This window comes from Vibrio sp. 10N.222.55.B11, assembly GCF_041473705.1.
GTDB lineage: Bacteria > Pseudomonadota > Gammaproteobacteria > Enterobacterales > Vibrionaceae > Vibrio > Vibrio crassostreae_C.
In genome coordinates this window covers 1-115,343 of record NZ_JBFRST010000050.1, presented here as the reverse complement: position 1 = coordinate 115,343, position 115,343 = coordinate 1, and the positions used below count along the sequence as shown (strand labels likewise).

Annotated in this window: 109 protein-coding genes (1 of these 109 running past the window's edge); 46 read left to right on the top strand and 63 right to left on the bottom strand. The window is 45.0% G+C overall.

Features of this window, described 5'->3' with window-relative positions:
• The 5 genes in view from AB4503_RS18435 to rfbB are tightly spaced (each overlapping or abutting the next) and all read right to left on the bottom strand, a layout consistent with a single transcriptional unit that may run on beyond the window.
• Positions 1–302, bottom strand: the 5' end (the start) of a protein-coding gene (locus tag AB4503_RS18435; protein ID WP_171732267.1) for a glycosyltransferase. Its footprint begins 559 nt before the window's first position; only the first 302 of its 861 coding nucleotides appear in the window; its start codon is at positions 300–302; its stop codon lies beyond the left edge, outside the window.
• The gene (gene glf, locus AB4503_RS18430) at positions 299–1,429 is read right to left on the bottom strand and encodes a UDP-galactopyranose mutase (protein ID WP_171732268.1); all 1,131 of its coding nucleotides are present in this window, start codon (positions 1,427–1,429) and stop codon (positions 299–301) included. The genes AB4503_RS18435 and glf overlap by 4 nt, the downstream gene beginning before the upstream one ends.
• A complete protein-coding gene (locus tag AB4503_RS18425; RefSeq protein ID WP_171732269.1) occupies positions 1,426–2,382 on the bottom strand; it encodes an NAD-dependent epimerase/dehydratase family protein in 957 nt (318 codons plus the stop codon). Before AB4503_RS18425 ends, glf begins: the two co-directional genes overlap by 4 nt.
• Positions 2,382–3,251, bottom strand: a complete 870-nt coding sequence (gene rfbA, locus AB4503_RS18420; protein ID WP_102311749.1) for a glucose-1-phosphate thymidylyltransferase RfbA — start codon at positions 3,249–3,251, stop codon at positions 2,382–2,384. The genes AB4503_RS18425 and rfbA overlap by 1 nt, the downstream gene beginning before the upstream one ends.
• A complete protein-coding gene (rfbB, locus tag AB4503_RS18415; protein ID WP_171732270.1) occupies positions 3,251–4,336 on the bottom strand; it encodes a dTDP-glucose 4,6-dehydratase in 1,086 nt (361 codons plus the stop codon). Before rfbB ends, rfbA begins: the two co-directional genes overlap by 1 nt.
• A gap of 276 nt (positions 4,337–4,612) precedes the next feature.
• On the opposite strand from rfbB, the gene AB4503_RS18410 reads away from it, so the two are divergent.
• From AB4503_RS18410 to AB4503_RS18390, 5 genes are all read left to right on the top strand, one after another.
• Positions 4,613–5,047 (top strand): rhodanese-like domain-containing protein, encoded by a 435-nt coding sequence (locus AB4503_RS18410; protein WP_016786319.1) that lies wholly within the window; start codon positions 4,613–4,615, stop codon positions 5,045–5,047.
• A 106-nt stretch (positions 5,048–5,153) separates the two neighbouring features.
• The gene (secB, locus tag AB4503_RS18405; RefSeq protein WP_009847959.1) at positions 5,154–5,621 is read left to right on the top strand and encodes a protein-export chaperone SecB; all 468 of its coding nucleotides are present in this window, start codon (positions 5,154–5,156) and stop codon (positions 5,619–5,621) included.
• Positions 5,622–5,796: 175 nt separating this feature from the next.
• A complete protein-coding gene (gene gpsA, locus AB4503_RS18400; RefSeq protein ID WP_372115510.1) occupies positions 5,797–6,843 on the top strand; it encodes an NAD(P)H-dependent glycerol-3-phosphate dehydrogenase in 1,047 nt (348 codons plus the stop codon).
• A 47-nt stretch (positions 6,844–6,890) separates the two neighbouring features.
• Positions 6,891–7,712 carry a serine O-acetyltransferase gene (gene cysE, locus AB4503_RS18395; protein ID WP_009847961.1) on the top strand — a complete coding sequence of 274 codons (822 nt, stop codon included), beginning with the start codon at positions 6,891–6,893 and terminating at the stop codon, positions 7,710–7,712.
• A 62-nt stretch (positions 7,713–7,774) separates the two neighbouring features.
• On the top strand, positions 7,775–8,926 hold the full coding sequence (locus tag AB4503_RS18390; protein WP_371713993.1) for a murein hydrolase activator EnvC: 1,152 nt from the start codon (positions 7,775–7,777) through the stop codon (positions 8,924–8,926).
• Positions 8,927–8,987: 61 nt separating this feature from the next.
• On the opposite strand, the gene AB4503_RS18385 is transcribed toward AB4503_RS18390, so the two are convergent.
• Positions 8,988–9,626, bottom strand: coding sequence for a TetR/AcrR family transcriptional regulator (locus AB4503_RS18385; RefSeq protein WP_372115509.1), 639 nt, complete (start codon positions 9,624–9,626; stop codon positions 8,988–8,990).
• A gap of 108 nt (positions 9,627–9,734) precedes the next feature.
• A complete protein-coding gene (locus AB4503_RS18380) occupies positions 9,735–10,898 on the bottom strand; it encodes a nucleotide sugar dehydrogenase (RefSeq protein ID WP_372115508.1) in 1,164 nt (387 codons plus the stop codon).
• A 152-nt stretch (positions 10,899–11,050) separates the two neighbouring features.
• Between AB4503_RS18380 and rfaD the strand changes: the two genes are divergently transcribed.
• The 5 genes from rfaD (at position 11,051) to AB4503_RS18355 (ending at position 16,122) form a co-directional block, all read left to right on the top strand.
• The gene (gene rfaD, locus AB4503_RS18375) at positions 11,051–11,992 is read left to right on the top strand and encodes an ADP-glyceromanno-heptose 6-epimerase (protein ID WP_010433822.1); all 942 of its coding nucleotides are present in this window, start codon (positions 11,051–11,053) and stop codon (positions 11,990–11,992) included.
• A 134-nt stretch (positions 11,993–12,126) separates the two neighbouring features.
• Positions 12,127–13,083 (top strand): lauroyl-Kdo(2)-lipid IV(A) myristoyltransferase, encoded by a 957-nt coding sequence (lpxM, locus tag AB4503_RS18370; protein WP_372115507.1) that lies wholly within the window; start codon positions 12,127–12,129, stop codon positions 13,081–13,083.
• 16 nt (positions 13,084–13,099) lie between these two features.
• Positions 13,100–14,299, top strand: coding sequence for an O-antigen ligase family protein (locus tag AB4503_RS18365; RefSeq protein WP_372115506.1), 1,200 nt, complete (start codon positions 13,100–13,102; stop codon positions 14,297–14,299).
• Positions 14,292–15,038: a glycosyltransferase family 25 protein gene (locus AB4503_RS18360; protein ID WP_229648005.1), complete on the top strand. Its 747-nt coding sequence runs from the start codon at positions 14,292–14,294 to the stop codon at positions 15,036–15,038. Before AB4503_RS18365 ends, AB4503_RS18360 begins: the two co-directional genes overlap by 8 nt.
• A 4-nt stretch (positions 15,039–15,042) precedes the next feature.
• A complete protein-coding gene (locus AB4503_RS18355) occupies positions 15,043–16,122 on the top strand; it encodes a glycosyltransferase family 4 protein (protein WP_102413997.1) in 1,080 nt (359 codons plus the stop codon).
• Positions 16,123–16,171: 49 nt separating this feature from the next.
• Here AB4503_RS18355 and AB4503_RS18350 read toward each other — a convergent pair whose 3' ends face one another.
• Genes AB4503_RS18350 through AB4503_RS18340 form a run of 3 tightly spaced genes read right to left on the bottom strand, consistent with a single transcriptional unit; the run spans position 16,172 to position 18,916 of the window.
• Positions 16,172–17,104, bottom strand: coding sequence for a polysaccharide pyruvyl transferase family protein (locus AB4503_RS18350; RefSeq protein WP_372115505.1), 933 nt, complete (start codon positions 17,102–17,104; stop codon positions 16,172–16,174).
• A gap of 3 nt (positions 17,105–17,107) precedes the next feature.
• The gene (locus tag AB4503_RS18345; RefSeq protein ID WP_017063097.1) at positions 17,108–17,875 is read right to left on the bottom strand and encodes a glycosyltransferase family 2 protein; all 768 of its coding nucleotides are present in this window, start codon (positions 17,873–17,875) and stop codon (positions 17,108–17,110) included.
• 9 nt (positions 17,876–17,884) lie between these two features.
• A complete protein-coding gene (locus AB4503_RS18340) occupies positions 17,885–18,916 on the bottom strand; it encodes a CDP-glycerol--glycerophosphate glycerophosphotransferase (RefSeq protein ID WP_017069245.1) in 1,032 nt (343 codons plus the stop codon).
• 132 nt (positions 18,917–19,048) lie between these two features.
• On the opposite strand from AB4503_RS18340, the gene waaA reads away from it, so the two are divergent.
• Positions 19,049–20,311, top strand: a complete 1,263-nt coding sequence (gene waaA / locus AB4503_RS18335; RefSeq protein WP_016791481.1) for a lipid IV(A) 3-deoxy-D-manno-octulosonic acid transferase — start codon at positions 19,049–19,051, stop codon at positions 20,309–20,311.
• A 56-nt stretch (positions 20,312–20,367) separates the two neighbouring features.
• On the opposite strand, the gene AB4503_RS18330 is transcribed toward waaA, so the two are convergent.
• Entirely contained in the window at positions 20,368–21,081 is a 714-nt protein-coding gene (locus AB4503_RS18330; RefSeq protein WP_010433793.1) for a 3-deoxy-D-manno-octulosonic acid kinase, read from the bottom strand.
• Between the two features lie 96 nt (positions 21,082–21,177).
• On the opposite strand from AB4503_RS18330, the gene AB4503_RS18325 reads away from it, so the two are divergent.
• The 3 genes from AB4503_RS18325 to AB4503_RS18315 all read left to right on the top strand — a co-directional run bounded on the left by AB4503_RS18325 (position 21,178) and on the right by AB4503_RS18315 (position 23,739).
• Positions 21,178–22,260 carry a glycosyltransferase family 9 protein gene (locus AB4503_RS18325; protein WP_010433790.1) on the top strand — a complete coding sequence of 361 codons (1,083 nt, stop codon included), beginning with the start codon at positions 21,178–21,180 and terminating at the stop codon, positions 22,258–22,260.
• A 1-nt stretch (position 22,261) separates the two neighbouring features.
• The gene (coaD, locus tag AB4503_RS18320; protein WP_010433787.1) at positions 22,262–22,744 is read left to right on the top strand and encodes a pantetheine-phosphate adenylyltransferase; all 483 of its coding nucleotides are present in this window, start codon (positions 22,262–22,264) and stop codon (positions 22,742–22,744) included.
• Between the two features lie 242 nt (positions 22,745–22,986).
• Positions 22,987–23,739, top strand: a complete 753-nt coding sequence (locus tag AB4503_RS18315; protein ID WP_372115504.1) for a glycosyltransferase family 25 protein — start codon at positions 22,987–22,989, stop codon at positions 23,737–23,739.
• A gap of 128 nt (positions 23,740–23,867) precedes the next feature.
• Here the strand turns inward: AB4503_RS18315 and AB4503_RS18310 are convergent, their stop codons facing one another.
• The 6 genes from AB4503_RS18310 to radC form a co-directional block, all read right to left on the bottom strand.
• The gene (locus AB4503_RS18310) at positions 23,868–24,872 is read right to left on the bottom strand and encodes an NAD-dependent epimerase (protein WP_017063090.1); all 1,005 of its coding nucleotides are present in this window, start codon (positions 24,870–24,872) and stop codon (positions 23,868–23,870) included.
• A 91-nt stretch (positions 24,873–24,963) separates the two neighbouring features.
• Positions 24,964–25,773 (bottom strand): bifunctional DNA-formamidopyrimidine glycosylase/DNA-(apurinic or apyrimidinic site) lyase, encoded by an 810-nt coding sequence (gene mutM, locus AB4503_RS18305; RefSeq protein WP_017071070.1) that lies wholly within the window; start codon positions 25,771–25,773, stop codon positions 24,964–24,966.
• Positions 25,774–25,775: 2 nt separating this feature from the next.
• Entirely contained in the window at positions 25,776–26,300 is a 525-nt protein-coding gene (locus tag AB4503_RS18300) for a hypothetical protein (RefSeq protein WP_032546317.1), read from the bottom strand.
• A 203-nt stretch (positions 26,301–26,503) separates the two neighbouring features.
• Complete coding sequence (gene rpmG / locus AB4503_RS18295) at positions 26,504–26,671, bottom strand: 50S ribosomal protein L33 (RefSeq protein ID WP_002535344.1); 168 nt, start codon at positions 26,669–26,671, stop codon at positions 26,504–26,506.
• 13 nt (positions 26,672–26,684) lie between these two features.
• Complete coding sequence (gene rpmB, locus AB4503_RS18290; RefSeq protein WP_004728407.1) at positions 26,685–26,921, bottom strand: 50S ribosomal protein L28; 237 nt, start codon at positions 26,919–26,921, stop codon at positions 26,685–26,687.
• Positions 26,922–27,212: 291 nt separating this feature from the next.
• Entirely contained in the window at positions 27,213–27,887 is a 675-nt protein-coding gene (radC, locus tag AB4503_RS18285; RefSeq protein WP_372115534.1) for a DNA repair protein RadC, read from the bottom strand.
• Positions 27,888–28,110: 223 nt separating this feature from the next.
• Here radC and coaBC point away from each other — a divergent pair, with 223 nt between their 5' ends.
• The 3 genes from coaBC (at position 28,111) to lpxL (ending at position 31,102) form a co-directional block, all read left to right on the top strand.
• Complete coding sequence (coaBC, locus tag AB4503_RS18280) at positions 28,111–29,352, top strand: bifunctional phosphopantothenoylcysteine decarboxylase/phosphopantothenate--cysteine ligase CoaBC (RefSeq protein ID WP_017063087.1); 1,242 nt, start codon at positions 28,111–28,113, stop codon at positions 29,350–29,352.
• A gap of 139 nt (positions 29,353–29,491) precedes the next feature.
• Positions 29,492–30,082, top strand: a complete 591-nt coding sequence (gene slmA, locus AB4503_RS18275; protein WP_004741428.1) for a nucleoid occlusion factor SlmA — start codon at positions 29,492–29,494, stop codon at positions 30,080–30,082.
• A gap of 39 nt (positions 30,083–30,121) precedes the next feature.
• Positions 30,122–31,102, top strand: a complete 981-nt coding sequence (gene lpxL, locus AB4503_RS18270) for an LpxL/LpxP family Kdo(2)-lipid IV(A) lauroyl/palmitoleoyl acyltransferase (protein WP_017063085.1) — start codon at positions 30,122–30,124, stop codon at positions 31,100–31,102.
• A 77-nt stretch (positions 31,103–31,179) separates the two neighbouring features.
• Here lpxL and pyrE read toward each other — a convergent pair whose 3' ends face one another.
• Both pyrE and rph read right to left on the bottom strand, forming a co-directional pair.
• A complete protein-coding gene (pyrE, locus tag AB4503_RS18265; RefSeq protein WP_017059267.1) occupies positions 31,180–31,821 on the bottom strand; it encodes an orotate phosphoribosyltransferase in 642 nt (213 codons plus the stop codon).
• A gap of 107 nt (positions 31,822–31,928) precedes the next feature.
• Positions 31,929–32,645 (bottom strand): ribonuclease PH, encoded by a 717-nt coding sequence (rph, locus tag AB4503_RS18260; protein ID WP_009847983.1) that lies wholly within the window; start codon positions 32,643–32,645, stop codon positions 31,929–31,931.
• Between the two features lie 248 nt (positions 32,646–32,893).
• On the opposite strand from rph, the gene AB4503_RS18255 reads away from it, so the two are divergent.
• Positions 32,894–33,760: a YicC/YloC family endoribonuclease gene (locus AB4503_RS18255; RefSeq protein WP_017059268.1), complete on the top strand. Its 867-nt coding sequence runs from the start codon at positions 32,894–32,896 to the stop codon at positions 33,758–33,760.
• A gap of 403 nt (positions 33,761–34,163) precedes the next feature.
• On the opposite strand, the gene AB4503_RS18250 is transcribed toward AB4503_RS18255, so the two are convergent.
• The 3 genes from AB4503_RS18250 to AB4503_RS18240 all read right to left on the bottom strand — a co-directional run bounded on the left by AB4503_RS18250 (position 34,164) and on the right by AB4503_RS18240 (position 36,705).
• Complete coding sequence (locus tag AB4503_RS18250; RefSeq protein ID WP_004735656.1) at positions 34,164–34,376, bottom strand: cold-shock protein; 213 nt, start codon at positions 34,374–34,376, stop codon at positions 34,164–34,166.
• 311 nt (positions 34,377–34,687) lie between these two features.
• Positions 34,688–35,113, bottom strand: coding sequence for a phosphate-starvation-inducible protein PsiE (locus AB4503_RS18245; RefSeq protein WP_017062464.1), 426 nt, complete (start codon positions 35,111–35,113; stop codon positions 34,688–34,690).
• A 221-nt stretch (positions 35,114–35,334) separates the two neighbouring features.
• On the bottom strand, positions 35,335–36,705 hold the full coding sequence (locus AB4503_RS18240) for an NCS2 family permease (protein ID WP_372115503.1): 1,371 nt from the start codon (positions 36,703–36,705) through the stop codon (positions 35,335–35,337).
• Between the two features lie 766 nt (positions 36,706–37,471).
• Between AB4503_RS18240 and gmk the strand changes: the two genes are divergently transcribed.
• The 4 genes from gmk to recG all read left to right on the top strand — a co-directional run bounded on the left by gmk (position 37,472) and on the right by recG (position 42,909).
• Positions 37,472–38,095 (top strand): guanylate kinase, encoded by a 624-nt coding sequence (gmk, locus tag AB4503_RS18235; protein WP_017062466.1) that lies wholly within the window; start codon positions 37,472–37,474, stop codon positions 38,093–38,095.
• Positions 38,096–38,214: 119 nt separating this feature from the next.
• On the top strand, positions 38,215–38,487 hold the full coding sequence (gene rpoZ, locus AB4503_RS18230) for a DNA-directed RNA polymerase subunit omega (protein ID WP_009848003.1): 273 nt from the start codon (positions 38,215–38,217) through the stop codon (positions 38,485–38,487).
• Positions 38,488–38,526: 39 nt separating this feature from the next.
• A complete protein-coding gene (gene spoT, locus AB4503_RS18225; protein ID WP_372115502.1) occupies positions 38,527–40,653 on the top strand; it encodes a bifunctional GTP diphosphokinase/guanosine-3',5'-bis pyrophosphate 3'-pyrophosphohydrolase in 2,127 nt (708 codons plus the stop codon).
• Positions 40,654–40,830: 177 nt separating this feature from the next.
• Positions 40,831–42,909: an ATP-dependent DNA helicase RecG gene (recG, locus tag AB4503_RS18220; protein ID WP_372115501.1), complete on the top strand. Its 2,079-nt coding sequence runs from the start codon at positions 40,831–40,833 to the stop codon at positions 42,907–42,909.
• Between the two features lie 276 nt (positions 42,910–43,185).
• On the opposite strand, the gene envZ is transcribed toward recG, so the two are convergent.
• On the bottom strand, positions 43,186–44,481 hold the full coding sequence (gene envZ, locus AB4503_RS18215) for a two-component system sensor histidine kinase EnvZ (protein WP_102398527.1): 1,296 nt from the start codon (positions 44,479–44,481) through the stop codon (positions 43,186–43,188).
• 153 nt (positions 44,482–44,634) lie between these two features.
• On the bottom strand, positions 44,635–45,354 hold the full coding sequence (gene ompR / locus AB4503_RS18210) for a two-component system response regulator OmpR (RefSeq protein ID WP_008218409.1): 720 nt from the start codon (positions 45,352–45,354) through the stop codon (positions 44,635–44,637).
• Between the two features lie 178 nt (positions 45,355–45,532).
• Between ompR and greB the strand changes: the two genes are divergently transcribed.
• Together greB and AB4503_RS18200 are read left to right on the top strand one after the other, a co-directional pair.
• A complete protein-coding gene (greB, locus tag AB4503_RS18205; protein ID WP_017063080.1) occupies positions 45,533–46,015 on the top strand; it encodes a transcription elongation factor GreB in 483 nt (160 codons plus the stop codon).
• Between the two features lie 664 nt (positions 46,016–46,679).
• The gene (locus AB4503_RS18200; RefSeq protein ID WP_372115500.1) at positions 46,680–49,010 is read left to right on the top strand and encodes a Tex family protein; all 2,331 of its coding nucleotides are present in this window, start codon (positions 46,680–46,682) and stop codon (positions 49,008–49,010) included.
• A gap of 126 nt (positions 49,011–49,136) precedes the next feature.
• On the opposite strand, the gene AB4503_RS18195 is transcribed toward AB4503_RS18200, so the two are convergent.
• The gene (locus tag AB4503_RS18195; protein WP_017066129.1) at positions 49,137–49,610 is read right to left on the bottom strand and encodes a hypothetical protein; all 474 of its coding nucleotides are present in this window, start codon (positions 49,608–49,610) and stop codon (positions 49,137–49,139) included.
• 355 nt (positions 49,611–49,965) lie between these two features.
• Positions 49,966–50,742 carry a pimeloyl-ACP methyl ester esterase BioH gene (bioH, locus tag AB4503_RS18190; protein ID WP_372115499.1) on the bottom strand — a complete coding sequence of 259 codons (777 nt, stop codon included), beginning with the start codon at positions 50,740–50,742 and terminating at the stop codon, positions 49,966–49,968.
• Positions 50,743–50,835: 93 nt separating this feature from the next.
• Between bioH and AB4503_RS18185 the strand changes: the two genes are divergently transcribed.
• The 4 genes from AB4503_RS18185 (at position 50,836) to cysQ (ending at position 53,948) form a co-directional block, all read left to right on the top strand.
• Positions 50,836–51,549, top strand: coding sequence for a ComF family protein (locus AB4503_RS18185; protein ID WP_170962812.1), 714 nt, complete (start codon positions 50,836–50,838; stop codon positions 51,547–51,549).
• Between the two features lie 109 nt (positions 51,550–51,658).
• On the top strand, positions 51,659–52,243 hold the full coding sequence (gene nfuA, locus AB4503_RS18180; protein WP_004741449.1) for a Fe-S biogenesis protein NfuA: 585 nt from the start codon (positions 51,659–51,661) through the stop codon (positions 52,241–52,243).
• Between the two features lie 289 nt (positions 52,244–52,532).
• The gene (nudE, locus tag AB4503_RS18175) at positions 52,533–53,084 is read left to right on the top strand and encodes an ADP compounds hydrolase NudE (protein WP_372115498.1); all 552 of its coding nucleotides are present in this window, start codon (positions 52,533–52,535) and stop codon (positions 53,082–53,084) included.
• A 36-nt stretch (positions 53,085–53,120) separates the two neighbouring features.
• Positions 53,121–53,948 (top strand): 3'(2'),5'-bisphosphate nucleotidase CysQ, encoded by an 828-nt coding sequence (cysQ, locus tag AB4503_RS18170; protein ID WP_017062477.1) that lies wholly within the window; start codon positions 53,121–53,123, stop codon positions 53,946–53,948.
• A 119-nt stretch (positions 53,949–54,067) separates the two neighbouring features.
• On the opposite strand, the gene AB4503_RS18165 is transcribed toward cysQ, so the two are convergent.
• The 12 genes from AB4503_RS18165 to gspC all read right to left on the bottom strand — a co-directional run bounded on the left by AB4503_RS18165 (position 54,068) and on the right by gspC (position 65,606).
• Positions 54,068–54,847, bottom strand: a complete 780-nt coding sequence (locus AB4503_RS18165; protein WP_017063075.1) for a type II secretion system protein N — start codon at positions 54,845–54,847, stop codon at positions 54,068–54,070.
• Position 54,848: 1 nt separating this feature from the next.
• Positions 54,849–55,337: a type II secretion system protein M gene (locus tag AB4503_RS18160; RefSeq protein ID WP_017070117.1), complete on the bottom strand. Its 489-nt coding sequence runs from the start codon at positions 55,335–55,337 to the stop codon at positions 54,849–54,851.
• Between the two features lie 20 nt (positions 55,338–55,357).
• On the bottom strand, positions 55,358–56,587 hold the full coding sequence (gene gspL, locus AB4503_RS18155; RefSeq protein ID WP_372115497.1) for a type II secretion system protein GspL: 1,230 nt from the start codon (positions 56,585–56,587) through the stop codon (positions 55,358–55,360).
• Positions 56,556–57,605 carry a type II secretion system minor pseudopilin GspK gene (gene gspK, locus AB4503_RS18150; protein WP_017062481.1) on the bottom strand — a complete coding sequence of 350 codons (1,050 nt, stop codon included), beginning with the start codon at positions 57,603–57,605 and terminating at the stop codon, positions 56,556–56,558. The genes gspL and gspK overlap by 32 nt, the downstream gene beginning before the upstream one ends.
• Complete coding sequence (gene gspJ / locus AB4503_RS18145) at positions 57,589–58,356, bottom strand: type II secretion system minor pseudopilin GspJ (protein WP_372115496.1); 768 nt, start codon at positions 58,354–58,356, stop codon at positions 57,589–57,591. Before gspJ ends, gspK begins: the two co-directional genes overlap by 17 nt.
• On the bottom strand, positions 58,343–58,738 hold the full coding sequence (gspI, locus tag AB4503_RS18140) for a type II secretion system minor pseudopilin GspI (protein WP_017062483.1): 396 nt from the start codon (positions 58,736–58,738) through the stop codon (positions 58,343–58,345). The genes gspJ and gspI overlap by 14 nt, the downstream gene beginning before the upstream one ends.
• Positions 58,725–59,324 carry a type II secretion system minor pseudopilin GspH gene (gene gspH, locus AB4503_RS18135; protein ID WP_372115495.1) on the bottom strand — a complete coding sequence of 200 codons (600 nt, stop codon included), beginning with the start codon at positions 59,322–59,324 and terminating at the stop codon, positions 58,725–58,727. Before gspH ends, gspI begins: the two co-directional genes overlap by 14 nt.
• 78 nt (positions 59,325–59,402) lie before the next feature.
• Complete coding sequence (gene gspG, locus AB4503_RS18130) at positions 59,403–59,846, bottom strand: type II secretion system major pseudopilin GspG (RefSeq protein ID WP_017062485.1); 444 nt, start codon at positions 59,844–59,846, stop codon at positions 59,403–59,405.
• A gap of 88 nt (positions 59,847–59,934) precedes the next feature.
• Positions 59,935–61,155 carry a type II secretion system inner membrane protein GspF gene (gspF, locus tag AB4503_RS18125; protein WP_017070113.1) on the bottom strand — a complete coding sequence of 407 codons (1,221 nt, stop codon included), beginning with the start codon at positions 61,153–61,155 and terminating at the stop codon, positions 59,935–59,937.
• A gap of 1 nt (position 61,156) precedes the next feature.
• Positions 61,157–62,659: a type II secretion system ATPase GspE gene (gene gspE, locus AB4503_RS18120; protein WP_372115494.1), complete on the bottom strand. Its 1,503-nt coding sequence runs from the start codon at positions 62,657–62,659 to the stop codon at positions 61,157–61,159.
• Positions 62,659–64,683 carry a type II secretion system secretin GspD gene (gspD, locus tag AB4503_RS18115; protein WP_102332599.1) on the bottom strand — a complete coding sequence of 675 codons (2,025 nt, stop codon included), beginning with the start codon at positions 64,681–64,683 and terminating at the stop codon, positions 62,659–62,661. Before gspD ends, gspE begins: the two co-directional genes overlap by 1 nt.
• Before the next feature lie 41 nt (positions 64,684–64,724).
• Positions 64,725–65,606 (bottom strand): type II secretion system protein GspC, encoded by an 882-nt coding sequence (gene gspC, locus AB4503_RS18110; RefSeq protein WP_017062489.1) that lies wholly within the window; start codon positions 65,604–65,606, stop codon positions 64,725–64,727.
• Positions 65,607–65,937: 331 nt separating this feature from the next.
• Between gspC and hslR the strand changes: the two genes are divergently transcribed.
• The 4 genes from hslR to AB4503_RS18090 all read left to right on the top strand — a co-directional run bounded on the left by hslR (position 65,938) and on the right by AB4503_RS18090 (position 71,320).
• A complete protein-coding gene (hslR, locus tag AB4503_RS18105) occupies positions 65,938–66,324 on the top strand; it encodes a ribosome-associated heat shock protein Hsp15 (RefSeq protein ID WP_017062490.1) in 387 nt (128 codons plus the stop codon).
• Positions 66,325–66,342: 18 nt separating this feature from the next.
• The gene (hslO, locus tag AB4503_RS18100) at positions 66,343–67,236 is read left to right on the top strand and encodes an Hsp33 family molecular chaperone HslO (protein ID WP_017063067.1); all 894 of its coding nucleotides are present in this window, start codon (positions 66,343–66,345) and stop codon (positions 67,234–67,236) included.
• A gap of 337 nt (positions 67,237–67,573) precedes the next feature.
• The gene (gene pckA, locus AB4503_RS18095; RefSeq protein WP_065585031.1) at positions 67,574–69,199 is read left to right on the top strand and encodes a phosphoenolpyruvate carboxykinase (ATP); all 1,626 of its coding nucleotides are present in this window, start codon (positions 67,574–67,576) and stop codon (positions 69,197–69,199) included.
• Positions 69,200–69,355: 156 nt separating this feature from the next.
• On the top strand, positions 69,356–71,320 hold the full coding sequence (locus AB4503_RS18090; RefSeq protein WP_372115493.1) for an AsmA family protein: 1,965 nt from the start codon (positions 69,356–69,358) through the stop codon (positions 71,318–71,320).
• Between the two features lie 57 nt (positions 71,321–71,377).
• On the opposite strand, the gene AB4503_RS18085 is transcribed toward AB4503_RS18090, so the two are convergent.
• From AB4503_RS18085 to AB4503_RS18075, 3 genes are read right to left on the bottom strand one after another with little or no spacing between them, the layout of a single operon-like run.
• Positions 71,378–72,313, bottom strand: a complete 936-nt coding sequence (locus AB4503_RS18085; protein ID WP_102428477.1) for a bifunctional GNAT family N-acetyltransferase/hotdog fold thioesterase — start codon at positions 72,311–72,313, stop codon at positions 71,378–71,380.
• Between the two features lie 16 nt (positions 72,314–72,329).
• Positions 72,330–72,764 (bottom strand): D-aminoacyl-tRNA deacylase, encoded by a 435-nt coding sequence (dtd, locus tag AB4503_RS18080; RefSeq protein ID WP_004735590.1) that lies wholly within the window; start codon positions 72,762–72,764, stop codon positions 72,330–72,332.
• Complete coding sequence (locus tag AB4503_RS18075) at positions 72,736–73,677, bottom strand: virulence factor BrkB family protein (RefSeq protein WP_372115492.1); 942 nt, start codon at positions 73,675–73,677, stop codon at positions 72,736–72,738. The genes dtd and AB4503_RS18075 overlap by 29 nt, the downstream gene beginning before the upstream one ends.
• 218 nt (positions 73,678–73,895) lie before the next feature.
• On the opposite strand from AB4503_RS18075, the gene AB4503_RS18070 reads away from it, so the two are divergent.
• Both AB4503_RS18070 and AB4503_RS18065 read left to right on the top strand, forming a co-directional pair.
• Entirely contained in the window at positions 73,896–74,537 is a 642-nt protein-coding gene (locus tag AB4503_RS18070) for a DUF2959 domain-containing protein (protein WP_372115491.1), read from the top strand.
• Positions 74,538–74,568: 31 nt separating this feature from the next.
• On the top strand, positions 74,569–75,099 hold the full coding sequence (locus AB4503_RS18065) for an AAA family ATPase (protein ID WP_372115490.1): 531 nt from the start codon (positions 74,569–74,571) through the stop codon (positions 75,097–75,099).
• Positions 75,100–75,261: 162 nt separating this feature from the next.
• On the opposite strand, the gene typA is transcribed toward AB4503_RS18065, so the two are convergent.
• Positions 75,262–77,097 carry a translational GTPase TypA gene (typA, locus tag AB4503_RS18060; RefSeq protein WP_017059220.1) on the bottom strand — a complete coding sequence of 612 codons (1,836 nt, stop codon included), beginning with the start codon at positions 77,095–77,097 and terminating at the stop codon, positions 75,262–75,264.
• A 562-nt stretch (positions 77,098–77,659) separates the two neighbouring features.
• Between typA and glnA the strand changes: the two genes are divergently transcribed.
• The 5 genes from glnA to AB4503_RS18035 all read left to right on the top strand — a co-directional run bounded on the left by glnA (position 77,660) and on the right by AB4503_RS18035 (position 85,314).
• Complete coding sequence (gene glnA / locus AB4503_RS18055; protein ID WP_017059221.1) at positions 77,660–79,069, top strand: glutamate--ammonia ligase; 1,410 nt, start codon at positions 77,660–77,662, stop codon at positions 79,067–79,069.
• Positions 79,070–79,283: 214 nt separating this feature from the next.
• Positions 79,284–79,853, top strand: coding sequence for a DUF4124 domain-containing protein (locus tag AB4503_RS18050; protein ID WP_372115489.1), 570 nt, complete (start codon positions 79,284–79,286; stop codon positions 79,851–79,853).
• A 168-nt stretch (positions 79,854–80,021) separates the two neighbouring features.
• Entirely contained in the window at positions 80,022–81,098 is a 1,077-nt protein-coding gene (gene glnL, locus AB4503_RS18045; RefSeq protein ID WP_019826501.1) for a nitrogen regulation protein NR(II), read from the top strand.
• 121 nt (positions 81,099–81,219) lie between these two features.
• Positions 81,220–82,623, top strand: coding sequence for a nitrogen regulation protein NR(I) (glnG, locus tag AB4503_RS18040; RefSeq protein WP_372115488.1), 1,404 nt, complete (start codon positions 81,220–81,222; stop codon positions 82,621–82,623).
• Positions 82,624–82,731: 108 nt separating this feature from the next.
• Positions 82,732–85,314, top strand: coding sequence for an EAL domain-containing protein (locus AB4503_RS18035; protein WP_372115487.1), 2,583 nt, complete (start codon positions 82,732–82,734; stop codon positions 85,312–85,314).
• Between the two features lie 83 nt (positions 85,315–85,397).
• On the opposite strand, the gene hemN is transcribed toward AB4503_RS18035, so the two are convergent.
• The 5 genes from hemN to AB4503_RS18010 all read right to left on the bottom strand — a co-directional run bounded on the left by hemN (position 85,398) and on the right by AB4503_RS18010 (position 89,939).
• Complete coding sequence (hemN, locus tag AB4503_RS18030) at positions 85,398–86,789, bottom strand: oxygen-independent coproporphyrinogen III oxidase (protein WP_017060165.1); 1,392 nt, start codon at positions 86,787–86,789, stop codon at positions 85,398–85,400.
• A gap of 284 nt (positions 86,790–87,073) precedes the next feature.
• Positions 87,074–87,562, bottom strand: coding sequence for a DUF2489 domain-containing protein (locus tag AB4503_RS18025; protein ID WP_017060164.1), 489 nt, complete (start codon positions 87,560–87,562; stop codon positions 87,074–87,076).
• Positions 87,563–87,568: 6 nt separating this feature from the next.
• Positions 87,569–88,126 carry a Der GTPase-activating protein YihI gene (gene yihI, locus AB4503_RS18020; RefSeq protein ID WP_017060163.1) on the bottom strand — a complete coding sequence of 186 codons (558 nt, stop codon included), beginning with the start codon at positions 88,124–88,126 and terminating at the stop codon, positions 87,569–87,571.
• Positions 88,126–88,764 carry a class I SAM-dependent methyltransferase gene (locus AB4503_RS18015; protein ID WP_010433503.1) on the bottom strand — a complete coding sequence of 213 codons (639 nt, stop codon included), beginning with the start codon at positions 88,762–88,764 and terminating at the stop codon, positions 88,126–88,128. The genes yihI and AB4503_RS18015 overlap by 1 nt, the downstream gene beginning before the upstream one ends.
• A 557-nt stretch (positions 88,765–89,321) precedes the next feature.
• Positions 89,322–89,939 carry a cytochrome c gene (locus AB4503_RS18010; protein ID WP_012602993.1) on the bottom strand — a complete coding sequence of 206 codons (618 nt, stop codon included), beginning with the start codon at positions 89,937–89,939 and terminating at the stop codon, positions 89,322–89,324.
• Positions 89,940–90,087: 148 nt separating this feature from the next.
• On the opposite strand from AB4503_RS18010, the gene yihA reads away from it, so the two are divergent.
• Both yihA and AB4503_RS18000 read left to right on the top strand, forming a co-directional pair.
• Positions 90,088–90,747 (top strand): ribosome biogenesis GTP-binding protein YihA/YsxC, encoded by a 660-nt coding sequence (gene yihA, locus AB4503_RS18005; RefSeq protein WP_372115486.1) that lies wholly within the window; start codon positions 90,088–90,090, stop codon positions 90,745–90,747.
• 218 nt (positions 90,748–90,965) lie between these two features.
• Positions 90,966–91,571: a GTP-binding protein gene (locus AB4503_RS18000; RefSeq protein ID WP_102428481.1), complete on the top strand. Its 606-nt coding sequence runs from the start codon at positions 90,966–90,968 to the stop codon at positions 91,569–91,571.
• Between the two features lie 507 nt (positions 91,572–92,078).
• On the opposite strand, the gene polA is transcribed toward AB4503_RS18000, so the two are convergent.
• The 3 genes from polA to hemB all read right to left on the bottom strand — a co-directional run bounded on the left by polA (position 92,079) and on the right by hemB (position 97,111).
• Entirely contained in the window at positions 92,079–94,877 is a 2,799-nt protein-coding gene (gene polA / locus AB4503_RS17995; protein WP_372115485.1) for a DNA polymerase I, read from the bottom strand.
• A gap of 679 nt (positions 94,878–95,556) precedes the next feature.
• Complete coding sequence (locus tag AB4503_RS17990) at positions 95,557–95,991, bottom strand: GNAT family N-acetyltransferase (protein ID WP_017063054.1); 435 nt, start codon at positions 95,989–95,991, stop codon at positions 95,557–95,559.
• A gap of 76 nt (positions 95,992–96,067) precedes the next feature.
• Positions 96,068–97,111, bottom strand: coding sequence for a porphobilinogen synthase (hemB, locus tag AB4503_RS17985; protein ID WP_017060158.1), 1,044 nt, complete (start codon positions 97,109–97,111; stop codon positions 96,068–96,070).
• Positions 97,112–97,319: 208 nt separating this feature from the next.
• Between hemB and AB4503_RS17980 the strand changes: the two genes are divergently transcribed.
• Positions 97,320–98,081 carry a TatD family hydrolase gene (locus AB4503_RS17980; RefSeq protein ID WP_017063053.1) on the top strand — a complete coding sequence of 254 codons (762 nt, stop codon included), beginning with the start codon at positions 97,320–97,322 and terminating at the stop codon, positions 98,079–98,081.
• A 288-nt stretch (positions 98,082–98,369) separates the two neighbouring features.
• Here AB4503_RS17980 and tatC read toward each other — a convergent pair whose 3' ends face one another.
• From tatC to rmuC, 7 genes are all read right to left on the bottom strand, one after another.
• Entirely contained in the window at positions 98,370–99,125 is a 756-nt protein-coding gene (gene tatC / locus AB4503_RS17975) for a twin-arginine translocase subunit TatC (protein ID WP_017060156.1), read from the bottom strand.
• 148 nt (positions 99,126–99,273) lie between these two features.
• Positions 99,274–99,681, bottom strand: a complete 408-nt coding sequence (gene tatB / locus AB4503_RS17970) for a Sec-independent protein translocase protein TatB (RefSeq protein WP_017060155.1) — start codon at positions 99,679–99,681, stop codon at positions 99,274–99,276.
• A 3-nt stretch (positions 99,682–99,684) separates the two neighbouring features.
• Entirely contained in the window at positions 99,685–99,939 is a 255-nt protein-coding gene (gene tatA / locus AB4503_RS17965; protein WP_017060154.1) for a Sec-independent protein translocase subunit TatA, read from the bottom strand.
• 53 nt (positions 99,940–99,992) lie between these two features.
• Positions 99,993–101,627, bottom strand: coding sequence for a ubiquinone biosynthesis regulatory protein kinase UbiB (gene ubiB, locus AB4503_RS17960; protein WP_372115484.1), 1,635 nt, complete (start codon positions 101,625–101,627; stop codon positions 99,993–99,995).
• The gene (locus AB4503_RS17955; protein WP_017063051.1) at positions 101,624–102,229 is read right to left on the bottom strand and encodes an SCP2 domain-containing protein; all 606 of its coding nucleotides are present in this window, start codon (positions 102,227–102,229) and stop codon (positions 101,624–101,626) included. The genes ubiB and AB4503_RS17955 overlap by 4 nt, the downstream gene beginning before the upstream one ends.
• Before the next feature lie 98 nt (positions 102,230–102,327).
• On the bottom strand, positions 102,328–103,107 hold the full coding sequence (ubiE, locus tag AB4503_RS17950) for a bifunctional demethylmenaquinone methyltransferase/2-methoxy-6-polyprenyl-1,4-benzoquinol methylase UbiE (RefSeq protein ID WP_029235100.1): 780 nt from the start codon (positions 103,105–103,107) through the stop codon (positions 102,328–102,330).
• A 65-nt stretch (positions 103,108–103,172) separates the two neighbouring features.
• Positions 103,173–104,705 (bottom strand): DNA recombination protein RmuC, encoded by a 1,533-nt coding sequence (rmuC, locus tag AB4503_RS17945; protein ID WP_017070099.1) that lies wholly within the window; start codon positions 104,703–104,705, stop codon positions 103,173–103,175.
• Positions 104,706–104,843: 138 nt separating this feature from the next.
• On the opposite strand from rmuC, the gene AB4503_RS17940 reads away from it, so the two are divergent.
• Positions 104,844–105,752: a DMT family transporter gene (locus AB4503_RS17940; RefSeq protein WP_108109541.1), complete on the top strand. Its 909-nt coding sequence runs from the start codon at positions 104,844–104,846 to the stop codon at positions 105,750–105,752.
• A 129-nt stretch (positions 105,753–105,881) separates the two neighbouring features.
• Here the strand turns inward: AB4503_RS17940 and AB4503_RS17935 are convergent, their stop codons facing one another.
• The 3 genes from AB4503_RS17935 to ftnA form a co-directional block, all read right to left on the bottom strand.
• The gene (locus AB4503_RS17935; RefSeq protein ID WP_371724900.1) at positions 105,882–107,075 is read right to left on the bottom strand and encodes an NAD(P)/FAD-dependent oxidoreductase; all 1,194 of its coding nucleotides are present in this window, start codon (positions 107,073–107,075) and stop codon (positions 105,882–105,884) included.
• A 250-nt stretch (positions 107,076–107,325) separates the two neighbouring features.
• Positions 107,326–107,649 (bottom strand): universal stress protein UspB, encoded by a 324-nt coding sequence (gene uspB / locus AB4503_RS17930; protein ID WP_009848060.1) that lies wholly within the window; start codon positions 107,647–107,649, stop codon positions 107,326–107,328.
• A 68-nt stretch (positions 107,650–107,717) separates the two neighbouring features.
• The gene (gene ftnA / locus AB4503_RS17925) at positions 107,718–108,245 is read right to left on the bottom strand and encodes a non-heme ferritin (RefSeq protein ID WP_017066029.1); all 528 of its coding nucleotides are present in this window, start codon (positions 108,243–108,245) and stop codon (positions 107,718–107,720) included.
• Between the two features lie 189 nt (positions 108,246–108,434).
• Here ftnA and uspA point away from each other — a divergent pair, with 189 nt between their 5' ends.
• Both uspA and AB4503_RS17915 read left to right on the top strand, forming a co-directional pair.
• Entirely contained in the window at positions 108,435–108,869 is a 435-nt protein-coding gene (uspA, locus tag AB4503_RS17920) for a universal stress protein UspA (protein ID WP_017060149.1), read from the top strand.
• Positions 108,870–108,921: 52 nt separating this feature from the next.
• Positions 108,922–109,800, top strand: a complete 879-nt coding sequence (locus AB4503_RS17915; RefSeq protein WP_017060148.1) for a carboxylate/amino acid/amine transporter — start codon at positions 108,922–108,924, stop codon at positions 109,798–109,800.
• Positions 109,801–109,912: 112 nt separating this feature from the next.
• Here AB4503_RS17915 and AB4503_RS17910 read toward each other — a convergent pair whose 3' ends face one another.
• The 3 genes from AB4503_RS17910 to AB4503_RS17900 all read right to left on the bottom strand — a co-directional run bounded on the left by AB4503_RS17910 (position 109,913) and on the right by AB4503_RS17900 (position 114,679).
• A complete protein-coding gene (locus AB4503_RS17910; protein WP_017060147.1) occupies positions 109,913–110,503 on the bottom strand; it encodes a hypothetical protein in 591 nt (196 codons plus the stop codon).
• Between the two features lie 161 nt (positions 110,504–110,664).
• Positions 110,665–111,444 (bottom strand): class I SAM-dependent methyltransferase, encoded by a 780-nt coding sequence (locus tag AB4503_RS17905; RefSeq protein WP_017063046.1) that lies wholly within the window; start codon positions 111,442–111,444, stop codon positions 110,665–110,667.
• A gap of 112 nt (positions 111,445–111,556) precedes the next feature.
• A complete protein-coding gene (locus AB4503_RS17900) occupies positions 111,557–114,679 on the bottom strand; it encodes an EAL domain-containing protein (protein WP_372115533.1) in 3,123 nt (1,040 codons plus the stop codon).
• 126 nt (positions 114,680–114,805) lie between these two features.
• Here AB4503_RS17900 and asnC point away from each other — a divergent pair, with 126 nt between their 5' ends.
• Positions 114,806–115,270: a transcriptional regulator AsnC gene (asnC, locus tag AB4503_RS17895; RefSeq protein ID WP_008218581.1), complete on the top strand. Its 465-nt coding sequence runs from the start codon at positions 114,806–114,808 to the stop codon at positions 115,268–115,270.
• The last annotated feature ends 73 nt before the right edge of the window (positions 115,271–115,343 follow it).

Here is a 115,343-nt window from a genome sequence, read left to right as displayed (position 1 = left end):
AAAAAATCTTCACCAAAAAAGGCATCATCATCTAAAAACGTAATGACAAACTTATCATATTTTTTTTCTAGGTGCTCAAGACCAGTAAAAAAGCCAAATGAAGCCCCTTTATTCTGATCAAGCTTAATTACACTAATTCTAGAATCCTTTTCTGAAAATTCGTCTAAAATATCCCGTGTTAACGATGATGAATTATTATCAACAACAACTATTTCGTCCAAAGAGGTGCGTAATAGTTGTTGGATTGAGTCTTGCAACTTTTGAGTCCGATTATAGGACACAATCACAACTGTAAATATCATATTCCGCTTTTTAGACAATAATTTTCGAAGCACTCAATCGCTTCCTTAATACATACATCCATATCAAGATAACGATAAGTCGCTAGCCGGCCAACAAAAGTTATATTCTTTTCTTTTTTCGAGCGTGCTTCATATAAATTCCAAACATCATCTCCCGATACGTGTCGAACTGGGTAATATGGAATGTCACCATCCTCACACTTTTTGCTGTACTCTTTATACATGACACTTTTTTCATGCTTTTCCCACGGAGTGAAGTATTTATGTTCCGTAATTCGAGTAAATGGGACATTTTCATCACAGTAAGACATTACAGCACAACCCTGGTAATCATCTTCACTATAAAATTTTTCGAACTTTAAAGTTCGATATTCTAGTCTACCAAATTCGTAGTTATAAAAGTGATCTATAGCTCCTGAGAAAAATACATGTTCATAGCCCTCTTCATCTATGAGTTTATCCACATCTTCTTTAACTAACTTAACATTTAACACTAACTCAATATTAGGATGATTTAGCATATTCTCAAAAATAGCAGTATAACCATCTCTTGGAATACCTTGGTATTGATGTGAAAAGTAGTTATCATTGTAATCAAACCGGACAGGCAAACGCTTCAATACAGATGCAGGAATATCTGTAGGATCCATCCCCCACTGTTTTTTTGGATAGCCGTAGAAAAAAGTTTTATATAAATCATCACCAACAAATTTTACAGCTTGCTCTTCAAATGACTTCGGTGCCTGGATACTCTGGTCACCTTTCGACTCAATTAATTGCTTAGCTTCTGTGGGAGAGAGAGCAGCTCCATAAAACTGATTTATCGTGTGAAGATTTACAGGTAGTGAGTATACCTTTCCGTTAGCAGTTGCCTTCACTCTTGTTATGTAAGGTTCAAAATCTCCCCACTTGTTAACAAAATCCCAAACCATTTTATTATCTGTATGAAAAATATGTGGCCCGTAGACGTGGACATTTATGTTAGTTTTTTCATCCCTCTTATCGAAGCAGTTACCGCCAATATGTGCTCTATCATCTACTACTTTTACCTTCACTCCCTTTTCGGCGAGCAACCTTGCGATTGTAAGTCCACTAAAACCTGAACCAATGATTAGTATTTTTTTCATTTTTTCTTCAACTTATGAAATTTAATTAGTTTTTCAATGCCACATGCGAGGCTAACACTAGCCTGCCAATCTAGCTCTTGCTTAGCCCTACTCACGTCTAACTTAACACTATTTTCAATATCAATAGATTGGTCACCCAGCTTTTTTTCTACACTGGTACTCATTTTTTGCTCAATCATATTGATAAGTTCAGTTAGTGAGGTCGGAACTCCCGAACCTATATTAAAAGCCTTTTGTTGTCCCTTATATTCAATCACCTTTATAAAAGCATCTGTAAGATCACCAATATAAACATAATCTCGCTTATTTTTTAGCGAACCAACTATCGTCAATGGTAATCCCTTCGATACCCTATTTAAGAATATAGGTATAACTCCTTGGTTCCCCTCTAAGTTTTGCTCTTCACCATAAGGGTTTGAGATCCTGAGGGATACCGCCTGCTTGTCATACTTTTGCGCAAGATAATTCAAATAAACTTCTGTAGTAGCCTTATTCACCCCATATGAAATGTTCGGGTTGTATCCATCGCTTTCGTGAAACACTTTATCCGACTGTCCGTAAACCGTTCCGCCTGATGATGCAAATATGATTTTTTCGCAGCCACTCTCATAAAGACTTCTAAATAAGCGAGTATTCGCCAACATGTTGTCTAACAGATCTTTATCTAAGTCCGTTTCTGACGCTGATGGAAACATTGTCGTCGCTAAATGTATAGCCGTCTTTACATTGTTTGAATCTATAATTCTGCTCAGTTGCCCTTTATCGATAGCGACTTCAAGGTAACTAAGCTCAAGCCACTTGAAATTCTTACTTAACTCAGGCAAAGAATCAGGTTTCCCTACAACATCTAAGGCAACTGTTGGTATATTGTTATCTAGTAATTTGCGAATCAACGCTTTACCAACAAATCCGGCGCCACCAGTAATTAACACTCCGTTATGTTGTGATTCCATTAGTCACCTTTAGCTAGATTAATGATGTATCTACCGTAGTCGTTTTTACTCATAGGAGTAGCATTCTTGATTGCTTCTTCCTTAGATAGCCATCCATTTCGTAAAGCAATTTCCTCAAGGCAAGCCACTTTCAATCCTTGAACATGTTCAATTGTTTGTACAAAAGAAGACGCTTCATGAAGGCTCTCATGTGTACCGGTATCTAGCCACGCAAAACCGCGACCTAGTAGCTCAACGTTCAATGAGCCATCGTTTAGGTACATCTCATTAAGGGTCGTTATTTCTAGCTCACCACGCTCAGATGGCTTCACTTGCTTTGCCATTTCAACCACACGGTTATCGTAAAAATATAAGCCTGTAACTGCATAATTTGATTTTGGCGTTGCTGGCTTTTCTTCAATAGATACCGCTTTCATGTTTTCATCAAACTCAACAACACCAAAACGCTCCGGATCTTTCACTTGATAACCGAAAACCGTTGCTCCAGATTCTCTTGATGCCGCATTTTGTAAGGTTTGTGAAAATGACTGACCGTAGAAAATATTATCTCCAAGGACTAAACACACACTGTCATCACCAATAAACTCTTCACCAATGATGAAAGCTTGAGCCAACCCGTCAGGGCTTGGTTGAATTGCATATTCAAGGTTAATACCAAAATCAGAGCCATCACCTAACAAACGCTTGAAACCCGCATTATCTTCCGGCGTAGTGATAATCAAAATATCTTTAATACCAGCGAGCATTAATGTAGAAATCGGGTAAAACACCATTGGCTTGTCATAAATCGGCAACAGTTGTTTCGACACGCCACGTGTAAGTGGATATAAACGTGTTCCTGAACCACCTGCTAATACAATACCTTTCATTATTTATCTCCTGCCATGACACCTAGACGCTCACGTTGATAACTACCATCTTGTACGTTTTGACACCACTTGGCATTGTCTAGGTACCATTGAACTGTCTTACGAAGACCTGTCTCAAACGTCTCCTCTGGCGTCCAACCCAATTCACGTTGCATCTTAGATGAGTCAATGGCATAGCGACGGTCATGACCAGGACGATCTTGAACATACGTTATTTGCTCTGCGTATTTGCTCCCTTTTGGTACTAGAGCGTCAAGGATTTCACAAATCGTGTTCACAACTTCAATGTTTTTCTTTTCGTTATGGCCACCAATATTGTAAGTCTCGCCGACTTTACCTTCGGTAACTACTTTGTAGAGCGCTCGAGCATGGTCTTCTACGAACAACCAGTCACGAATCTGGTCACCTTTACCGTAGATAGGAAGGTCTTTTCCTTCTAGAGCATTCAAGATGACAAGTGGGATCAATTTTTCAGGGAAGTGGTATGGGCCATAGTTGTTTGAGCAATTAGTGACGATAGTTGGCAGGCCGTAAGTACGCAACCATGCACGCACTAAATGGTCACTTGATGCTTTTGAGGCAGAGTAAGGGCTAGATGGCTCATAAGATGTCGTTTCCAAGAACATTGGTAGCTCAGCACCTTCTGGAACCTCATCTGGGTGAGGCAGGTCACCATAAACTTCATCAGTAGAGATATGATGAAAGCGAAAATCTGTTTTTACATGATCTTCAAGATTATTCCAGTATTCGCGCGTGGCTTCTAGTAGCGTGTATGTACCAACTATATTCGTCTCAATAAATGCTGCAGGCCCAGTGATAGAACGGTCAACATGCGATTCAGCGGCTAAGTGCATTACCGCATCCGGTTTGTGCTCAGCGAACACTCGGTCAAGATCTGAACGCTTGCAAATATCCACTTGCTCAAATGCGTAACGTTCGCTCGAGTCCACTTCGATAAGAGATTCTAAATTACCTGCGTAAGTCAGCTTATCAACGTTTATTACGCTGTCAGATGTATTATTTATAATGTGACGTATAACTGCTGAGCCGATAAAACCAGCGCCACCGGTGACTAATATCTTCACAAAAACTCCTAAAATAAAGCTTTAAAACCAAAAAACCTAACACGCACGAGTAATATCCGTTAGGCACGCTACCGCCCATTGGTCACAAAGCGAAACCACACTACGCATTCAAAGTTAAAAATGTAAATATCTCCATTATCTATGTATCAACGAATATAATCAAAAAAAAATCTAGTTGTGTGCGTGATGAAGCTAACGCTATGTACACCAAACCCAAAATCTCGCTATACTCCTAGCCTATAAATTTTCGCCCAATAACGAATAAGAGTTCAAGATATGCAAGAGTTAGTGCCATTTGTTCAAGAGAATATGATTTTAGCCATCGTATGGATCGGCTTGGTTGTTGCCATCATTGCTAACGTTATCAAGACATCAAACGCAGCCTACAAAGAGATCACGGCAGCGCAAACCACACACATGATTAACCGTGAAAACGGTGTTGTGGTTGATATTCGTACTAAAGATGAGTTCAAAAAGGGCCATATTACGGACGCAGTTCACATTTTGCCGTCAGATATCAAAGCAAATAGCTTTGGTAGCCTTGAAAGCCACAAAGCAGACCCAATCATCGTAGTATGCAAGACAGGTCAAACTGCTCAAGAAAGCGCGAACTTGCTGGTTAAAGCAGGTTTCGAAAACGTAAGCGTACTGAAAAGTGGCTTAGTGGCTTGGAGCGAAGCGAATCTACCTTTAGTTAAAGGTAAAAAATAGGTTAAAGGCAAGAAGTAAGCTGACCTGATTCAACGAATATGACTTTAAGGTTTTGTCCGGCAGATATGACGAACAAAACCTAATTTAAATTTTTAAGGACAAGAAAATGGCTGAAGCAGCACAACAAGACGCACAACAAAACTTCGCAATCCAACGTATCTTCCTAAAAGACGTATCTTTCGAAGCGCCAAACTCTCCAGACATGTTTCAAAAAGAGTGGAACCCAGATGTAAAACTGGATCTAGACACTCAAAGCCGTGAACTTGGCGAAGGTGTTTACGAAGTCATCCTACGTCTAACGGTTACGGTTAAGAACGCAGAAGACACTGCATTCCTTTGTGAAGTTCAACAAGGCGGTATCTTCTCTGCTAGCGAAATGGAAGCTGGCCAACTGGCTCATTGCCTAGGTGCATTCTGCCCGAACATCCTGTTCCCATACGCTCGTGAAACGATTTCTAGCCTAGTGGTTAAAGGTACGTTCCCACAACTGAACCTAGCACCTGTAAACTTCGATGCTTTGTTCATGAACTACCTACAGAACCAAGCTCAACAAGCTGAAGGCGAGCAGGCTTAAGTCTCAAAGTAGAACTTAATCCTAACGTTTCAAACGCTAGTTAACTCTTAAATGCACATCGTAACTTCTGCGATGTGCATTTTTTCTTTACACTGTACTAAGATAGAAAGCCTTCTGATTATTAGGAAGCTTTTCCAGAATTCTTCGATTTCCCTCATTATTTTTAGGTGGAAGCATGACAGACACAACTCGCCCGACTAACACGGCAGACGCTTACGGCAAAGAAATCGCCATGACGGTCATTGGCGCTGGTTCTTACGGAACCTCTTTAGCGATATCTCTAGCGCGTAACGGTGCCAATGTTGTTCTTTGGGGACATGATCCTGTTCATATGAATCGCCTTGAATCAGAGCGTGCGAACAATGAGTTTCTACCAAATATAGAATTCCCAGAAAGTCTGATCATTGAATCTGACTTAGAAAAAGCAGTGACTTCAAGCCGCGATCTTTTGCTTGTCGTCCCGAGCCACGTATTTGGCGTTGTGCTTAACAGCGTTAAACCTTACTTAGCCTCAGACTCTCGCATCTGTTGGGCGACCAAAGGCTTAGAGCCAGAAACCGGTCGTTTACTTAAAGATGTCGCACACGATGTGCTTGGTGATGGATACTCGTTAGCGGTCCTATCAGGGCCAACCTTCGCCAAAGAGTTAGCGATGGGCATGCCAACGGCTATCTCTGTCGCTTCACCAGATGAAGTATTCTTAGAAGAGCTGCAAGAGAAGATCCACTGCGGTAAAACATTCCGCGTATACGCAAACTCAGATTTCATCGGCATGCAACTTGGCGGCGCGGTGAAAAATGTTATCGCAATTGGCGCAGGCATGTCGGATGGCATTGGTTTTGGTGCCAATGCTCGTACTGCACTGATCACGCGTGGTTTAGCTGAAATGAGTCGCTTAGGCGCTGCACTGGGTGCACAACCCGAAACCTTTATGGGTATGGCAGGGCTGGGCGATCTAGTACTAACCTGTACTGATAACCAATCACGTAACCGTCGTTTTGGATTGGCTTTAGGTTCAGGTAAAGACGTCGATACTGCACAAGAAGAGATCGGCCAAGTGGTCGAAGGCTATCGCAACACTAAAGAAGTTTGGTTACTATCCGAACGTATGGGTGTTGAGATGCCAATTGTTGAACAAATCTATCAAGTGCTGTATCAAGGGAAAGATGCCCACTTAGCGGCACAAGATCTGCTTGCTCGAGACAAGAAGTCAGAGCGATAACATCGCTTATTAAGTCGTGGAATAAAATAGATAAAATGGATGGAAAAATGAAACACTGTGAACAGCAAAAGGTTTGGCAATGCATTGTGAAGGAAGCTCGACAGCAGTCAGAGCAAGAACCTATGCTTGCGAGTTTTTACCATGCCACCATTATCAACCACGAAAGCTTAGGCGCTGCGCTAAGTTACATCCTAGCAAACAAATTAAAGACGGCTTCAATGCCCGCAATGGCGGTGCGTGAGGTGGTTGAACAAGCATTTAAGCAAGATCAATCGATTATTGATGCGGCTGCTTGTGATATCTGCGCGACGGTAAATCGAGATCCTGCGGTCGAGATGTACTCGATGCCTTTGCTTTATCTGAAAGGCTACCACGCTTTGCAAGGTTACCGAGTGGCTAACTGGCTATGGAAGCAAGGGCGTATTGCGCTTGCCACTTACCTACAGAACCAAATTTCAGTTGCTTGCCAAGTGGATATTCACCCGGCGGCTCGTATCGGTAAAGCTATCATGCTTGATCACGCGACAGGCATTGTGATTGGTGAAACAGCCGTCGTTGAAAATGATGTATCGATTCTTCAAGACGTTACTTTAGGGGGTACGGGTAAAGAAGGTGGCGATCGTCACCCTAAGATCCGAGAAGGCGTGATGATTGGTGCAGGTGCTAAAATCCTCGGCAACATTGAAGTGGGTGAAGGCGCTAAGATTGGTTCTTGCTCTGTGGTTCTACAAGCCGTACCACCTCATACAACAGTCGCTGGGGTTCCTGCAAAAATTGTAGGCAAACCAAAAACCGATAAACCATCTTTAGATATGGACCAAGGGTTCAACGGTCGCTCGCAAAACTTCATCCATGGTGATGGGATTTAAGAGCAGATACGGGATTCGATTCAGCGGAATTCGAAAAATTAAGAGCAGATGAATACAACTAAATGACGATAATGATGAAACAAATTCGAGCCATTAGCCGGACTCTTCTAGTATCTGCTAGCCTTTGCGCTGCTCTTTTATCTACATCGTCATTTGCCGCCTCTCAGGGGGAACTGAAAGGCGTATCGAGTGAAATATCTCGCCAACAAAAAAACCTGTCCTCACAACAGAAAAAACTCGATAGCCTACAAGCAAGCCTCAAGAAACAAGAGCTATCCATCGCTTCACTTGAAAAAGCGATTCTAGACAGTAAAAAGCAGCTCAATACGGCTAATGCAAATATTGCTAACTTAGACACCAAGATTAAAGCGCTTACGGCTCAGAAAAAAGTCCATACCGATAAATTAGAGCAACTGATTCAGACATACTACATGACAAGTCGAGCTAAAGCTTCTTCTCACATCCTCAACACCGGTGTAGAAGAAGATCGCATCAGTCATTATTACCAGCACCTTGCCAAAGCTCGCTCCGCAACCATTAAAACGATTGAACAGACGCAACTTGAATTAGAAGAAAGCCACAAACAGCGTCAACTCGAGCAAGAACAAATCGCAACATTGTTAAAACAGCAAACCACTAAGCGTGACAAGTTGTCTCAGACTCAAACACAACGTAAGAAAACCGTTGGCAGTATTAAGAAGAATATTTCTGGCGACAAAAATTACTTGGCTGAACTTCAGCGAAATGAAACTCGCCTGAAAGCTGAAATAGCAAAAGCAGAAAAAGCGGCTCGAGAACGACGTAATGCAGTCCCGATGGATGGCCTAGCAAAACGTAAAGGTAAGCTACCTTGGCCGATCAAAGATAAAGTTCTACATAACTACGGTTCACGTCAAACGGGGCAAATTAACTGGAAAGGCATGGTGATCAACGCCAAGTACGGTCAGCAGGTTAAATCCGTTTACTCAGGTACGGTGGTATTTGCCGAGTATCTGCGAGGCTATGGTTTAGTGGTTCTTCTCGATCATGGTAAAGGTGATATGACGCTCTATGGCTTTAACCAAGCACTACTGAAGAAAGAAGGTGACAAGGTTAAAGCTGGCGAAGCGATTGCGCTTGCTGGTGACACTGGAGGCCAAACGCGCCCTTCACTGTACTTTGAGATTCGCAGAAACAGCCAAGCCCAAAACCCGAAGAGTTGGTTAGTTCGATAAAGAGCAGATACGGGATGCGGTATCTTTCTTCGAATCCCGTATACCGCTTACTCGTCTCTTTCTATTTAGAGTTCAACGCCCTTACACCATCTTCCAATAATGTCAGCTGCTCAAAACCTTGAGCTGTCGCAATCGGTTTAACCGTCGCGATCATCTGCAGCATTCCTTGATGAACCACTTGCTCGGTAATTTGAGCTTTTGGAGACATCGCAGACTGATACGCCAACCAACCCGATGCGATCAAGTGAAGAGAAGTGACCATCGATTTCATTTCCGTATCCGTTGCTTTGAGCAGGTTCAACTCAACGAAGGCTCGCATGATATCGACAAGATTCGTTTGCAGCTTTTCTTGTACGGCCATGTAATCAAGGTGGAGTTTTTCATCACGTGACAATATTTCAGGCAGATTCGCATAGAAGAATCGGTACTTCCACATCAGTGTGAAGATAGAATCTAAGTAAGTCTTTAGTAACGTCAGGCTTTCTTGTTGGCCTTGAATCGGTGTGAACCTTTCAAGTAACTCTGTCGAATAGAGAGTAAAGATGTCACGGACAATTTCTTGCTTGTTGCGGAAATGGTAGTAGAGGTTACCAGGGCTAATCTCGATATGCTCAGCAATATGATTGGTCGTAATACTACGCTCACCGTGCTCATTAAAAAGCTCTAGAGCAGAGTAAACAATCTTGTCACGTGTTTTCATTAGTTATTAGTATCCCTATCCGTTTAGAGGTTCAGTATATCGCCACTAAACGGATAGATCGAGCTGTTAACATCTGGTCTAATTAGCATTAGCTAAAATAGAGCCGAATCAATCACTGCCAAACAGATCTCGTGTGTACACCTTATCTGCAACGTCTGCGATTTCTTCCACCATTCTGTTAGATACAATCACATCCGATACAGCTTTGAACTCTTCTAGGTCAGAATAAACCTTCGAGTTAAAGAAATGCTCTTCCTCTAACACAGGTTCGAATACGACCACTTCGATACCCTTAGCTTTCAAACGCTTCATTATCCCTTGAATCGACGATGCTCGAAAGTTGTCGGAGCCAGCCTTCATGATCAAACGATAAATACCGACAATTTTAGGCGAGCGCTTAATAATTGAATCCGCAATGAAGTCTTTTCGGGTACGGTTTGCATCAACAATCGCACCCACAATGTTGTTTGGTACATCTTGATAGTTTGCTAATAGTTGCTTGGTGTCTTTTGGTAAGCAGTAACCACCGTAACCAAATGAAGGGTTGTTGTAATGATTGCCGATACGAGGGTCTAAGCCAACACCTTCTATGATCTGACGAGAATCCAAGCCATGCGCTTCCGCGTAAGAATCAAGCTCATTGAAATAAGAAACACGCATCGCTAAGTAGGTATTTGAGAACAGTTTTACTGCTTCGGCTTCCGTTGAGTTAGTAAACAAAACATCGATACTCTCTTTTTCTGCGCCTTCAACCAGCAGATTCGCAAACACTTTAGCGCGTTCAGAGCACTCACCAACGATAATACGTGATGGGTGTAGGTTATCGTACAGGGCTTTGCCTTCTCGTAAAAACTCAGGTGAGAACATAACGTTTTCACAGTGCAGTTCTTGCTTAACACGCTCAGTATAACCAACAGGGACCGTTGATTTGATAACCATGACAGCATTTGGATTGATATCCATGACGTCTTTAATGACCGATTCTACAGAGCTGGTATCAAAGTAATTATTTTTTGGATCATAATCGGTTGGTGTAGCAATGATGACAAACTCAGCATCTTTGTAAGCCGCTTTATCCGTTGTTGCCATGAAGTTCAGCGTCTTATTTGATAGAAAGTGCTCAATCTCATTGTCTACAATCGGTGACTGCTTATTGTTTAGCATTGCCACTTTTTCATCGATGATATCTACCGCGACTACTTCATGATGTTGTGCCAAAAGCATAGCGTTTGATAGACCCACATACCCTGTACCGGCTACTGCAATCTTCATGATAATACCTATAGTTTTGAGTAATTAACTCAACATAATTTATAACTTAGCTTGCCGTATCATACTCTGGTTGGGGAATTATTCCACTAGCCCGCTTTATCCATTCCTTGCTATACTCGTGACAGTTTTGTATTCAAAAGAGTTAGAAAATTATGATTATCGTAACGGGTGGTGCTGGCATGATTGGCAGCAATATTGTTAAGGCGCTTAATGAAGCGGGCCACAACGATATTCTAGTCGTCGACAACTTAAAAGATGGTAAGAAATTTAAGAACCTTGTAGACCTAGACATCACGGATTACATGGATCGTGATGACTTCCTAACTCAAGTCATGGCCGGTGATGATTTTGGTCATATTGAAGCTGTTTTCCATGAAGGAGCATGCTCTGCTACCACTGAGTGGGATGGCAAATACATGATGCTCAACAACTATGAATACTCAAAAGAGCTACTTCATTACTGTGTTGAGCGTGAAATTCCTTTCTTGTATGCCTCTTCAGCTGCAACTTACGGTGAGACCGACACTTTCATCGAAGAGCGAGAGTACGAAGGTGCATTGAATGTCTACGGCTATTCAAAACAACAATTTGATAACTACGTTCGTCGCTTAACCGCGGATGCAGCAGCACACAACGAAACGCTTTCGCAAATCGTAGGGTTTCGTTACTTCAATGTTTATGGTCCACGCGAGCAACACAAAGGCAGCATGGCCTCTGTCGCTTTCCACCTAAACAACCAAATGAATGCCGGTGAAAACCCGAAATTGTTCGCAGGTAGCGAAACCTTTAAGCGTGATTTTGTGTATGTAGGTGATGTTGCGGCTGTAAACTTGTGGTTCTTAGAGAATGGGGTATCAGGCCTCTTTAATCTAGGTACTGGCAATGCTGAGTCGTTTGAAGAAGTCGCCAAGGCAGTTATCAAGCACCATGGTAAAGGCGAAATCGAAACGATTCCTTTCCCTGAGCATTTAAAAGGTGCTTACCAAGAATTCACTCAAGCAGACCTAACGAAGCTTCGCGGTACAGGTTGCGATATCGAGTTTAAAGCAGTAGCCGATGGCGTTGCTGAGTACATGAAGATCGTAAACGCTTAACGGTATATTTCAGATTAGGACCAATAATACACCCTACTTTTAGCGTATATTATTGGGAATGTCTAACGAATATAATCATTCCCAGAGTGACCGATATTAAGTTAACTCTCTGATTTAAATAATGTAGTGAATGAATGACCACACAACGCAATGATTTTGATCCAAAAGCTTACAATCCTGAGTTTGAATGGGGTTTTCTAGCACCTAAATACTGGGGAACTTGGATTGCTGTTTTGTTATCGTCTTTAGTCTGCTTCTTACCTAATAGCATTCGTTTAGCATTAGCTAAGTTTATGGCTAAGCAAGCTGTAAAAATTAAGAATAAGGCTAACCGCCGGGCTCGAGTGAATCTTGAGATGTGTTTCCCTGAGCAATCTATCGAAGAGCGCGAAGAAACTCTCTATCAGTCATACGTTACTTCCATCTCATTTTTGATGGGATTTGCTTCACTGACACTCAAGAGTAAAACTTGGCTAGAGAATAACACTGCGATAAACGGCCTGAGCAATCTAACCGATATTACAGACAGTGGCGAGAATGTGATCTTGCTGGTGCCACACACATGGGCTATCGATATCCCAGCGGTATTATTAGCTTCACGCAATTTACCTGTATCTGCGATGGCGAAAGCACAAAAAAACAAACTCAGTGACTGGCTAATGCACCGACAGCGCGTGCAATACGGCGGTCGTGTTTATGATCGCAGCGGTGGTATCAAACCTTTCATCAAGTCGGTACGTGATGGGTACCTGGGTTACTACCTCCCTGATGAAGATCTTGGCCGTGAGCACAGTGTCTTCGTTGACTTTTTCGCGACTCAAAAAGCAACTATCTCAGGCCTTGGTCGCCTATCAAAACTAAGTAAAGCTAAAATTGTGCCCTTGTTTGCTCAATACGATAGCAGTACAGGCCAATACGCCTTGGACTTCTACCCTGCTCTACCCTTCCCAACAGGAAGCGAAGAAGAGGACGCACGTATGATGAACCAATGTATTGAAAGTTACGTGAGCAAAAACCCAGAGCAATATATGTGGATCTTAAGACTGCTTAAGACTCGCCCTGATAGCAATATAAATCCTTATAGTGGTTAGCATTACATTAAACAGTATGAATATTATTAACAGAAAGCAGATTTATACAGCAATCTTACTATTACCTTACTTTTTTGCTGTTACAGGCATGTTAGTTTTAGATAGTGGTGATAAGAAAATGATCCCACTATTTTTGATTAGTATCATCGGCAGTATATTAGTATTTAAAAAAGAAACTATATTAAATAACATACAGAGCCAGTTTGTGTGGTTAATTGGCATTTCATGTATATATACTATCTTTAGCTATTATTATCACGGATCCAGTTCTAGAGAGCTAAGAGCACTGATTGGACTTACTCTTTTCCTTATAGCTTTTCCATACCATATACTTACTCAAAAAGTAATTCAATGGGTAGTTTTGATCGGTAGTTTGGCAATATTTGTCAATAGCGTCTATTTCAATGTTTATATCAGTACAGGGCGTAATGCTGGTTATATAAATCCGATACCTTACTCAACTGCATGCGCATTGATATCCATAATCGCGTTTTCTTTATTGCTAGGTAATTCTCCTTTAAAGGGTAAAACCCTTCCTTTGGTCGCTTTTCTGCTGTCGTTACCTCCTATAATCCTAAGTGAAACTAGAGGGATTTGGTTGGCGTTTACTTTAAGTATCTTTATTATAATCGCAGTTAAATGTATTAAAAATCCTCCTTCGAGAAAATATATACTATTTACACTTATACTCACAGCCATTCTAACTTCTACTGGCGCCTTCTTATTTAAAGATAAAATAAATGAGAGATATAACCAAACCATCTATGAAGTCAAAAAGATTCAATCAGGCGATTATAGTACATCCGTTGGGCTTAGGTTACAAATGTGGATGTTAGCTCCGGAATTAATAAAACAAAAACCAATACTAGGGCACGGACAAGAACAACGGGATATATTAAAAGGTAAGTTAGAACATGGTGAAATATCTAGATCGCTATATCACTATGCTTCAGCCCACTTCCACAATCAGTTTTTAGATAAAATGGTTAAGTCTGGGGTTATAGGAACGATGCTAGTAATTGGACTTCTGCTTTATCCACTAATGATGGTGAGGAAATCACCACCATCCGATGCATATATAATAATTGGTTTGGTTAGCTTATTTTTCATCGCAGGTTTAACTGATGTACCTTTTAATCACCCTCAACCTTTAATGTTATATTTATTATTTCTAATTCCTATTTGCTCAAGATGTAAGAGAGTTACCAATGACTAAAATATTTGTCATAAATTTAGAATCTTCCACAGATAGAAAAGAAAACATTAGTCGCCAACTAGATGAACTATCTCTTCCTTTTGAGCTATTTTCTGCTGTGGATGGAAGAACATTCCCCCCTCACCCACTACTAAACCTTTACAATAATGATTTAAGCCAAACATACCGAGCAAAAACACTAAGCGCTGGTCAGTTAGGGTGTTATGCAAGCCATTACTTATTGTGGCAGAAGTGTGTTGAACTCAATCAACCAATAGTCATAATTGAAGATGATGCTCTTATATTTAAAGAGGCATTCCTTAACTTCATACAAGATATTAGTGACATCCCCGAAACTGTAGAGTGCATAAGATTATTCAAAAACAAGCGCCGTAAATATGATTCTTACGAAGTGCTCGAAGCGAAATCTACTAGTATTCACAAGTTCACTAAAGGGCATATGAGTGCAACAGCCTATTTCTTAAGACCTTCAGGAGCTAGAAAATTCCTTGAACACTCAAAAGAGTGGTATATGGCTGTAGATATTTATATGGACCGATTCTGGCAAAACGAAGTCGAGTGCTACGGCACTGCAGTACCCTGCTTAACGAACGACCCTAAGTTTGATTCCGATATCGGTTATGAAAAACGCACAAGCACCAGAAGTTTATTCAAGAAATGTAAGCGTGAATGGTTCAATTTAAACGAAACTATCCAGCGTCACCTACATAACATAAAATTCAAATACTCGAAGCGGTAATCCAATGAAAATTCTTATTGCTAGTTCCTACTATCATGCTCGAAATAGTGTACGTCCTGAAGCCGAAATGTTTATAGAAATGGTAAAGCAAGGTCATGAGGTCACAGTTCTTACCCAAGGCGATGCAGAATACGCTCAACGGTTTCAAGAAAATGGCGTAAGAGTTGTTGATGCCTACCCAAATAAAAAGATTTGTTTAAAGACTATCAAAGCTTATAGGGCTGAACTGAACAGCAAAGCCTATGACATTTTTTATGCATTTAATTCTAAGACGATACCAAACGCTGCGTTTGCTTGTATTGGTAAGAAAACAAAATTAATCACATATCGCGGGACTACAGGTGGCCTGTATCGCCATGATCCTTCAGCCTACCTCACTCACCTGCACCCAAAAGTCAGTGGTGTTGTATGCGTATCAAAAGCTGTCGCCAATGACGTTAAAAAGAGAGTTTGGTGCAATAAAGATAATGTAGTTACCATCTACAAAGGTCACGAACTAGACTGGTATACTGTTCAGGAAAATAAGCCAGAAGAGTTTGGCTTAGACTCCAATAATGTCATTGCTGTGTGTGCTGCTCATGTTAGGCCCAGCAAGGGAATTGATGTTCTAATCAGAGCTACACACTTTGTTGATAACCCAAACTTTCATCTTCTTTTAATTGGCAGTGGTTACGAACCTTATTTTGATATGGCGAAAGATAGCCCTATGTCAGAGAGAATACACTTCATTGGTCACAGAAAAGATGTTCCATCCATTATGGCTATGGCTGATTTTCAAATTCAACCATCAATCAGTGGAGAAGGCCTTCCAAGAACGATAGTTGAAGCCATGGCTAATGGGACACCATCCATCGTAACGACAACTGGTGGCTCCCCAGAACTTATTGAAGAAAACGAAACTGGCCACATTGTTCCTGTAAAAAATGCTCAGTCTTTAGGTGAATCTATAAACAACATGGCAAAGAGTAAAGAACGATGTTCAGAAATGGGACATAAAGCAAAGATCAGACTCCAACGCTACTTTTCGTCATCAGAAACAGTTAAACAACACATTCGCTTTTTTGAGAAATTAACGAACAAATAGCTTAGCAATCAAAGGGCAAGTAAGTGGATAACCAACTTGCCCAAACGACCTACTTGTGGTCTTGAATAATTCTGTTTACCACTGCTTTTTGAGTCTCGACTATCGCATTGAGTTGTGCCAAAGAGCTCAATTGGTAATTGCTCTTGTCATTGGCTAAAACTTTAAGCTTCAATTGTAAATTTTTCATATCGTCATTAGAGGCCAGTTTGTACACAGTCACGAGTGACAGCCACTTTCTCGATGAAGATTTAAATAATTTAGCTACATTTCTCTTAAACGTATTTTCTAACAATTTACCAATGGGCATCTTATTAACACTCATAAAAGGTAAGTCGTGTAATATTAGCTCTACATCCATAGATTCAGCAAAGTCATACCACTTTTCATCGTCAAATGCCGGGGAGAAACGAACTCCTTTCCAAGGGATGCGAAGTGCGTCCGCAATAATTGCACCGTGCATGGCCTCAGTCACAACGGACTCACACTCTTGAAGAGCCAACAAAAAAGTCTCGACCGATTGTTTTGCTGTAATGTATGTTAAACCTATCTTCTGGCAAACTTTATCCCAATCGATAAAATCTTCACTACGATGATGAGGTATAAATCCAATCTTCCCTTTTTGTATTTCCGCTTTAGGGAAGTCAACTTCACGAAGGAGATAAGCACCATCTCCAACCACCAGTTCGGGTTTTAACCCTAATTTTTTTGCCGTCCTAGGCCCTCTTACACCATAAACAGTACACTTGTCAGATAACTTGGGGACGTTCCACTCCCATGAACCTGATGAGAAAATAATGATTTCGTCCGCACCTGAAAGAGTTTCATCTAATCGCTTCTCCGTCAAAATCGTCCCTATGCCTAAAAAATAACGAGAGCTATCTTCTACAATCAAGTCACCAAAAAGTTGTGGCCACAGCCAAGGGTTAAGATCATCCCCTACGTTGTAAGTATCTGACAGACAGTACTCTAATTTAAAAGCCACTGGTTAGCTCCTTTCTTTTTCAATAAGCCATAAGCCAACATATTTATTGAAATTCACTTGAGCGTAGGTCATAGCCATAATGAAACCGACACTACCATCCATAAAGCCACGACGGATAATGTACACAAGGAAAAACGTCCACATCGCTCGAAGTAGAGCAAGGAATAAGCCGTGTGATTTTTTGCCTTTACGATGGTACTTTTGCGAGCCGAGCCAGGCGTACTGCGCTGCTTTATCTAGGCCGTGGCCATAGTCACGATGGGTGTAATGAAGAAGAAATCCCTTCAATATCCCTGTAGAGCCTTGCTCCGGAACGACGGTCTCGTGAACCTCGTCTAACGTATATCGAGAGCCTTCTCTCTTAAACAGTCTTAATACTGCGCGAGCACTGCGGCCATGTTTTAGAGTCGTGCCATAAAGAGTCACCCCCCAAGGAAGTTTATAAGCAGTGTGTTTGATTTGATCTTGTTTTAATAGTTCAACAAGAGCGTCGCTCATCTCTTTATCGAGAGCTTCGTCAGCATCAATTGATAGCACCCAATCACATGTCGCTTTATCTAGCGCTCGCTGTTTTTGCTTACCAAAGCCAGGCCAATCTGTGATTGTCACGTTATCTGTATATTTTTGGCATATCTCAACGGTTGCGTCCGTTGATCCGCTGTCTAACACAATTAGCTCATCGGCAATATCAACCACAGATTTTAGGCAAGTTTCAATTCGGTCTTCTTCATTCTTGGTAATAACAATGACAGACAGGGTATGTTTTCTCATTATTCAGCCCTAGAATTTCCAATAGTTTAATGATTTACGGATTTTAAAGTTACGAATCCAATTTTTTGGTTTTTTATCCTGCCAACCGCTTTCTAGCACATCCGTAATAGCACTCAGAACTCTCGCTGAGGATTGACCGTCCAAATATGGCGTTATTGACGGACCATAATTAGCAATGGCTTTATCTCTTGTTTCATCAGGCAGCATAGCTTGTTGAATTGCTGATTCTAACTGCTCTGCTTGGGTAATATTGATGAAGCTCGCTTGAGGCTCTCGGTTATTTACCGTAACAACCGGCTTATTGAGCAACAAAAACTCCTGAAAGATCGATGAGTTGTCACATACCATCACATCAGCACGATGCTGCATTTCAATCACTCGATCATTGTCGAAGAACAGAAGGTTGTCCCCTTCCAACGCCTGGTATTTTTCTCGTGTCTCTTGCTTCATTTTAGGATGCAATGTGACTAACCATTGCCACTGGCTCAGTTTGCTTAGGCGCTTAAGCTCTTCATAAACCAATTCAGCACAGGATAAACTTGGCGAAAAAGTGGAAGCGAATAGAATTTGAGGTCTTTCAAAATGCTTGTCACTGGTTTGATAATTAAACAAGCTATCGAGCTTCAGCCACCCGGTCTCTTTAACTTGAAAATAGCCGCGCTGCTTAGCTAGCGGCTCAAGCGAGCTTGTTCTTTCATGGCCTTCGGTGCAATACAAATCAAATAGACCACGTTCAGGGTATAAGTTCCCACGTTTGCTCTCGTTCAAACCATGAAATACTTGTACCTTCAACCCTGGAATAAACGCTGGAACACGATCGCCGGGCACTAGAACGGCAGAAGGATTAAAGGCAATAGCTTCTGTCAAAGAGACGCTCTGCTCTTGATCCAGTAAAAGATGTTCAGAAGCGTCTTCACCAACAAGCAACCACTTAACCTCATGGCCGAGTTGCTTCGCGTAATCATAGAATGGGCGAAGAATAGCAAATGAATAATTTTGCTCGACGTAGAGCAAGAAACGATAGGTTTGATCGGTTTGCATAAGCGATGAGATAAAATTCACCATGTCCGTTTGAAAGCGCAACTAAGCATTTAATTATAACGCTCTTTACTTTCGAGATTGAAGAAAATACTCTTCTGAATATTGATTTTACCTTCTGGTGTCACTGTTCTTATGCTTATACGACTTATCTATACTCTCATATTGTCATTAGCTTCTCCGCTACTGCTGTATGGGCTTTATAAGAGCAAACCTGGAAAGCCAAGTTTTGGTCAGCGTTGGAAAGAACATTTCGGGATCACACCGCAAACTCAAGGTAAGAATCCTATCTGGATTCACGCAGTATCGGTTGGTGAATCGATTGCCGCCGTACCGATCATAAAGCAACTGAAGCGACGCAATCCAAACCAAGCCATTATCGTTACCACGACAACCAGCACGGGTGCAGAGCAGATAGAAAAACTCGGTGATTTAGTCGAGCATCGCTACATGCCGATTGATTTTTCTTGGTGTATTCGAGGTTTTTTGAAGACTGTTCAGCCTAAACAGATGCTAATCATGGAAACCGAGTTATGGCCAAACACACTGCACTGCGTCGCGAAAGCTGGAATCCCCATTTCGGTACTCAACGCTCGCCTATCTGAACGCTCGTGCCAGCGTTATGCTAAATTCCAAGCCGTTTTTGATCTCTTAGCCAAAAATCTCTCTCAAGTACTTTGCCAATACCCAAGTGATGCTGAGCGTTTTATACGATTAGGGTTAGATAAAGCATCTGTGCATGTGACTGGGTCGATCAAGTTTGATATTGAAGTTTCAGCTGAACAAGTATCAAAAGGCAAAGCGTTACGTGAACAAATTGGCTTTGAACGCTGTGTGTGGATAGCAGCCAGCACTCATCAAGGCGAAGATGAAATTGTCTTAGACGCTCATAAACAGCTCCTTAAAGACAATCCGAATACCTTGCTGATGATTGTGCCTCGTCACCCAGAGAGATTTAACCAAGTGTCTGAGCTAGCTCAAGAGCACGGCTTCAAGACTATCACTCGAACGAGTCAGCAACCAATCACCTCTAATGTTGAAGTTTATATTGCGGATACGATGGGAGAAATGTTGGTATTACTCGGCGGATCTGATGTGTGCTTTATGGGAGGGAGCCTTGTGGGCGATAAGGTAGGTGGCCACAATCTTCTAGAGCCTGCGGCACTGCAGTTACCTTTACTCAATGGCCCTAGCTATTTTAACTTCAGCGAGATCACAGACAAACTACTTGAAGCTCAAGCTGTCACTATTAGTCAAAACAGTAATGAAATTGCAGGCCAGCTAAGAGAGCTATTCTCTCAGCCTGACTTGCGTAAAAACAGAGGCTTAGCGGCTTATCAAGTGGTTGAACAGAACCGAGGGGCGTTGAATAAAACCTTGGCATACATTCTTAATTAATGGCCATTCTTAGCTAATGGCCTTCTTAGCTAGTCACCACTCTTAACTAACAGCAACTAACCTTGGTAGCCTTGCAATAACGGTTCCCAATCCTGCTCTTGCCATTGAATCTGGCGCTTGTTCACTTCTTTTAAGAACGAGCGCTTTAAGCGATTCAAGTTGTCTTCTTTCCAGTCATCACCCGCTTGATGACCACACTTATCAAAGTCAATAATCCACACGTTTTGTGAAGTATCAAGCAAGATATTATGAATGTTGAGATCGGTATGATTAACCCCAGCATCGTGCATCTTGCGTACCTCTTGGCCAATTCGACGATAAACATCCGCATCTATCGGGCCATTGACCAAGACATCAACCAGATCTTTGGCATTGGGAATTCGTTCAGACATTAAGTCCGCTCGATAAAGTAGTCCGCTTTTAATGGCTCTAGCAGCAATGGGCTTCGGTACATTCACACCTGAGTTTGCCAATGCCTTGAGAACATTAAGCTCCATCGCACAGCGCGTGCTTTCCCAATCAGAGAAGCGATATTGGTCTTCGACTAGCTTCCCAAACAATCCGCCACGGCGATAATGGCGCAATGCGGCCTGTATTCCATCAAGCTGGATGAACCATGTGGTACCGCGTCCTTGAGCACTGCCTGAAATGGCGTCTTGTTGCTGCCAATATTCAGCCTCAAAGATCTGAGCGATATCGCCCTCTGGTACCTGAGCCAAAAGTTCAGGGTCGTACCAAATTGTTTGGTTCTTGGTGCTAATCGTTTCCATCTATGAGGCCTTTGGGTCGCTTTTCGTCATTGCTATTTTACAACTAATGCGAGTATCTGCATAATTCTGATGTTATTCACTTTTTTCGGGCACTTTATGTCACTGTTCTCAACTGCACCTCAATCTCTTTGCATACTTCGCCTCTCCGCGATTGGCGATGTTTGTCATGCTATTTCTGTGGTTCAAGCCATCCAGAAGCAGTGGCCTGAAACGAAAATCACTTGGATAACGGGCAAAATAGAAGCCATGCTGATCGGTGATCTACCCGGTATTGAGGTGATTGTTTTCGATAAGAAACAAGGCTTCAAAGGAATGCGTGAATTATGGCGTCAGCTATCTGATCGTAAATTTGATGCACTTCTGCATATGCAAGCCGCACTCAGAGCCAGCGTGCTATCTTGGGGGATAAAGGCGAAGTGCAAAGTGGGATTTGGCAAAAACCGTACTCGTGAAATGCAGTCACTCTTTACCAACCACCATCTACCTATTTCAGATAAGTTTCATGTGTTGGATAACTTTGCCGAATTTGCTCGCTACATTGGTGTCCCCTTCGATAAGCCTCAATGGGATATCCCTTTGACACCTGAAGATGAACAACTCGCAATTAGCACCATGGCAGACAAGCCGACCTTGGTTATCTCCCCAGCTGCAAGCAAAGATTCACGCAATTGGTTAACTGAGCGATATGCAGCTATTGCTGATTATGCTGTCGAACAAGGCATGCAAGTGGTGTTATGTGGTTCTCCGGCACCAAGAGAAGTTAACCTTGGTAGCGACATCGAAAAATTATGCCAGTCGCCAGTAACCAACTTGATTGGCAAAACGAACTTGAAGCAACTGACTGCCGTACTGAAACATGCAACGGTGGTATTGGCACCTGATACTGGCCCAGCCCACTTGGCAACTACGCAGTCAACGCCTGTAATCGGCTTGTACGCACACAGCGACCCTCGTAGAACAGGACCTTACAACGATCTCGATATCGTAGTGAGTGTTTATCAACAGCACGTAGAAGCACAACAAGGTAAACCAGTCGCAGACCTTCCATGGGGAACCCGTGCTAAAGGCGATGACCTGATGAAAGACATCACACTCGATATGGTAAAGCAGCAACTCGATAAGGCCTTAAACTCTAGTAAAGCACCGAATTCGAACACTACATTAAGCAAGGACAGCTAAAATGAGCACACACGTTATTTATCCAGGAACTTTTGATCCGGTGACCAATGGCCACCTTGATATCATTGTTCGTGCCGCTAGCATGTTTGACCATATCACTGTTGGAGTAGCAGCGAGCCCAAGTAAAAAAACCATGTTTGAGTTAGATGAACGTGTAGAGTTGTTACGTGATGCGGTGTCTCACTTACCTAACGTATCTGTAGAGGGATTCTCAGGGTTACTAGTCGACTTTGCTAAACAGCAGCAAGCAAACGTATTAGTACGTGGTCTAAGAACAACCATGGACTTTGAGTACGAGTTTGGTCTCACTAGCATGTATCGTAAGCTCCTACCTGGCCTTGAAAGCGTATTTCTGACCCCTTCAGAAGAGTATGCTTTCCTCTCTTCAACCATTGTTCGTGAAGTCGCTATACACGGAGGGGATATTAGCCAGTTTGTACCACAAAAGGTGGCAGCCGAGATAAAGCTGAAGACTGCCAAGTAATTCTCTTTACCTACACCGAAAAAAATAGCGCTCATTGAGCGCTATTTTTTGAGACAGATAAATTCATTTAGACCCCTACATATTAGCTCTGACACTGCAGAACCTATGAATCAGATAATGCGAACCCCGAACACTCTTGAGGTTCGTCACAACCATAACCTCTAACAAAGCGAACAATCATTACAAAAAGCCAAACGAGTGATAACATAATTTCTTGTGAATAAATACATCAATATAGCTTTATGAAATCATACTGTATTACCTTAAAAGCAAACCATTGTAGGCAAAAATCAACAGCTAACGCCCTTAAGGATGCTCAGGTTGATTTTGAGTTTTTTATCGGAGTGGATGCACGAACCGATGAACATCCTCTACTAACAAGAATTCACGATAGAGCTTTTTTACACAATATGGGTAGACCGCATGCAATTGGGGAAGTGGGGTGTTATGCAAGCCATTATCTTATTTGGCAAAAATGCATAGAGTTAAATGAACCCATTTTAGTCTTCGAAGATCATGCCGATATTGATATCGATATATTTCGCAATACTTTGACTATCGCCGAGCAGCATATTGAGCAGTGTGGTTTTATTCGCTTACAAGACAGTAAGAATAGACTACATTATTCAGTTGATAAGTACGATACACAGCATCTTGTAAAGTATTTGAAAGTTCCTCAAGGAACCGCCTGCTATGCTATATCTCCCAAAGCGGCACAAGCTTTCATCGAACAAAGTTCAACTTTTAATTATCCAGTTGATGTATTCTTAAGGAATACTTGGATTCATAAGCACCCCATGTTTGGTGTTTCTTCTGCTGGATTACAGCGTAGTAAACGGCCGTCAATTATCGGTAGTCGTAAACATAAAGGTAGAAAAGACTATTCTGTCGCCTTTATGAAGATTGTGAACAAAATAAAGAGTATGGCACTTAATCTATCAACAAACCTTTATCACCTTGCAGTACTAGATAAAAAGTTCAGACCAAAATTCTAGGTCTAGGAAAAGTACACTCACATTAAATTGCCCCCTCTCTTTATGCTTATACCTAAAAAGCAATCATGCGATTACCTATAAAAATAGCGCTCAGTGAGCGCTATTTTTTATTCAAAGTTTATCAATTACTACAGCGAGTAATAGGCTTTATACCAATCCGCGAAAGCTTTCGCGCCTTCTTGGATCTTCACTTGAGGTTTATAGCCAACCGCTTCAAACAAATCTTCCGTATCAGCGTAAGTCGCGTACACATCACCAGGCTGCATTGGCATGAAGTTCTTTTTCGCTTCAACACCTAGAGCACCTTCTAATGCTTCGATGTAGTCCATTAATTTAACCGGGCTGCCGTGACCGATGTTAAACACGCGATACGGAGCAGAACTGGTTGCTGGTGACCCTTGCTCAACGGTCCAATCTGGTTGCTTGGCTGGAATACGATCTTGAACACGAATAATACCTTCAACAATATCATCGATATAAGTGAAGTCACGCATCATGTCGCCGTTGTTATAAATGTCGATTTCTTTGCCCGCTACGATTAGATTCGCAAACTTGAACATCGCCATATCAGGGCGACTCCAAGGGCCGTAAACCGTAAAGAAGCGAAGACCTGTCGTTGGTACGTCGTATAAATGAGAATAGGTATGCGCCATCAACTCATTCGACTTCTTAGTCGCGGCGTACAGTGAAATCGGGTGATCAACACTGTCTGCTGTATGGAATGGCATTTTTTGATTCAAGCCATAAACGGAACTCGATGAAGCATAAACGAGGTGTTCAACCTTATTATGGCGACAGCCTTCAAGAATAGCTAAGTGACCGACAAGGTTGCTATCGGCATACGCCATTGGGTTATCAATTGAGTAACGAACGCCAGCTTGCGCCGCTAAGTGAATCACGCGGTCAAACTTTTGCTGTGCGAAAAGCTCAGCGATACCTTCTCTATCAGCGAGATCCAGCTCGATAAAGGTAAGCTTTTCATGCTCGATACGCTTAAGGCGATCATGTTTCAGAGAGACTTCGTAGTAGTCATTTAGGTTATCGATACCAACAACCTCATGCCCTGCCGCACATAGTCGCTCTGACACTGCAGAGCCAATAAAACCAGCAACGCCAGTTACTAAATATTTCATTCTACTATTCTCAATTCATATAATTAGTACAATTGTAGCCACTCGCTAGCCTATCGACTAGCAATAAAAAGTGAACACGAGTTCAGGTTTTCTATACTTGGCACTCTTCGCAATAAAACGTATTGCGCTGTCCGATTTTTAGCTCTTGAATCAATGCTTCGCAGCTTGGACACTTTTCACCTGCTTTACCATACACTTGCAGCTCTTGTGCGAAGTAGCCTGGTTTACCATCAGCCTGAGAAAAATCTTTCAGCGTAGTACCACCTTGCTTGATAGCCGTTGCGAGTACTTGTTTAATCTCATCGGTTAACAAGATCCATTCGGCTTTGGTCACTTTGTTTGCCGATCGTAACGGGTGGATTTTTGCAGAGAACAAGGCTTCGTTAGCGTAGATATTCCCGACACCGACCACTACTTTGTTGTCCATGATGAACTGCTTGACTGCGACTTTACGCTTTTCTGCTTTCTCAGCGATGTAATCAGCGTTAAAGTCGTCCGTTAACGGCTCAGGACCAGAACCAAGCAACACAGAGTGGACTTCATCAGGCGCCGACCACAACCAAGCGCCAAAGCGGCGAGGGTCGTTGTAGCGCAATACTTTGCCATTGGTGAGCTTAAGATCCACGTGATCGTGCTTGGCTGCTGGAAAGTCAGCGTCTAATACGCGTAGTGAGCCAGACATACCAAGGTGAACAATGGCAGTGCCAGTATCCGTTTCAATCAATAGGTACTTTGCACGACGCGAGATGGAGCGAATCATCTGCCCTTCTAATGCTTTTAACTCTTGTGGGATATCCCAACGCAGCTTAGGCGTGCGAAAAGTAAGGGTTTTAATGGTCTCGCCAACTAAATGAGGCGAGATCCCCATACGGCTTACTTCGACTTCGGGTAATTCAGGCATAGTTAGTCGTCCGATTTAGAGGAGTGGTTAGCGTTAAAGCTTGGAAACAGGTAGCTCTCTTCAATAGACACCGCCAACCACTGATCATTCCAGTTTTTTAACAACCAGAACTCAGGCAATTGATAATAGGTAATACGCTGGGGCTCTTCTTGGTCTTGATACCATACTTCGATGGTGTGTGGTGTATTTAACCGAGGCGTAAGGTCTGTGTAGGTCTGTGAGTCGACTTCCGTGCCCACAAGCTCTTTCCAACGTTGTGACAGCTCTTGTGCATTGGTGGCTTGAGGAAAGTCAGTATCTTCGAACTGGTAAACCCATTGATTATCTTGTTGAATGACAGACCACTTAGCAAAGTGTAACGCTTGAAGCTTTGCTGTTGGGTTCAGGAGATAAGGATAAGGGCTATCAACCTGCGGTTCAGGCTCGATAAGGTACGCTTTGATCAATGTTGGAAGGTTTAACACGCCAATAAAAGCGATCACACTGAACATGAGTATGTTGTTCCACCGGCGTCCACGATATCTCATCTGATTCTGCTCATCTAACCTATTGAACATTCAGTATATCGTGAAAGTGGCAATACTTTCTATGTTGTACAGATTTCTATCTATCAGAGGCTATATCAAGCAAGAATAATTGAGCTCCTCAAATTGTAGATATAAAAAACCCAGCGATTAAACTGGGTTTTTCAATTCTTTCTTCTACTGAAGAAGAGCAAAAAAAGCATCAATTACTTGATTTTAGCTTCTTTGTACATAACGTGTTGGCGAACTACTGGATCAAACTTTTTGATCTCAAATTTGCCTGGCATGTTACGCTTGTTCTTATCAGTTGTGTAGAAGTGACCAGTACCTGCAGAAGATACTAGACGAATTTTCTCACGAATGCCTTTAGCCATTGCTTAATTCCTCTTAAACGTTTTCGCCACGTGCACGGATATCAACAAGAACAGCATCGATGCCTTTCTTATCAATGATACGCATGCCTTTAGCAGTTAGACGTAGTTTAACAAAACGTTTTTCGCTCTCTACCCAGAAACGATGAGTTTGTAGGTTCGGCAGAAAACGGCGCTTAGTAGCATTGCGTGCGTGTGAACGGTTGTTACCCGTTACTGGACGCTTACCAGTTACTTGGCATACTCGGGACATGAATGTCTTCTCCAATCGTTTCAGCTCGATATCAACCTTGGTGGCCGAACCTCTCTATCAATTAAAATAGAAGGTAAAAACCGTTATGGAAAATCCATACAAGGCTATCAAAGGTCGCGCATTATACTAACTTGACACGCATTGCTCAAGACCCGAACAGATCCTTTTTACGGATTTCGTGATCTTTTTTTGTGCAGCGCAGCTTGCTTGAGTAATCAGAGCTGATTTTAGGTCTAAAAATGTGGCCGGAATAATAGCAGATTTAACGCAACTAACAACCTAAAATGTGATTCAAATCCATCCACGCTCTGCAAAAGAGACAACTTCGCCATCTCCAACCACAAAATGGTCGAGAACTCGGATGTCCACCAGCGCTAATGCGTCGGTCAATCGGCGTGTAATCCTCCTATCCGCTTGGCTGGGCTCCGCGACACCCGAAGGATGGTTATGAGCCAAGATTAATGCCGCCGCATTGTGATGAAGTGCCCGTTTAACCACTTCCCGTGGGTAAACCGATGCGGCATCGATGGTTCCTTCAAACATAACTTCGTCTTTGATTACCTTATTTTGGTTATCGAGGAACAATATATAGAAGGCTTCTCGCTGGCGATCACGCAACATGCTCGAAAGATAAAGCTTAGTATGACTAGGGCTAGTGAGTGCATCTCCGCGAGATAACGTCTCTGCTAGATAGCGCTGTGTCATCTCTAACACAGCCTGTAATTGAACATACTTGGCCTGCCCCATCCCTTTATGGGCACAAAATTCTTCCTGTGTTGCTGAAAAAAGATGACGGAGTGAGCCAAAGTCTTTGATCAACTTGTCAGCGAGTTCCAAGACGTTCATTCCTTGTGTCCCTGTTCGCAGGAATATCGCGAGCAGTTCAGCATCACTCAAAGAATCAGGCCCTCTATTTAACAACTTTTCTCTCGGCATCGATTCGGCAGGTATTTTATCTATTGGCATATAAAGACAATCATTGGTCATGAACACAACCCATCACCTTAATGAGATCGTAATCAGAGATCCTTCGATAGAGATCAAAGGAAACGAGACACTAACAAAATCGTGTAATTGATAAGTTTGATAACACCAACTTGATGAGCGTCAACTCTGTTCGAGTTCTGCTTCTAGGCACTTATCCTTTGTTCTGATATCGTAAGTCGCAGAGAAATTAAGGAACAGAATCATGCAAACATTGGTTAATCAACTGGATAACGCTGACCTACAAGGCCTGGCTGGGAAAAAAATCCTACTTGGCATTAGTGGTGGTATCGCTGCGTATAAATGTGCCGAACTGACTCGACGCTTAATTGAACGTGGAGCACAAGTACAAGTCGTGATGACGAATGCAGCCAAGGAGTTCATTACTCCTCTCACCATGCAAGCCGTCTCTGGAAGGCCAGTGTCTGATAGTTTGCTTGATCCTGCTGCTGAGGCTTCCATGGGGCACATCGAGCTCGCAAAGTGGGCTGACTTGGTATTACTAGCGCCAGCAACCGCAGACCTGATTGCTCGTATGACAGCGGGCATGGGTAACGACCTACTGACCACTTTGGTTTTAGCAACCGATGCGCCAGTTGCGGTATCTCCGGCAATGAATCAACAAATGTACAGCCACCCTGCGACTCAAGAGAACATTGCGACACTAAAACGTCGTGGTTGTGAGATTTGGGGACCGGCGGCTGGCGAGCAAGCGTGTGGTGATGTCGGTATGGGTCGTATGTTAGAGCCAATGCAGCTCGTGCATCGCTGTGAAGACTTCTTCCAACCTAAGCCACTTGCTGGCCGTTCTGTGCTTATTACTGCAGGCCCGACTCGTGAAGCGATTGACCCGGTGCGTTACATTACCAACCACAGCTCGGGCAAGATGGGCTATGCACTGGCTGAAGCAGCCGCGAAACAAGGCGCAACAGTGACTCTAATCAGCGGCCCTGTTTCATTAGCAACGCCAAATAAAGTTAATCGTATTGATGTCGACAGCGCACAACAGATGTTTGATGCCGTTACTGCTAACGCTTCTCAACACGATATTTTCATCAGCTGCGCCGCAGTTGCCGATTACCGCCCTGAGACCATTGCAGACCAAAAGCTTAAAAAGGTCGACGGTAAAGACGACATGACCATTCAAATGGTTAAAAACCCAGATATTGTCGCTTCTGTCGCTTCAATGACCGAAGGTCGCCCATTTACTGTCGGCTTCGCAGCAGAAACTCAAGATGTTGAGAAGTACGCACGCGGTAAACTGGAAAGAAAGAACCTCGATATGATCTGCGCCAACGACGTCTCAGTTGAAGGCCAAGGCTTCAATAGCAGTAGCAATGAGCTGCACCTTTATTGGAAAGGCGGCGATAAATCTCTGCCACTGGAAAGCAAAGACACACTTGGTTTCCAGATCCTCGATCAGATCCAACAGCTTATTAATGTATAAACGCACAAATTTGCTCTGATAATCTGCTGACACCTCTCGATTCTGTTGACCTAGGGCTTACAAAACTAGGAAACAGAATTGAATGGTGTTTATAATCCTTCTTCACTCAATCCTCATCTTTAGGAAAGGAAGTAAATAGATGGCTGGTACTCGAAAATCAAACCGTCGTGAAGAAATCCTACAAGCTCTCGCACAAATGTTGGAATCGACCGAAGGTGCTTCTCGTATCACAACGGTAAAGTTGGCCAAGCAAGTGGGTGTTTCTGAAGCTGCGTTATACCGCCACTTCCCAAGCAAAGCCCGCATGTTTGAAGGCCTGATCGAGTTCATTGAAGAAGCGTTGATGTCTCGAATCAACCGTATTCTGGATGAAGAGAAAGACACGCTAGAGCGCATACGCCTAGTACTACAACTTATCTTAGTTTTCTCAGAACGTAACCCAGGCCTGACTCGAATTTTATCTGGTCATGCTCTAATGTTTGAAAATGAACGCCTGCGTGATCGCATCAACCAACTTTTCGAACGCATTGAGACGCAACTTCGCCAGATCCTGCGTGAAAGAAAGCTTCGTGAAGGGAAATCATTCCCGGTTGATGAGAAAATCTTAGCCGCTCAACTGCTCGGTCAAGTTGAAGGCAGCTTGAATCGATTTGTTCGCTCAGACTTCAAATATCAACCAACAGAAAACTTTGATGCTTATTGGGCACTGCTAAGCGCTCAGATTAAGTAGCAATCAAATTAAGTGGCAATCAAATCTTAAGTGATGGTTATGACGACGAAAACTTCTTCAGCAAACGGCACAGCACAACACGTGATTACTAAGCCGCCTTTTACTCTAGCTCTACTTCACCCTAAATATTGGGGTGTATGGTTTGGTTTTGGGTTATTGGCGCTTATTGTTAACGTTCTCCCTTATCGCCTCTTACTGCTGTTAGGCCGATCGTTAGGCTCTTTGGGTGCTCGCTATGGTAAAAAGCGCGTCGCGGTAGCAACACGTAACTTGGAGCTCGCCTTCCCAGACAAGCCAGCAGATGAAGTCGCGGCAATGGTCAGTGAGAACTTTAAGAACACAGGTATGGCACTCATCGAAACCGGCATTACCTGGTTTTGGCCTACGTGGCGCTTCAAGCGCATCCTAGTAGATAAAGACACCCAAACACTGCGTACGCACAAAGCTAACGGTAAAGGTGTTCTTCTATGCTGTGTGCATGCCTTAAACCTAGAGATCACTGCGCGAGCAATGGCTGTTCTCGGTATTTCAGGTTTAGGTGTTTATCGCCCGCACAACAATCCGGCTTATGAATTCATTCAATACCGTGGTCGTACTCAGAACGGCAACCGCCTGATTCACCGTAAAGACGTGAAGCGTATGATTCGAATCCTGCGTCAGGGTGAGATCCTTTTCTACCTACCGGATCATGATTACGGTCGTAACAAGTCTGTGTTTGTGCCTTTCTTCGCAGTAGAAGATGCGTGTACCACAACAGGCACCAGTATCCTAGCTTACACTAGCCGATGTGCACTTGTTCCGGGGTCTGGTTTTAGAAATGCCGATGGCAAATATGAGATCATGGCCGATGAATCAATTGAAGATGACTATCCACAGAAAGATGAGAAAGCGGCTGCCGCCTACATGAACCGCTACCTTGAGAAGATTATCTTAAGAGCACCAGAACAGTGGATGTGGCTGCACAAGCGCTTTAAGACCATGGAAGACCCAGAAGTGGAGCGCGGCATTCGTTATAAATAATGAATACTGAACCAAAAGGAAAGGGGCTGATGAATCATCAGCCCCTTGTGCATTCTATAGTCTAATTACGAGTAGTATTAGATGCCGTATTGAGCGCGGTATGCTTTTACTGACTCTAGATGTGCTGCGTCTGTGCCTTTCTCTTCAAGGAAAGTCACCAAGTCAGTCAGGCTAACGATTGAGATAATCGCACAACCGAAGTCACGCTCAACTTCTTGAATCGCAGACAGTTCGCCTTTGCCCTTCTCTTGACGGTCGATAGCAACAAGCACGCCCGCTAAATCAGCGCCATTTGCTTGGATGATTTCCATCGACTCACGAATCGCAGTACCTGCAGTGATCACGTCGTCCACTAACATGATGCGACCTTCAAGCGCGCTACCGACAAGGTTGCCACCTTCACCGTGGTTTTTCGCTTCTTTACGGTTGAAGCAGTAAGGCGTGTCTACATCGTGGTGATCCGCTAGTGCAACCGCTGTCGTCGTTGCAATTGGGATACCTTTGTATGCAGGACCAAATAGTACATCAAACTCAATGCCAGAATCAGCCAATGCTGCTGCGTAGAAGCGACCTAAGCGCGCTAGGTCACGACCTGTATTAAACAATCCAGCATTGAAGAAGTAAGGGCTCTTGCGGCCAGACTTTAAAGTAAACTCACCAAACTTAAGTACTTCTTTCTCTAGTGCAAATTCAATAAATTCACGTTGATATGCTTTCATGCTCATCCTCTATGTTTACTCAATAAAACTTAACTTACGCCCTGTACCACCCTTTCAGGTTTTACAGACAAAAAAATAGCCCCCAAATTGGGAGCTATTAAAAATGACTAGTCGGCCAACGCAGCTTTCTGCGCTTCGACGATATCGGCAATGCCCTTATTAGCCAGGGCTAAAAGCTGCATCAGCTCTTCGTGGCTGAACGGTTCGCCTTCTGCGGTACCTTGAATCTCAATCATCTTACCGTCTTCCGTCATTACAACGTTCATGTCGGTATCGGCTGCTGAGTCTTCAACGTACTCAAGGTCACACAGTGCTTGTGCACCAACGATGCCCACTGAAACTGCCGCTACGTGGCCTTTCATTGGGTTCTTTTTCAGTTTGCCGCTTGCTAGTAGGCTGTTGATAGCATCAGCCATTGCAACGCTTGCACCTGAGATAGAAGCAGTACGAGTACCGCCGTCTGCTTGGATAACATCACAATCGACAGTGATCATAATTTCACCCATTACTTTCAGGTCAACAACAGCACGTAGGCTACGAGCGATCAGACGTTGGATTTCCATCGTACGACCACCTTGCTTGCCGCTCGCCGCTTCACGACGGTTACGAGTGTGCGTTGCACGTGGCAGCATGCCGTATTCAGCCGTTACCCAACCCTTTCCTTGGCCTTTTAACCAACGCGGTACGTTTTCTTCTACCGTCGCATTACATAGAACTTTAGTGTTGCCGAACTCAACTAATACAGAACCTTCAGCATAAGCTGTGTAGTTACGAGTAATTTTAATTGGACGAATTTGATCTACAGCGCGGTCATTTGGACGCATTGGTATCTACCTTATTAACAGTCTGAAGTGATTTACTATCGAAAGAGTGCATCACCTAAGAAAGGGGTGAGACAGTTTTGATTGGGGCAAGATTATATAGCAGTTTATCGTGCAAATCTATTTACCGTTCAAAGCTATTTATCACGAAAGGCTATTTACAGTGAAAAGCGACAGGCTTCGAGAGCACACCATATCGTGATACTATGCGTGCGCGTTATTTTCAGAATGATAAAAGACAGGAAAATTCGATGATTTATAGTATGACCGCGTACGCACGCAAAGAAGTAAAAGGCGATTGGGGCAGCGCAGTATGGGAAATCCGTAGTGTAAACCAACGCTACCTAGAAACTTACTTCCGTATGCCTGAACAGTTCCGTGGTTTAGAGCCAATCTTGCGTGAGCGTTTCCGTAAGCGTCTTGCACGCGGTAAGGTTGAATGTAACCTACGCTTTGAAGCAAACCCTGCTGCAAAGGGCGAACTAAGCATTAACGAAGGTTTGGCTCAGCAAGTAATCAATGCTGCGAACCAAGTAATGACGATGACAGGTGAAGACAGCCGTTTGAACCCATTCCAAGTCATGAATTGGCCTGGTGTGATGGAAACGCCAGAGCAAGACATGGATGCCATCAACAAAGACCTACTTGAAGCATTCAACGATGCTATCGCAGAGTTCATTGATGCTCGTGCTCGTGAAGGTGAGAACATGAAGGCGCTAATCGTACAGCGCTTAGATGCAATCACTGAAGAAGTAGTGAAAGTTCGTGCACGCATGCCTGAGATCCTAGAGTGGCAACGTGAGCGTCTTCTTACCAAATTTGAAGATGCGAAAATCGAACTGGAAGGTTCTCGTGTTGAGCAAGAGCTTATCCTACTTGCGCAGAAGTCAGACGTAGCAGAAGAGCTAGACCGTCTAGATTCTCACGTGAAAGAAGCAAATGCAGTACTGAAGAAAGGTGGCGCTTGTGGCCGTAAGCTAGACTTCATGATGCAAGAGTTCAACCGTGAGTCAAACACGCTAGCGTCTAAGTCTATCAGCACAGACATCACAGCATCGGGCGTAGAGCTTAAGGTTCTTATCGAACAGATGCGTGAGCAAATTCAGAATATTGAATAACAGTTTGTCAGTAACACGCTGAATAGCCATTAACTGAATCAGTGTTGATTAACTAAAGTGTTGATTAGATCAAGATAAGCTCCTAGTTTTAGGGGCTTTTTTTGTGGATACAATAATGCCAATCACCGTAAGTAAATGAGCAAAAATCGGAGATCAGAGAGTTGAACCGGAAAAGTAACTTAGAACGAAGTATAGATTGTGGATTGCGATAAGGGGGTAACGAAGTAGTGGGTATAACGAAATAATGGGATAACGAGAGTAAAAAGGTATTAAGGGTATTTCAGAGGGAAATAAAAATTTCTAAACAGGAGATAAGAAGTTAAAGCAGAAGAGGTATAGAAAGTGAAGATTAAGCTGGGAAAGTGACGCAAGTTGCTAATGCAACCTGCGTCGACTTAAAATCTTATAGAGCTACAACGTTTGCAGCTTGAAGACCTTTTTGGCCTTGCTCTACTTCGAAAGACACTTGTTGGCCTTCTTTAAGAGTCTTGAAACCTTCAGATGCGATAGCACGGAAGTGAACGAATACGTCAGCGCCGCCGTTGTCTTGAGTTAGGAAACCGAAACCTTTCTCTTCGTTAAACCATTTTACTACGCCGTTTGTTTTGTTAGACATGATGTGTCCCTTATATAAAAATAAAAAATTAATCGCCAAAAGTGCGATGCGCTGAAAGCTTGAATTATTTAATGTATCTATGAAGCCAAGGGAAACACTGAGAATAACAATGAAGCAATACTAAGGGTTTTACTTTACAACTGATGTTTCATTTAATAACTCTGAAAACAGAGCGACGCCATTCTTGGTGATCTGGGTCGGGTTGTAAAGCTTTATTTGAAAATAATTGATGTTTTTTTTGTTCGGTTGGCTTGAATTCAAGCCCAGCTAGGTCGCCGGGCTTGATTTGTAAGACTTTGATCTCAAAAAATTTACTCGTCCGGCTGCTTAGTTCTGAGATCGACATATGGCCAGTAATGGTGACCGACTCGAATCAACAGAGTTGCTGCTGCTAAGATAAATGCCGCTAAAGATAACCAAACGATCAATACCGCATCGAGTTCTTTCATGCCCAAAGTGATGTAACGAGCAATCGCCATCATCGCGATATAGATTGGGTATCGCACTGGGATCTTACCGTTCATCACAAACTGCTGAACCATCGCCAACACTTCTAAATAGATAAACATCAGCAGAATGTCGGTCAATTGCACTCGGCGTTCAGCGAAGACATGCATGAACTCTTCGACCATCGCAAACAAGGTCGCGAGCGTGATCGCCACCAGCAATACCGCTTCCATAATGTGGAATACTTTTAAAAACGGCTTACTAAAAGATTTAGGTAAGTGAGAAGGCATAGTCACTCTTCAAAAAATAATTAATCCAGTCTCTACAATAGCATGCATCAATATAAGTCACGTACTGTCAAAGCACCGACTTTAGGCTAACGCCATCAACTCATCGGTAACCAACATTAAGAAGCAACGGTAAAAAGCAACAAATACAAAAATGGCCCCGCATTCACTGCAGAGCCATCTGTTTGTCTTTTACTTAGCGACTTCTTAGTGACTAATTAGCCTTAAAGCAGAATCAGGTAAGTTAAGAACACCACACACAGTCCGTAGATAAGCGAGTGTACTTCTTTGCGCTTACCTGCCACAACCATTGTGAATGCGTAGCTGATGAAGCCCATCGCCATACCGTTCGCTGGAGAGAAGCTTAGCACTGTGAACATGATGGTAAAGAAGGCTGCAATGCGTGACTCTTTCTTTTCCCAGTTGATCTGACCAAGACGACCTACCATGTAGATGCCGACTACTACCATCGCCGGTGCAACCATTGCAGCCGAGAAGATAGAGAAGATTGGGTATAGGAATAGCGAGATTAGGAACAGACCAGCCACCATGACTGCTGCCAAACCCGTTTTTGCACCTTGAGAAGAAGCGATGCCAGACTCAGAGAAAGCAGTGATCGATGTGGTACCAAGAATTGAACCAATCACAGTACCGCCCGCATCTGCTACTAGAGCCGATTTCGCGTTTGGCACCTTGCCGTCTTTATCGATGATACCCGCATCACGGCCAACGCCGACAATGGTGCTCAAGCCATCAAAGAAATCGACAATCAAGAAGATAAGTACGATGAACAGTAAGTCGAACATTTTCTCTGGCGTGAAAGCAGAGAAATCGAAGATAGCGCCGAAGCTGCCAGCCATGCTTGGTGGCATAGCAATGAACTGCTCTGGGATTGGTGCGTTTGAAGTGCCCATGAAGACGTCAGCAAGAATCGTCAACACGATAGCAGAAACGAATGAGATGAACGTTGCTAGCTTGATGTCACGAACCATACAACCCAGTGCGATGAAGATGCTCACGTAAGCGATGATCACTTTTGGATCAGAAATGTCGCCTAAGCCTACCAATACGAATGGGTTAGAAACGATGATGCCCGCATTCTTAAGACCTAAGAAAGCAATGAACAGTCCGAGAGACACGGTAATCGCCAACTTCAAATCTTCAGGAATCGATTCAATCATCGATTTACGAATATTGGTCAATGAGAACGCAAGGTACAAAATACCAGATAGGAATATACCGAACAGCGCTTCATTCCAAAGCACGGCAACAGATCCACTTAACAGCAGACCTTTGAAAAAGCCGTTCATACTCATGCCCGGCGCTAGCATTACAGGATAGTTGCCCCAAATGCCCATAATTAGGGTTGCGATTGCCGCAGACAGAGCCGTTGCAGTAAACACGGCACCTTTGTCCATGCCTGGAATATCACCCAAAATTGCTGGGTTAACCGCCAGAATGTAACTCATCGCCAAGAAAGTAATGAAACCCGCATACAGCTCAGTGCCAATCGTGGTTTTTCTTTCAGTGATTTTAAACATCGAATCAAGCGAGCCAGAGGTGTTCTGGGCTTTCAGGGTGGAATCGGTACTCACAACAAAACCTTTGCAATAAATTAAGAATTTGGTGATTCAAATGCTGTGAGAATAGAGAGGTATCTACACTAAAAACTGTAGTCACCAAGGTAGGCTCGGTAGTAGAAACATCTAGTCTAGTAGGGTCTGTTGGCCCTTCGAGATGATTTTTGCAGCGAGTTGTTGGGGATTTCTACAAGGCAGAGACTTTGAAGTGTAGCTAGCCTACATAAGAAGTCGATAACGCAGTAGAAATCACCAACAAACGCTGCCCGAAGGGTTCGGCTAAAATCGTTTTATGCTTTGTTAAGGAGTCTTTACTTAGAATACTAGGCTACAAACTCCTTGCCGCGCCTAAAACGATTTTTTCTCGAACAAAACTCCATCGCGAAAGGTCAACAGACCCTAGATATATACAGCATTTAATCGTTTGCGCGGATTGTAAGGATTGAGATTAAAACTTCAACAAATTTTGTCCAGATCACATAAAAAAGTACCGATGACGAGTCATTACATTTATACAAAGATCTTTGAGAAGATCATTTGCTGATAAATAACGATCAAGCCAGTTGTTCTCAATCATCTAAATATGCTACTCTTCGCCTCCATTTTTCTGACCTAATTTTCACCAGTTGCTTCTATTAGTTTTACTCGTTATCTCTTTATAGACGTAACCAACGGCACAATTAGTAGATGCGCCATCGGAACAAAAATTAGAGTCAGTGCTATCTTTTAAAGTGTAGGTTTATTGCCTTCACTCAATCCAACCAACAGTGGAAATATACAGATGGGCAAAGGTACTCTTTACATCGTATCTGCACCTAGTGGCGCAGGTAAGTCGAGCTTGATCTCAGCAATGCTAGAAACCAATCCAACCTACGCAATGAAGGTATCTGTTTCACACACCACTCGCGGTATGCGCCCTGGTGAAGAAAATGGTGTTCACTACCACTTCGTAGAGAAGCATCATTTTGAAGACCTTATTACTAAAGGTGAATTCCTAGAGTACGCTGAAGTGTTCGGCAACTACTACGGTACTTCACGCGTTTGGATTGAAGAAAACCTAAACCGCGGTATCGATGTGTTCCTAGATATCGACTGGCAAGGTGCTCGTCAGATCCGTGAACAAATGCCTCAAGCGAAGAGTGTATTCATTCTTCCACCATCAAATGGTGAGCTAGAGCGTCGTTTGAATGTTCGCGGTCAAGACAGCGACGAAGTTATTGCGAAACGCATGAGCGAAGCAAAATCAGAGATTTCTCACTATGCAGAATATGATTATGTGATCGTGAATGACGACTTTGATGCAGCCCTAATGGACTTCAGAGCTATCATTCGTGCGGAACGCTTAAAAGAAGATAAGCAAGCAGCGAAATACAGCGGCATGCTTACTGCTTTATTAGCGGAATAATCTAGATCCCCTAGATTTTCTATTGAGATAAGTATACGGTGATCTAGAAAGTATCTAGTTAAACTTGTATACTTTCTCGTCATCAAAAATTTATTAGTTAATTACTATTTGGAGTCCTCATGGCACGCGTAACTGTTCAAGACGCTGTTGAAAAAGTTGGCAACCGTTTCGACCTAGTTCTTATTGCGGCTCGCCGCGCACGTCAAATGCAAACTGGCGGTAAAGATTCACTAGTGCCTGAAGAAAACGATAAGCCAACGGTTATCGCTCTTCGCGAAATCGAAGAAGGTCTTATCACTAAAGACGTACTAGATGCTCGTGAACGTCAAGAGCAACAAGAGCAAGAAGCGGCTGAACTTGCAGCAGTAAGCAGCATCGCTCACACTCGTTAAGAACGTCATTCGAACTAATTAACCTTCCGGGCCTTTAATTTGTATCTATTCGATAGCCTCAAAGACGTTGCCCAAGAATACCTAACAGAGCCTCAAATTGAGGCTCTGCGCCAATCTTATGTGGTAGCGAGAGACGCCCATGAAGGGCAAACCCGCTCAAGCGGTGAACCATACATTATCCACCCTGTAGCTGTTTCAAGAATCCTGGCAGAAATGCGTCTGGATATCGAAACCCTGCAAGCTGCTCTGCTTCATGATGTCATCGAAGACTGTGATGTCACTAAAGAAGATCTAGAGGCAAAATTTGGCAATACCGTTGCTGAATTGGTTGATGGTGTATCTAAGCTGGATAAGCTTAAATTTCGTGATCGCAAAGAAGCGCAAGCAGAGAACTTCCGCAAGATGGTTCTCGCCATGGTGCAAGACATCCGCGTTATCTTGATCAAATTAGCTGACCGTACTCACAACATGCGCACGCTTGGGGCACTTCGTCCTGACAAAAAGCGTCGTATTGCTCGTGAAACCCTAGAGATTTATTCTCCACTAGCTCACCGTCTTGGTATTCATAACATCAAGACCGAACTAGAAGAGCTGGGCTTTGAAGCCCTCTATCCTAACCGTTATCGCGTACTTAAAAACGTAGTGAAAGCTGCGCGTGGTAACCGTAAGGAAATGATCCAACGTATCCATAGCGAAATTGAAGGCCGCCTTGAAGAGGTCGGTTTGCCTGCTCGCGTACTTGGTCGTGAAAAAAACCTGTTCTCCATCTACAACAAGATGAAAACTAAAGAGCAGCGCTTCCACACCATTATGGACATCTACGCTTTCCGCGTCGTGGTTGATACCCCAGATACTTGTTATCGCGTACTTGGTCAGGCTCACAGCCTGTACAAGCCTCGCCCTGGCCGCATGAAAGATTACATTGCGGTACCAAAAGCCAACGGCTACCAATCTCTGCACACGTCAATGATCGGCCCTCACGGGGTGCCAGTTGAAGTTCAGATCCGTACTGAAGATATGGATCAAATGGCAGACAAAGGTGTCGCAGCGCACTGGTCTTACAAAGGCAACGGCTCACGCAGCAGTAATGGCACAACCGCACAGGTTAAAGCACAACGTTGGATGCAGAGCTTACTTGAGCTGCAACAAAGCGCGGGTAACTCATTCGAATTCATTGAAAACGTTAAGTCTGATCTGTTCCCAGATGAGATCTTCGTGTTCACGCCGAAGGGTCGCATTGTCGAGCTTCCGGCAGGCGCAACAGCGGTCGATTTTGCTTACGCGGTGCATACCGATGTCGGCAACATGTGTGTAGGTGCTCGTGTAGACATGAACCCTTACCCACTCAGCAAATCGCTGAAGAACGGTCAAACTATTGAGATCATCAGTGCTCCGGGCGCACGTCCGAATGCAGCATGGCTCAACTACGTAGTGACCTCACGCGCACGTACAAAGATCCGTCAGGTTCTAAAAACCATGCGTCGTGAAGAGTCGATCACGCTAGGCCGTCGTTTACTGAATCATGCACTTGGCGAACACTCTATTGCCGATATCGGCCAAGAGAATATTGACCATGTATTGTCTGACTTACGCCTAGAAAGCGTTGAAGACTTACTGGCGTCGATTGGTCTTGGTGAGCTGATGAGTATCGTAATTGCTCGTCGTCTGCTTGGTGATGCTGACGAACTGACTGAAGTAGAAAACAACAGTGACACACCGAGGAAGAAACTTCCGATCCGTGGTGCTGAAGGTCTACTACTGACGTTCGCTAACTGTTGTCACCCGATTCCAGATGATCACATCATTGCCCATGTATCGCCAGGTCGTGGCCTTGTGGTTCACCGTGAAACGTGTCCAAACGTTCGTGGTTACCAGAAAGAACCAGACAAATACATGGCGGTTGAATGGTCTGACGATTACGACCAAGAGTTCACTGCTGAACTTCAGGTTGATCTGCAGAATCACCAAGGTGCACTGGCTGAGTTAACTAACGTTATCTCGAAAACAGGCTCGAACATTCACGGTATTTCAACTGAAGAACGTGATGGACGCCTGTACACAGTGACTATCTTGCTGACCACCAAAGATCGTGTTCATCTTGCAAGTATTATGAAAAAGCTACGTGTGATGCCACACGCGCTGAAAGTAAGACGTCGTAAGAACTAACGTTTAAACTTGATAATAGTTTTGCCAAGAATTTAGATCCCCTTAATGCTTTATCGCTTAAGGGGATTTTTATAACCGTAATCCTAGTATTTACCGCGCTCCCTCCCATTCCTGCCTGTACAAAAATCCAGTAAAATGCTTGAATAGATTATCTCTCTTATGTTTATGAGCCTTGTTATGTCACAGCTTTTATCTGCTATCCCTCTCAACTCTTTATCTGGAGTCGGCGCTAAAGTCGCAGAGAAACTGGAGAAGGTTGGGCTTAACAACGTACAAGATTTACTGTTTCACCTGCCTTTGCGCTACGAAGATCGAACGCGTATCTATCCAATCGTAAAACTGCATGCTGGTTTATGGGCAGCAGTGCAAGGCAAGGTAATGCACGTCGATACCATTTTCGGTAAACGTAAGATGCTCGCAGTAAAGATCAGTGATGGTAATGGCACTATTACACTGCGTTTTTTCAACTTCACTGCAGGCATGAAGAATAACTTTGCCGAAGGCAAACAAGTGCATGCTTATGGTGAGATCAAGCGCGGTAATATGGGGCTTGAGATCGTCCATCCGAACTACAAATTCTTTGCGCCGAGGCAACAGCCAGACGTTGAAGCCAATCTGACTCCGGTGTACCCAACCACCGAAGGGCTAAGACAAGTCACGCTGCGTAATCTTACCGATCAAGCCTTAGAGCTAATCGACAAGGCCGCAGTTAACGAGCTTCTCCCATCAGGTTTATACGACCACCAAATTACCCTCGCACAAGCACTGCATACCATTCACAGGCCGCCCCCGGGCATTGACCTAGAGCTGTTTGATGAAGGCAAGCACCCTGCGCAACTGCGCCTAATTATGGAAGAGTTACTGGCTCAAAACCTGTCTATGTTGTCTGTTCGTAGCAAAGGGCAGCAAGACAAGGCAATGCCTTTTCCTCCAGTAAACACCCTTAAAGATAAGCTACTGGCTCAGCTGCCGTTTTCACCAACCAATGCCCAAGCACGAGTGACCAAAGAGATCGAAGCTGACTTGGAAAAGCCGCATCCTATGATGCGTTTAGTGCAAGGTGATGTGGGCTCTGGTAAAACCTTAGTCGCTGCACTGGCGGCGGTTCGCGCATTGGAACACGGTCAACAAGTAGCACTTATGGCACCCACTGAACTACTCGCAGAACAACACGCGATTAACTTTGCCAACTGGTTTGAGGCAATGGGTATTCAAGTTGGATGGCTAGCAGGTAAGCTCAAAGGCAAAGCTCGTGAAACTGAACTAACACGTATTGCCAGTGGCGAAGCGCAAATGGTGGTCGGTACTCATGCCCTGTTCCAAGAGCATGTCGAGTTCAAAAACCTTGGTTTAGTGATCATTGATGAGCAACACCGATTTGGTGTCCACCAGCGATTAGAGCTACGTGAGAAAGGCGCAAAGCAAGGCTACTACCCCCATCAGTTGGTCATGACCGCTACCCCAATCCCACGAACGTTAGCAATGACGGCCTATGCCGACCTCGAAACTTCGATTATTGATGAACTGCCACCGGGACGAACCCCAATTCAAACCGTGGCAATTCCTGATACCAAGCGCGATGACATTGTTGAACGTGTGAAAAATGCGTGTCTCAATGAAGGCAAACAAGCCTACTGGGTATGTACGCTGATTGATGAATCGGAAGTACTGGAAGCTCAAGCTGCAGCTGATACAGCAGAAGAGCTACAACGCAAACTGCCTGACGTAAAAATTGGCTTGGTGCACGGCCGAATGAAACCCGCCGAGAAACAGGCGGTGATGAGAGAGTTCAAAGAGAACAAGCTGCATCTATTGGTTGCGACAACCGTGATTGAAGTGGGCGTGGATGTTCCGAATTCGAGCTTAATGATCATCGAGAACCCAGAACGTCTTGGCCTAGCGCAACTGCACCAACTGCGTGGCCGTGTCGGCCGAGGTTCGGTCGCAAGTCATTGTGTATTGTTGTATCACTCTCCGCTGTCTAAAACCGCTCAGAAACGCCTAGGTGTGCTACGTGAAAGTAACGATGGCTTTGTGATTGCACAGCGCGACTTAGAAATCCGTGGCCCCGGTGAATTGCTCGGTACCAAACAAACTGGCTTGGCTGATTTCAAGATCGCCGATCTAATTCGTGACCAACGTTTGATACCTGAAGTGCAGCGTATTGCGCGTCATATTCACGATAGCTACCCAGACAATGCTAAGGCGATCATCAACCGTTGGTTGGGTGAACGCGATGTTTACTCTAAGGCGTAGTTAACACTAAGGCATAGTTAACACTGAGACCGTGTTCAAACGTAAAAAAGGCTTCCTCAAGGAAGCCTTTTTAGTGTGCGTTACTTTCATCAAGCAAGAGCGAGATTCCCTATTCGCTCGTTCCTCACGATAGGGAATGACGATCAAAGTAAACTTTCATCATCAAAGTCCATGGTTAGCAATTCGTCATCCTCGGAGAGGGAAGAATGACCGAGTCGGGGATCTCTTAACCGTTCCCCGAACCGAACTTATCGTCATCAAACGGACCGATGATAACTAGGGCTTAACCGGGAAACTGATCTGCGCTTTTAAGCCACCTTCACTGCGGTTATTGACCACAACAGCACCTTGATGCTGGCTAACGATACGTTTCACAATTGCTAAGCCCAAGCCCGTTCCTTCGCTACCACGAGCCGTGTCACCACGCGTGAAAGGTTCAAACAGCTTTCCGATCTGGTCTTGTGGAATACCCGGCCCGTTATCTTCTACCGTCACCCAAGCAAGCTTGTTATCCGCCGTCATACCAGTTGATACCTTGACCCAACCATTACCGTAACGCAGCGCATTCACCACCAAGTTGCTCACAGCACGCTTCATCGCGATCGGATTACCTAGCGCTGGCTTCATCGATTCTGGAATATCGGTTTCAATCTGAACCTCGTAGCCACCCTCAGAGCTCGATACCTCACGAGCAATATCATCGACAAACACCGCTTGGAATGAATCTCGGTCGACAGGCTTTAGGTAATCCATGAACTGGCTGATGATTTCATTACACTCTTCGGTATCACTGATAATCCCCTCAGCTAAGTAGGCATCCTCTGGTGACATCATCTCAGTCGCTAAGCGAATACGCGTTAACGGAGTACGTAAATCATGGCTGATACCCGCCATCAACAAGGCGCGGTCTTCTTCTAGCTCTTGGATGCCTTTCGACATCTGGTTAAAGGCTCGAGTTACCGAGCGAATCTCTTGTGCGCCTTGAACTGGCAATGGCGGTGGAATATCACCTCGCCCGACACCTTGCGCCGCTTTCTCTAGCGCTATCAACGGACGGTTTTGCAATCGGATAAACAGCCAACCACCTGCGACAATCAACAGCGCCATGATCAGACTGTTACGAAACAGTGGTGCAAAATCCTCTTCTTGCAGCTCTGATAACGGAATACGAATTAAAGAGTTGGGTAACTGCGCAATGTCCATCCAAAGCACATAGCTCTCTTTACCCAAGATCAGCCGCACTTCAGTTTCAGAACCTAGCTCCTTGGTCATCTCCTCACTCATCAGGTCGATTGCGACCGCATGGTAATACTCACCCGCCGCTTCGCTGCCCTTGGCGTGAACGGTTACCCCGAGCTGTTCAAGCACACGCTGACGCAATGGCGCATCGATCTCGATATCACTGCCTTGGTCCAATACCAGGTTTAGCTCGTGAGCCAAAATCTTATTAAACTGCTGCAAACTTGGCATCAACGCATAGTTAAACACCGCGTAATAAGAAAAAATTTGGCTAGCGACCAATAGCGTTAAGAAAAGCACTATCGACTGAGTAAAGGAGCTACGTATACGCATGGGGTACCCGAGATGTAGAAAGATAAAGAAAGTGTTATATGACTATAACTCTAAACCATTGTGCTGAATAGAAAACGGGCCATCGCATATTAATGAGATGACCCGTAAAATTCACAGAATCGATAAAGCTACTGTAGGGCTTATTAAGCTGAATTACACAGCTTTGCCATCTGGAACGAATACATAACCCAAGCCCCACACCGTTTGGATGTAGCGAGGTTTGCTTGGATCTTCTTCAACTAGACGACGCAGACGTGAAATCTGAACATCGATAGAACGTTCCATTGCTGAATACTCACGGCCACGAGCCATGTTCATCAGCTTATCGCGAGACATTGGCTCACGAGCATTCGTTACCAAGGACTTAAGAACCGCAAATTCACCCGAAGTAAGCGGCATTGGCTCTTCACCGCGGAACATTTCGCGAGTACCTAGGTTCAAACGGAATTCACCAAATTCAACCACAGACTCTTCTGTACTTGGTGCGCCCGGCGCTTCAATGACTTGGCGACGCAGTACAGCTTTAATACGAGCAAGCAGTTCACGTGGATTAAATGGTTTTGGCAGGTAATCATCAGCACCCACTTCCAAGCCCACAATGCGATCCACTTCATCACCCTTTGCAGTAAGCATCAGGATTGGTAGCGAGTTGTTTGCGTTTCGTAGACGACGACAGATCGATAGACCATCTTCGCCCGGCAACATTAAATCCAATACCATCAAGTGAAAATTTTCACGGGTTAACAGGCGGTCCATCTGCTCACTGTTTGCCACGCTACGCACTTGAAAGCCCTGCTCTGACAGATAGCGTTCTAACAGTGCACGTAAACGAGCATCGTCATCGACCACTAAAATTTTGTAGTTTTCTTGCATGTAATGGTTCCACCTATTAAAGCTTAAACCTAAGGTTAAGCATTCTTGGTAAATTGTATATTGGTATAAGACATTAAAAATGTAACATTATTGGAGAAAAAGTCGCCTAAATAATTGTTAACGTATGTTGCCTTTCTATATATTCTATCTTAGATCATCATTTCATTAAGTCAGATTTATGAAAACCAAACTTATCACCCGAGAAGGTTATAACAAACTCAAAGCAGAACATGACCACTTATGGCACGAGAAGCGTCCAGAGATCACCAAAATAGTCACTTGGGCTGCAAGCCTAGGAGATCGTTCAGAAAACGCAGATTACACCTTCAATAAGCGTTTGCTTCGTCAGATTGATCGCCGAGTGCGTTTCTTAAGAAAGTTCCTACCTGATGTCACGATCGTGGATTACTCACCTCAACAAGAAGGTAAGGTCTTTTTCGGTGCTTGGGTCGAAATTGAGAATGATGATGGGGAAATTAAGAAGTTTCGAATTGTCGGCCCAGAAGAGATCTACGGCGATGCTAAAGGCTATATATCTATCGACTCACCAATGGCTAGAGCTCTGCTCAAGAAAGAAGTGGATGATGAGTTTACGGTAAAAACACCAGAAGGCGACAAAGAGTGGTTCATTAACTCAATTTGCTACGCAGACAACGAATAACCAAACCTAATAAACACCTAGCGATGAGCTGAGTGTTCAAGCAAACCCAAACTCCAGATAAAAGAAAACCCCGCAAGGCTTTCGCCTAGCGGGGTTAAGTCTCTATCGCAGCAATCCGGCTACTGTTTATCTCTTCGAGATAAGGTGCTCCCTGCATCTTTCCTTGATAGTGGCTAAATCCTTTAACCAATTTCCTTTTTGTTCATCGCCATCCTAGCGGTGTCCATTCTAGCCTGTCATCCTGACTGGCGAATCTCATCCAGAGATTATCACTTCCTTGCTGACCACTCATCCTAAGTAATCAAATCTTCATCCTGAAGATACCTAGTCCATTAGGCTTTTTCCTGTTCCTGCCAACTCCCTGTCGACAAGTTAAATATTACGGCAAATGGCCGTGTTTCCTAGATAGTCTTAAAAAACATTTCAGGTGAGAAATACGCCCACAAACACACAATCAAATAAAATCAGCAACTTAGTGTAACATCAAGACGATTTCATCGGTCTAAAGCGACTTAGTCTCACATCACTTGTAAGAGATCTCGCACAAAGCGGGTATCAGAAACGGAAATTCGACTTCTGACAGGATAATTACACAGCCAAAGCTAGAAAAAGCGTACGCTCACCCCCATGTATTTGTCATGATATTAAATAAGAGATTCATCGGATGAGCCAAGCTATCTGTCGACTGATCGCTGAAGAACTGAATGTCCGTTCTGAGCAAGTCACTGCCGCAGTAAACCTAATTGACGACGGTAACACCGTTCCCTTTATTGCCCGCTACCGTAAAGAAGTTACGGGTGGCTTAGACGATACCCAACTACGTAACCTTGATAGCCGCCTTTCATACCTTCGCGAGCTAGACGATCGTCGCCAAACAATTCTTAAGTCGATTCAAGACCAAGGAAAACTCACGCCAGAACTCGAGCGTGATATAACTCAGGCTGACAGCAAGACTCGCTTAGAAGATTTATACCTGCCATACAAACCAAAGCGTCGCACTAAAGGTCAAATTGCTATCGAAGCAGGCTTAGAACCACTTGCCGACACACTGTGGAATGCACCACAGCACGATCCAGAAACCGAAGCGGCGAACTTCATCAGCAACGATAAAGGCATTGCCGATACCAAAGCTGCTCTCGATGGTGCTCGTGCGATCATCATGGAACGCATTGCGGAAGACGCAAACCTACTAGAAAAGATTCGCCAACACCTAACACGCAACTCAGAGCTAGTCGCTCGTGTAGTGACAGGTAAAGAGCAAGAAGGCGAGAAGTTCAAAGACTACTTCGAGCACAACGAAACACTCAGCAAAGTGCCGTCTCACCGTGCACTTGCCATGCTGCGTGGCCGCAATGAAGGCTTCCTAACACTGGCGATGAATGCCGATCCTGAGCAAGAAGAAGGCGCTCGTGGTTCTTACTGTGAGAACATTATCTCTGATCACTACGGCATTACTCTGAGCAGTGCTCCTGCGGATGCTTGGCGTAAGCAAGTGATTAGCTGGGCATGGCGCATCAAGGTTTCTATGCACATGGAAACTGAATTGATGGGCGCAATGAAAGAGCGTGCAGAGATCGAAGCGATTGAAGTATTCGCAACCAACCTAAAAGACCTACTCATGGCAGCGCCAGCTGGTCCTCGAGCAACCTTAGGCTTGGACCCAGGTTTACGTACCGGTTCGAAAATCGCTGTCGTGGATTCAACCGGTAAGGTTTTGGCAACAGAAACTATTTACCCTCACCCACCTCAAAAGCAATACGACAAATCGGCACACGTGGTTGAGCAGATGGTTCGTCAATTCAATGTTGATTTGATTGCGATTGGTAACGGTACGGCTTCACGCGAAACCGACAGCTTTGTGGCTGACGTAATTAAACGCGGCAACCTAAAAGCGCAAAAGATCATTGTTAGCGAAGCGGGCGCATCGGTGTATTCCGCGTCTGAACTAGCTGCAAAAGAGTTCCCGAACATGGATGTATCAATTCGTGGTGCGGTGTCTATTGCTCGTCGTCTGCAAGATCCACTGGCAGAGCTAGTGAAGATTGACCCTAAATCGATCGGTGTGGGCCAATACCAACACGATGTGAGCCAAACTATGCTCGCTAAGCGCCTAGATGCGATTGTCGAAGACTGTGTAAACGCCGTAGGCGTTGATGTGAATACAGCGTCTGCCGCGCTACTGACTCGCGTAGCCGGCCTTTCTAGCACCATCGCTCAGAACATCGTGGATTTCCGTGATGAGAATGGTCGCTTCGAAGCACGTACTACGCTAAAGAAAGTCGCTCGCTTAGGGCCAAAAGCCTTTGAACAGTGTGCTGGTTTCCTACGTATTATGGATGGTAAGAACCCGTTAGATGCATCATCGGTTCACCCAGAAGCTTACCCAGTAGTGAAAACCATTGCCGAGAAAAACCACAAAGACATCAAATCTCTGGTAGGTAACACCGACTTCTTACGTGGTTTGCACGCGGTTGATTACACCAATGAAAACTTTGGTGTTCCAACGGTCACCGACATCATCAAGGAGCTGGATAAGCCGGGACGCGACCCTCGCCCTGAGTTCAAGACTGCAACCTTCGCAGATGGCGTAAACAGCGTTTCAGACCTAGAACCAGGCATGATTCTAGAAGGTGTGGTATCGAACGTGGCTAACTTTGGTGCCTTCGTTGATATTGGTGTTCACCAAGATGGCTTAGTGCATATTTCAGCACTCACCGATCGCTTTGTCTCTGACCCACGTGAAGTGGTTAAAGCGGGCGACATCGTGAAAGTGAAGGTGATGGAAGTGGATGTTCAGCGTAAACGTATTGCACTGAGCATGCGTATGAAGGACGAGCCTGGACAAGACAACCGTGCTCAACGTTCAAGTGCACCTCGTACACAAAACCGCTCGAATCAAAACTCGCAAGGTGGCCAACGCCGTCGTGAAGAGCCGCAACAAAACGCTGCAATGGGTGGAGCATTCGCTGCCGCTTTTGCTAAAGCGAAAAAGTAATCCATTAGCTCATCTAAAAAGCTGATGTGCTTAAAACAGAAAACCTGCATCCCTTAGGGTATGCAGGTTTTTTTATTATGTGTTCAAAAAAGACATCGAAGCTTGGTTGACTCGTAAACTTTTGATTTATAAGACCACCAACATCTCTGATGGAGCATGAGGCGCAACAGCATGACCATAATGATACTTTATGACCTTACGTCGTTTCTCCATCTGTCCTTCCTGAATCGCCGCATCTAAAACATGCTTTGGCAGGCGGAAACGCATGGTATAACCTTTGCCTTGATCAGCACTGTATGTTTTCAGTGCCAATAAGCTGAACAGCCGATCAAAAGGGTCTTGTGGCTCTTCTTGGCTAACCGAATTGGCCTCTGACTCGTTCTCCATTTCATAACCTGGATGGTCTGAAGGATCCCAAGCCGACTGCTGCCTTCGTTTATCGTCTGATTTTACCTTACGCTCTGCATTGGTTCTCGCCAATGCTACTGCGGGAGCAATAGGTTCTCGGACTCTATTATCACGCGCAACTTGCTCTGTTTGCACATTAACGGACGGGGCGATTAGTGGCACACTCACTGCAGTTGCAGGTGACACAATCATCGCGAACTCTCCTCAAGAATCGCCCATCGTTTTTGCTATAACGCTGTTGTACTGTGAGTCAGCACAACAGGCATAGCCCAACTTAGCGCAATCAGCTCTGGAGAGAGTTAGGTCTGAGTATCATGCAACACGTTGGTGTTATACCAATCGTAGTAAATAACTGATCATCCTAGCTTGTTAAAATGCTCGATAACGGCGTTAGATTTTTTGATTGTAGAATAACTACTTATCGAAACTACTTGTCAAAAAAAAGCTGCCTTGTTCTCAAGCCTTTTACCTACGCTATTTTTGAACACTTACTTACTGTGATTGGTATTAGCTTATATATCGACCAAGCCGGATATATATTTAGCAATTATTTTTGTGCGAAGCTGACAAGCTCACTGCAAAAGGCATCCGCTTCGGTCATAAACGGTGCATGCGAAGACTGGGTAAATATGTATTGCTCGGTATGAGGCAAGGCTGTGCCTAAGTCTTTCGCAACCTTGATTGGCACCAATCCATCTAATCGACCATACAAGCGTAGCATTGGTACTGAAATCTCAGGCAGTTGTTCACGCAGATCGACATCCGACAGCATCTTTAATCCTGCCAATAATGAGTCAGGGTTCGGCAACGGGCGAGACAGCACCGCTTGCTTGAGTTGTTTTACATCTTGCCTTGCTGAAGGGCTGCCCATGGCTTGCAATGCCATAAAGCGTTCGATGGTGGTTTGGAAATCTTCAACCAGTTGCTCGGTGAATGCGCTTAATACGTTGGGCTGAATGCCTCGCCATAACACGGGCTCTTTTGCAGCGGCGAATTTGGGAGAACTGGCGACAGTCACCAGCTTGCTCACGTAATCTGAGTGATGGAGAGCCATGTGCGTTGCGACCAAGCCTCCAAGTGACCAACCCACCCAAATCGCTTGCTTTGGTGCTTCGGCCAAAAGCTGCTGAGCAATCTCTTCAAGATCTTGAGCGTGGCAGTGCGCGCTGTGTCCATACCCTGGTAAATCGACAACATGCACTCGAAAATCAGCTTGTAATGCATTAACGGTTTGTTGCCATACCGCACCGTTCATTCCCCAGCCGTGAACCAGTACTAAATCAGGCCCTTGCCCAGAAACATGCCAATATAACGCGTCACCCATTCTCAATATTCCCTACTTTTTCCATCAGCGATAATCCGCGCTTTTCAGTATGGTGAGCAAAAGGAACACCATAACCCAAAAGCATCACGAGCTATGTTATCCGATTGGCTACAAAAACACACACCACGTCTGGTCACACCTCAATGCCACCTGTGCAAACTTGATAAACTGCCCAGTGATACACATCCTCGATGGTGCAATTCTTGTCTCAAACTCTTTCAGCCAGTACCACGCTGCCAACGATGTGGTTTAAAAACACTGCTCACAGTAGAGCAGTGCGGACAGTGCTTATCTCAACCTCCACCTTGGCATCGCCTCTACTGTGTCGGCGATTACACCTTCCCTACAGCAGGTTACATTCAGCAAATGAAGTACGCTGATAAGTTTTGGTTTGCACGTGATCTATCTAAGCTATTGGCATCACGTATCGAATATCCTGCTCCGCTGATCACCAGCGTGCCGCTGCATTGGCGTCGATATACTCATCGCGGCTTTAATCAAAGTAAGCTGCTAGCCGACTACACGGCTCAAGAGCTTGGCGTTGAAAGTGATGTGCTCTTTCGTCGAATTCGCTCAACGGCTTCCCAGCAGGGGCTGACTAAATCCGCACGATTACACAATCTAAAGAGCGCTTTTGCGCTGCGAAAACAAGACGTTCAAGGAACTATCCCCTCTCACGTCGCGATAATTGATGATGTTGTAACCACCGGCAGTACTGTGTATCAATTATGCCAATTACTACTTGAAGTGGACGTTAAAAGGATTGATATTTACTGCATCTGCCGCACTCCTGAGCCCTCTGGATAAAAGCTGTGAATCACTACTTGTACAGCAATCCAACAAAAAAGGGCTGAATTACAAATCTGACAGGAGTAGAATGGCGCTAATAACCTACAAATCTACTCAGGTATTCGTCGTGTCAAATATTACTATTACAGAAACAGCTCAAACTCACTTTGCCAATCTGCTGTCACAGCAGCCTGAAGGTACAAACATTCGTGTGTTCGTGGTAAACCCAGGCACACAAAACGCTGAGTGTGGTGTTTCTTACTGCCCAACAGATGCTATCGAAGCGTCTGACACAGAGCTTAAATTCGAAGCTTTCTCTGCATACGTAGATGAGCTAAGCCTACCGTTCCTAGATGAAGCTGAAATTGACTTCGTTACTGACAAAATGGGCTCTCAGCTAACGCTTAAAGCACCAAACGCTAAGATGCGTAAAGTCGCAGACGATGCACCACTTCTAGAACGTGTTGAATACGCAATTCAAACACAAGTTAACCCACAACTTGCTGGTCACGGCGGTCACGTTAGCTTGGTAGAAATCACTGAAGACGGCGCAGCTATTGTAGCATTCGGTGGTGGTTGTAACGGTTGTTCTATGGTTGATGTAACGCTAAAAGAAGGCATCGAGAAAGAACTTCTTCAACAGTTTGAAGGTGAACTGACTGCTGTTCGTGATGCAACTGAGCACGATCGTGGTGAGCACTCTTACTACTAATCACTGATTTAGTGTTAGTTGTTATTTGAAAGGTTGATGCGCAAGCATCAACCTTTTTTGTTATGTGGATAAGCAAGTTAGGACTATCGCGTTCTCTCTATACTCTTTTGCTATACAACCATATTTTCACCTCGTTACCATCTTGAGTAAGGTATTCAAGTGATCGTAATCGATTCCTGCTTCAATAATTTTCGGATATGAAAACTCGGATCTAGGAACTCAAGGTCATTTCCCCTATATTAGAATGACTTTATAAGAAAGAATTCCAATGAGCTAAGGAGCGAGCGCAATGACGAAAAGGACCAAGCCAGAGATTTTGGCTAAACAAACTGTCGCTCAATCAAGACTATTCTCTATCGAGTCTCTCGACTTACGCTTTTCAAACGGCGAAGAGCGCACTTACGAACGCATGAAGCCCAGCGGGCGCAACGCAGTGATGATGGTTCCTATTACTGAGCAAGGCGATATTCTATTAGTACGTGAATATGCAGCGGGAACTGAACGCTACGAACTTGGCTTTCCAAAAGGGCTGATTGATCCAGGTGAGCAGCCAAACGAAGCCGCCGTTCGCGAACTCAAAGAAGAGATAGGCTTCGGTGCCAACAAGCTTACTCCGCTGAAGGAAGTGATCCTTGCACCCTCTTACTTCTCTAGCAAAATGACGCTGTTTATTGCAGAAGACCTCTACCCAGAAAAGCTAGAAGGTGATGAGCCAGAGCCTCTCGATATTGTGCGCTGGCCACTTGCTCAAGCCGAAGAACTGTTAACACATCTCGATTTCTGTGAGGCTCGGAGTATTACAGCCCTGCTTTTAAGCCTTCGTGTATTACACAATAACTAGAACATTCAGGCTCGCTCTAAGAGTAAGAGAACATTTATGCCAATAACAAAAGATTTGTCTCACCTCCTACCCTCTGTCATTGAGATTGCTCGCTCTGCTGGTCAACTCATCTTAGAGATCTACGAGAAAAAGGATTACGAAGAGTTCATTAAGAGTGATGACACTCCAGTAACCAGTGCCGATCTTGCAGCACATAAGCTGATATTAAAAAAACTCAGTGAATTGACGCCTGATATTCCCGTATTATCCGAAGAAGACGCCGACATCAGCCTAGAGCAACGCTCTCAATGGGATCGCTACTGGTTAGTTGACCCACTGGACGGCACCCAGGAGTTCATCGCACGAAGTGGTGATTTCGCGACAATTATCGCCCTAATCGAGCATAACAAGCCAGTGATGGGCGTGGTATACGCACCCGTTTCAGGTGTGAGCTATTACGCTTACAGTGGCAAAGGCGCTTGGAAGATCCCAGACCTTAATGACAGCGTGAAAATCAAAACGCATCGTCACGAGCTGCCAAACCAGTCAATCGCAATGGCTATAAGCCGTCGCCAAGATATCAATCGCATCACTAGCCGTATGAGCTCAGCATGGAATTATGATTTGGTTCCTCTAGGCTCAGCAGCGCTTAAGGCCTGTTTAGTCGCAGAAGGCGCTGTGGATTGTTATCTGCGCCTTGGACCAACCGGAGAGTGGGATACCGCCGCAACGCAGTGCATTGTTGAAGAAGCTGGCGGACGTATCTTAAGTACTCAACTAGAACCGCTTTCGTACAATGAAAGAGAAACGCTAGAAAACCCGAACTTCATTGTACTCGGTGATGCAGATTTACCGTGGGTAGAAATTTTGCAAGGCAAAGACTAGGCGAGTTTGCTCCCTTTAACTGTCAGATATCCTCTAGATTCTCAGAACAAACAAAACGGGCACCTCAGTGAGGTGCCCGTTTTTTATATCTCGTAATTTAGTGACCCTTAGCCGTTTAGCTAAAAACGACCTTGATAAGTAAACTGGTACTTACCTTGGCTATCAGGATTACCCAACCATTTAAGCTGATTTTGCATCGTTGGCGGGAATTCAACACCCGGTTTAAACCACGCTGCAGATGTGTAGCGCTGGTTAGATGTTAGACTCGCTGAGAACTCACTGTCTACTTGAGTGCTCTTCTGAACGCCTTTGGCTGCAATTGTACTGTCTTCACAGGTTATGTCCGCAATCACAGGACCAAGGTCTAACGAACCAACAGGTGAATCGACTGCAGCACCAGACCAAGCCACAGTACCTTCACCAGACTGACACCAAGGTTGAGCATGAACCGCATGCTTGATCGTCAGCTCAACCTTTCCACCAATTGAAACCGGGACTGGAATGGCTGGGGCGTATTTCATCACGTTCATAGCAGGCATTGAGGCCACTAAGTTCTCTGCATACGCGCCACTCATGCTGTACCCGACACGCCCTTTACCTGACAAGTTCATGTCGCTGTTACGACCAAAACGAACCGCCAGTTCTGCTTTGGCTTGAAATAGCTTAGAAAACTGGAAGTCCCACTGCACTGAACCGTAATTAACACGCTGCCAGGCGATATTATTGGCGCTGCCCTGCCAAACCGTTCCTTCAACACCTTCAATATTCAAGCCACGCACAGCCGGTGCATGTTTGAGTACAAAAGAGGCCGGTAGATGCAGCAACAGACTAACCGAGAAAAAGACAATAAAGATGCCGCCAAAAAGTAAACCTAACTTCAAAGATAAACCGCGTTTCACATTAACCTCGTTTAAACTGTAGTCGGTTGACCTCAATAACCCCTGGGTTATCGGAGCGATCAATGTCCATAAACTCAACTTCGACACCCTGCTTCTCTTTCAAGTATGTCAGCCAATCTAAGAACTGATTAAAAGGCACAGGTTTTACCCAGACTTGCAGCATCTCGCCACGTGGTTGCACGCGTATTAGCTCGATATTAAAGCGACGCATAGAAGCTGGTACAGATTGATTCAGAGGCTGGCTCGCACTGATGCCACCACTGCCTCGCAACTCAACCACTTCATTGGCTTTATTGGTTACCCAAGCTAGAAGTTGCTTCTCACTTTGAATACGGCTCTGCGCAAGTTCAGCTCGCTGACTGAGTGGCTGGATTAGCCCCCAATAAACGACACCGACCACCAATAGAATTGAGCAACCAATCACTAGTCGTTGCTCTCTTTGACTTATTGAAGTCCACCACGCTTGGAGTGGCTCAATCATATTTCTCATCACTGATCTCCTTACGCAGGTTATTGATGGGGTTTAAGAGTAAAGCTGCCAAATACGGCATCACCATTACGATTCAATGGCCCTTGCTCAACGGTAAACTTCTCTTCAAGTTTGACTCGCGCAGTCTCGAAATATTGGAAGTCAGTACTTTTCGCTTCCAATCTCACCTCTGAGCGGTTGCCGTCGTAGCGAATACTATTCACTTCGATGGCTTTCACTTGTCCTAAAGTTTCTGGCAGTAACGCTAGCCATCCAAGTAAGGAATCACCATCACCCGAGCCACCATACTTCTTAGCTTCGTCGTTCATCTGGCGCTTAAGGTAGCTGACCGTCGGAATACGTTGCTTGCCCGGAAGTACGCTTCTAAAAATACGTTCACTCTCCGTTCGGTACGCTTCGGCTTGTGCTTCGTACTGCTGAACCTTTAAGACTTGCTGAGTGACGATCACCGCCACCAGCAAACAAGCTGCGATCGCTACTTTTTGCCATACACACCAGTACTTACTGAATGAAGATTTGGTTTTAAAGGTGCCAGTCAGTAAGTTTACGCCACTTGTAATGGCTTGTTGGCTCAGTAAAGACATCACCAGTTCCGCAGGTTTAGCTTGCCACTCAATGCCACTTTGCAGTTGAACGTCATCACTTGGCAGTGCGGTGTAGCTAAAAATCGTTGGTGATTGCTCTTCGTCATCTAAGGCAACCCAATCGCTTTGTAAGAACATCGCTAGCCACGCCTCATTGATCGACACTGCTTGATAGTTGCTTTGACGCAATAACCAATGTTGGTCGATCTGCAGCGCACTGATGCCCTGATCTTCTAAAGGCAACGCTAAGGTATCAGGCAATACTTTACGAAAGATAATGTTCGCTTCGCGGAAAGTATCCAGCGCCTGCTTAAGCCAATCACGTTCCACACCACACACTGTCGCGTGCGTTGCGCCTTTCTCTAAAATAGTCAGGTGTAAGTCTTCGATATCTTGTGCGACTTCGTCTTCTAATAAAAACGGCAGCATAGAATCGAACTGGCGAGCAGCACCTTTCGGGATCTCAACACGCTTAATTAAGCATTCACTTCCCGGCAATAAAGCGATACAGCTGCGCTTTTCAGCGTAAGGCGTTAACTCGTCAAGCTGATCCCAGCTAGACAGTTCACCGCTTGCTATCACTTCTTGTTGGCTTGTCGACCAAACTAACCACTGCACAGGGCTTTGTGGTTCGCTACTCAGTCGAACGGTCAGAAACTCGCTCACTGATTCCTCCAAAACGACGGCGTACTACCGTCACTGTTTCTCGATTACTACTATAGAAAAGCGTCCGTATACGTACACGTGACTGCTCAACTAATACCTCTGCATCTAGCTCAAAATAGGCGCTATCTACAGTTAAATATGCTTTCGCTTTTTTGCTGACTTCGGCACTCACACCCACAATAGCAGGCTCAGCCATAAACGCATCCACCGTATCCCAACCATCGAATGGGCGTTTGTCTATCAGCTGTTTGGCATCCGATTCACTTAAGCCGGGGGCAAACATCGCTTCCAATAACGGCGCCTGCTTTTCCGTAAGAGTATTCACATTCAAACGGAAATCGTCGCTCGGCAGAGCACAAACAAAGGGGCGAACCTTATTCATCACCTCACCAGTGACTTGATAAACCGAGCGTAGCTCGGACTCATCGGCCATTAAGCCATTCGCTGCCAAATAAGATGGCTTCATCGCCTCATAAGTACTGTCTTCTACACCAGCTGAAGAGGTGGTTCGGGTATCACTATCAACAAATTCCCAGCTTGAATGTGCAATAACCTCGGCCTGATAAGGCTCAACATCTTGGTTTTCCAACAAGGTTTGCCAAACCGTAATTAAATAAGGTGTTTGGTTACTTGAAGTCGTCGCCACACCAGCCAACGCATTGAGATTAAAACATGCCTGAGCATCAACAATACGGCCTTTAACTTGACCATAATCCAACGGGTATACCTGTTCTTCTAACGCCCATGGTTGACTCAAGTTGACGGTATCACTGTCTTTGTAGCTTTGCCTAATGCCGTCTTGCACCAGCGCTTCGACACCAATGCTGTACCAGTAAGCCTGTTGGTAATTCAGTTGATTGCCCACGCGCTTAAATTGAGTAAACAGGCGTTCCGACATACTGCCTGCGATGGTTGCCATTATCGCCAGTAGCATCAGGATAATGATCAGCGCAACACCTCGCTGCTTGCGCCCCATGGCAGACCTTGTCAGTGCAAACTTATTAGTTCGATGAGTCATTATTCCCCTCATTACTACTTGAAGAGTCACTGTTTGAAGAATCATCGGCCTGATCTAGCGTGCCACTAGGGGTGAGATAAATACGCTCTATCTCACCATAATCTTTCAAGGTTAGCTTTAACCTTACCGCTTTCGGTAGCGATTTGTCGGCTTGCCACTCTTTCCCCCAGCGGCTTCCGTCATAAAACTCGAATTCCAAGCTTTCAACATCATCAAGCAAAGGCGTAATCACACCTTCTTGTCCTGCAGGAGTATCGGGGTAGCGCCACCACACACGCTCAAGCGTTTCTTCTTTAATGCGGTAACCCACTTTGGTGACTTCTCCGCGAGGAAACTGCTGCTGTGGGTTATGCCAGCCAAGGCGAGTAAACATGATGCCAACGCTGTCGGAATCCAGTAAATACTCTTTAATTAAGATCAGCTTAGATGATGCTTCTTCACCGTTGGTACGAAATTGTCGCACCGCCATCTGGCGAAAATCATTATCTAAAATGACTAAGCTACGTTGCAGTTGATTTAAACGAGCACTGCGCTCGATTGAAAGCTCGTTGCTGCGCTGAACCTGATTGACTACCTGATAAGCCGCCATGCTTAACGTGGCAAAGATAGCGATCGAGACCAAAACCTCAATTAAGGTAAAGCCTCTCCCTTTCGAAGATAGTCCTTGTTTACGAGGCACACGCTTATTGGCGGACATGCTCTTACTTAGCGACTTGCTCTGAGCTAACGACACGCTTTTACTTGACCACATAGCTGCGCACCGTGACCACTGGAGAAGCTTGTTTACTGGTTGCCACACTCACATCAAACGCCTTTAATAAATCATCGCTAGTATCGATTGGCGTGACCTTCCAAAACCACTCTCTCTCGGCCAACTCTTGTGTGCCCTGCGCTTTTTTTAGCTTCTCAGGATGCAGCATCACCAAAGCCATTTGATTATCAACGACCATAGCCGCGAAGGTTTTTTCTTCGAGATAACTGAGGGTATTGATGTGCTGAGTAACAGCACGAATCACACTGATCGCCGCAGTCGCAAAGATAGCGAGCGCAACCAATACCTCAAGCAGCGTCATTCCTCGAGAACCAAGGGGCATACCACGAAAACGATAAGGAGAACGGTTATTCCTCTTCATCTTCATCTTCTTCTCCCGGTTCTAGCAGTCGAATCACACCATTGTCCAATACTCGAATACGCCAACCATCTTGTATGGTGTCTCCGGTATTTGGATAAAACGACAATACAAATGGCGTCATTTCAGCACTCGACAAGATGTAGATCTGTGGTGGTTTCGGCTTCTTTTCCTCTTCAAGATCAGCAAACATATCTTCATCAAACAAGCTTCCTGGGTTGAACAACCGATCATCGTCTTCCCATGCGCCACCACCTAAGGTCAGTGACAATGCGAGTTCTTCCGGTAGTTCAGTTAAAGAGGGGATTTTTTCAAAATCGACTTCTTGCCAGCCTTCAGACTTAAGCGCCATCAGTACATAGGTCGATTTCTTTTCATCAACTCGAACGCCAAAATCTAAGCCGCTCAAAATAGCCTCTTCATTGAGTAATTGAACTCGCTGATAAAAGCTTTGAGCGTATTTTTTAGCAACATCTTTGCTATTGGTAGGAATGGTCGCGATCACCGCAACCGCCGTTACTGACAGTAGTACCAACACCAAGAGAATCTCAATCAAGGTGAAACCTGGCTGTGTTTGCTTAGTTTTCACCTTTAGACTCCATCTGTTTACGTCCTACCATCAATAACGTATCAAGCATCAATAACGAATCAAACAATAAGCTGAAGCTTATTGGAAATCCTGCATGTTCCAGTTGCCGATATCCGCCGCAATACCTTCACCACCTTCTTGGCCATCAGCACCAAGAGTGAAAATATCAATAGTGCCGTTATCACCAGGGCTTAGGTATTGGTACTCGTTACCCCATGGGTCGTTTGGCAGACGCTTGATGTAGCCACCGTCGCGGTAGTTACGAGGCTCTGGGCTGCTTGGCTTAGAAACCAATGCATCAAGACCTTGATCCGTTGTTGGGTAAACGCTGTTATCCAGTTTGTACATATCTAGCGCGTTCTCTAGCGCCACAATATCAGTGATGGCTTTTTGTTGGTCAGCCTTCTCTTTGTTACCCAATAGGTTAGGTACAACAAAGCTCGCCAATACGCCAAGGATAACCACAACAACCATCACTTCTAATAGGGTAAAGCCTGATTGTTTCTTCATTCTGTTTTTCATTATTTTCTCCAAATTACAGACAGCGAGTTGAAGGTAATAATGTCCTTCTTCTCGTTAATCCAAAAACTAACGTCTTATGAGCAGTTAATTAACCACTCATCAAATTATTCATTTCAAGCATCGGCATCAGAGTCGCCATCACAATGAACAGCACTAAGCCTGCCATCAAAGCGATAAGTGCTGGCGTAAAGATACCTAACGCGATATTCACGGTCGATTCAAAGCTTTGATCCTGGTTATCTGCCGCTCTTGTTAGCATTTGCTCTAACTGACCACTCTGCTCACCACTGGCGATCATATGCAGCATCATTGGAGGGAAGAGTTTGGTTTGATCGAGCGCTTTACGCAGGCTTGCCCCTTCTCTAACACTGTCTGACGCCTGCAGTACTTGTTGCTTCACATGGTGATTCGACATTACATCAACCGCAACCTTCATCCCCTCAAGGATAGGAATCGCACTCGAGGTACAGATAGAGAGTGTTCGTGCAAAACGAGAGGTATTAATTCCTTTCGCGATCTTGCCGATCAGTGGAATGCTTAATAGCTTGCGATCCCAACTCATGCGAACACCCGGCTTTTTCAGAGCGGTCTTAATCAACACAATCACACCGATGATCAACAACAGTAATTGGATGCCCCAATTCTGGATAAATTCACTCGATGCCAATAAAAATTGTGTCGATTGAGGAAGTTCTTGGCCCATTTGGATAATCGGTTCAACGATCTTAGGTACCACGGTTGCCAGCAGGAACGAAACAATCGTCACCGCAAACACCACCAGCACCACAGGGTAGATCATCGCTTGCAGCAACTTAGAGCGCATCTTCTGACGGTTTTCTGCGTAATCAGCCAGTCGCTCCAATACCGCATCTAAGTGACCCGATTTCTCACCAGCCGCGACCATGGCTCTAAACAGTTCATCAAAGATATGTGGGTAATCAGCCAAGCTATCGGCTAGCGAATAACCTTCCGTTACCTTCGAACGAACCGCCAGTAACATGGTTCGAATACGTGGCTTTTCAGATTGCTCCGCCACGGCTTTCAAGCACTCTTCTAGCGGCATGCCTGATTGCACCAAGGTGGAAATTTGGCGAGTAATCAAAGCAAGGTCTGGCGTGCTGATACCACGCTTAAAGCTGGTCGAAGGCTGTGCACCTTTCGTCGTTTTAGCTTTAGCTTCGGTCATCTCAACCGGCATCAAGCCTTGTTCTTTGATTCTTTGGCGAGCCTGACGAGCATTATCTGCTTCAATTGAGCCCTTTTTGCTCTTACCCTTGGCATCCAGCGCTTTGTATTCAAATGCCGCCATACTAGACTTCCTTGGTCACACGCATCACTTCTTCTAAGGACGTTACCCCTTTCAGAACTTTGCTCAAGCCATCATCTCGAATACTTGGTGTTGTGCCACGAATTGCTTTCTCAATCGCCTGTTCGCCAGCCTCACTGTGAATCAGCTCTTGTACCGAATCGTCAATCATCAATAGCTCATGAATACCAGTACGGCCTCGATAGCCTTTGTGACTGCAGCTTTCACACCCTTTGGCATGGTAAAGCGTTAGGCTTTCTTTCTTCTTCAACCCAAACAGTTTTTTCTGTTCTTTATCCGCTTCGTAAGGTTCTTTACAGTCGTTACACAGGGTGCGAACCAAGCGCTGAGCCAAAACACCCAGCAGCGAAGAAGAGATCAAGAAGGGTTCGATGCCCATATCACGCAGACGCGTAATTGCACCGATTGCCGTATTGGTGTGAAGGGTCGACATCACTAAGTGACCGGTCAAAGAGGCTTGAACAGCGATCTCTGCGGTCTCTAAGTCACGTATCTCACCAATCATTACCACATCGGGATCTTGACGAAGAATCGCACGTAAACCACGCGCAAAGGTCATATCAACCTTAGGGTTCACTTGTGTTTGACCAATGCCATCAATATCAAATTCAATTGGGTCTTCAACGGTAAGGATGTTGCGTTCGTTGCTGTTAAGCTCTTGCAGGCCAGCGTACAAGGTCGTTGATTTACCTGAGCCTGTCGGGCCAGTCACCAAGATAATGCCATGTGGGCGCTGAATCAGCTTACGGAAGTTTTCATGGTTTTCTGCTGTCATACCTAAACTGTGCAAGTCTAGACGAGTGGCGTTTTTGTCCAACAGACGCATTACCACACGCTCACCGTGCGAAGAAGGCATGGTTGAAACACGAACATCAACCGCTCGGCCACCAATACGCAAAGAAATACGACCATCTTGTGGCACGCGTTTTTCCGCAATATCCAATTTAGCCATAACCTTTACACGTGACACGAGCAGCGGAGCCAGTTTACGGCTTGGCGCTAGAACATCACGCAGCACACCATCAACTCGGAAACGGATACAAAGTGACTTTTCAAAGGTTTCGATGTGTATATCCGAAGCACCCTCTTTGATCGCCTCACCCAGCATCGCATTGATTAACTTGATGATTGGTGCATCATCTTCTGATTCAAGTAAGTCTTCGTCTTGAGGCAGTTCTTCCGCTAGTGAGAAGAAATCATCACTATCAGCACCAATGTCTTCCATGAGCTGACGAGCTTCCGACGAGTCACGCTGATAAGCATCGGTCAGTTTTTTATCAAACTCATCGAGAGTAATCGCTTGTGGCGTGAAACCATTTTTCACAACACGACTCACTTCAATGATCGCCGCCGATTTCAGTGGCTCAACATAATAAAGTATCGGTGCGCGCTCTGGATGTTGATACTCCAACACCATCTTATAGCGATTCGCAAAGCTAAACGGCAAGCGCTGATAAGTACGTGCCGCCCCTACCAATTCAGCCATTATTCTGTTTCCATCTGATCAATGAAGGCTTGAAGTTCAGCCGGGTAATTCATGCTTTCGCCAAATTTAGGCAATACCGGGATGTTATCGTCTGCCATTAATTTCAGTCCTTGCTCAGCCTTGTACAACTGCTCAGCACGGATGAAGTTGTATTTACGCTGCGTGATACCATCGGCTGTCATACCATCACGAATAATGGTTGGTTTGATGAAGACCATTAGGTTCTTTTTCTCAACCTGAGTACTGGTTGATTTGAACAGGTGTCCTAGAACAGGGATATCGCCCAAGAACGGCACCTTAGATTCACTTTCCAGCGCTCGCTCGTCAATCAAGCCACCCAGCACCAGCATTTGACCGTCTTGAACAATCACTGACGTATTTAGCTGACGCTTAGCAAAACGAACATCTACTGCCCCGTTTGCGCCTAATACGTTCGATACTTCTTGTTCTATTTGCAGCTGAACTGAGTCACCTTCATTGATTTGTGGCACGACTTTTAGCTTGATACCCACTTCTTTACGTTCAACCGTTTGGAATGGGTTATCGTTACTTGAGCCTGCGGTCGAGCCAGTTAAAACAGGCACCTCTTCGCCCACAATGAACGACGCTTCGCCGTTATCCATCACGGTGATACTTGGAGAAGATAGGATATTTGAATTTGAATCGGTCGCTACTGCACTGATCAAGGCAGTCCAGTCACCCATCACTACGCTCATTGCCGCGCCATTAACGCCAGAAAGAGCAGAAGCTAACGTTGAGTAGTCACCGGATTCTGTGGTCGTTTCATTACGCAAAAAGGCGCCATTATCATCATAGACTGCGGTGGTCGTTTCAGTGTCTTTCGCTTCTTCTAAACCAACCATTACGCCACCGATTGACGCACCTGTGTTGCCATACTGAATCACAGCACCAGTATCAAGGTTACCCCATTGCACACCAAGGTTAATGCCATCACCCTCTGCCATCTCGACAATTAGGGCTTCAATCAATACTTGAGCACGACGAATATCCAACTGTGCGATCACATCTTGAAGCGCATTCATGATGTCCGGTTGTGCGGTAATCACCAACGAGTTGGTATCACTGTGAGCGGAGATCATCACTTGGTTACGTTGCGATGAGCTGCCTTTGGTTGAAGATTGCTTTTCTGATTGCAGGTTGTCCGACACGCCTTTCAGCACATCGACTAAATCTTCTGCTTTGGCGTATTTAAGGTAAATTACTTGGTTGTTGCCCTTGGTTGCCATTTCCACATCAAGCTGTTCAATCAACCTTCTTAAACGGCTACGTACCTTAGGGTCACCTGAGATAAGAATCGCATTGGTACGTTCATCGGCAACTAATTTAGGTTGTAGAAATGCAGGTGTGTTTTTCGCATCAGTGGTTTTGCTTAACGCATCAACGATACGTACCATTTCTGCCGCAGAAGCATTCTTTAGCTCAACGACTTCAATCTCTTTATCACCCGCTTGGTCAACACGCTTGATGATTTCAGCTAAACGGTTTACTACCGCCGCTCGGCCTGTAATAAGGATGATGTTGGCTGGGTCGTAGTGCACAACGTTACCCGCGCCTGCATTGTCGTTTAGTTGACGAAGCAGAGGAGAAAGTTCACGTACCGAGACATTACGAACCGTCACAACACGTGTCACCACATTGTCGCCTTTGATCGTGTCACTGTCTCCAACGACTGGAATTGCCGATGTTTTCGAATCTTTGGCCTTGATGATCTTAAGAACACCTGAGTCCATTTCGACAACCGCGTAGCCATACACTTCCAATACGTTTAGGAAGAAGCTGTAATATTGCTCTTCATTGAGTACGTCGTAGCTGCGTACATCGATTTTTCCACGCACCGAAGGGTCAACGATGATCGTCTTCTCTAGGTTACGACCAACAATATTAATAAACTCTTGAATATCAGTGCCTTTAAAGCTGGCACTAAAATCACTCGCGATGGCTGCGGGTGTGCAGATCAAGCTTCCTGCCAATAACCATGCACTTTTCTTAAACCAATGCTTCACGTACTTCTCCTACACTTTCGTCCTTCGTTAGACGCAAAGTTTTAAAATTCAATAAACACTTCATGTTGTTGACCATCTCTCTCGACCACCAGATTTAGCTCTGTTAGTTCTGAGATGGAACGGAATATGTTGCCCATAGCAGCAGGGTCTGTCAGGTCTTGTCCATTTAACTGAGTGGCAATATCTCCGTTTTGGAGCCCAACAGAGTTAAAAAGTTCTGAATCTTTGCCCGGGCTCACACGATAACCGATCACTTTATCGTCACGCTTCACCTGAGACAGTCGAACATATTGGAAGATTTGTTGCGGATCTTTCATTATCTTCGCTTTAATTTCATCAAGCTTCTCTTCTGCTGAAGCCGGATTATTACCACGAACCGAAGAAGAGCTACGAGGTGGCGCAGGCGCTGATACAGCCAAACGCTTGTACTCAATACCTTCAAGCATCAAGGTTTCGTCTCGTCCTGAGTTATCAATGATAACGCGGTCGATTAATACCGCTTTTAACTTGGCTCGAGTGCCTTCAATCTCTTCATTAATTCCGTAGGTCGCTTGCGTGCCGCGATTGGCGATCACCGCTAAGCTCAGTTTTGGATTCGAGCTCGCGACTGCACCCACTAAAACGAGGTTTAATCGCGTCTTAGGCGCATCTTGGATAACTTGCTGTTCAACCACAGCGGGCGTGCTTGGGTTGTAAGCACCAAACATGTTGCTCTGCTGCAAAGAAGAGATATCAAGGGTCGATTGAGGTGCTGAAGACGATGAAGCCGTTGCTGTCCAAGGCGCGATAGTTTGCTCAGCAGGTTCGATAAACCATGCAAGCTGCCCTAAGATCCATGCGGAAGCTGCAATCAATACACAACAGGTCGCTAAGCTTAGTTTCTGCTGAAGTACAAATCCATTCTCTAATAAGCGGCTCAACATAGGAGAATTCCCTACGCGATTTTTGAGCTCTAAAAAGTTCACTTTCCTAGTCCCTTTTCATGACGACAAACGCTGCAAATCATTAAACTTTCAGCTTTTTTATTCATTCGTTCGATACCAAGCTTATTTAAGCAATAAGATCCTGAACTATATCATAGCAAATCGATAAATCGGCATAACATGGCTATTTTGTATTATGACTTGAAAAAAATGCCAACCGCCTCCACTTTAAGCTTCTACTTAATGTGATAAGCATCATCAAAAACATGTTGCGCACTGTTCGTTACAGTTAAACCGCATTCATTTCTCACTTAATAAGGCACAGCCCTATATGAAAACTGCTAATGAAGCTGTCAGACTCGATAAATGGTTGTGGGCAGCTCGTTTTTACAAAACCCGGTCTATTGCTCGTAACATGGTCGATGGTGGCAAAGTCCACTATAATGGTCAGCGCAGCAAGCCAAGTAAAATTGTCGAACTTGGGGCTGTGATTACACTGCGCCAAGGTAATGAAGAAAAGACGGTAACGATCGAGAAAATCTCAGCCCATCGTGGTGGAGCCCCGATCGCTCAAACCCTCTATGAAGAAACCACCGAAAGCTTGGCAAAAAGAGAAGAGTTTGCACAACAGCGCAAGCTAAATGCTCATAGCCCAGCACCAGAACGTCGCCCAGATAAAAAGCAACGTCGTGACATCATCAAGTTCAAGACTCAATAAGCTAGAAGGAATAGCCAAATGGCAGACCCAATGTCTACAAGTAATGTTTTAAATCGCTACCTATTTGAAGACCTATCAGTACGTGGTGAATTGGTACAGATGGACGAAGCGTACCAACAGATTATTTCTAGCAAGGAATACCCAGCTCCAGTACAAAAGCTGTTGGGTGAGCTACTGGTTTCAACGACGCTACTAACGGCGACCCTAAAGTTTGAAGGTTCTATCACGATGCAGCTGCAAGGTGACGGCCCAGTATCTCTAGCAGTTATCAATGGCGATCACGATCAGAAGATCCGTGGTGTTGCTCGCTTTGAAGGCGATATCGCAGACGACGCAGGTCTACACGCCCTAATGGGTAAAGGTCATCTAGTGATCACTATCGATCCTAAGAAAGGTGAGCGTTACCAAGGTATCGTTGGTCTTGAAGGTGACACGCTTGCACAAGTGCTTGAAGGCTACTTCGCTAACTCTGAACAGCTTAAGACTCGTCTATGGCTGCGCACTGGCGAGCATGAAGGCAAAGCACACGCTGCAGGTATGTTGCTACAAGTAATGCCTGACGGCACCGGTACTCCAGACGACTTCGAGCACCTAGAGCAACTAACAGACACCGTGAAAAACGAAGAGCTATTCACTCTAGAAGCGAACGAACTGCTTTACCGTTTGTACAACCAAGAGAAAGTACAGCTATTCACACCACAACCGGTTGAGTTCTTCTGTGGCTGTTCACGCGATCGAAGTGCAGCAGCAATCATTACTGTTGCTCAAGAAGAGATCTACGACATCCTAAGCACCGAAGGAAGCGTTGGTCTACACTGCGATTACTGTGGCACAAATTACTCGTTCGACAAGAATGATGTTGATGCACTGTACGCAGAAGCAGCAGATAAAGGCAGCAATACGGTTCATTAATTTACGGCGTACCAAAAACACGTAATTTACCCCAAAAAGGTCAGCACTCAGCTGGCCTTTTTTGTGATCAAAATAGCGCAAACTCCGTAACATCTCGTAATAAAATCACCGCTTAATTTTAATCAATTAATAATGTTCTCGCCCCTAGCGCAAAGGTTTGCGTACAGGATAGACTAGTTGGGCCAATATGTGACGAGACGCTTAAAACCCCATGGCTAATATGGATATTTTTTGAGCTATATCCCTGTTTCCCCCGAGTCTCGTTGCTAGCATGGTGAGCAGATAACAATAAAAAATTAATACAAAATCCCTACAAAATATCCTACAAGGAGCACCTATGACCGTTATGGAACATACAAAGGCTGCACAAATTGATCTAACTAAGCACGGACTGACTGGCGTTACTGAAGTTCTTCGTAATCCTAGCTACGAGCAGTTATTCGTTGAAGAAACACTGCCGGGTCTAGAAGGCTACGAAAAAGGCGTAGTAACGGAACTAGGCTCTGTTGCGGTAGACACTGGTATCTTTACTGGCCGCTCACCAAAAGATAAGTACATTGTTAAAGATGACACGACCCGCGATACCATGTGGTGGTCAGATCAAGGCAAAAATGACAACAAACCGATTACAACTGAAGTATGGAATGAGCTGAAAGAGCTTGTGACAACTCAGCTATCTGGCAAGCGCCTGTTTGTCATCGACGGTTATTGTGGTGCTAACCCTGATACGCGCTTAAGCGTGCGTATTATCACTGAAGTAGCGTGGCAAGCGCACTTCGTTAAGAACATGTTCATTCGTCCAACTGACGAAGAGCTAGCAACGTTCGAACCTGATTTCGTGGTAATGAACGGTGCTAAAACAACTAACCCTAACTGGGAAAAGCAGGGTCTAAACTCTGAAAACTTCGTTGCTTTCAACCTAACAGAGCGCGTTCAAATCATCGGTGGTACTTGGTACGGCGGTGAGATGAAGAAAGGCATGTTCGCAATGATGAACTACCTGCTTCCTCTGCAAGGCATTGCTTCAATGCACTGTAGTGCAAACGTCGGCGAGAAAGGCGATGTAGCCATCTTCTTCGGTCTATCTGGTACAGGTAAAACTACGCTTTCAACCGATCCTAAGCGTGAGCTAATCGGTGATGATGAGCACGGTTGGGATGACGATGGTATCTTCAACTTCGAAGGTGGTTGTTACGCGAAGACGATTCGTCTATCTAAAGAAGCAGAACCTGAAATCTACAATGCAATCCGTCGTGATGCACTACTAGAAAACGTAACAGTTCGTGGTGATGGTTCTATCGATTTTGATGACGGTTCAAAAACTGAGAACACTCGTGTTTCTTACCCAATTCACCACATCGATAACATCGTTAAACCAGTATCAAAAGCCGGTCACGCTCAAAAGGTTATCTTCCTGACTGCTGATGCATTCGGTGTACTGCCACCCGTTTCTAAACTGACTCCAGAGCAAACGAAGTACCACTTCCTATCTGGCTTCACTGCAAAACTAGCGGGCACTGAGCGTGGTATTACTGAGCCAACTCCTACGTTCTCTGCTGCGTTCGGTGCTGCATTCCTAACTCTTCACCCAACTCAGTACGCTGAAGTGCTTGTGAAACGTATGGAAGCGGCGGGAGCAGAAGCTTACCTAGTGAACACTGGTTGGAACGGCACAGGCAAACGTATCTCGATTCAAGATACTCGTGGCATCATTGACGCTATCTTAGATGGCTCAATCGACCAAGCGGATACTAAGGTTATCCCTATGTTTAACCTAGAAGTACCGCTAGCGTTGCACGACGTAGATCCTACGATTCTTGACCCGCGTGATACGTACACTGATCCATTGCAGTGGGAAAGCAAAGCGAAAGATCTAGCAGAGCGCTTCATCAACAACTTTGACAAGTACACAGATAACGCTGAAGGTAAGTCACTGGTTGCTGCAGGTCCACAACTAGACTAACCCTAAAGTCTGCTCGGGGTTGAGCGAAATGCAAAGACCCTGTTTCAAAATGATATTTTTGTAGCAAGCCCCTCTTTTGAGGGGCTTTTTTGTTGCTGCTTACCCATTTTTGTTCCACTCTGTTTTAAGACTAGTGAAAATTAAGGCTTTCAAGGAATGAAAAAGGTATTCATGGTACTCGGCATTGTGCTTTCCATCATCGTTGCACTTCTCGCGGCGCTGCTATTAAGCTTACAAACTCAATACCGAGCTGATGTTGCTAACTTTTTTATCAAGCATACGATTGAACAACCTGTACTCATTGAAGATATTGAGTACCAGGCGCCGTATCACATCACCTTGATGGGCATCACCCACAACCAACCTAAACAGCAAACGCCTCTTTATATCGATAAGATCGATATCTGGTTCAGTTCAGACTCTCTTATTGAAGCCAAGCTGGTTTTAGACTCGGTGTTAATCAGCGGACTCCAGTTAGAAGCTGACGATCTGGAAACACTCACATCGGTATTGACTCAACCAAGTCTCAAACTCCATCAGTTGGCCATCAATGATCTAGATTTCTCGACTCCAGACTTTAATACACGAGGCATCAACCTCCAGATCTCCGAACCCATTTGGGGGGACAACCGTTCACTGCTGCCCTATGGCAAAACCCAACTCTCCGCCTCGCAATTGTATTGGCAAGGTGAAGCATTCGATAATCTGTTGATAGACTTAGACCTAAAACCGAGTGATAGCACCCTTTATGGCGCTTCATTTGATTGGCGTGGAGCCAAAATATCTGGACAGGCAGAACAATACCAACGCGATTGGTCATTGGTGAATGTCACAGTCGATGGCTTACGATTAAACGAACAACAGACCCAAAGCCTGTTAAACAAAGATTGGGATGTCGCAGGCATTCAGATCAATCACATCAACAGCTTAGATATTCTGCGTAGCGACGTAGAGTGGCAAGATGGCCACCTCGCTGCCTTTGATGCCTCATTAGAAAATATCCAACTGCCTTTTGAAATCTGGAAACAACAGAAAGCCATTTTTTCTCTACAGGCAGAAGGAGTGACCATTGATGATGACATGTTCATCGAGCCAAGCCTCAAGCTCAACCTAGAAGCAAACCGGATTCTGATTGAGGATTTCTATACTCAATTCCTGCAGGGCACTGTTCAGCTCAATGGCGAAGTCGCCCCTAGCAGCATTCAATTGGCGCAGCTCGACCTGCAAGGCATCAAGTGGATTACCGAAAACCAAGATAGCCCTCTACCGGCCGCTCGCCTATTGCCTTGGCTCACACAGCTCCAGAACGTCGAGATTAACCGACTTAATATAGAACGCAGCCAACTTATCCAACTAGCACAAACGCCTTACTGGCAGGTCTCTGGATTACATGTCGAGGGGCATCAAGTTCAACTGCTGCAAGATAGAAAACTGGGCTTATGGCAAGGGAAGCTGATGGCGAGCGCCAATGATGCCAGCTACCAAAATATTCTCAGCGCACAGCCTGTGGTTGAGATGAATAGCGAACAAGGAAAATGGACGCTGACTCGTCTGTTTGCACCACTCAGGAATGGCTACATTGAAGCCAATGCAACGCTCGATTTTAACCAAATCAGCAAGCCATGGAGCTTAGATATTTCTGCCGATGGGTTACCCATTGCGCCTATGCTGCAGCGACTTGAATTACCACTCGATGCAACCGGCTATGGCGAGTTTGAACTTCAAGCCGCAGGTTTATATGGCGACTCACTGATGCTCGGTTACTCAACCACAGGGCAACTCACTGGCAGCGTTCGCCAGGGTGTGATGACCTTTAATGACAAGCTTTCTGAAACATCGACTGATAACGTGTTTGAAATTCCAGAGCTTAATGCGCATTTTGACCGTGGGCGCTTCACTCTCGAACCGATGCATATTATTGGTGCATCATCAGCAGAGCAAGGAGAACAAAGGGTTCAAACGCTCAATGGCGAGGCTTCTGGAGAACTCGACTTGCTTAAAGCTGAGCAACACACCCTCTCGATTACCCTATCGGACCCATGCCATCAAATCTCAGGAAAGCTCACCCAGGCTGAGTATTCCGAGATTAACGACTGCCAACAAAAAAGCGCCACTCCATAGGAGTAGCGCCTTGTATCTGTATCTGTATCTGTATCTGTATCTGTTAGCCAGTGTCAGCTATACGCTTACGTTGGAGTCTGTTGATAATCGCTTTTTGTAGTCAGGGATCAGCATATAGGTTCCCGTAAACTCTACCGCTTCCACATCGCCGCTATGAATGGTCACGTGAATGATGATACGTGCCTTTCTTCCTGACGCAAGGCGGTCCAAGTCACCACTGATCCCATCCAATGAAGTAGAGGCAACAGGGTTTTGCTCAACCGGGTGACGATAACGAATATTACTGTCTGCCAGCACGATATCACCGGTCAGCCCGCGTTCTTTCATCAATAACCAAGTCATCCCCCAACCAGTTAAGGTCGCTAAGGTAAAGGCAGAGCCTGCAAACATGGTATTATGCGGGTTCAAGTTGGGATTCAGCTGAGCACTACACTCAAATTGGTAACCCGTGTATTGGTTGATCTTGATGCCCATCTTGTCACTGATCGGGATCTGATGTTCCCAGCGCTGCTGAAGCTCATTACACCACTCAGGCTTACGCAGAACGTCTGCCATTGGGTCAAGATGCTTAACCATCTGTTGGTGACGCACAGGGCCACGTTGATCGTTAATCTCACCGCGACGTTCAAATTCATTCTTCTCATAGAATGAGATCGCATCTTCACGTGCATTACACACCAAGCGCTTAGCACCCTCTTGGCGAGCCAATGACTCAAGTGCGACTAGAATCAACGAACCCATGCCTTTACTTTGGCGAGATTTCTTCACCGCCATATAGCGGATCTGACCTTCCAGATCTGGGGTGATATACAGACGACCAATCGCCATCGGGCGACCACGACCATCAACAATCATGCGATGGTGACTCATTGGGTCATATTCATCGCGCTCAGAACCTACCGGCATTCGCCAAGGTTCACGGAGCATCTGCCAACGAAAATGGTAATACTTGTTTAGCTGATTTTCGGTGGTTGGTGTTATGAGTTTAAACATGCTTATTCCTTTAAGCCTAAACCTGCAGCCAGAATGTCACTGGGCCATCATTAACCAAAGACACTTTCATGTCGGCTGCGAATCGGCCACGTTCCGTTGGTAACACTGATTCACACTGGTCAGAGAAATAGTTATAAAGACGCTCAGCATCTTCTGGGTGAGCACCACGAGAGAACCCTGCTCGAGTCCCTTTCTTGGTATCGGCCGGCAGAGTGAATTGAGACACCACTAATACCTTACCTTCTACTTGCTTCACGTTGAGGTTCATTTTATCGTCTTCGTCTCCAAAGACACGATAAGTGGTCACTCGTTCCATCAAACGTTTGGCTTTGGCTTCGTCGTCACCTTTTTCTACGCCTAACAAAACTAATAAGCCTTGTTCAATCTCACCAACTACTTCGCCATCAACACGGACGGCAGCTTCACTTACTCTCTGGATCAGTGCTATCACTGTTGTTTCCTTGCTCTGTGATTTTGTCGTTATCCGACGAGTGTACCATTTCTTTCGAGTCACTCCACTGTTCCTGCTCACCCAATGCAGCGGTCACCTCAGCACCCACCAGCACAATCAACCAGCACAAATAAACCCAGACAAAAAGAATGGGAATCGCCGCCAATGCGCCATAAATCAACTGGTAAGAAGGGAATTGAGTAATGTAGGCCGCGAAGCCTTTCTTACTGAGTTCGAACAACAGAGCCGCCACTAGAGAACCTGCAGCCGCATGAGAAAAGTGTATCTTTTTGTTGGGAACCAACAGGTACAGACCGAAAAACGCAAAGAAAGAGAGAATCAAAGGCAGTTTGCGAATTACGGTATTAAAGGCGCCAGATACGACTTCATTTTGTAGCAGACTGAGCGATGTCACATACGAAGTGGCAGCAATACTCGCACCAACCAAGAGCGGCCCAAGTGTTAGCACCATCCAGTACATTGAGAACGACAATACCGCACGTCGCTTCTCATTAACACGCCAGATGTAGTTTAGGTTCTTATCGATATTCGAGATCAACATCAGTGCCGCAATGAACAAGAACACACTACCGACCGCCGTCATCTTACCCGTGTTGGCAACAAACTCGAGCAAGGCACCGTGCACCGCATCTCCTGACGCTGGAACAAAGTTGATAATAACGAAGTTTTGAATCACGATACCAACATCAGCAAAGATGGAAAATGATGACAAGATAGAGAGCAGAACCGTCAACATCGGTACGATCGAGAGCAAAGTAATGTACGCCAAGTAGCCCGCATTCACGTTGACTCTATCGTGCGTCATTCGCGCCAAAAGATAGCGAGAAAACTGAATACTGAGTGTGGCGACCTTTTTTATCTTCAACTTGTAACTCCCTTGTAACTCGTTCATAGTCCTAATTATTATTCCGATATATCAATCACAGTGAATAAGTGTTCAAAAATAGCGTAGGAAAAAGGCTTGAGAACAAGGCAGCTTTTTTTGACAAGTAGTTTCGATAAGTAGTTATTCTACAATCAAAAATTCTAACGCCGTTATCGAGCATTTTAACAAGCTAGGTTGAGCGGTTATTTACTACGATTGATATTATTTAACTATAGGAAACTAGGATGCCTTATTTAATAGTTATAGTCCTCTCTATTTTTACTCTTACTGGATGCCAATCAGCTTATTACTCCGCAATGGAGCAAGTGGGCTATCACAAGCGTGACATTATGGTTGATAGAGTGGAAGACGCTAAAGAGTCACAGCAGGATGCTCAGGAAGAGTTTACCAGCGCACTTGAAGCACTCAGCAGCCTGACTAACTTCAGTGGCGGCGACCTTGAAGACATGTACAAGCAAATCAATGATAAATACCAAGACAGCGAGAAAGCCGCGCAAAATGTCAGTGACCGCATTGCTGCGATTGAAGATGTGTCGGATGCGCTGTTTGAAGAGTGGCAGAGTGAGTTAGATCTCTACACCAGTGATTCACTGCGCCGCTCGAGCGAGCAAAAGCTTCGTGAAACTAAATTGTCTTACCAAACGATGCTGTCAGCAATGAAGCGCGCCGAGAAGAAAATGGACCCAGTGCTCAATACCCTTCGCGACAACACGCTTTACTTGAAGCACAACCTCAATGCGAGCGCTGTCGGCTCGCTGCAAGGTGAGTTTATGAGCTTAGAAAAAGACATCGCCTACGCAATAGAACAGATGAATGCTGCGATCGCCGAATCGGATAAGTTCCTTGCTCAACTAAACCAGAAATAACGCCCGTAGGCACAAATAAAGATAAGCCCGTATGAACCCAATCATTATAACTGGCGGCCCTGGTGCCGGAAAAACCACACTGATAAATGCGTTGGCTGGTGCGAGTTACCCCACCTTCGCTGAGTCCTCTCGCCAGTTAATCGAACAGCAGAGCCAACTTGAGAACGGTATATTGCCTTGGTTAGACCTTCCGGGCTTTGCTCGCCTATGTTTAACCGTCATGAGCGAACAAAAAGACCAAGCCCGTCAGCATCAAGTTGCCTTTCTCGATCGTGCCATTCCAGACATTTGTGGCTATTTGGCTCAGGCGAAACTAGAGATAAACACAACCTACCGAAAAGCGAGCCAAGGTTATCACCCCCAAGTGTTGTTCTGTCGCCCTGAGGCTTCAGTTTATGTACAAGATGATGTGAGACCTTATCCGTTTGAGGAGGCGTTAGAGATTCACCACGCGTTAGAAAGAGTCTACCAAGAACTTGGTTATGAGGTGGTTGAAGTGCCGTTTATGCCAGTCGAAGAACGGCTTCAATTCGTTGAGCGTTACTTAGGTATCAAAAGCTAGATCCCCAACTCGGTCGTTCCTCCCTCTTGAGGATGACGAAATCTCGTTTAACCGTATCTAAACAAACTAAAAAAAAAAAGCCCCGAGCAGCTAGGCTACTCGGGGCTTTCTTACTTATTCTAAAACGTATTGCTTGTTAGCTAGAAGCTAGTCAGCTGGCAATTAAGCCTTAGCTGGACGTGCTGCACGCTTACGTTCGTTTTCCGTAAGAAGCTTCTTACGGATACGAATGCTTACTGGCGTTACTTCTACTAGTTCGTCTTCGTCGATGAACTCAAGAGCTTGCTCTAGAGTGTGACGGATAGGTGGCGAAAGAACCTGTGCTTCATCAGTACCAGATGCACGAACGTTCGTTAGCTGCTTACCTTTCAGACAGTTTACTGTTAGGTCGTTTGAACGGTTGTGAATACCGATGATTTGACCTTCGTATACTTCATCCGCGTGCTCAGCAAATAGACGACCACGTTCTTGTAGGTTGAATAGTGCGTAAGTCAGAGCTTTACCAGTTGCGTTCGAGATTAGAACACCGTTGTTACGTTGACCGATTACGCCGCCTTTGTGAGGACCGTAGTGATCAAATGAGTGGTAAAGAAGACCAGAACCAGACGTTAGAGTTAGGAACTCAGTTTGGAAACCGATAAGACCACGAGAAGGCATCATGAAGTCCATGCGAACACGGCCTTTGCCATCTGGAGACATATCAGTTAGCTCACCTTTACGTAGACCGATGTTTTCCATGATGCCACCTTGGTGCTCTTCAAGCACGTCGATAGTCACAGTTTCAAACGGTTCAGTTAGGTTGCCATCTTCGTCTTTCTTGATGATAACTTCTGGACGAGATACAGCTAGCTCGAAACCTTCACGACGCATGTTTTCGATCAGGATAGATAGGTGAAGTTCACCACGACCTGAAACACGGAAACGATCTGGGTTATCAGTTTCTTCAACACGTAGTGCAACGTTGTGTACTAGTTCTTTCTCTAGACGCTCAAGGATGTTACGTGAAGTAACGAACTTACCTTCTTTACCCGCGAACGGAGAAGTGTTTACTTGGAACGTCATTGTTACTGTTGGTTCATCAACAGAAAGCGGAGTCATTGCTTCAACATTGTTTACGTCACAGATAGTGTCTGAAATTTTCAGCTCACCAAGACCAGTGATTGCAATGATGTCGCCAGCGTTAGCTTGCTCAACTTCGTGACGGTCAAGACCTAGGTAACCAAGAACTGTACCTACTTTACCGTTACGTTTTTTGCCTTCTGCATTGACGATAGTTACTTGTTGGTTTGGTTTAACAGAACCACGAGTAACACGAGCAACACCGATAACACCTACGTAAGAGCTGTAATCAAGTTGCGAAATTTGCATTTGTAGTGGACCGTCAAGGTCAACTGCAGGCGCGTCTACTGTATCAACAACAGCTTGGAACAATGGTTCCATGTTCTCGCCAGTTTCGCCTTCAGTCATTGTTGCCCAACCGTTCAGAGCTGAAGCGTAAACAACTGTGAAGTCTAGTTGCTCATCAGTAGCACCTAGGTTGTCGAAAAGGTCGAATACTTGATCCATAACCCAATCAGGACGAGCGCCTGGGCGGTCAATCTTGTTGATTACAACGATTGGCTTAAGACCGTGTGCGAATGCTTTTTGCGTTACGAAACGAGTTTGAGGCATTGGGCCATCAACTGCGTCAACGATAAGCAGAACAGAGTCAACCATAGACATGATACGCTCAACTTCACCACCGAAGTCCGCGTGTCCCGGAGTATCTACGATGTTGATGCGGTAATCATTCCAGTTGATTGCTGTGTTCTTAGCAAGAATGGTAATGCCACGCTCTTTTTCGATGTCATTCGAATCCATGACACGCTCTTCAGCTTCACCACGAGACTCAAGAGTGCCTGACTGTTGTAGCAGTTTATCAACCAAAGTCGTTTTACCGTGGTCAACGTGCGCGATGATCGCGATATTTCTTAACTTATCAATCTGTGGAGTAGACATGGATTCTCGATTCACTCATAAAAGTAGCCGTCACTTATCTCAAAAGTTTGGATAATAACCGCTAGCTTGATTTAAAAAACGGTCAATAATATACCAGATTCTAGACAAAAACCCAGAAATATGTGATCTGAACCGGGGCTTTTTTCTTTATTAGCGATTCATATCCGCTTAACTTTGATTCAGTACAGTGTTGAACAGCCCAATTCGTAGGACTCTAAAAAAGTATCACCTGCGAGTGGCGAACCAAATCTCCCGCAAAATAACAAAAGTGGATTGACAACTTAGGCAATTCATTGCTGAATGGTGCTCGCTTATGTCTCATATTGGTGCACAGACAAACAATTGCACCAATAAGGTGCGCCCGGAGATCATTTTGGTGCAAAAACCAAATTAAGCAAAACCGAAAAACAAGTAAATCATTGAAATTAATGGAATAATTTTTTTGGCACGTTTTTGGCTATAGATAAATCAGCATCGATTAATGCACTTATAGACATTAATCAATGCTAGTTTCAACCGAATCGAGCTAATACCGAATTAATAACACTGGAGGTTATCCAAGATGTCAGTAGAAAATGTACTATCCCTGATCCAAGAGAACGAAGTTAAATTTATCGACTTACGTTTTACTGATACAAAAGGTAAAGAGCAGCATATCTCTATTCCTTCTCACCAAGTTGATGCAGACTTCTTCGAAGAAGGCAAAATGTTTGACGGCTCTTCAGTAGCTGGTTGGAAAGGCATTAACGAATCTGACATGGTAATGATGCCAGACGCAGCATCTGCTGTACTGGACCCATTCACAGAAGACGCAACACTAAACATCCGTTGTGACATCCTTGAGCCTGCAACAATGCAAGGCTACGACCGTGACCCACGCTCTATCGCTAAACGTTCTGAAGAGTACCTACGTTCTACAGGTATCGCAGACACAGTTCTAGTTGGTCCAGAGCCAGAATTCTTCCTATTTGACGACGTTAAGTTCTCAAACGACATGTCTGGTTCTTTCTTCAAGATCGATGACGTAGAAGCAGCTTGGAACACAGGTTCTGACTTCGAAGGCGGTAACAAAGGTCACCGTCCTGGCGTTAAAGGCGGTTACTTCCCAGTAGCTCCAGTAGATTCATCTCAAGACATCCGTTCAGCAATGTGTCTAGTAATGGAAGAGATGGGCCTAGTTGTTGAAGCTCACCACCATGAAGTAGCAACTGCGGGTCAAAACGAAATCGCTACTCGCTTCAACACGCTAACAGCGAAAGCTGATGAAACTCAAATCTACAAGTACGTTGTACACAACGTTGCTCACGCATTTGGTAAAACAGCGACATTCATGCCTAAGCCACTAGTTGGTGACAACGGTTCTGGTATGCACGTTCACCAATCTCTAGCAAAAGACGGCGTTAACCTGTTTGCTGGTGATAAGTACGGCGGCCTATCTGAAATGGCTCTTTACTACATCGGTGGTGTAATCAAGCACGCTCGTGCAATCAACGCGTTTGCTAACCCATCAACTAACTCGTACAAGCGTCTTGTACCTGGTTTCGAAGCACCTGTAATGCTTGCTTACTCAGCACGTAACCGTTCTGCTTCTATCCGTATCCCAGTAGTACCAAGCCCTAAAGCACGTCGTATCGAGCTACGTTTTGGTGACCCAGCAGCTAACCCATACCTATGCTACTCAGCAATGCTTATGGCTGGCCTTGACGGCATCAAGAACAAGATTCACCCAGGCGAAGCTATGGATAAAGATCTATACGACCTTCCTGCAGAAGAAGCAGCTGAAATCCCAACAGTTGCAGAATCTCTACAAGAAGCTCTAGCAGCGCTTAGCGAAGACCGTGAGTTCCTAACAGCTGGCGGCGTATTCTCTGACGATTTCATCGATTCTTACATCACTCTGAAATCTGACGACGTACAACGCGTGAACATGGCTACACACCCACTTGAGTTTGAACTGTACTACTCAGTTTAATCTCCTGTAGAGATAAGCCATTTCTTACTGCAACCTTGTAAGAATCGCTGACTAAATATTAGGCTCGCCTCGCAGGCGGGCCTTTTTTATATTCTCCCTCCCCCCGCTTCCTCGTACCATACCTTAGACAAAAGCCCTCAGAGGCTGTCGCGCTAAATACAATAAAACCAACGCCAAACGTGAAATCACCTAGCGGTGAAAAGAGGCTAAAGATATGAAAAACATACTGTTCCTAATCGGGTTAACAGTCGCGCTCTCGTGCTCTGCTCAAACGGTGTATACCTGGATAGATGAAGATGACGTGCTCCACTTTAGTGATAACCCTAGCGCTCAAGATGCCGAGGCTCTTCGCCTGCCAGATGTGCAAGCTTCAGCACCCGCCCCTAAATTTGAGGCCTCAACTCCGGTTGACGCTGCTGCTTCCTCTACAACTAAAACGGCAACGCCAGCCAAAACTCAGGCAGAAACCGAAACCACAAAGCGCGAGGTTCCTACTCAATTAGCCCTCACCATGTTGACTCCAGTTCATGATCAAACCATTCGTAGTAATCGCGGCTTAATCCCGATTCAGATAGAACTCAACCGAAAGCTTGGTATAGGTGAGCAATTACAATTGATGCTCGATGGCCGTCGATATGGCGCCCCACAGACCCAACCTATTTGGGAATTAAAAGGTATCGATCGAGGTACTCACACCATTGCAATTCAAGCACATAGAAGCGGCAAGCTTATTGCATCTACTAGTCCAGTCACCGTGTATTTACATCGAGCGACGCTCAAGTAGGCCAATGTGTTAAAAGAGGCCAAATAACCTCTACTTTTCACCTAATCGAAGCAGCTTTCAGCGACTCTAATGAATTATCTTTAGCTTCTGGTTGATATGCGCCATACTTGAACTTAGCTACGCACCAATTTGGTGCAGTGAGAAAAACACCAGTTCAAGGACGAAATAGTGAATCGATCAGCCAAAAGCGACAGCATAGATACACACCATCTTTCCAGCGCCATTCTCGACAATATGGTGACTTCGACATTAATGCTCGATGAGCAATTGTATGTCCGATACGCAAATCCGGCCGCTGAGCAGCTCTTTTCACAGAGCGCACGACGCATCGTTGATCATCCACTGAGCCAACTTATCCAACACGCTTCACTTGATTTGGCGCTTCTGACGCAACCGCTACAAAGTGGCCAGAGCATTACCGACAGTGACGTTACCTTCGTTGTTGATAACCGCCCACTGATGCTTGAAGTCACGGTTAGCCCAATATCTTGGCAGCGAGAGACGCTGTTATTGGTTGAGATGCGCAAGATAGACCAGCAAAGACGCCTTAGCCAAGAGCTCAACCAACATGCACAACAACAAGCGGCTAAGTTGCTGGTACGCGGGTTAGCACATGAGATCAAAAATCCACTCGGTGGCTTAAGAGGTGCGGCGCAGTTACTTGGGAAAATGCTTCCTGATCAGTCTCTTAATGAATATACGCAGATCATTATTGAGCAAGCCGACCGCTTAAGAGCATTAGTCGACCGTCTGCTTGGCCCACAGAAGCCGGGGACTAAATCAGAAGAGAACCTTCACCAGATACTTGAGAAAGTCAGGCAGCTCGTAGAGCTCGAATCGGGTTCAACGCTCGCCATCGAAAGGGATTACGACCCGAGCCTACCGGACATCTTGATGGATTCGGCACAGGTTGAACAAGCGATGCTCAATATCGTGAGCAATGCAGCGCAGATTCTAAAGACTCAAGATTCTGGCAAAATCACCATTCGCACCAGAACGGTGCATCAAGCAAATATTCACGGGCAGCGACACAAACTCGCAGCTCGTATTGAGATCAGCGATAACGGTCCGGGCATCCCCGATGATTTAAAAGACACGCTGTTTTACCCAATGGTCAGCGGACGAGAAGGTGGAACAGGGCTGGGGCTATCGATTTCTCAAAACCTGATCGATCAACACAATGGGAAAATTGATGTTGAAAGCTGGCCAGGCAACACCACATTCACGATTTATCTACCGATTTAGGTCATAAGAACCTCGCTATTGGACAGCGAGATGAAAGGCTTAGCTCGGTAACACAAAGATTAAGACATCATAAAAACAACAATGATTATCACAATAGATTTGGCTGCAAAGGAATTGAATTATGAGTAAGGGATACGTTTGGGTCGTCGATGACGACAGCTCTATCCGCTGGGTAGTAGAGAAAACACTTTCATCTGCGGATATTAAGTGTGAAACATTTGCTGATGCTGAGAGCGTGTTGCTTGCGCTTGAGCGCGAGACACCGGACGTATTGGTGTCTGACATTCGCATGCCCGGCATTAACGGGATTGAGCTGTTGCATCAGGTTCATCAACGCTCTCCCGACCTGCCCGTGATCATTATGACCGCGCACTCAGACCTTGATGCGGCGGTGAATGCTTATCAAAAAGGCGCCTTTGAATATCTACCAAAGCCGTTCGATATTGATGAAACACTGACTCTAGTCGAACGAGCGATCGCGCACAGCCAAGAGAAGAAACGCGAACAAGCCAGTGAGGTCGTTGAAGACACCAACGCGCCAGAAATCATCGGTGAAGCACCGGCAATGCAGGAGGTTTTCCGAGCGATTGGCCGTTTGTCTCGCTCATCCATATCCGTGCTGATCAATGGTGAATCGGGTACCGGTAAAGAATTGGTCGCTCACGCTCTGCATCGTCACAGCCCAAGAGCTAAGAAGCCCTTCATTGCCTTGAACATGGCAGCAATCCCCAAAGATCTGATCGAGTCTGAACTGTTTGGCCACGAAAAAGGTGCCTTTACCGGTGCTAACAGCGTTCGCCAAGGACGCTTTGAACAAGCCAACGGCGGCACCCTATTTCTGGATGAGATCGGTGACATGCCACTCGATATCCAAACTCGCTTGTTGCGTGTACTTTCTGATGGTCAGTTCTATCGTGTCGGCGGTCACTCTGCAGTTAAGGTAGACGTTCGTATCGTTGCCGCAACCCACCAAGATCTTGAGCGCTTAGTGCATGAAGGCGACTTCCGTGAAGACCTTTTCCACCGACTCAACGTTATCCGAATCCATATCCCGGCACTTCGCGAACGTAAACAAGACATTGAAAAGCTGACTCATCACTTCCTAGCATCCGCCGCCGAAGAGCTCGGTGTTGAAGTGAAGACACTGCATCCTGAGACCATTTTGAAGCTCAACCAGCTCAATTGGCCTGGTAACGTACGTCAGCTTGAGAATATTTGTCGTTGGTTAACGGTGATGGCTAGCGGCAGCGAGATACTGCCTTCCGATCTACCACCGGAATTGTTGGAAGAAAAAGTCGTGACCACTTCAGGTTCTGGGGATAACTGGCAGCAACTGCTCGCGAATTGGGCGAAATGTGCGCTTGATTCAGGAGAAAAAGAGCTGCTCACTTACGCTCTACCAGAGTTTGAACGTATACTGCTCGAGGCTGCACTCCACCACACTAATGGTCATAAACAGGATGCAGCTAAGGTTTTGGGATGGGGAAGAAACACCCTAACTCGTAAACTCAAAGAACTGTACTAGACCTTATATGATTCTCGATGCAGCTACTTTTTAACCAAAAAAGTGTCGCTTGGTTTGAATAGTGTCGGTACAATTACAGTACACTATTCACCAAAGTTGTAGCTAAAGATGTCTTTGAAAACACAAATTACTTTGAGAACCGCAGTGGTTCTGCCATTCGTGATGATTTTTCTGTTCACTATGGGTGTAATGGTTTTCACTCAAAAGCTAAGCTACAAAGAGATGGTGAGTGATGTTAGTGCACGCCAGCTGACATCACTGACTGACAATGTTCATCAAAGCCTGTCTAATTTTTTAGAAAAGCCATTTCACGCCAACCTCTCGCTCAGCCATAACATCGGCTACCACCATCTTTATCAAGCAGGCAATCTTAGTAAGGTCCAAGACTATATTTTTTATACGTTTTCAGACCATTACACTGCTGTACCTCAACTCGATGCGATCGGCTTTGGTTCTGAAGATGGTAACTACGTCGGTTTCCGCAAAGAAGCCAACAAAGGCTACACCTTGATGGTGCAAGACGAACGCACCAATGATCAGCTGGTCATTTACCGTGGCAGCAAAATTAGTGAAGACATTCGATCGGTGATTTCAGGTTACGATCCTAGAATCCGTCCTTGGTACACACCCATTGCGACACAGAAAAAACCGTTATGGTCACCAATTTATGCCAATGCTGACGAACGTCAAGAAATCACCTTATCTGCTCTAGCGCCTATCTATGATGATAATGAATTCAAAGCCGTCGTAGTCAGCGACATCAAAATCAATACCTTCAATGCGTTTCTCAGAAAGCTCAAAGATAGAACGGATGCCTCTGTTTACATCATCGATAAGCAGCAACGCTTGGTCGCGCACTCAGGCGGAGGCAGTGTCGTTTCATGGGGCACAGGACAAACCAACAAAGGGCAACGCAAACTGGCAACAGAGAGTGCTAATCCAGTCATACGTGAGAGTGCTAGCTACGTAGAGCAATTCCACCTAATCGAGAATTTGGGCGAGCAGCGCTTTAGTTTTAGCCTAGACAACGAACGCTACTTCAACCAAATCACCCCATACGAAGATGAGCACGGGCTCACGTGGTTTATTGGGGTGTCGATCCCTGAAAGCAATCTGCTCGGTGAATTGCCAGAAAATCAAAGAAACAGTTGGTTGCTTGGGCTAGCACTGAGCTGCATTGGGGTCATTGCAGGATTAATTGCCTTTAATCGCGCAACCCAACCCATCACCTCGACAGCGGATGCGGCAAAACGCCTTGCTAAGGGCGATTGGGACGCGAGCATGCCAAAAACAGGGCATATATATGAAACCAGCATGTTGGTCGAGTCATTCAATGAAATGACCAACAACTTAAAGGCTTCGTTTCATGCATTACAGTCTCAACTTACCTATGACTCATTAACCAAGCTATACAGCCGTGAAGGCTTTATTGACGCTGCCAAGAAACACCCCGACAACGAAAAAGGCACACTGTATTTGATTGGTATTGATCGCTTCCGAGACATCAATGACAGCCTAGGTCATTACAATGGCGACCAGCTACTTATCATTGCGGCCGCTCGTTTAAGAGGCAAACTGCCATCCGAATACCTACTAGCTCGCACTGGTGGTGATGAGTTTGCCATCTACGCGCCAAACGTAACGCAAAGCGATGATGTTCAGCTGCTGACTAACCGCTTACTTCAAACCTTCGCTTCCCCATTTTCAATGGAATCGGAAAGCGTGGTGATTAAGGTATCGATGGGGATAGTGAATGTCTCGAATCTTCACGACATTACACTCCTGCTACGCAGCAGCAGCATTGCATTGAGCAATGCGAAACAAGACAAAACCAGTGTCTGTATTTATAGCCTTGAAATGGGCAAAGCATCGAGACATCGCACCAAGATGTTAGCGCGGATGAACCGAGCGATTGAGCTTCAACAGTTCGAACCGTTTTATCAGCCTATTATTGATCTGGAATCTGGCTCGACCATAGGAGCAGAAGCTTTAGCTCGCTGGATAACGGATGAAGGGGTGATCTCGCCACTCGAGTTCATTCCTCTCGCGGAAGAGAGCGGGCTCATTGACGATATCGGAAAACAAATTCTGCATAAGTCGTGTCGAGATACTGCCATCGCGATTGAATCAGGAAAGTGGAGCAAGGACTTCTCTATTCACGTTAACCTGTCGGTCGATCAACTGAGTGAAAGTGGCTTTGTGGAACAAGTAAAAGGCACGTTGCGAGACACAAATCTGCCAGCAAGCAACCTGACACTAGAGATCACCGAATCACGCATCGTCGACAACGACCCGACCATCATCGATAACATGCTGACTCTAAAAGCACTAGGGATATCAATTGCGATTGATGACTTTGGTACCGGCTATTCGTCACTGGCTTACTTACACAAACTGCCATTCGACTGCCTTAAGATCGACCGCAGCTTTGTCAGCAAACTTGATAAAGAGAACCTAGATAGCTCCATCGTCGCGGCCATCGTTAACATCACTAAGGGCTTCAAAGTAAGCTTGGTGGCAGAGGGCGTTGAAACACAGCAACAGGCTGAACTTCTCAAGCAGCTGCAGTGCCCGCTTGCTCAAGGCTTCTTATACAGTCGCCCAGTTCCGTTTGACCAATGGCCTACCGACCTCATCAACTCCAAGCAAAGTGCCAAGGTCAAACAAAATACCACTGAGAGTCTCACCTAAACCAGGCAGAAATCGAATGAGTCAGATACAAAAATGCCAGCATGATGCTGGCATTTTTTATTGTTCTATTCTCTATCGAGCGATTAGATAACGCGAGAGAATTGCTGCTGGCGAGCCTTTGCACGTAAGTATTTATCAAAACACATACAGATGTTACGGATCAGCAAACGGCCACGCAAAGTCACGCGGATTTCTTTGTCATCCACTTCAACCAACTCATCATTGATGAAGGTTTGCAGGAGCCCTAAGTCTTCTTTGAAGTAACCATTAAAGTCTACAGAAAACTCAGACTCGATCATGGTTTTATCAAGCTTAAAGTTACAGATAAGCTGTTTAATGACCTCACGACGCACTAGGTCATCACTGTCTAATACCACACCTTTCCAAAGTGCATGACGCAGGTCATTCACCTGAGCGTAGTACTTCTTCAGCTCTTTCTGATTTTGTGCGTAAGCATCACCAACCATAGAAATCGCAGAAACACCGAAACCAATTAAGTCAGCTTCACCTTGGGTCGTGTAGCCTTGGAAGTTACGATGCAGAATACCTTCACGCTGTGCTACGGCTAGCTCATCTTCAGGTAGTGCGAAGTGATCCATACCAATGAACTGGTAACCCGCTCCCGTTAGCGTCTCGATGGTATCTTGCAAGATAGCCATTTTCTCTTTCGCTTCAGGTAGATCTTCGTCTTTAATCTTACGCTGCGCCGCAAACAGCTGAGGCATGTGTGCGTAGTTAAATACCGATAAACGGCCCGGCTTCATTTCTAACACTTGCTTCAATGTTTCAGCGAACAAAGCTTGAGTCTGCTTTGGTAGGCCGTAGATCAAATCCAGATTAGTTGAACGGAAGCCTAGCTCTTTCGCTCGTTTAACCATCGCAATGATGAACTCTTCATCTTGCTCACGGTTAACCAGTTTCTGCACTTCTTTATTGAAGTCTTGCACGCCAATGCTCAGGCGGTTGAAGCCTTCGTTACGCAGGTGGTCAAGTACGTCTAGCTCAATCTCACGCGGGTCAACTTCAATACTGATTTCAGCGTCAGCGGTGAAGTTAAACTCTTCACGCAAAATACTCATCAAACGAGTGATTTGTGTTTTGGTCAAGAACGTTGGCGTACCACCACCGAAGTGCAATTGCGTCACTTCACGGCCATTCAATAAAGAGGCGCGTTGGCGGATTTCATGTTCAATCACATCAAGGTACTCATCCGCTTTATGCGAGTGACGAGTAATGACTTTATTACAACCACAGTAGTAACAAAGCTTGTGGCAGAACGGGATATGCACGTAAAGAGAGAGTGGACGCTCAGGATATTGAGTACACGCCATGTCGTAATCAGCGACGGTAAACGCTTCATGAAACTCCAACGCAGTTGGGTATGAGGTGTAACGAGGTCCCGAATAGTTGTACTTGTTTAAGATCTCTTGATCCCAAACGATTTGCTGATTCGTTGTTACTGGCTTGCTCGACATAGCGGTATTTCCAATTTAGATCCGCGAGAACCTAAGGTCTCTCAAATCATTTTACATACATTAAAATATAGACGGGTTATTTTGCCACACGACCTGTAAGGTCGTTCCAAGACAAAATCAATTTTTTAGACAAAAAATCAGAACTGCTAGCTTGATCACTAACAAAGCGTCGGGATTAACGAGACGCAAAAGGTAAGAAGGCTCATTTAACACTATCTATAAAGATAAGGTGTCTCAAGAACACCCTGTATTAAACAAGCCTCTATTTTAAATAGTCTTAGCGACTAGATCATCTGAATGTTGATTTGGTTGTTGAGAGGTTTAACCTTCTCTTGCAACCTTTTCAGATCTTCAATGACCGCATCATTCAAGCGAGTCTCTGCCTTATGGCGCGTGAGATTCTGCTGCATGCGCTCTTTCTTCGTCAGTTCCTGTCTTGCCTCTCCGCGAGCCATATCTTTTACGATATGGTACAGCTCAGAAAGAGCAGGATACTCAGAATCAAAATCGACACGCTCATCACCCTGAACATTATCCATAATGATACACACTCGGATACTGATCTCAGGTAAGTCACATTGCCCTTGAATGCCCGCTAAGCACAAAGTATTTACGTTTTCGTAAATCGTCGCGTTGCGTTTTTCAATGGCTAGTGCTTGATGCTGCTTTTGCAACTCCGTCTGCTTCTTCACTTGAAGTAGAAGGTAACCTGCGTAAGAGCCCAAGCCGAGAATGATAATTCCACCAGCAATTGCTAATAAGGTTACGTTCACTGGCTATTAACCTTTAAAGCTGTCTAAATCGAAATCTTCGAATTGAGATAGCAAGTCTTCGTCAGAGCTCGCTTTCTTCTTAGAGGCAACCGGTGCTTCTTCGAAGATCTCTTCTTCATCGTCTTCTGGCTCTAGTAGACCTAAGCGTCCCATTAGGTGTTCGATACGATCAAGTTTCTCATCAACAAACTTCTGTAGACCAGCACCTAGGTTTTCACCATTTTCGATACGATCTAGGAGTGTGTTCAGTTGAGCGTCATTCTCAAGCATCTCTAACTCTTGTTCGTTAGATAGCTTGCGCTCTTGTTTAGTCGGCTTCTTCGCTGGTTCAACGATCAGCGGAATTTTTTTCTTGCTGCCTAAACGTGGATCACGAGCTTGTGCAGCTTTACGCTGTTTTGCTTCGCTACCATCTGAGTGACGGCTGCCAGACTTAAGGCCTTTACGCTTTTTAACACGCTTACGTTCACGACCTTCAACATCAGATTCACTACGGTTACGAGTAACCATAGGCTCCGGAGCGCCAAGTGCTCCCGGCTTTCTTGATTTCTTACTACGACCCATTACTGCACTTTCCTCAGTAAAATTACATCATTTCCAAAAAATTCTAGTTCGAGCTTATCCCGCTCTGCCAAAAACTGGAATGTTTGACGACTAAAGAAGACGACATGTGTCGGGTCATTCTTGTAGTGCCAACCAGCAAACGCGTCTACGTCTATTACTAGTTTAGTCATAAGACCAATCCAGCCCTTGGGTTTAACTAAATTCAACCATTGCTGCCACACTTTGTCTGGGTGATAAAGATGCTCTATCACCTCCGTGGCAGTCATAAAGTCATACGTTTTTTCCAACACAGAGGGTTCTGGGTGGTAATAGATATCGTACAACTCCATGGTGTGTCCGGCTTCTTCTAACATAATAGATAGCGTAGGGCCTGGGCCACAACCAAAATCCAACCCGTGTGAGTTAGATGAAATTTTGTCTGTTAGTGGATCCGCGATGCGAGATAAAAAGCGGCGATAGCCTGCATCACTAGGATCGTTCTCATGGAGATCATAGTGTGCTTTTTCTTCTTTTGCTTCTAACCTTTGTTCAGGTTTAACAAATACCAGTTCACATTGCTGACACTGCAGATAGGCTCTGCGTTTGTCTTCAAAATAGTGATTCACGCCTTGGTGATGGCATAAGGGACAAGTATACATAGCACATCCTTAAACAGGGATGCGAAACATACCAGAAACTGAGTTTATAGTGGAGAGGTATTGGGTGTTTTTTCATCAAATCAATAAAAAAAGCGATAGGAAAACCTATCGCTCTCTAAATCTGCCTATATCGGCCAAAATTTGCATACTCAACTTGGTACACAAATCTCCATTTGTTATTGGTGCTTTCCATGCCAAATTTGTTTGTTGTTCATCGTCCTGATGAGTTTTGGCTATCCTTTTCTAACACCTTGTTGCTGGGCTGTCCTAGCCTGATCCATTTCTGTCTATACCGTTAGACTAGATGATCATCCATATCTAAGTCAGCTCCTAGCTGATGGCTGTTACTTTACCGTGTTACAAAAAGACTACAAGAGTGCGACTTCACACTTTTGTACACAAATCGATCACATATTGATAAATCAGACATAAACACAAAACGCATTAATAAAACCAATACAAAAGAAAACGCCCCGACCATTACTGATCGGGGCGTCTCTTCAATCTCGCTCGAACGTACATTCCTTTACTCTGGCTAAGAGCAAGAAACCGACAAATTAGTGTAAACCACCAACGTACTTCGATAAGGTATCAATATCAGCGTCTGTTAGCTTTTTAGCTACATCACGCATCATCGCATTCATGTCGTTATTACGGTCACCATCGCGGAATTTTTCAAGTTGAGCCTTGATGTAATCTGCGTGCTGACCTGAAATCTTAGGGAAACCAGAAAGTTCGGTACCATTACCACGAGGGCCATGACAAGCAATACACGCCGTTACGCCGCGTTCTGCGTTACCCGCTGTGTAAAGAACCTTACCTTCATCTACTACATTTTCAGGAGTAGAGTTACTAGAGATAGGTAGAGAGGCGTAGTATGCCGCTAGGTCAGCCATATCTTCTTCAGATAAAGGCATCGCCATTGCACCCATTACAGGTTCGTAACGACCTTGCTTACCACCACTTGTCATACCTAGCTTAAGCTCTTTTAACTGCTTCTCTAGATACTTCTCATGTTGACCAGCCAGCTTAGGGTACTGAGTGATCAGGCTGTTGCCGTCAGCACCGTGGCAGGCAACACATGTTTGTGATTTGGCTTTACCAGCTTCAATACTACCTTGAGCCCATACTGAGCAGCTGGCTAAAAGACTCAAAATTAGCGCTAATTTCTTCATGACATTCCATTATAATTATCAAGCTTCCAGTACCACTCTATGTTGCCACTCATGGTACAATAGGCGACCTTATGCCGAGCACGGTTATTTTACACAAATTCACAAAAAAGTAATCAATCGACTACACAAAGTCGAGATGGAGTTAACAGTGAGCGTAAAAATTCATTATCAAAACACGCATTTCATTACCAGTGCACCTGATATTCGTCATTTACCAGAAGACGAAGGGATCGAAATTGCGTTTGCAGGACGCTCCAATGCTGGTAAATCTAGCGCGCTAAATCGCGTTACAAACCAAAAAAGCTTGGCGAAAACCAGTAAAACACCCGGTCGAACTCAGCTAATCAACCTATTTAAGGTAACGGACGGTTGTCATATCGTCGATTTACCTGGATATGGCTTTGCTCAAGTACCACTTGAGATGAAGAAAAAATGGCAGAAGTCGCTAGGTGAATACCTACAACGACGTGAAAGCCTGAAAGGTTTAGTGGTATTGATGGATATCCGTCACCCAATGAAAGACCTTGACCAACAAATGATCTACTGGGCTATCGATAGCCGCATCCCAGTACAGGTTTTGTTAACAAAAGCAGACAAACTGAAAAGTGGTGCGCGTAAAGCACAGCTACTGAAAATCCGTAGCGATGCAAAATCTTTCGGTGGTGATGTTGCGGTTGATGTCTTCTCTTCAATGAAGGGCATCGGCGTTGACCAACTGCGTGCCAAGATGGATGAGTGGTTTGCGCCTGCGCTTGCTGATCAAATCATTGATGAGTTAGCAGACGAAGAGCACAACGACTCAGAGTAGTTCCTCTACTTATCGCTATAGGTTAGAGCACTTACAACACGTGATTTAGCCTTATCAATGCCCCTCCTTATATAGGTGGGGTATTTTTTTGCCCAAAAATGAGTGAGTTAAGCATAAGTTTTTAGTGTTAAAAATCGGATTTAGCCACTAAAACCAATAGAAGTGAACCATACTAAAAGACACATCTAAATAATCAGAACAATGAGAAAGGAATACTCATGTGGAAAACACCATTGGCCATCATTGCACTTATGTTGGTCTCACTGACAGGGTTTGCCTCTGAAGCAGAACAAGAACAAGAACAAGCCCCACTGATCAATGTCGATATGACCTTAGACCTCGATGGCATGGAAAAGTACGCCCAAGACGCGAGTGAGTCTCTTGAGGTGATATCGCAATCTTTGCAAGCGATAGTCAACAACCCCAACCTAAGCGACGACCAGCAACAAGCCCTCAATCAAACGGTTGAAAGTATCAATAAGCTTGCGAGCTCCACCAAGACATCACTCAATCAACTGCCACAAGCCTTAGACCAATCTCGACTCGCCTTTAAACAAACCAGTCAAATGCTGTTGGATGACATTCAGACCAAGATCATCATTGCGCTGGCGGCCGTTATCGCCGTCATTATTATCGCTTTGACCGCTATCTATCTGCTTATCCTGAAACCAATGCAGCAAACCTTGGTAAAAGCGACCAACAATATCTCTTCAATGGCGCAATCCATCCAGATCACCGCCGAAGCTCTGAAATATAGCACCGAGAAACAACAGAAAATCATGGATTACATTGAGCATTCACCGACTCAATACACTGATAAATAAGGCGTGATCCATCAATCCTTTATCGATAACTTGTAAAATAAAAGTTATTTCAAGTGATAAAACAATCGACTTAGAGACGGATTTAAATTACCAAAAGCTGATCGAATTTCAGATCTAAGGCAAATCAGGGGTTTATCACTGTGCTTGAGAAAGTGTAATAAAAGGCACTAAAAATGAGAGGTTTTACGGGGGAATGATAGGTTGGAAATATTTTTCTTTCGCACAAGAAAAAACGCCCCAGTCAAATACTGACTGGGGCGGCTGAATCAGCCTAATCCAATAACGTGAAACAAAAGGTCTGAAAGATAGAACATCTTACCTCTGTACCCTACGAGATTTAATGTACAACAATTGCTCAGAAATGAAAACAACTTTTGTAGTTTTTTTTCATGAATGTTTTATTAAAACACCTAAATTCTTATTACGACTTAACTTTATTTGAGACAAAAAAAAGCCAGTGTTTGTGCACTGGCTCATACTAATTTGCTTATTAAGGTCAAAAACTGATTAGTGGGCTTGATCCCAGTTGTCACCGTGGCCAGCTTCCGCGACAAGCGGCACTTCTAGCTCTGCAGCGGATTCCATCAATTCTTGTACTTTACTTTCAATTTCGGCTAAAGATGACTCTTCCACTTCAAACACCAATTCATCGTGTACCTGCATAAGCAGTTTTACACGACCATCGCCTTCCGCTTGAATCCACTCATCCACCAACAACATCGCTTTCTTAATGATGTCCGCTGCTGTGCCTTGCATTGGCGCATTGATCGCCGCGCGTTCAGCAGCTTTACGACGCATGCCATTACGAGATTGAATCTCAGGAAGGTGCAGTCGACGACCGTAAATGGTTTCAACGAAGCCTTGCTCTGAAGCAGCACTGCGCGTGTCTTCCATATACTGCATTACGCCAGGGTAACGCTCGAAGTAAGTGTCCATGTAGTGCTGTGCTTCGCCACGAGGAATACCCAGTTGCTTAGCCAAGCCAAAGGCACTCATACCGTAGATAAGACCGAAGTTAACGGCTTTAGCACGACGACGTTGTTCAGTGGTCACACTCTCAATATCAACACCAATGATCTCAGCAGCCGTTGCCGCGTGGATATCTTTGCCTTGTTGGAATGCTTCCAGAAGCGCTTTATCACCCGAAAGGTGCGCCATGATACGCAATTCAATTTGAGAGTAATCGACCGCTAGAATCTTCCAACCATGTTGTGCAACGAATGCTTGGCGGATACGACGGCCTTCTTCATTACGAATTGGGATGTTCTGCAGGTTTGGATCTGTTGAAGACAATCGACCCGTTGCTGTCACCGCTTGGTGATAAGACGTATGAACACGACCAGTTTCAGCGTTGATCATCTTCGGCAGCTTATCGGTGTAAGTTGATTTCAGCTTCGCAAGACCACGATACTCAATGATCAGCTTAGGTAGCGGGTAATCCAGCGCAAGTTCTTGCAGCACTTCTTCATTGGTTGAAGGTGCGCCTGATGGCGTTTTCTTGATAACAGGCAAGCCCATTTTTTCAAAAAGGATCGCTTGCAGCTGTTTTGGTGAGTTCATGTTGAACTCTTGCTCTGCAATCTCGTAAGCTTTCTGCTCTAGCTCATCAAGACGAACCGCAATCTCTTGCGATTGAGCGCCCAGCAGCATGTCATCGATGAATACACCAGTACGCTCAATGCGAGACATTACAGGGATCAGGGGTACTTCGATTTCTTCATAGATGGCTTTTAGCTTTTCATCTTGCTCAATATTTTCCATCAAACGGTTATGAAGACGTAAAGTCACGTCAGCATCTTCTGCCGCGTACGGAGAGGCTTCACCCAGCTCAATCTGGTTGAAAGTAAGCTGCTTCTTACCTTTACCTGCGATTTGCTCAAATGAGATGCAGCTGTGCTGAAGGAAACGCAGCGCTAGGCTATCCATATCATGCTTGCCGCCAACGCTATTAAAAACATAAGACGCTAGCATGGTGTCGTGCTTGATGCCTTTCATCTCGATACCGTAGCGCGCTAAAACGCTCATATCGTACTTCAGGTTTTGACCGACTTTAGCCTGTGCGTCATCTTCAAGAATCGGCTTAAGCTGTTCAAGTACCCAATCACGGTCGAGTTGTTGAGGTGCATCTAGGTAATCATGGGCAACCGGTACGTAAGCGGCAACGCCTTCTTCGGTTGCGAATGATAGACCAACAAGGTTAGCCACCATGTAGTCCAAGCTGTCTGTTTCAGTATCAAAGGCAAACACCTCTGACGCTTTCAGTTTCTCTAGCCACGCATTAAAAGAGGCTTCATCTAAGATGGTTTCGTAGTTGCTGCGATCAATGGTCACGGCAGAGGTGTTCATTTCTACGGTAGAAGTGGTTGATGCCGTATTGCTGCGCACTGCGCCCGACTTTTCATCCGCCTCAACCACACCACTGCCACCTTCAAGTAGCTCGTTCAACCAAGACTTGAAGACCAGTTGACCATATAGCTTAATCAGCTCATCCGTATTTGGTTGTGCTTTTACAAGCGACTCAGGTGTCTCTTCTAACTCGACGTCCAGTTTGATCGTTGCAAGCTCGTAAGACATCTCAGCGTTGTCTTTATTATCAATCAGCTTCTTAGCCATGGTTTTTGAACCACGGAAACCAAGTGCCGCAATATCATCAAGATTTTGATACAACTTTTCGATACTACCGATGCCTTGCAGCAATGCGGTTGCAGTCTTATCGCCGACACCCGGGACACCCGGAATGTTATCCACTTTATCGCCCATCAGAGCAAGATAATCGATGATCAACTCTGGCGGGATACCAAACTTCTCGATAACACCTTCACGATCCATCACTACGTTGGTCATGGTGTTGATCAAAGTAACGTTATCATCCACCAATTGCGCCATATCTTTATCACCAGTACTGATAAGCACAGGCATACCGAGAGCTGAAGCCTGAGAAGCCAGCGTACCAATTACGTCATCCGCTTCAACGCCAGGAATAGAGATAAGTGGTAAACCCATTGCGCGAATCACGTTGTGCAAAGGTTCGATCTGGCAACGTAGATCATCCGGCATAGGTGGACGATTAGCCTTGTACTCTGGGTACATGTCATCACGGAACGTCTTTCCTTTTGCATCAAAAATAACCGCAATACGATCAGAAGAAAATTGACGCATCATGCTGCGCAGCATGTTAACTACACCGTAAACAGCGTTAGTTGGGATATCACCATTGCTCATTGTGCCAGGGTAAGCATGGAACGCGCGATATAGGTAAGAAGAGCCATCGATCAGAATCAATGGATTATCAGGAATACGAGCCATAATGTTTGTGTATCCAGTAAGTACAGAAATTATCTGTTAAGAATGCCACGTCTGTTGGTTGGATTCCACGTTGTCGATCTGTATCCGTTCACTCGGTTGTGTTCGTTATAATCGATTTGTTGTTATTTTTTGTTCTTAGACGCAAGCGTTCTGTGGATAACTCTGTTTATATTATTTATCCACCCTGTTGAGAACTACGGTGAACAACTCAAAAAACACCAATAAACAACTGAAAATAAAGAATAATTTTACAGATCGAACAGATGATCAACGATCTTTTCTCGATCTTGCGTTGTGGAAAAGAATGCTGATGGCGTTTTATTCATAAAAATACGGGCCACTAAATATGCATCTTGTTGAAATGGTAGGTATAAAAAAAAGCGACACCCGAAGATGTCGCCTAGCAAAAACCGGTAAAGCCATTCAAATTGAATACCACAGCTTTACCTAAAAGCTATAAATTACACTGGAAGCAATGTGAGCAATGTCGTGTCAAAAAGAACTTAGTACAAGTTCGCGAGAATTCTGTTGGGTAACCAAGTAGATACTGAGTACTTAACATCCTTGTGAACATTTCCTCATTCCCTAAGACGAAGTTAATAATAATGATTCTCATTTAATAGTCAACAATTAAATGATAATAAATCTCATTTGATTTATAAACCGTTAACAGCAGTGCTTAAATTTGCTTCAAAAAATGGATTCTATGGTCATTAATGTCTTCTTTTTCTTCAAATCTTTCGATTAGGTAACCGTTTCTCAATAACAGGCGCAACATTGCAGGGAACTGGTTACGAGACTTAACCTTTAACTGTCTGTAGCCCTGCTCTTTCGCCCATTGTTCCTGAACGTCTAATTGCGCCTGTGCAACGCCTTTGTTCCTCGCGAGCGGTGACACGCCACCAAACCAGCTGTAAAAAGTATCTTGATCCAATTCATAGCCGATCTTAAAGCCAAGCAACACGCCAGCTTCTTCAGCCACTAAGATAAGGCTCTTTTTCCCTGCCAGCCGCTCTGACAGAGAAGCGACACTCTCTTTTTTAGCGAACTCAGAGATCTGCTCGACCACAGACACCACTTCTTCTAAAGAACCTTCACGTACGACAACTGACATCTTATTCATCCTTATAAACGAAAGGGCTGGCACAATGGCCAACCCTTTACTGATCACTTAAGTGAGATCTACACGGTTACTTTTCTTTTAAATGCTCAGCAGCTTGTGCGTTATCTTCAGCAAGCCACTCTGCGACATCTTTAGCGAAGTAAGTAAGAATGCCATCAGCGCCAGCACGCTTAAAGCACAACAGTGATTCCATGACGGTTTCGCGCTCTTTCAGCCAGCCGTTTTGAATCGCCGCTTTGTGCATCGCGTATTCACCAGATACTTGGTAAGCAAACGTAGGCGCTTGCAGTTCGTGCTTAACACGACGAACAATATCAAGGTAAGGCATGCCTGGTTTCACCATCACCATGTCCGCACCTTCATTAAGATCCATCGCGACTTCATGAATCGCTTCATCGCTGTTGGCTGGATCCATCTGGTAGTTCTTCTTGTTACCACCTTTCAGGTTCGAAGCACTGCCAACTGCATCACGGAATGGGCCGTAGTAGCACGATGCATATTTTGCAGAGTACGCCATAATCTGAGTATGAATATGGCCCGCTTCTTCTAACGCTTCACGGATCTTACCAATGCGACCATCCATCATATCCGATGGGGCAACTACGTCAGCACCCGCTTCAGCGTGTGATAATGCTTGCTTGATCAAGACTTCAGTCGTCTCGTCATTCATCACGTAACCATCTTCATCGATGATGCCGTCTTGGCCGTGAGTGGTGAACGGGTCTAGTGCTACGTCAGTAATAACGCCAATGTTTGGCACATGCTCTTTTAGTAAACGTACAGCGCGCTGCACCAAACCTTCTGAGTTATGAGCTTCAGCTGCGCATAAACTTTTAGCATCTTGGTTCACGACTGGAAATAGAGCAATCGCAGGAACACCCAGCTTTGACAGGTAATCTGCTTCCTCAAGCATGTAGTCGATCGACAAGCGTTCAACACCTGGCATTGACTCGACAGGCTCGCGGCGGTCTTTACCCATCAGGATAAACATTGGGTAGATTAGATCATCCACAGACAATTGATTTTCTGCCATTAGGCGACGGCTAAAGTCGTGCTTACGCATACGGCGCATACGGCGACCTGGGAATTGACCTTGAATTGAAACAGACACTAGATTCTCCTTGCCTAGTCTAAGCACCGAAATACTTAGATATGAAAAGTGCTAAATACAGGCAAAAGCATATCACTGATGGCTCAGGACGCTAGCAGTAAAATATGAAACCCACTCAAAAATAGGGATAAATGGCAAAAAATGACCTTCTCCTCACACTGCCGTATACTCATGACAACTCAGTAAAGACCGCTTTCAGGACAAAACAATGATCGACACCCATGCTCATATTTACGCTAGCGAATTCGATGAAGACCGCGAACAAGTTGTGCAGCGCGCACTGGCTCAAGGGATTGATACCATTCTATTGCCGAACATCGATTTAGAATCTATCGAACCAATGTTAGCAACGGAAGCGCAGTTTCCTGATGTGTGCCGTTCAATGATGGGCTTGCACCCTTGTTATGTGGATGCGAATATCGAGCAAACCCTCAAAACCATTCGAGCTTGGTTTGATAAGCATGACTTTATCGCCGTGGGTGAGATTGGTATCGACTTGTACTGGGATAAAACCTTCAAGGCTGAACAAGAGATGGCGTTTGTGACTCAACTGCAGTGGGCAAAAGAGCTTGATTTACCTGTGGTGATCCACACTCGTGATTCCATTGAAGAGACACTTGCCCTACTTCGTAAAGAACAAGATGGCAGCTTACGCGGGGTATTCCACTGCTTTGGTAGCAGCTTAGAGGAAGCTCAAGCGATCAACGAGCTAGGCTTTCATTTAGGTTTAGGCGGCGTTTCGACCTTTAAGAACTCTGGGATGGACAAGGTGATCCCACATCTCGATATGGATTACGTCATTCTAGAGACAGATTGCCCATACTTGGCACCAACACCGAATCGCGGTAAACGCAATGAACCAGCCTACACAGAATTAGTAGCAAAACGCATCGCCGAATTACGCGGAATTACCCTTGAAGAAGTCGAAAACATAACCACCAAAAATGCTAAGGCATTGTTTAATTTATGACAAATCTATTAATAAGTAATTATTACGGATTTTTCCTGAATTTATTTGAGAAAGCTAAGTGACATGTATAGTATCAACCGCCTGCATATGGAGGTAGTTGATTATGTGTGACCATTCACAACACTTACAACGTCAACATCGAACCCTATGGCATAAAATTTTGGGCATCAAAGAGCTCTATATATGTCAGAACTGTGGCTATCAGTTAAAGATTCGATAAACAGACATAATAAAAAAGCGGCCCTAGGCCGCTTTTTTATTATGTGATTTTTACTGAAGCATTCCGAATCAAGATTCAGCTTCTTCCTCTTCATCCGCATCTGGCTTACGCGTATAAAAACGTGCGAAGAACAGACCAATCTCAAACAGAATACACATTGGAATCGCCAACAGTGTTTGCGAGATCATATCTGGTGGTGTCAGCATCATACCGATGATGAAAGCACCCACCACAATGTAAGGACGCTTTTCAGACAGAGATTGAGGCGTTGTTGCCCCCGTCCAACACAACAAGATAATCGCAACAGGCACTTCAAAGGCAATACCAAAAGCAAAGAACAGCGCGAGTACAAAATCAAGATAGCTTGAGATGTCGGTTGCGAACTCTACTCCCCCTAATGATATGGCCGTAAAAAAGCCAAATACCAACGGGAATACAATAAAGTAAGCGAACGCCACACCACAGTAAAACAGCAATGAACTTGAAGCCAATAGCGGCATGATCAAGCGTTTTTCATGCTTGTATAAACCCGGAGCAACAAAAGCCCACACCTGATACAAAATAAACGGAACCGCGAGGAATATAGACGCGATCAAGGTTAATTTCAGCGGTGTGAAAAATGGCGATGCAACATCGGTTGCGATCATCGTCGCCCCTTCCGGTAGACGATCTACCAAAGGTGCTGATACGAATTCATAAATATCATTAGCAAAATAAATTAGCCCGACAAATATCACTAGCACCGCGACAATCGCACGTAGTAGGCGATTACGTAGTTCTAGAAGGTGGCTAATTAAAGGCTGTGTCTGCTCAGTCGAAGACATGTCAAACCTCTTAAACAGGAAGATCGAAAAGGAGCCGCGCGTGTATCTATCCAGTTGAATTGGTATCCACTTGAATAGTTATTTACTTGAATAGATATCTATTTAAACATCTAGCGAATCAAGTATCCGGCGACTCCTCCTTGCGAGACTATTCGGCTTTCTTATCTGACGGTGCTGAAGCTTCGCTGTTGACCTGAATGGTTTCAGATTCCACAGTTTCCATGACACTAGGTTTAGTCTCACTTGGCTTATCAGACTCAGGCTTAGCATACGGACGTTGAACCTCAGCAGCGGCCTGCTTGAGTTCATCGACTGACGCTTTAAGGTCTGGAGATAAATCTTCCATACCCATTTTTTCCGCCTTGCGTAGGTTTTCTTGCAGCTCTTGCACCTTAAGCTCATGAGAAAGTTCATCTTTCACACTGTTTGCCATGCTTTTCGCTTGTCCAACAAACTTGGAAATACTGCGAATCGCCACGGGCAAACGCTCAGGCCCTAAAACCACTAACCCAACGACAGATATTAATACCAGTTCCCAAAAACCGATATCAAACACGATTTACGCCTGCTCTTTGTCTTTCTTTGTTTCAGCAGTTGTTTCAGCGTGAGCTTCTGTCTTCTGCTGTTCAATATTCTTTGGTTCGAAGTCTGCATCTTTCTTATCTGCAGGCTTGTCTTCATCGCTCATCGCTTTTTTGAAGCCTTTAACCGCTGAACCTAAGTCACCACCCATACCGCGCAGTTTCTTTGTTCCGAATAGCAAAATTACAATTACAGCAATGATTAGAAGTTGCCAAATACTGATACCACCCATTGTCATTGTCCTCGGGTCTGTCTACACATAAAAATATTAAGAGAGTCTACTGTCTAACGACGGTAAGCTCGCCAACTAAGCAACCAAAATGTGACACCTGCGATGCCACAGCCCATAGATAGCTGCTCATAAGGGCTTGAAACTAATATTGCGGAGCATACGACTAAAGTGGCTCCAACGCCAAACAAAAACTTTCCAGTTGCTTGCTGACGCTTACTATCTCGGTAACCTTGATAAAGCTGATCCATTCTGTGGTTCATCGCTTTACCTTGGCGCAAGCTGTCATAAAGTAGCTCTGGCAGCTCTGGCAGTTTTTCTGCCCAGAATGGCGCACGCTCTTTTACTGCGTTGATCACAGCTTGCGGCCCCACCTGATTCATCATCCAGGTTTCAAGGAAAGGCTTCGCCGTTGCCCACAAATCAAGTTGCGGATACAGCTGACGGCCTAGGCCTTCGACATACAACAAGGTCTTTTGCAGAAGCACCAACTGAGGTTGAACCTCCATGTTGAAACGTCTTGCTGTATTAAATAAGTTTAGCAACACATGGCCAAATGAGATCTCGCCAAGTGGTTTTGCAAAGATTGGCTCACACACCATACGGATCGCGAACTCAAAATCATTGACGTTAGTGTCGTGTGGCACCCACCCCGAATCAACGTGTAGCTCAGCAACTTTACGGTAATCTCGATTGAAGAAAGCCAACAAGTTCTCTGCTAAATAGCGCTTATCTTCGCTATTGAGCGTGCCAACAATGCCACAATCCAAACCAATCCACTGAGGGTTGTCTGGATTTTCTGGATTAACGAATACGTTACCCGGGTGCATGTCGGCATGGAAAAAGCTGTCTCGGAATACTTGAGTGAAGAATACCGTCACACCACGTTCTGCCAACAATTTCATGTTAGTGCCGTTGGCGTTCAGAGTTTCAATATCGGAAACCTGAATACCATAGATTCGCTCTGATACCATCAGGGTTTCACTGCTTAAATCAGGGATAACCTCTGGGACATACAGCTCTTCGCTGCCTTCAAAATTACGTCGCAGCTGAATGGCATTGGCTGCCTCTCGGCGCAGGTCCAGTTCATCAATTAACGTTTTTTCGTACTCGTGAACGACCTCAACCGGTTTCAAACGACGTGCTTCAGGAAGCGACTTAGCGACTATACGCGCCATTCGGTGCATCAGTTTTAGATCTGCGTCAATCACCGGGCGAATATCAGGTCGAATTACCTTCAGAACAATCTCACGACCGCTCTCTTTAAGCTTTGCGGTATGCACCTGAGCGATAGAAGCAGAAGCCAGTGGCTCGATATCAAAGTCGGTAAACCAGTTGTCTAAACAGCCACCCAACGCCTTTTCCATATCTTGCTTCGCCAGTTGACCAGCAAACGGCGCAACTTGGTCTTGCAACAACGCCAACTGATCGGCGATATGAGGAGGGAACAGATCACGACGTGTCGACATCATCTGTCCAAACTTGATCCACACTGGACCAAGTTCTTGCAGCGCAAGGCGCAAGCGATGACCCAACTCTTTATCTTGATGCTTGTTCTTAAGCCAAAACAGTGACTTTCGCGCCAACAAAGGAGCTTTAGTCAGTTGGTGTTCCGGCATCAACTCATCAAGGCCATATTCCAACTGTACCTTGATAATATGATAAAGACGTTTCAGTTCTGCTGGGGTCATGCTTTCTCCAACAGAGCGTTCAACTTAGCTTCAAGACGAGCAGCAGAGCTTTTTACGTCATCAACTTGGTCGCAAAAATGCGCGACTTCTAACGGTGCTGGTGCGATCTTCCACTCTTCAGTCAGAACTTGAGCAACATGGTTTTGATGCTTAGTCGCCTGTTTTGCTACAAAGCCACCGACGTTTTTAACGCCTTGCACCAAGGTATGCGCAACCACATCACCCGTCACACGCGATAACCACTCTTCCAAATCAGGCTTGCAGTCTGTCATCAGTTGAGCAAATTTCTGAGCCAGTTGAATATCACCCTCTAAGATCAACTTATCTTGCTTGATCAGCTTGGTGATGTTCGATTGCTCACGCAATTCCGGTAATACCGATAGGTTCAAAGATAGGTAGCAATCAGGCTGCCCTTCGTATTCTGACAACACATCAATCTGTTGGCTGAAAACGAAAGTGAGTGTTTTATTCAACTCTTTCAAATTAACTTGAATGATCTGCCCCTTTAAACGAGACAAACGACGAACCAAGGCTGGATCATCGTTCACGAAAGTATTTAAAGAGGTTTCAATAACTGCGGTGACCAATGGATCAAATGGCATGACTGTCCTTACCTTTGAAAACGGATAAGCCTTAACCTATCCGTTCTGTCTTTATTCTTATTGTTTAGCACGCCCTAAGAGCCTACTACCAAGTTCGACTAGAACTTGTAACCGCGGTGCAGCGCAACAATGCCGCCCGTTAGGTTGAAGTATTTAGTATTCTCGAAACCCGCGTCTTGCATCATGCCTTCCAAGGTTTCTTGGTTAGGGTGCATGCGGATTGATTCTGCAAGGTAACGGTAGCTGTCTGCATCGTTAGCAATCAACTCACCCATTTTTGGCAACAGGTGGAAAGAGTATGCGTCGTAAACCTTTGATAGTGGCTCAAGCACTGGCTTAGAAAACTCAAGAACCAACAGACGGCCACCCGGCTTAAGTACGCGGTACATAGAACGCAGCGCTTGGTCTTTATCGGTTACGTTACGCAGACAGAAGCTGATCGTAATGCAATCGAAGTAGTTATCTGGGAATGGCAACTCTTCAGCGTTCGCTTGTACGTAGTGTACGTTGCCAACAATGCCGCTATCACGCAGCTTATCACGGCCAACATTCAGCATTGAGTTGTTGATATCAGCAAGAACCACGTGGCCTTTTTCACCAACGATACGCGAGAATTTCGCAGTAAGGTCGCCAGTACCACCACCAAGATCGAGGATACGCTGACCAGGGCGAACGCCACTGCAATCAATCGTGAATCGCTTCCACAAGCGGTGAACACCACCCGACATTAAGTCATTCATGATGTCGTATTTAGCGGCTACAGAGTGAAATACCTCTGCTACTTTCGCGACTTTTTCGTCTTTCGCGACTGTTTCGAAACCAAAGTGTGTGGTTTCTGACTCTACTGCTGAATTTGTCTGCACGCTTGTGTCCATAATGCTGTTATCTACCATGGTAAGTTCTCATCGACAGCACGCTCCGTGTTTAGAGGCGCTGCGGCCGATTAGTTTACTTTATCCTCAGCGGGTTGTCTTTCTACTAAGGAGGCATTTTCTGAAAAAGCCTCATTTTGCGCCATTTCAGCCAAACCAATCGAGATCGGTTTCTTCACTTCAACACCCAATTGCTTGAAGCTTTCGGCCTGACGAATCACGTTGCCACGGCCTGTTACTAGCTTATTCATCGCACCTTGGTAGCTTTGGTTGGCTCTATCTAATGAGCTTCCAAGACCTTCCATATCATCAACGAACAGGCGTAATTTGTCGTAAAGCTTGCTCGCACGTTCCGCGATAACTTGCGCGTTCTGATTCTGTCTATCGTTGCGCCACAAGTTATCAATGGTACGCAGTGCCACCAGCAAGGTGGTTGGGCTAACCAAGATAATGTTTTGCTCCATCGCATCTTTAACTAAGCTAGGGTCGGCTTGAATCGCCACCTGAAACGCAGGTTCTACCGGAATAAACATCAACACATAATCCAAGCTCTGTATGCCTTTGAGTTGATGATAATCCTTCTGGCTCAAGCCTTTAATATGCGCGCGCAATGAAGCCAAGTGATCACGTAATGCGGCATCACGTTGTTGATCAGTTTCAGCATTGAAGTAACGCTCAAACGCCACCAAAGCCATTTTTGAATCCACCACCACTTGCTTGTCTTGTGGCAGATGCACAATCACATCCGGTTGATAACGCTTGCCCGCATCGTTTTGCAGGTTCACTTGCGTTTGGTATTCGTGGCCTTCGCGCAGTCCTGATTCAGCAAGCACGCGAGCCAGCACCACCTCGCCCCAGTTACCTTGTTGTTTGTTGTCACCCTTTAGCGCTTGAGTCAGGTTCACCGCTTCACGCGTCATACTCTCATTAAGACGCTGCAGGTTTTTAAGCTCATGCACCAAAGTATGACGCTCTTTGGCTTCTTGGCTGAAGCTGTCGTTCACTTGTTTCTTAAAGCCTTCCAACTGCTCTCTTAGTGGAGACAACAAACCTTCTAGGCTCTGCTTATTCTGCTGATCGACCTTGGCGGTTTTGGTTTCAAACAGTTGGTTCGCTAACAATTCAAACTGCTGCTTAAGTCGTGATTCAGCTTGCTCTAGCAACTGCAGCTTTTCGCTATTGGCGAGGTTTTCTTGGTCATGCCTTGCTTCTTGCTCGCGCAGCTCGGCTTCTAATTCAGACTTATGATCTTTAAGCACATTGATCTCATCAGCGTACTGCTGGCGCTCTTGCTTTACCGCCTCAAAGTAGCGCAGTTTTTCCATTGCAGCCATCACCTTACCGTGCGCCTGCTTGAGCTCGAATGCCGCTTTGTCTCGGTCATCATCTAACTCATCGAGCTCTTGTTGCGCCTCTGCGAGTGATGCTTTGAGCTGAGCTTGCTGAGATTCATGCAACAAACGATCGGACTCTAGCTGCTGCTCGAGCAATCGCTGCTGAAAAGAGAGCTTCTGTTTAATCCACCAACCCACGACACCGCCGCTGACGAGCGCGCCAGAAATTGCAGCAATAAGCGTTGCCTGATGTTCGATAATCCATTGCATGATAATGATTTAGCCTAATTGGAAGTAACTCATTAAATGGTATTTTGATACTGGATAAATGTCCAGTTTGCCGTATTAAATTTCGACAGATAGACTAGGCGCTCCGTATTCTGTCCCATCAAATTAGAATGAGTTGCTATGAACGAACGTCGTGCCTTGGGCTTTGGCCTTTCCGCGGTATTACTGTGGTCAACAGTTGCTACTGCTTTTAAGCTGACCCTTGCTGAGTTTTCACCGATTCAAATGCTGACCATTGCCAGCATAGTGTCATCGATGGCACTGATCGCCATCTGCGCCTTTCAAGGCAAGCTTTCTCAGCTGAGTACTACGTTCCTTTCAAACCCTTGGTATTACCTACTGCTCGGCTTGGTCAATCCACTGGCCTACTACCTGATTCTATTCAAAGCATACGACCTATTGCCTGCATCTCAAGCGCAGGCCATTAACTACAGCTGGGCAATCACGCTAACCTTGATGGCGGCGGTTTTTCTCGGACAAAAGATTCGTAAGCAAGATTGGATTGCTTGTACCTTCAGTTATGCGGGTGTGGTGGTCATTGCCACCAAAGGCGATGTGCTAGGAATGCAGTTCGATAGCCCACTCGGTGTGGCTCTGGCGCTACTTTCAACCTTGCTTTGGGCGGGATACTGGATTCTAAACACCAAAAACAAGGCTGACCCTGTGATTGGCGTATTGCTTGGTTTCTTAGTGGCATTGCCCTTCGCGATCGGTTTAACCCTTTACGAAGGCGAGAGCTTTAGCCAAATCACAGCAAAAGGTTGGATGGCTGTGACTTACGTAGGCCTGTTTGAGATGGGCATTACCTTTGTCTTGTGGCTCTCGGCATTAAAACTGACCAACAACACGGCACGTATCAGCAACCTAATTTTTGCCTCGCCATTTATCTCACTGATGCTACTTTCCACTATTATCGGCGAAGAGATTCACCCAGCGACCCTGTTTGGCTTGGTACTGATCATTGCCGGCCTTGTTATCCAGCAGATCAAATGGGGAAAGAAGAAAAACAACCTCAGCCCTGAAAGTTAATGCCCAGAAAGATTAGGATTATCGCACTACGCGACTTCCCGAATTATCAACGATAACAAGCTTTGAATACAAAAATGGCGAGTCGTAGGACTCGCCATTTTTATGTCATTTAAAATCTAATGGGTAAGCTTAAACCCACTGGCCTGCTGCAAAGCCAGAGCTCCAGCACCATTGGAAGTTATATCCTCCTAACCAACCTGTTACGTCCATTACTTCACCGATGAAGTAGAGGCCAGAAACCGTCTTACATTCCATGGTTTTTGAAGATAGATGATTGGTGTCCACACCGCCTAGAGTCACTTCCGCTGTTCGGTAACCTTCGGTGCCGTTTGGCGCGATTTTCCAGTTCTCTAGATGCTCTACAATGTCATTCAGCTGTTTTTCATTGAACTGCTTGAGCGGCTTGTCTTCAAGCTCTTTGCGGTCAATCAGTACTTCTACAAAACGCTTTGGTAATGCTTTCGCTAAGGTGTTTTTCAGGCTCTGATTTGGGTGTTTCTCTCGAGAGTTTTCAAGTAGTTCAGCAACGTCCACTTCTGGTACTAGATTAATCGAAACCGATTGACCCGCTTTCCAGAACGAAGAAATTTGCAATACCGAAGGACCAGATAAGCCGCGGTGGGTAAACAGCAACGCTTCTTTGAATAAGGTGCCGTCTTGCGCGGTGATCTCGGCAGGAATCGCGATTCCTGAAAGCTCAGCAAAGGCTTCTTTGTCTTCTTTATGCAGAGTAAATGGCACCAAACCCGCAGTAGTCGGCATCACAGACAAACCAAACTGCTCGGCAATCTTATAGCCAAATGGCGTCGCACCTAGTTTCGGCATCGATAAACCGCCCGTCGCCACGACAAGTGAGTCACACTCAACTTCGTCGGTATTAAGGTGCATCTTAAAGCCAGCGTCTGTTTTTTCGATGGAGTGAACATCACAACGGTAGCGTTGTTCAACTTTCGCCTGCTTACACTCGTCAAGCAGCATGCTCACGATGTCTTTTGCAGTGTGGTCATTGACACAGAACAATTGGCCGTGGTCTCGCTCTTCGAACTCAATACCGTACTTGCTCACCATCGAGATAAAATCCCAGTTGGTGTATTGAGATAAAGCTGACTTCACGAAATGAGGGTTGTTACACAGGAAGTTGTTGGCTGAAACATCATAGTTAGTGAAATTACAACGACCGCCACCTGAGATTAAAATTTTTCTGCCTGGTTTCTTTGCATGATCAACCACCAGCACTCGTCGGCCGCGTTTACCCGCTTCCGCAGCACACATTAAGCCTGCGGCGCCCGCACCAATTACGATTACATCAAATTTTTCACTCATGTGGTTCTGCTTTTCTTCACTTTTGCAGCCCGAGTACACCCTGTTCTCGAAATGCCATCAATAAAAAAGGATGTGCATAAACAGCACATCCTTACTAATTGCTCGCTATTTTAGCGGCAATTTTAAACTTTGCAATTGATGTTCAATTGTACAATTTGCAGACAGCAGCAAAACCACTACTTGGCTTAGCGAACCAACAACCAAAGCCTCACACCAAAACCTAAACTCTACTTCACACGTACTAAAAAACTTAGACGATGAAAGAAGACAGCAAGGTTACACCTAGCAGAGCGGAAGAGAGTATGAATAACTGTCTTACGCGATCGCACTTCGAAGTAAAAACTTCGTCATGATGATGGTGATACTCTTTGCTTTTGATGTAACTGAACAGGCGAACCTGTTTGGTCATATTGCCATGGGTTGTGAAAAAACCGCCTCCGTCTACTTGTTGATAAAGTAGAGGATGCGCTTCTCGCATAATATAAATGAGCGTTCTTAGCGCAGTAAAATAACGCGCCCAGTTCACGCAAGTCACAACCATTAGTGCAAATAGAATAGTGTCGCCGCTGATCATCCTTTCCTCCCTACATCTTCATAAGAAAACTCAAAAGAAAAAGATAATCAGTGTCTTTTTCGTACTACCTAAACGGCAGGAGCTTCCATAATTGAAGATGAACCATCTTTTGCCAATTGCGCTAGGTCTTTATCAATAAAGAACAGTGCTTTACCGTCTTCACCAACAAGCTCTAGCTTATCCAATACACCTTTAAACAACTTCTCTTCTTCGTGTTGCTCTGCAACGTACCATTGCAGGAAGTTAAAGGTTGAGTAGTCTTGTGTGCTGAAAGCAACGTGAGCCAGTTTGTTGATCTTTTCAGTAATCATCTGCTCATGTTCATAAGTTTCACGGAACACTGCACCAAGGCTTTCGAATTCGTGTTTCGGTGCTTCAATCGCACCCAGAATTGGCATTGCACCTGTTTCGCTTACGTAAGTGAAAAGACGCTGCATATGTTCCATTTCTTCTACTGCATGAACACGCAGAAACTCTGCTGCACCTTCAAATCCTTTGTCTTCACACCAAGCACTCATTTGTAAGTATAGATTGGATGAGAAAAATTCTAGGTTAATTTGATCATTCAGTTGCTCAACCATAGTTTTTGACAGCATTTAAGACTCCTAATTACATCCTCAATTTTCTCTACTATATCACTATTTAATGAATATCTCGCAGGCCATTAGTTAACCAATATTTCGAGCTGTCATTACGCAAGACAGTGGATATGAGATCACTTCAGCAAAAAAAGCCATCGCATAGTGCTAATCTTAAATCAGACAATGAATAAAGGAGGTAGCGATATGAGTTACAAACATATTTTGGTCGCGGTCGATTTATCAGAAGACAGCAAATTAATTGTGGATAAAGCGGTAGCATTGGCTAAGCCATTGGAAGCCAAAGTCTCTTTTATCCATATCGATATTAACTACGCAGAGCTGTATACCGGCCTGATTGATATCAACATGGCCGAAACCCAGCACAACGCGATGGAAGCGTCTCGTATTCAGCTGCAAAATTTTGCGGAGCACGCCCAATACCCGATCACCCATACCCTAGTAGGCAGTGGTGATTTGAGTCATGAGCTGTGTGACACCATCAACGAGTTCAATGTTGATCTCGTGGTTTGCGGTCACCATCAAGATTTCTGGAGCAAGCTGCTCTCTTCAACACGCCAACTGATCAACGCCTCTCCGGTTGATATGCTGGTCGTGCCTCTAAGAGATTCAGAAGACTAATGATTTAAGGTTAGGTAACATACAGCTCATATCTTATTAACGAAGTTTTACTATGAGCTATTTAGCTGGTGTTACCCTCCTATGGGCCTTCTCCTTTAGCCTGATCGGCGTTTACCTTGCGGGTCAGGTTGATTCTTGGTTCTCTGTTTTAATGCGTGTTGCCCTTGCTGGCGTCGTATTTCTTCCTTTCCTAAAGTTTCGCGGCGTATCGCGTAAGCTGATCGCTAAATTGATGGCAATTGGTGGTATCCAGCTTGGCCTGATGTACTGCTTCTACTATCAATCTTTCTTACTGCTATCCGTTCCTGAAGTCCTTTTGTTTACCGTTTTCACGCCAATTTACGTCACGCTTATTTATGACTTTCTCAAAGGGCAATTCTCTCCGTGGTACCTAGTGACAGCGGCAATTGCGGTATTGGGCGCGGTATTCATTAAGTTCGCAGGTATTAACGAAAACTTTTTAGTCGGCTTCCTCGTCGTGCAAGGCGCGAACCTGTGCTTTGCTATTGGTCAGGTGGGCTACAAGGTGGTGATGGAGAAGGAATCGACCGAGTTGCCTCAGCGAACCGTATTTGGTTACTTCTACTTAGGGGCGCTATGCGTCGCTTCCGTTGCTTTCATGCTACTAGGCAACCCAGAGAAACTGCCCACCACCACACTTCAATGGGGAATCCTGATCTACCTTGGCTTGATTGCGTCGGGGCTGGGTTACTTTATGTGGAATAAAGGCGCGTGCATGGTGAATGCTGGCGCGCTGGCAGTGATGAACAATGCCTTGGTTCCTGCTGGTCTGGTGGTGAATATCCTGATTTGGAACAGAGATGTCGATTTGGTTCGCTTGTCTATTGGTGGCGCCGTTATCTTATTCTCTTTATTCGTCAATGAGACGTGGGTGAAGAAGCGCGTAGCAAGATCCGCAAGCAACGCTTAGCTGATTTGAACGAGCTACATGAGTCAGCTCGGATAACCCCAAAAAGCAAAAGAGCGACCTAAGGTCGCTCTTTTTAAATCATCGCTGTAGCAATAAACCATTCAAATCAACTTCAGTGAATTTGATTGTGGCTCACTACCTGAGTCTTGGTTTCAGTGAAGGCAACATCATCAAGTTGTAGGTTGATTCGTTCCAATTCACTTTCCAGCTTCTGACTTTTCTTAAACAGCTTTTGCTGCTTCTTAATCATCTTCGCCAGTTTCTTATTGTACTTCTCTTGTTTCTTAGCCGCTTTCTTCGCTTGTTTGAGTTCAGCTTTCTCATCACCGCTCGCCTTCGCCATCAGTTTTTTCAGCTTGGCTTTTTTCTGTGCGGCTTCTTTTTTGGCAAGCTCAGGGGCCATATCAGCGGCGGCTGGATCGAACATTTGTACGCTCGGTTCAATTGCCTCGTTGATTTCCGCAAGCGACAGTTCTGGTGCAGGTAATGTTTCCGCTAGCAGGCCGCATGCGACTTTCTCTTCAACGGGTTTGTTTTGACAACCAAGAGGTGGAATTGCGGTGGGTTTGCATAGATTCGCTTGATCCGCCGAAGAACGCGCACAAGAACGACACACGAACTTAGGTTCAGTCACCAAGCTGTGGATCTCGCCCAAGTGTTCGGTGATATCTCGACGGTTTAACTTACAAAAGCGTTTAGCCATGCTTCAACTCCAGCTAAGAATAATAATGATTCTTAGTTAGATATACATCTGTAACGCGACTATCGCAAGTGTTAACTGGCAATTTATCGTATTTATGACGAGAAATTTTCTTAGCGTGTATCTAAGTTATTGATGCTTCAATTAAGTTATTGATGCTTCAATTAAGTCATTGATGCTTTCACATAGACGTCAAAACGGTTCTTTTTGGTTTCGATCGCCATGCTCGGTTTTTGCTCGTCTAACCAAGCTGCGTAATCCGGTCTTTTAACCACAACTCGCTTCGATGCCAACTTCATCGCTGGCTCAAATAGGCCATCAGCATCCAGATCGGCACCCACCAAAGATTGGAATACGCGCATCTCTTTTTTGACCAGAGCCGATTTCTTTTTGTTCTCTGGGTGTGGGTACATAGGGTCGAGGTACACCACATCAGGTTGTTCAAAGTCAGGATCGTTACTGAGCTTGTCTAAAGCATCGTGACTGGATGCGTGAATCAACTTCATGCGTTCAGTTACCCAACCACCGATATCTGGGTCTTGTTGCGCTCGCTGCAAGCCATCATCAAGCAGTGCGGCCACAACGGGGTGACGCTCGACCATTTGCACCTTACAACCTAGAGAAGCCAACACAAACGCATCGCGCCCTAAGCCTGCAGTACCATCAAGAATAGTTGGCGTTGCGCCTTTGTTTAAACCAGCTGCTTTGGCAATCGCCTGACCTTTACCACCGCCAAACTTACGTCGGTGACCAACTGCGCCTCCCACTAAATCAACAAAGATAGCGCCAAGCTTGGGCTCATCGACTTTACGTAGCTCAAGTCGCTCACTAGTCAGTACCAAAGCAAAATCGCTGCTTTCATCATGAGATAAGTTCCAGCGGGTCGCTAAGTCATTCAAATGATCGATTTGGGTAGCATCTTCGCAAATCAGTTGTAGTTGCAAGGTCGTCTCCAACAGACAGTAGTATTCAAAACAAAAGAGGCAACCAGTTTACCTGATTGCCTCAACAATACATATTAGCGGTGAAAAGTATTCCCAGCTAAAGTCGGCTTACCTAAACCAATGGATCTGTCTCTCGCTCTTGTCTTAACTCTTCAACAAGCTCTGCGAGTGGCTTAGGTCGCCCTATGATGTAGCCCTGCGCGTAGTTCACACCCAGTTCGATAAGCTTGTCGATAATCTGGGTATTTTCAACGAACTCAGCCACGGTGTGCTTGCCCATCTGCTTGGCAAGATCATTGATCGAGCGAACCATCACATGGTCCATCTCATTCACATCAATATCACGTACAAACAAGCCATCGATCTTCACAATATCGACAGGCAGCTTTTTCAGATAGCCAAATGACGATAGCCCTGAGCCAAAATCATCCAATGCAATCATGCAGCCAAGCTCTTTGATTCGAGTGAAGAACTTGATCGCCTGCTTCATGTTACTCATGGCCGCTGTTTCGGTGATCTCTAAACAAATCTTATGACACGGTATCGATGAATCGCTCAGGCTATCTATCAAAAATTCGACAAACTCACGGTTACCCATCGAGTGACCGGAAAGATTGATTGAACACATCCCCAGTTCCTCAATAACCTCAGGGCGTTGCTCCAACCAACCCAAGGTTTGACTGACGACTTGGCGGTCAATCAAATGCGCGATGTTATAACGCTCTGAGGCTGGCATGAAGATCCCCGGGGAGATGTATTCCCCTTGGATGTTCTTGATGCGGACCAAGATTTCAAAGTGCATTTTATCGCTGTCTTCATCTAGGCCAAGAATTCGCTGCGCAAACAACTCTAAGCGATCGTTAGCCAAGGCCTCATGCACTAGGTTAACGCACTCCATCTCAAGATGGCGACGACGCAGGTCTTCATCATCTTGATGGTAAAGATGATAGCGATTGCGACCTTCTTCTTTAGCGGCATGACAAGCTGCATCCGCCTGAGCGTGCACCATCTGTGGTGAAGCTGCTGTATGGTCGATCAATCGAATACCGATAGAGCACGTCAGGTTGAGTCGAATATCATCCCACAAGAATGGATTCTCACTCATCATCGAGATAATACTGCGACACACATTCACCGCATCTCGTTCAGTACAGTCTTTCATCAGCACAGCAAACTCATCACCACCCATTCGCGCTAACACCGCATTGTAAGGCAGTACGTCTTCTAGCAGTTTGGCGCTAAACAAGATCGCAGCATCACCCGCTTCATGTCCTGCGGTATCGTTCAGCACTTTCAGCTGATCCAAATCTAGGAACAACATTGCGTGAGTTCGCATGTGGCTCTCAACCTCTTTCAGCGCCTTTTGCAGCTCTTGCTCAAAGTGGTTGCGGTTAAAGGTGTCAGTCAGTAGGTCATAGCGAGCCTGATACTCTAGCTTTTCAGAAAGCTCGTGCGTTTCGGTGATGTCTTCACCCACAATCAACAGCTGATCAGACTCCACCAACGGGCGGATATTTTCACGAATCCAGCTCTTGCTGCCGTCGGCATGGCGATATTCGATATCACGACGCCACACACCACGAATCTTATGCTGAGGTTGCAGCAAGATATGACGAGGAATCATCGCGTTCTCATCAACATAGAATTCTCTAGGGCGATGGCCCAACAACTGATCGAGAGGGTATCCCAAAAGCTCTTCGGCAAACTGGTTCACTTGTTGAATGCGATTATTGCCATCGAGCGTAATCATCATCACCGGCTGTTTGTCGTAATACAGCTTCAAGTTTGCTTCACGTTGGAACAGCTTATTCTCAGCAAGCTTACGTGAGGTCACGTCGCGCGCCTCAAAGAGAAACTGAATGTCTTCGTCTTCACTGCCCGGCATCGGCTTCAATGAAATATCCAACACCATCGCACCGCGATCTCGACACCACACCTCGGCTTCAAATCGTAAGGCTGGGTGCTCACTTTTTGCGATGAAATATTCGGCTAGCACTTCTCGCGCAGAACTTTCCCAATGTTGGTGTTGTTGCAGCGGCGTTCCCAGTTTATAGCCTTGATTATAAAGCAGCTCATGTAACTTGCTGTTACTCGACAGCAGCACGCCACCCTTATCAATGATGCCCATAAATTGCAGGCTCTGATCAAATATCGACTCCAACAATCGTTGGCTTTGGCGACTTGCACGTTCGCTCTTCTTCAGACGGTTAAGGTAATACACCAACACCGCGATAACACACGACATGCTCAAGAACATTAAACCGATGGTGCGAATTTCATCGCGATAGCGCATTAAGAATGACTTCGGCTTATTGAGGAAGGTTACTGAGGCTTCATTCTCTGCACCCAAATCCCAACGTGAGATCTGTTGGTAATCGAGTTTGATTTCTGGCGCGCCAGCAACCACCAATGGCAATGGAGCCTTAGGATTGTTCAGCACGCTCAACAGCACGCGCCCCGTGTCTCGACCTTGCGTTTCTCCACTGTGGATCACGCCACCAATCGCACCAAACCCAAGTCCTAAATCATGCACAATATACAATGGCATCTGAGTTTTTTTGTTGAGCTGACGCCAGTCTTCTTTGCTGCTGACCCGACCATTGATGTCGCGGTAGTAGGCCCAGAACAACAAGCTTTTAGTTAGATCAGCGCGTTGCGCGAACGTCATCAGTTCTTGATAAGAATCAGGCGTATATTGCTCCACCATCCCAGAAAACTCAGGGCGTTTTTGTAGAAATAAATCCACTTGAGCGCGAATAGCTTCACCCGTTACCGAGTGATCGGTAACCACGTAAACTTTTTTAACCGTCGATTGAAGTCGATTGATCAGCTCAATATTGCTCGCCATATCAATATCTTCAGTGATACCGGTTGCGTGCAAGCCTTCAATCATTTGCGGAGAAAAATTGTTGATGCCACCAAAAATAACGGGCGTGCCATTGAGTTCGGGCGCTAAGCGTTTCATCAGATTGAGGGCGTTATTATCACTGACGACTACAGCGGCAAACTCTTCATGCGACAGCTTAGTGCGGTATAGCTGATAAATTCGCTCTAAGTATTCAGCGTTTTGAGTTCGCTTGGTATCGAGATAAACAACCCGGTAAGATAACCCATCGCGATCGAGCTCATCAGATAGTCCTTTATGGAAATCATCTGTCCAGAAAAAGCCTTGATGATAAGAGTGAATAACCAACACATCTTTTGCCTGAGCTGAAGCAAAAACACTCCAACACATCACAATAAAAAATAACGAAAATCGCACTGAATTCACCCTAACCCTATAGTTACTGCTAATATTATCACCCTTGGCTATGATGTGTACTCAAGCCGGTATGTTTTTCATTCAACCTAAGGATTATGCATGTCCACAACCACAGCTCGTCTAGATGATCTAGACCGTGCCATTCTCAAAACCTTGATGGAAGATGCACGAACTCCTTACGCTGAAATGGCAAAGCAGTTCGATGTCAGCCCTGCGACGATTCACGTTCGCATCGAAAAGATGAGATCGGCAGACATTATCGAGCGAACGGAAGTTGTGGTAAACACCAAAAAACTGGGTTACGACGTGTGTTGCTTTATTGGCATCAACCTTAATGCTGCCAAAGATTACCACTCGGCGATCGCTAAGCTGAATGCCTTAGACGAAGTGGTTGAGGCGTACTACACCACTGGTGCTTACAATATCTTTGTAAAGCTGATGTGTAAGTCGATAGAAGAGCTGCAGTTTGTATTGATCGATAAGCTGCAAGCGATCGATGAAGTTCAGTCGACAGAGACACTGATTTCATTGCAGAACCCTATCAACCGCAATGTGAATCCATAACATTGATTCGCCTTGCTTGGCATAACGCACAGACAAAAAAAGAGCCTCTAACTAGAGTAATGCCGTTCACTTA

Bases quoted from the DNA above. Each gene is read 5' to 3' on its own strand.
- AB4503_RS17915 (WP_017060148.1), top strand. From the start codon at position 108,922: ATGAGCTATTTAGCTGGTGTTACCCTCCTATGGGCCTTCTCCTTTAGC.
- lpxL (WP_017063085.1), top strand. From the start codon at position 30,122: ATGACGACGAAAACTTCTTCAGCAAACGGCACAGCACAACACGTGATT.
- AB4503_RS18255 (WP_017059268.1), top strand. From the start codon at position 32,894: ATGATTTATAGTATGACCGCGTACGCACGCAAAGAAGTAAAAGGCGAT.
- hemN (WP_017060165.1), bottom strand. From the start codon at position 86,789: ATGTCGAGCAAGCCAGTAACAACGAATCAGCAAATCGTTTGGGATCAA.
- gspC (WP_017062489.1), bottom strand. From the start codon at position 65,606: ATGTTGAGCCGCTTATTAGAGAATGGATTTGTACTTCAGCAGAAACTA.
- AB4503_RS18090 (WP_372115493.1), top strand. From the start codon at position 69,356: ATGAAAAAGGTATTCATGGTACTCGGCATTGTGCTTTCCATCATCGTT.
- rpoZ (WP_009848003.1), top strand. From the start codon at position 38,215: ATGGCACGCGTAACTGTTCAAGACGCTGTTGAAAAAGTTGGCAACCGT.
- greB (WP_017063080.1), top strand. From the start codon at position 45,533: ATGAAAACCAAACTTATCACCCGAGAAGGTTATAACAAACTCAAAGCA.
- AB4503_RS18330 (WP_010433793.1), bottom strand. From the start codon at position 21,081: ATGGAAACGATTAGCACCAAGAACCAAACAATTTGGTACGACCCTGAA.
- gspF (WP_017070113.1), bottom strand. From the start codon at position 61,155: ATGGCGGCATTTGAATACAAAGCGCTGGATGCCAAGGGTAAGAGCAAA.
- gspG (WP_017062485.1), bottom strand. From the start codon at position 59,846: ATGAAAAACAGAATGAAGAAACAATCAGGCTTTACCCTATTAGAAGTG.
- AB4503_RS17980 (WP_017063053.1), top strand. From the start codon at position 97,320: ATGATCGACACCCATGCTCATATTTACGCTAGCGAATTCGATGAAGAC.
- AB4503_RS18035 (WP_372115487.1), top strand. From the start codon at position 82,732: ATGTCTTTGAAAACACAAATTACTTTGAGAACCGCAGTGGTTCTGCCA.
- cysE (WP_009847961.1), top strand. From the start codon at position 6,891: ATGAAACACTGTGAACAGCAAAAGGTTTGGCAATGCATTGTGAAGGAA.
- AB4503_RS18410 (WP_016786319.1), top strand. From the start codon at position 4,613: ATGCAAGAGTTAGTGCCATTTGTTCAAGAGAATATGATTTTAGCCATC.
- rfaD (WP_010433822.1), top strand. From the start codon at position 11,051: ATGATTATCGTAACGGGTGGTGCTGGCATGATTGGCAGCAATATTGTT.
- recG (WP_372115501.1), top strand. From the start codon at position 40,831: ATGTCACAGCTTTTATCTGCTATCCCTCTCAACTCTTTATCTGGAGTC.
- uspA (WP_017060149.1), top strand. From the start codon at position 108,435: ATGAGTTACAAACATATTTTGGTCGCGGTCGATTTATCAGAAGACAGC.
- AB4503_RS18010 (WP_012602993.1), bottom strand. From the start codon at position 89,939: ATGAAGAAATTAGCGCTAATTTTGAGTCTTTTAGCCAGCTGCTCAGTA.
- AB4503_RS17910 (WP_017060147.1), bottom strand. From the start codon at position 110,503: ATGGCTAAACGCTTTTGTAAGTTAAACCGTCGAGATATCACCGAACAC.
- gspK (WP_017062481.1), bottom strand. From the start codon at position 57,605: ATGACTCATCGAACTAATAAGTTTGCACTGACAAGGTCTGCCATGGGG.
- AB4503_RS18325 (WP_010433790.1), top strand. From the start codon at position 21,178: ATGTCACTGTTCTCAACTGCACCTCAATCTCTTTGCATACTTCGCCTC.
- secB (WP_009847959.1), top strand. From the start codon at position 5,154: ATGGCTGAAGCAGCACAACAAGACGCACAACAAAACTTCGCAATCCAA.
- gspJ (WP_372115496.1), bottom strand. From the start codon at position 58,356: ATGTGGTCAAGTAAAAGCGTGTCGTTAGCTCAGAGCAAGTCGCTAAGT.
- AB4503_RS18200 (WP_372115500.1), top strand. From the start codon at position 46,680: ATGAGCCAAGCTATCTGTCGACTGATCGCTGAAGAACTGAATGTCCGT.
- AB4503_RS18355 (WP_102413997.1), top strand. From the start codon at position 15,043: ATGAAAATTCTTATTGCTAGTTCCTACTATCATGCTCGAAATAGTGTA.
- rpmG (WP_002535344.1), bottom strand. From the start codon at position 26,671: ATGGCTAAAGGCATTCGTGAGAAAATTCGTCTAGTATCTTCTGCAGGT.
- AB4503_RS18075 (WP_372115492.1), bottom strand. From the start codon at position 73,677: ATGAACGAGTTACAAGGGAGTTACAAGTTGAAGATAAAAAAGGTCGCC.
- rpmB (WP_004728407.1), bottom strand. From the start codon at position 26,921: ATGTCCCGAGTATGCCAAGTAACTGGTAAGCGTCCAGTAACGGGTAAC.
- ompR (WP_008218409.1), bottom strand. From the start codon at position 45,354: ATGCAAGAAAACTACAAAATTTTAGTGGTCGATGACGATGCTCGTTTA.
- AB4503_RS18340 (WP_017069245.1), bottom strand. From the start codon at position 18,916: ATGCAAACCGATCAAACCTATCGTTTCTTGCTCTACGTCGAGCAAAAT.
- gpsA (WP_372115510.1), top strand. From the start codon at position 5,797: ATGACAGACACAACTCGCCCGACTAACACGGCAGACGCTTACGGCAAA.
- AB4503_RS18365 (WP_372115506.1), top strand. From the start codon at position 13,100: ATGAATATTATTAACAGAAAGCAGATTTATACAGCAATCTTACTATTA.
- AB4503_RS18390 (WP_371713993.1), top strand. From the start codon at position 7,775: ATGACGATAATGATGAAACAAATTCGAGCCATTAGCCGGACTCTTCTA.
- AB4503_RS18385 (WP_372115509.1), bottom strand. From the start codon at position 9,626: ATGAAAACACGTGACAAGATTGTTTACTCTGCTCTAGAGCTTTTTAAT.
- AB4503_RS18380 (WP_372115508.1), bottom strand. From the start codon at position 10,898: ATGAAGATTGCAGTAGCCGGTACAGGGTATGTGGGTCTATCAAACGCT.
- AB4503_RS18065 (WP_372115490.1), top strand. From the start codon at position 74,569: ATGAACCCAATCATTATAACTGGCGGCCCTGGTGCCGGAAAAACCACA.
- AB4503_RS18015 (WP_010433503.1), bottom strand. From the start codon at position 88,764: ATGTATACTTGTCCCTTATGCCATCACCAAGGCGTGAATCACTATTTT.
- gspE (WP_372115494.1), bottom strand. From the start codon at position 62,659: ATGGCTGAATTGGTAGGGGCGGCACGTACTTATCAGCGCTTGCCGTTT.
- AB4503_RS18050 (WP_372115489.1), top strand. From the start codon at position 79,284: ATGAAAAACATACTGTTCCTAATCGGGTTAACAGTCGCGCTCTCGTGC.
- AB4503_RS18160 (WP_017070117.1), bottom strand. From the start codon at position 55,337: ATGAGAAATATGATTGAGCCACTCCAAGCGTGGTGGACTTCAATAAGT.
- hslR (WP_017062490.1), top strand. From the start codon at position 65,938: ATGAAAACTGCTAATGAAGCTGTCAGACTCGATAAATGGTTGTGGGCA.
- AB4503_RS18250 (WP_004735656.1), bottom strand. From the start codon at position 34,376: ATGTCTAACAAAACAAACGGCGTAGTAAAATGGTTTAACGAAGAGAAA.
- coaD (WP_010433787.1), top strand. From the start codon at position 22,262: ATGAGCACACACGTTATTTATCCAGGAACTTTTGATCCGGTGACCAAT.
- bioH (WP_372115499.1), bottom strand. From the start codon at position 50,742: ATGGGTGACGCGTTATATTGGCATGTTTCTGGGCAAGGGCCTGATTTA.
- AB4503_RS18085 (WP_102428477.1), bottom strand. From the start codon at position 72,313: ATGTTTAAACTCATAACACCAACCACCGAAAATCAGCTAAACAAGTAT.
- asnC (WP_008218581.1), top strand. From the start codon at position 114,806: ATGTCCACAACCACAGCTCGTCTAGATGATCTAGACCGTGCCATTCTC.
- AB4503_RS18195 (WP_017066129.1), bottom strand. From the start codon at position 49,610: ATGATTGTGTCACCTGCAACTGCAGTGAGTGTGCCACTAATCGCCCCG.
- AB4503_RS18315 (WP_372115504.1), top strand. From the start codon at position 22,987: ATGAAATCATACTGTATTACCTTAAAAGCAAACCATTGTAGGCAAAAA.
- tatC (WP_017060156.1), bottom strand. From the start codon at position 99,125: ATGTCTTCGACTGAGCAGACACAGCCTTTAATTAGCCACCTTCTAGAA.
- mutM (WP_017071070.1), bottom strand. From the start codon at position 25,773: ATGCCTGAATTACCCGAAGTCGAAGTAAGCCGTATGGGGATCTCGCCT.
- slmA (WP_004741428.1), top strand. From the start codon at position 29,492: ATGGCTGGTACTCGAAAATCAAACCGTCGTGAAGAAATCCTACAAGCT.
- AB4503_RS18070 (WP_372115491.1), top strand. From the start codon at position 73,896: ATGCCTTATTTAATAGTTATAGTCCTCTCTATTTTTACTCTTACTGGA.
- yihI (WP_017060163.1), bottom strand. From the start codon at position 88,126: ATGGGTCGTAGTAAGAAATCAAGAAAGCCGGGAGCACTTGGCGCTCCG.
- AB4503_RS18310 (WP_017063090.1), bottom strand. From the start codon at position 24,872: ATGAAATATTTAGTAACTGGCGTTGCTGGTTTTATTGGCTCTGCAGTG.
- AB4503_RS18245 (WP_017062464.1), bottom strand. From the start codon at position 35,113: ATGCCTTCTCACTTACCTAAATCTTTTAGTAAGCCGTTTTTAAAAGTA.
- tatA (WP_017060154.1), bottom strand. From the start codon at position 99,939: ATGGGTGGTATCAGTATTTGGCAACTTCTAATCATTGCTGTAATTGTA.
- AB4503_RS17990 (WP_017063054.1), bottom strand. From the start codon at position 95,991: ATGTCAGTTGTCGTACGTGAAGGTTCTTTAGAAGAAGTGGTGTCTGTG.
- pyrE (WP_017059267.1), bottom strand. From the start codon at position 31,821: ATGAAAGCATATCAACGTGAATTTATTGAATTTGCACTAGAGAAAGAA.
- glf (WP_171732268.1), bottom strand. From the start codon at position 1,429: ATGAAAAAAATACTAATCATTGGTTCAGGTTTTAGTGGACTTACAATC.
- lpxM (WP_372115507.1), top strand. From the start codon at position 12,127: ATGACCACACAACGCAATGATTTTGATCCAAAAGCTTACAATCCTGAG.
- nudE (WP_372115498.1), top strand. From the start codon at position 52,533: ATGACGAAAAGGACCAAGCCAGAGATTTTGGCTAAACAAACTGTCGCT.
- radC (WP_372115534.1), bottom strand. From the start codon at position 27,887: ATGCCAATAGATAAAATACCTGCCGAATCGATGCCGAGAGAAAAGTTG.
- glnG (WP_372115488.1), top strand. From the start codon at position 81,220: ATGAGTAAGGGATACGTTTGGGTCGTCGATGACGACAGCTCTATCCGC.
- envZ (WP_102398527.1), bottom strand. From the start codon at position 44,481: ATGCGTATACGTAGCTCCTTTACTCAGTCGATAGTGCTTTTCTTAACG.
- ftnA (WP_017066029.1), bottom strand. From the start codon at position 108,245: ATGCTGTCAAAAACTATGGTTGAGCAACTGAATGATCAAATTAACCTA.
- AB4503_RS18425 (WP_171732269.1), bottom strand. From the start codon at position 2,382: ATGGAATCACAACATAACGGAGTGTTAATTACTGGTGGCGCCGGATTT.
- waaA (WP_016791481.1), top strand. From the start codon at position 19,049: ATGCTTATACGACTTATCTATACTCTCATATTGTCATTAGCTTCTCCG.
- gmk (WP_017062466.1), top strand. From the start codon at position 37,472: ATGGGCAAAGGTACTCTTTACATCGTATCTGCACCTAGTGGCGCAGGT.
- AB4503_RS18345 (WP_017063097.1), bottom strand. From the start codon at position 17,875: ATGAGAAAACATACCCTGTCTGTCATTGTTATTACCAAGAATGAAGAA.
- AB4503_RS18000 (WP_102428481.1), top strand. From the start codon at position 90,966: ATGTGGAAAACACCATTGGCCATCATTGCACTTATGTTGGTCTCACTG.
- rph (WP_009847983.1), bottom strand. From the start codon at position 32,645: ATGCGTCCAAATGACCGCGCTGTAGATCAAATTCGTCCAATTAAAATT.
- cysQ (WP_017062477.1), top strand. From the start codon at position 53,121: ATGCCAATAACAAAAGATTTGTCTCACCTCCTACCCTCTGTCATTGAG.
- hslO (WP_017063067.1), top strand. From the start codon at position 66,343: ATGGCAGACCCAATGTCTACAAGTAATGTTTTAAATCGCTACCTATTT.
- pckA (WP_065585031.1), top strand. From the start codon at position 67,574: ATGACCGTTATGGAACATACAAAGGCTGCACAAATTGATCTAACTAAG.
- uspB (WP_009848060.1), bottom strand. From the start codon at position 107,649: ATGATCAGCGGCGACACTATTCTATTTGCACTAATGGTTGTGACTTGC.
- polA (WP_372115485.1), bottom strand. From the start codon at position 94,877: ATGGCTCGTATTCCTGATAATCCATTGATTCTGATCGATGGCTCTTCT.
- AB4503_RS18185 (WP_170962812.1), top strand. From the start codon at position 50,836: ATGTTATCCGATTGGCTACAAAAACACACACCACGTCTGGTCACACCT.
- AB4503_RS17955 (WP_017063051.1), bottom strand. From the start codon at position 102,229: ATGCCATTTGATCCATTGGTCACCGCAGTTATTGAAACCTCTTTAAAT.
- ubiB (WP_372115484.1), bottom strand. From the start codon at position 101,627: ATGACCCCAGCAGAACTGAAACGTCTTTATCATATTATCAAGGTACAG.
- coaBC (WP_017063087.1), top strand. From the start codon at position 28,111: ATGCAAACATTGGTTAATCAACTGGATAACGCTGACCTACAAGGCCTG.
- glnA (WP_017059221.1), top strand. From the start codon at position 77,660: ATGTCAGTAGAAAATGTACTATCCCTGATCCAAGAGAACGAAGTTAAA.
- gspI (WP_017062483.1), bottom strand. From the start codon at position 58,738: ATGAAGAGGAATAACCGTTCTCCTTATCGTTTTCGTGGTATGCCCCTT.
- AB4503_RS18360 (WP_229648005.1), top strand. From the start codon at position 14,292: ATGACTAAAATATTTGTCATAAATTTAGAATCTTCCACAGATAGAAAA.
- AB4503_RS17935 (WP_371724900.1), bottom strand. From the start codon at position 107,075: ATGAGTGAAAAATTTGATGTAATCGTAATTGGTGCGGGCGCCGCAGGC.
- rfbA (WP_102311749.1), bottom strand. From the start codon at position 3,251: ATGAAAGGTATTGTATTAGCAGGTGGTTCAGGAACACGTTTATATCCA.
- AB4503_RS18300 (WP_032546317.1), bottom strand. From the start codon at position 26,300: ATGAGATATCGTGGACGCCGGTGGAACAACATACTCATGTTCAGTGTG.
- typA (WP_017059220.1), bottom strand. From the start codon at position 77,097: ATGTCTACTCCACAGATTGATAAGTTAAGAAATATCGCGATCATCGCG.
- AB4503_RS17940 (WP_108109541.1), top strand. From the start codon at position 104,844: ATGAACGAACGTCGTGCCTTGGGCTTTGGCCTTTCCGCGGTATTACTG.
- rmuC (WP_017070099.1), bottom strand. From the start codon at position 104,705: ATGCAATGGATTATCGAACATCAGGCAACGCTTATTGCTGCAATTTCT.
- AB4503_RS17900 (WP_372115533.1), bottom strand. From the start codon at position 114,679: ATGTGTTGGAGTGTTTTTGCTTCAGCTCAGGCAAAAGATGTGTTGGTT.